Origin of the sequence: Micromonospora sp. WMMD980, from assembly GCF_029626035.1 — a bacterium.
Classification (GTDB): Bacteria; Actinomycetota; Actinomycetes; order Mycobacteriales; family Micromonosporaceae; genus Micromonospora.
Map to the genome: position 1 here is coordinate 3,424,274 of NZ_JARUBE010000003.1, position 114,346 is coordinate 3,538,619.

General features: G+C 73.6%; 99 protein-coding genes, 5 tRNA genes and 1 pseudogene (2 of these 105 cut by a window edge). 51 read left to right on the forward strand and 54 right to left on the reverse strand.

From position 1 onward, the window contains the following. The 3 genes in view from O7618_RS16005 to O7618_RS16015 are tightly spaced (at most 19 nt apart) and all read left to right on the forward strand, a layout consistent with a single transcriptional unit that may run on beyond the window. A protein-coding gene (locus O7618_RS16005) for an alpha-galactosidase (RefSeq protein ID WP_278106888.1) crosses the window boundary here: on the forward strand, positions 1-1,697 show its 3' portion. The gene continues 610 nt to the left of window position 1, outside the view; 1,697 of the gene's 2,307 nt are visible here — the last part of the coding sequence; the start codon falls outside the window, past its left edge; its stop codon occupies positions 1,695-1,697. Between the two features lie 19 nt (positions 1,698-1,716). Next, positions 1,717-2,109 (forward strand): YciI family protein, encoded by a 393-nt coding sequence (locus O7618_RS16010; protein ID WP_278110030.1) that lies wholly within the window; start codon positions 1,717-1,719, stop codon positions 2,107-2,109. A gap of 5 nt (positions 2,110-2,114) precedes the next feature. Beyond that, positions 2,115-3,356 carry a sigma-70 family RNA polymerase sigma factor gene (locus tag O7618_RS16015; protein ID WP_278110031.1) on the forward strand — a complete coding sequence of 414 codons (1,242 nt, stop codon included), beginning with the start codon at positions 2,115-2,117 and terminating at the stop codon, positions 3,354-3,356. Here O7618_RS16015 and O7618_RS16020 read toward each other — a convergent pair whose 3' ends face one another. Both O7618_RS16020 and O7618_RS16025 read right to left on the reverse strand, forming a co-directional pair. Continuing rightward, positions 3,357-3,926 carry a hypothetical protein gene (locus tag O7618_RS16020; RefSeq protein ID WP_278106889.1) on the reverse strand — a complete coding sequence of 190 codons (570 nt, stop codon included), beginning with the start codon at positions 3,924-3,926 and terminating at the stop codon, positions 3,357-3,359. A 245-nt stretch (positions 3,927-4,171) separates the two neighbouring features. After that, the gene (locus O7618_RS16025; protein WP_278106890.1) at positions 4,172-5,560 is read right to left on the reverse strand and encodes a cellulase family glycosylhydrolase; all 1,389 of its coding nucleotides are present in this window, start codon (positions 5,558-5,560) and stop codon (positions 4,172-4,174) included. A 260-nt stretch (positions 5,561-5,820) separates the two neighbouring features. Here O7618_RS16025 and O7618_RS16030 point away from each other — a divergent pair, with 260 nt between their 5' ends. Together O7618_RS16030 and O7618_RS16035 are read left to right on the forward strand one after the other, a co-directional pair. Next, complete coding sequence (locus tag O7618_RS16030) at positions 5,821-6,783, forward strand: TIGR03557 family F420-dependent LLM class oxidoreductase (RefSeq protein WP_278106891.1); 963 nt, start codon at positions 5,821-5,823, stop codon at positions 6,781-6,783. Between the two features lie 177 nt (positions 6,784-6,960). Continuing rightward, the gene (locus O7618_RS16035) at positions 6,961-7,596 is read left to right on the forward strand and encodes a GAP family protein (protein ID WP_278106892.1); all 636 of its coding nucleotides are present in this window, start codon (positions 6,961-6,963) and stop codon (positions 7,594-7,596) included. Here O7618_RS16035 and O7618_RS16040 read toward each other — a convergent pair. The 6 genes from O7618_RS16040 to O7618_RS16065 all read right to left on the reverse strand — a co-directional run bounded on the left by O7618_RS16040 (position 7,593) and on the right by O7618_RS16065 (position 12,867). After that, positions 7,593-8,390, reverse strand: a complete 798-nt coding sequence (locus O7618_RS16040) for an endonuclease/exonuclease/phosphatase family protein (RefSeq protein WP_278106893.1) — start codon at positions 8,388-8,390, stop codon at positions 7,593-7,595. The two genes, O7618_RS16035 and O7618_RS16040, sit on opposite strands and share 4 nt — an antisense overlap. A 4-nt stretch (positions 8,391-8,394) precedes the next feature. Beyond that, positions 8,395-9,885, reverse strand: a complete 1,491-nt coding sequence (locus O7618_RS16045) for a phosphatase PAP2 family protein (RefSeq protein WP_278106894.1) — start codon at positions 9,883-9,885, stop codon at positions 8,395-8,397. 76 nt (positions 9,886-9,961) lie between these two features. Continuing rightward, a complete protein-coding gene (locus O7618_RS16050; protein ID WP_278106895.1) occupies positions 9,962-10,963 on the reverse strand; it encodes a YihY/virulence factor BrkB family protein in 1,002 nt (333 codons plus the stop codon). Continuing rightward, positions 10,956-11,963 carry a diacylglycerol kinase family protein gene (locus O7618_RS16055; protein ID WP_278106896.1) on the reverse strand — a complete coding sequence of 336 codons (1,008 nt, stop codon included), beginning with the start codon at positions 11,961-11,963 and terminating at the stop codon, positions 10,956-10,958. The genes O7618_RS16050 and O7618_RS16055 overlap by 8 nt, the downstream gene beginning before the upstream one ends. A 92-nt stretch (positions 11,964-12,055) precedes the next feature. Next, positions 12,056-12,631 carry a Clp protease N-terminal domain-containing protein gene (locus tag O7618_RS16060; protein WP_278106897.1) on the reverse strand — a complete coding sequence of 192 codons (576 nt, stop codon included), beginning with the start codon at positions 12,629-12,631 and terminating at the stop codon, positions 12,056-12,058. Beyond that, positions 12,631-12,867 carry an HTH domain-containing protein gene (locus O7618_RS16065; protein WP_107159391.1) on the reverse strand — a complete coding sequence of 79 codons (237 nt, stop codon included), beginning with the start codon at positions 12,865-12,867 and terminating at the stop codon, positions 12,631-12,633. Before O7618_RS16065 ends, O7618_RS16060 begins: the two co-directional genes overlap by 1 nt. 102 nt (positions 12,868-12,969) lie before the next feature. Between O7618_RS16065 and O7618_RS16070 the strand changes: the two genes are divergently transcribed. The 6 genes from O7618_RS16070 (at position 12,970) to O7618_RS16095 (ending at position 19,561) form a co-directional block, all read left to right on the forward strand. Beyond that, positions 12,970-13,770, forward strand: a complete 801-nt coding sequence (locus O7618_RS16070) for a protein phosphatase 2C domain-containing protein (RefSeq protein ID WP_278106898.1) — start codon at positions 12,970-12,972, stop codon at positions 13,768-13,770. A gap of 67 nt (positions 13,771-13,837) precedes the next feature. Next, on the forward strand, positions 13,838-14,401 hold the full coding sequence (locus O7618_RS16075; protein ID WP_278106899.1) for a TetR/AcrR family transcriptional regulator: 564 nt from the start codon (positions 13,838-13,840) through the stop codon (positions 14,399-14,401). Then, entirely contained in the window at positions 14,398-15,222 is an 825-nt protein-coding gene (locus O7618_RS16080; RefSeq protein WP_278106900.1) for an oxidoreductase, read from the forward strand. Before O7618_RS16075 ends, O7618_RS16080 begins: the two co-directional genes overlap by 4 nt. Before the next feature lie 66 nt (positions 15,223-15,288). Further along, the gene (locus O7618_RS16085) at positions 15,289-16,119 is read left to right on the forward strand and encodes a universal stress protein (protein ID WP_278106901.1); all 831 of its coding nucleotides are present in this window, start codon (positions 15,289-15,291) and stop codon (positions 16,117-16,119) included. 128 nt (positions 16,120-16,247) lie between these two features. Then, positions 16,248-18,659 carry a phosphoketolase family protein gene (locus O7618_RS16090; protein ID WP_278106902.1) on the forward strand — a complete coding sequence of 804 codons (2,412 nt, stop codon included), beginning with the start codon at positions 16,248-16,250 and terminating at the stop codon, positions 18,657-18,659. Between the two features lie 44 nt (positions 18,660-18,703). Beyond that, positions 18,704-19,561 (forward strand): universal stress protein, encoded by an 858-nt coding sequence (locus tag O7618_RS16095; protein ID WP_278106903.1) that lies wholly within the window; start codon positions 18,704-18,706, stop codon positions 19,559-19,561. A gap of 47 nt (positions 19,562-19,608) precedes the next feature. On the opposite strand, the gene O7618_RS16105 is transcribed toward O7618_RS16095, so the two are convergent. After that, entirely contained in the window at positions 19,609-21,948 is a 2,340-nt protein-coding gene (locus O7618_RS16105) for a heavy metal translocating P-type ATPase (protein WP_347405378.1), read from the reverse strand. Between the two features lie 141 nt (positions 21,949-22,089). Here O7618_RS16105 and O7618_RS16110 point away from each other — a divergent pair, with 141 nt between their 5' ends. Next, positions 22,090-23,127 carry a nitroreductase gene (locus O7618_RS16110; RefSeq protein WP_278106904.1) on the forward strand — a complete coding sequence of 346 codons (1,038 nt, stop codon included), beginning with the start codon at positions 22,090-22,092 and terminating at the stop codon, positions 23,125-23,127. Positions 23,128-23,219: 92 nt separating this feature from the next. Then, on the forward strand, positions 23,220-24,887 hold the full coding sequence (locus O7618_RS16115; RefSeq protein WP_278110033.1) for a GAF domain-containing sensor histidine kinase: 1,668 nt from the start codon (positions 23,220-23,222) through the stop codon (positions 24,885-24,887). Positions 24,888-24,898: 11 nt separating this feature from the next. Here the strand turns inward: O7618_RS16115 and O7618_RS16120 are convergent, their stop codons facing one another. Then, entirely contained in the window at positions 24,899-25,537 is a 639-nt protein-coding gene (locus tag O7618_RS16120) for a response regulator transcription factor (RefSeq protein ID WP_278106906.1), read from the reverse strand. 182 nt (positions 25,538-25,719) lie between these two features. On the opposite strand from O7618_RS16120, the gene O7618_RS16125 reads away from it, so the two are divergent. Then, on the forward strand, positions 25,720-26,694 hold the full coding sequence (locus tag O7618_RS16125; RefSeq protein WP_278106908.1) for a nitroreductase family protein: 975 nt from the start codon (positions 25,720-25,722) through the stop codon (positions 26,692-26,694). A 7-nt stretch (positions 26,695-26,701) separates the two neighbouring features. Here O7618_RS16125 and O7618_RS16130 read toward each other — a convergent pair whose 3' ends face one another. Then, positions 26,702-27,703 carry an NAD-dependent epimerase/dehydratase family protein gene (locus O7618_RS16130; protein ID WP_278106909.1) on the reverse strand — a complete coding sequence of 334 codons (1,002 nt, stop codon included), beginning with the start codon at positions 27,701-27,703 and terminating at the stop codon, positions 26,702-26,704. A 506-nt stretch (positions 27,704-28,209) separates the two neighbouring features. Between O7618_RS16130 and O7618_RS16135 the strand changes: the two genes are divergently transcribed. Beyond that, a complete protein-coding gene (locus O7618_RS16135; RefSeq protein ID WP_278106910.1) occupies positions 28,210-28,761 on the forward strand; it encodes a hypothetical protein in 552 nt (183 codons plus the stop codon). A gap of 48 nt (positions 28,762-28,809) precedes the next feature. Here the strand turns inward: O7618_RS16135 and O7618_RS16140 are convergent, their stop codons facing one another. The 3 genes from O7618_RS16140 to O7618_RS16150 all read right to left on the reverse strand — a co-directional run bounded on the left by O7618_RS16140 (position 28,810) and on the right by O7618_RS16150 (position 30,801). Next, positions 28,810-30,453 (reverse strand): PKD domain-containing protein, encoded by a 1,644-nt coding sequence (locus tag O7618_RS16140; RefSeq protein ID WP_278106911.1) that lies wholly within the window; start codon positions 30,451-30,453, stop codon positions 28,810-28,812. Between the two features lie 190 nt (positions 30,454-30,643). After that, a tRNA-Val gene (locus tag O7618_RS16145) sits at positions 30,644-30,715 on the reverse strand. A gap of 13 nt (positions 30,716-30,728) precedes the next feature. Continuing rightward, a tRNA-Gly gene (locus tag O7618_RS16150) sits at positions 30,729-30,801 on the reverse strand. 149 nt (positions 30,802-30,950) lie between these two features. On the opposite strand from O7618_RS16150, the gene O7618_RS16155 reads away from it, so the two are divergent. After that, positions 30,951-31,220 carry a DUF6458 family protein gene (locus O7618_RS16155; protein WP_278106912.1) on the forward strand — a complete coding sequence of 90 codons (270 nt, stop codon included), beginning with the start codon at positions 30,951-30,953 and terminating at the stop codon, positions 31,218-31,220. Positions 31,221-31,419: 199 nt separating this feature from the next. Here O7618_RS16155 and O7618_RS16160 read toward each other — a convergent pair. The 3 genes from O7618_RS16160 to O7618_RS16170 form a co-directional block, all read right to left on the reverse strand. Next, positions 31,420-31,494: transfer RNA gene (locus O7618_RS16160), tRNA-Val, on the reverse strand. A 10-nt stretch (positions 31,495-31,504) separates the two neighbouring features. Beyond that, positions 31,505-31,575 (reverse strand) — tRNA-Cys (locus tag O7618_RS16165). Positions 31,576-31,610: 35 nt separating this feature from the next. Next, positions 31,611-31,683: transfer RNA gene (locus O7618_RS16170), tRNA-Gly, on the reverse strand. Positions 31,684-31,959: 276 nt separating this feature from the next. Here O7618_RS16170 and O7618_RS16175 point away from each other — a divergent pair. Next, positions 31,960-32,562, forward strand: a complete 603-nt coding sequence (locus O7618_RS16175) for a TetR/AcrR family transcriptional regulator (RefSeq protein WP_278106913.1) — start codon at positions 31,960-31,962, stop codon at positions 32,560-32,562. Here O7618_RS16175 and O7618_RS16180 read toward each other — a convergent pair. Together O7618_RS16180 and O7618_RS16185 are read right to left on the reverse strand one after the other, a co-directional pair. Next, positions 32,483-33,697 carry an alkane 1-monooxygenase gene (locus O7618_RS16180; protein WP_278106914.1) on the reverse strand — a complete coding sequence of 405 codons (1,215 nt, stop codon included), beginning with the start codon at positions 33,695-33,697 and terminating at the stop codon, positions 32,483-32,485. The two genes, O7618_RS16175 and O7618_RS16180, sit on opposite strands and share 80 nt — an antisense overlap. Before the next feature lie 83 nt (positions 33,698-33,780). After that, positions 33,781-34,614: a hypothetical protein gene (locus O7618_RS16185; protein ID WP_278106916.1), complete on the reverse strand. Its 834-nt coding sequence runs from the start codon at positions 34,612-34,614 to the stop codon at positions 33,781-33,783. A 180-nt stretch (positions 34,615-34,794) separates the two neighbouring features. Here O7618_RS16185 and O7618_RS16190 point away from each other — a divergent pair, with 180 nt between their 5' ends. Continuing rightward, positions 34,795-35,469, forward strand: a complete 675-nt coding sequence (locus O7618_RS16190; RefSeq protein ID WP_278106917.1) for a 50S ribosomal protein L11 methyltransferase — start codon at positions 34,795-34,797, stop codon at positions 35,467-35,469. 52 nt (positions 35,470-35,521) lie between these two features. On the opposite strand, the gene bioD is transcribed toward O7618_RS16190, so the two are convergent. Both bioD and O7618_RS16200 read right to left on the reverse strand, forming a co-directional pair. Then, the gene (gene bioD, locus O7618_RS16195) at positions 35,522-36,259 is read right to left on the reverse strand and encodes a dethiobiotin synthase (RefSeq protein WP_278106918.1); all 738 of its coding nucleotides are present in this window, start codon (positions 36,257-36,259) and stop codon (positions 35,522-35,524) included. Next, positions 36,247-37,419 carry an 8-amino-7-oxononanoate synthase gene (locus tag O7618_RS16200; RefSeq protein WP_278106919.1) on the reverse strand — a complete coding sequence of 391 codons (1,173 nt, stop codon included), beginning with the start codon at positions 37,417-37,419 and terminating at the stop codon, positions 36,247-36,249. The genes bioD and O7618_RS16200 overlap by 13 nt, the downstream gene beginning before the upstream one ends. Positions 37,420-37,539: 120 nt before the next feature. Between O7618_RS16200 and bioB the strand changes: the two genes are divergently transcribed. The 3 genes from bioB to O7618_RS16215 are packed head-to-tail and all read left to right on the forward strand — an operon-like array spanning position 37,540 to position 39,313. After that, positions 37,540-38,535 (forward strand): biotin synthase BioB, encoded by a 996-nt coding sequence (gene bioB, locus O7618_RS16205; RefSeq protein WP_278106920.1) that lies wholly within the window; start codon positions 37,540-37,542, stop codon positions 38,533-38,535. Positions 38,536-38,539: 4 nt separating this feature from the next. After that, positions 38,540-38,803, forward strand: a complete 264-nt coding sequence (locus O7618_RS16210) for a hypothetical protein (RefSeq protein ID WP_278106921.1) — start codon at positions 38,540-38,542, stop codon at positions 38,801-38,803. A gap of 3 nt (positions 38,804-38,806) precedes the next feature. Further along, a complete protein-coding gene (locus tag O7618_RS16215; protein ID WP_278106922.1) occupies positions 38,807-39,313 on the forward strand; it encodes a GNAT family protein in 507 nt (168 codons plus the stop codon). A 45-nt stretch (positions 39,314-39,358) separates the two neighbouring features. Here the strand turns inward: O7618_RS16215 and O7618_RS16220 are convergent, their stop codons facing one another. Beyond that, entirely contained in the window at positions 39,359-41,791 is a 2,433-nt protein-coding gene (locus O7618_RS16220) for a non-reducing end alpha-L-arabinofuranosidase family hydrolase (protein WP_278106924.1), read from the reverse strand. A 212-nt stretch (positions 41,792-42,003) separates the two neighbouring features. Then, positions 42,004-44,886, reverse strand: coding sequence for a glycoside hydrolase family 9 protein (locus tag O7618_RS16225; protein WP_278106925.1), 2,883 nt, complete (start codon positions 44,884-44,886; stop codon positions 42,004-42,006). A gap of 313 nt (positions 44,887-45,199) precedes the next feature. On the opposite strand from O7618_RS16225, the gene O7618_RS16230 reads away from it, so the two are divergent. Beyond that, entirely contained in the window at positions 45,200-46,765 is a 1,566-nt protein-coding gene (locus tag O7618_RS16230) for an aldehyde dehydrogenase family protein (protein WP_278106926.1), read from the forward strand. A gap of 136 nt (positions 46,766-46,901) precedes the next feature. On the opposite strand, the gene O7618_RS16235 is transcribed toward O7618_RS16230, so the two are convergent. Both O7618_RS16235 and O7618_RS16240 read right to left on the reverse strand, forming a co-directional pair. Next, the gene (locus O7618_RS16235; protein WP_278106927.1) at positions 46,902-47,159 is read right to left on the reverse strand and encodes a flavin reductase; all 258 of its coding nucleotides are present in this window, start codon (positions 47,157-47,159) and stop codon (positions 46,902-46,904) included. Beyond that, positions 47,159-47,452, reverse strand: coding sequence for a hypothetical protein (locus O7618_RS16240; protein ID WP_278106929.1), 294 nt, complete (start codon positions 47,450-47,452; stop codon positions 47,159-47,161). The genes O7618_RS16235 and O7618_RS16240 overlap by 1 nt, the downstream gene beginning before the upstream one ends. Before the next feature lie 381 nt (positions 47,453-47,833). Between O7618_RS16240 and O7618_RS16245 the strand changes: the two genes are divergently transcribed. The 3 genes from O7618_RS16245 to O7618_RS16255 all read left to right on the forward strand — a co-directional run bounded on the left by O7618_RS16245 (position 47,834) and on the right by O7618_RS16255 (position 49,535). Beyond that, entirely contained in the window at positions 47,834-48,619 is a 786-nt protein-coding gene (locus tag O7618_RS16245; protein ID WP_278106930.1) for a helix-turn-helix transcriptional regulator, read from the forward strand. Then, positions 48,610-48,801, forward strand: a complete 192-nt coding sequence (locus O7618_RS16250; protein ID WP_278106931.1) for a DUF397 domain-containing protein — start codon at positions 48,610-48,612, stop codon at positions 48,799-48,801. The genes O7618_RS16245 and O7618_RS16250 overlap by 10 nt, the downstream gene beginning before the upstream one ends. Before the next feature lie 464 nt (positions 48,802-49,265). Next, positions 49,266-49,535: a hypothetical protein gene (locus O7618_RS16255; protein WP_278106932.1), complete on the forward strand. Its 270-nt coding sequence runs from the start codon at positions 49,266-49,268 to the stop codon at positions 49,533-49,535. A 587-nt stretch (positions 49,536-50,122) separates the two neighbouring features. Here the strand turns inward: O7618_RS16255 and O7618_RS16260 are convergent. From O7618_RS16260 to O7618_RS16280, 5 genes are all read right to left on the reverse strand, one after another. After that, entirely contained in the window at positions 50,123-50,284 is a 162-nt protein-coding gene (locus tag O7618_RS16260) for a hypothetical protein (protein ID WP_278106933.1), read from the reverse strand. A gap of 243 nt (positions 50,285-50,527) precedes the next feature. Further along, on the reverse strand, positions 50,528-53,773 hold the full coding sequence (locus O7618_RS16265) for an RHS repeat-associated core domain-containing protein (RefSeq protein WP_278106934.1): 3,246 nt from the start codon (positions 53,771-53,773) through the stop codon (positions 50,528-50,530). Between the two features lie 707 nt (positions 53,774-54,480). Continuing rightward, positions 54,481-55,218 carry a class I SAM-dependent methyltransferase gene (locus O7618_RS16270; protein WP_278106935.1) on the reverse strand — a complete coding sequence of 246 codons (738 nt, stop codon included), beginning with the start codon at positions 55,216-55,218 and terminating at the stop codon, positions 54,481-54,483. 245 nt (positions 55,219-55,463) lie between these two features. Beyond that, positions 55,464-56,609: a GNAT family N-acetyltransferase gene (locus O7618_RS16275; RefSeq protein ID WP_278106936.1), complete on the reverse strand. Its 1,146-nt coding sequence runs from the start codon at positions 56,607-56,609 to the stop codon at positions 55,464-55,466. Between the two features lie 81 nt (positions 56,610-56,690). Continuing rightward, a complete protein-coding gene (locus tag O7618_RS16280; protein WP_278106937.1) occupies positions 56,691-57,395 on the reverse strand; it encodes an amino acid-binding protein in 705 nt (234 codons plus the stop codon). A 148-nt stretch (positions 57,396-57,543) separates the two neighbouring features. On the opposite strand from O7618_RS16280, the gene O7618_RS16285 reads away from it, so the two are divergent. Together O7618_RS16285 and O7618_RS16290 are read left to right on the forward strand one after the other, a co-directional pair. Further along, positions 57,544-58,617 carry a phosphotransferase family protein gene (locus tag O7618_RS16285; protein WP_278106938.1) on the forward strand — a complete coding sequence of 358 codons (1,074 nt, stop codon included), beginning with the start codon at positions 57,544-57,546 and terminating at the stop codon, positions 58,615-58,617. Further along, on the forward strand, positions 58,617-59,828 hold the full coding sequence (locus O7618_RS16290; RefSeq protein ID WP_278106939.1) for an acyl-CoA dehydrogenase family protein: 1,212 nt from the start codon (positions 58,617-58,619) through the stop codon (positions 59,826-59,828). The genes O7618_RS16285 and O7618_RS16290 overlap by 1 nt, the downstream gene beginning before the upstream one ends. A 23-nt stretch (positions 59,829-59,851) precedes the next feature. Here the strand turns inward: O7618_RS16290 and O7618_RS16295 are convergent, their stop codons facing one another. From O7618_RS16295 to O7618_RS16320, 6 genes are all read right to left on the reverse strand, one after another. After that, complete coding sequence (locus O7618_RS16295; RefSeq protein ID WP_278106940.1) at positions 59,852-60,898, reverse strand: LacI family DNA-binding transcriptional regulator; 1,047 nt, start codon at positions 60,896-60,898, stop codon at positions 59,852-59,854. 84 nt (positions 60,899-60,982) lie between these two features. Further along, complete coding sequence (locus O7618_RS16300) at positions 60,983-62,416, reverse strand: GH1 family beta-glucosidase (RefSeq protein WP_278106941.1); 1,434 nt, start codon at positions 62,414-62,416, stop codon at positions 60,983-60,985. Continuing rightward, positions 62,413-63,309 (reverse strand): carbohydrate ABC transporter permease, encoded by an 897-nt coding sequence (locus O7618_RS16305; RefSeq protein ID WP_278106942.1) that lies wholly within the window; start codon positions 63,307-63,309, stop codon positions 62,413-62,415. The genes O7618_RS16300 and O7618_RS16305 overlap by 4 nt, the downstream gene beginning before the upstream one ends. A 10-nt stretch (positions 63,310-63,319) precedes the next feature. Beyond that, positions 63,320-64,297, reverse strand: a complete 978-nt coding sequence (locus O7618_RS16310) for a sugar ABC transporter permease (RefSeq protein WP_278106944.1) — start codon at positions 64,295-64,297, stop codon at positions 63,320-63,322. 121 nt (positions 64,298-64,418) lie between these two features. After that, on the reverse strand, positions 64,419-65,735 hold the full coding sequence (locus O7618_RS16315) for an extracellular solute-binding protein (RefSeq protein ID WP_278106945.1): 1,317 nt from the start codon (positions 65,733-65,735) through the stop codon (positions 64,419-64,421). Between the two features lie 208 nt (positions 65,736-65,943). Then, positions 65,944-66,489: a plasmid pRiA4b ORF-3 family protein gene (locus tag O7618_RS16320; protein WP_278110034.1), complete on the reverse strand. Its 546-nt coding sequence runs from the start codon at positions 66,487-66,489 to the stop codon at positions 65,944-65,946. Between the two features lie 150 nt (positions 66,490-66,639). On the opposite strand from O7618_RS16320, the gene O7618_RS16325 reads away from it, so the two are divergent. From O7618_RS16325 to O7618_RS16370, 10 genes are all read left to right on the forward strand, one after another. Further along, entirely contained in the window at positions 66,640-67,431 is a 792-nt protein-coding gene (locus tag O7618_RS16325) for a pyrimidine reductase family protein (RefSeq protein ID WP_278106946.1), read from the forward strand. Between the two features lie 873 nt (positions 67,432-68,304). Further along, positions 68,305-70,053 carry an ATP-binding protein gene (locus tag O7618_RS16330; protein WP_278106948.1) on the forward strand — a complete coding sequence of 583 codons (1,749 nt, stop codon included), beginning with the start codon at positions 68,305-68,307 and terminating at the stop codon, positions 70,051-70,053. Between the two features lie 12 nt (positions 70,054-70,065). After that, positions 70,066-71,214, forward strand: coding sequence for an exonuclease SbcCD subunit D (locus O7618_RS16335; RefSeq protein WP_278106949.1), 1,149 nt, complete (start codon positions 70,066-70,068; stop codon positions 71,212-71,214). Next, a complete protein-coding gene (locus tag O7618_RS16340; protein ID WP_278106950.1) occupies positions 71,214-73,688 on the forward strand; it encodes an SMC family ATPase in 2,475 nt (824 codons plus the stop codon). The genes O7618_RS16335 and O7618_RS16340 overlap by 1 nt, the downstream gene beginning before the upstream one ends. Beyond that, a complete protein-coding gene (locus tag O7618_RS16345) occupies positions 73,685-74,659 on the forward strand; it encodes a hypothetical protein (RefSeq protein WP_278106951.1) in 975 nt (324 codons plus the stop codon). Before O7618_RS16340 ends, O7618_RS16345 begins: the two co-directional genes overlap by 4 nt. After that, positions 74,659-75,516, forward strand: coding sequence for a fused MFS/spermidine synthase (locus tag O7618_RS16350; RefSeq protein WP_278106952.1), 858 nt, complete (start codon positions 74,659-74,661; stop codon positions 75,514-75,516). Before O7618_RS16345 ends, O7618_RS16350 begins: the two co-directional genes overlap by 1 nt. A gap of 82 nt (positions 75,517-75,598) precedes the next feature. Continuing rightward, entirely contained in the window at positions 75,599-76,300 is a 702-nt protein-coding gene (locus O7618_RS16355; RefSeq protein WP_091070661.1) for a sigma-70 family RNA polymerase sigma factor, read from the forward strand. Beyond that, on the forward strand, positions 76,297-77,082 hold the full coding sequence (locus O7618_RS16360) for a zf-HC2 domain-containing protein (RefSeq protein ID WP_278106953.1): 786 nt from the start codon (positions 76,297-76,299) through the stop codon (positions 77,080-77,082). Before O7618_RS16355 ends, O7618_RS16360 begins: the two co-directional genes overlap by 4 nt. Positions 77,083-77,284: 202 nt before the next feature. After that, positions 77,285-77,941, forward strand: a complete 657-nt coding sequence (locus tag O7618_RS16365; RefSeq protein WP_278106954.1) for a hypothetical protein — start codon at positions 77,285-77,287, stop codon at positions 77,939-77,941. 175 nt (positions 77,942-78,116) lie between these two features. Continuing rightward, positions 78,117-79,031, forward strand: a complete 915-nt coding sequence (locus O7618_RS16370) for a DNA-3-methyladenine glycosylase 2 family protein (protein WP_278106955.1) — start codon at positions 78,117-78,119, stop codon at positions 79,029-79,031. Positions 79,032-79,035: 4 nt separating this feature from the next. On the opposite strand, the gene O7618_RS16375 is transcribed toward O7618_RS16370, so the two are convergent. Next, a complete protein-coding gene (locus O7618_RS16375; protein ID WP_278106956.1) occupies positions 79,036-79,563 on the reverse strand; it encodes a DUF1990 domain-containing protein in 528 nt (175 codons plus the stop codon). 45 nt (positions 79,564-79,608) lie between these two features. On the opposite strand from O7618_RS16375, the gene O7618_RS16380 reads away from it, so the two are divergent. Next, positions 79,609-80,097, forward strand: a complete 489-nt coding sequence (locus O7618_RS16380; protein ID WP_278106957.1) for a GNAT family N-acetyltransferase — start codon at positions 79,609-79,611, stop codon at positions 80,095-80,097. Here O7618_RS16380 and O7618_RS16385 read toward each other — a convergent pair. Both O7618_RS16385 and O7618_RS16390 read right to left on the reverse strand, forming a co-directional pair. Then, positions 80,072-80,494: an SRPBCC family protein gene (locus O7618_RS16385; RefSeq protein ID WP_278106958.1), complete on the reverse strand. Its 423-nt coding sequence runs from the start codon at positions 80,492-80,494 to the stop codon at positions 80,072-80,074. The genes O7618_RS16380 and O7618_RS16385 overlap by 26 nt on opposite strands. An 85-nt stretch (positions 80,495-80,579) precedes the next feature. Next, positions 80,580-80,792, reverse strand: coding sequence for a hypothetical protein (locus O7618_RS16390; protein ID WP_091070645.1), 213 nt, complete (start codon positions 80,790-80,792; stop codon positions 80,580-80,582). A gap of 135 nt (positions 80,793-80,927) precedes the next feature. Between O7618_RS16390 and O7618_RS16395 the strand changes: the two genes are divergently transcribed. Genes O7618_RS16395 through O7618_RS16405 form a run of 3 tightly spaced genes read left to right on the forward strand, consistent with a single transcriptional unit; the run spans position 80,928 to position 84,146 of the window. Next, positions 80,928-82,040: an ATP-dependent DNA ligase gene (locus O7618_RS16395; RefSeq protein ID WP_278106959.1), complete on the forward strand. Its 1,113-nt coding sequence runs from the start codon at positions 80,928-80,930 to the stop codon at positions 82,038-82,040. Between the two features lie 19 nt (positions 82,041-82,059). Continuing rightward, positions 82,060-83,664, forward strand: a complete 1,605-nt coding sequence (locus O7618_RS16400; RefSeq protein ID WP_278106960.1) for an alpha/beta hydrolase — start codon at positions 82,060-82,062, stop codon at positions 83,662-83,664. A gap of 29 nt (positions 83,665-83,693) precedes the next feature. Further along, on the forward strand, positions 83,694-84,146 hold the full coding sequence (locus O7618_RS16405; RefSeq protein ID WP_278106962.1) for a GNAT family N-acetyltransferase: 453 nt from the start codon (positions 83,694-83,696) through the stop codon (positions 84,144-84,146). Between the two features lie 30 nt (positions 84,147-84,176). Here O7618_RS16405 and O7618_RS16410 read toward each other — a convergent pair whose 3' ends face one another. The 8 genes and pseudogenes from O7618_RS16410 to ligD all read right to left on the reverse strand — a co-directional run bounded on the left by O7618_RS16410 (position 84,177) and on the right by ligD (position 96,094). Beyond that, on the reverse strand, positions 84,177-84,890 hold the full coding sequence (locus tag O7618_RS16410; protein ID WP_278106963.1) for an ABC transporter ATP-binding protein: 714 nt from the start codon (positions 84,888-84,890) through the stop codon (positions 84,177-84,179). Continuing rightward, the gene (locus O7618_RS16415; protein WP_278106964.1) at positions 84,890-85,924 is read right to left on the reverse strand and encodes an ABC transporter ATP-binding protein; all 1,035 of its coding nucleotides are present in this window, start codon (positions 85,922-85,924) and stop codon (positions 84,890-84,892) included. Before O7618_RS16415 ends, O7618_RS16410 begins: the two co-directional genes overlap by 1 nt. Next, positions 85,924-88,656 carry an FtsX-like permease family protein gene (locus tag O7618_RS16420; RefSeq protein ID WP_278106965.1) on the reverse strand — a complete coding sequence of 911 codons (2,733 nt, stop codon included), beginning with the start codon at positions 88,654-88,656 and terminating at the stop codon, positions 85,924-85,926. Before O7618_RS16420 ends, O7618_RS16415 begins: the two co-directional genes overlap by 1 nt. Before the next feature lie 174 nt (positions 88,657-88,830). Then, positions 88,831-92,016: an FtsX-like permease family protein gene (locus O7618_RS16425; protein ID WP_278106966.1), complete on the reverse strand. Its 3,186-nt coding sequence runs from the start codon at positions 92,014-92,016 to the stop codon at positions 88,831-88,833. 149 nt (positions 92,017-92,165) lie between these two features. Next, entirely contained in the window at positions 92,166-92,624 is a 459-nt protein-coding gene (locus tag O7618_RS16430; RefSeq protein ID WP_278106967.1) for a peptidoglycan-binding protein, read from the reverse strand. 130 nt (positions 92,625-92,754) lie between these two features. Continuing rightward, positions 92,755-93,621 (reverse strand): tetratricopeptide repeat protein, encoded by an 867-nt coding sequence (locus O7618_RS16435; protein WP_278106968.1) that lies wholly within the window; start codon positions 93,619-93,621, stop codon positions 92,755-92,757. A 502-nt stretch (positions 93,622-94,123) separates the two neighbouring features. Next, positions 94,124-94,993: pseudogene (locus tag O7618_RS16440) on the reverse strand (helix-turn-helix domain-containing protein); the annotation flags it as partial. Positions 94,994-95,062: 69 nt separating this feature from the next. Further along, the gene (ligD, locus tag O7618_RS16445; protein WP_278106970.1) at positions 95,063-96,094 is read right to left on the reverse strand and encodes a non-homologous end-joining DNA ligase; all 1,032 of its coding nucleotides are present in this window, start codon (positions 96,092-96,094) and stop codon (positions 95,063-95,065) included. A gap of 47 nt (positions 96,095-96,141) precedes the next feature. Between ligD and msrB the strand changes: the two genes are divergently transcribed. The 5 genes from msrB (at position 96,142) to O7618_RS16470 (ending at position 99,540) form a co-directional block, all read left to right on the forward strand. Further along, complete coding sequence (gene msrB / locus O7618_RS16450; RefSeq protein WP_278106972.1) at positions 96,142-96,552, forward strand: peptide-methionine (R)-S-oxide reductase MsrB; 411 nt, start codon at positions 96,142-96,144, stop codon at positions 96,550-96,552. Between the two features lie 170 nt (positions 96,553-96,722). Beyond that, entirely contained in the window at positions 96,723-96,983 is a 261-nt protein-coding gene (locus O7618_RS16455; protein WP_278106973.1) for a Prokaryotic metallothionein, read from the forward strand. A 164-nt stretch (positions 96,984-97,147) separates the two neighbouring features. Beyond that, positions 97,148-97,816 carry a hypothetical protein gene (locus O7618_RS16460; protein WP_278106974.1) on the forward strand — a complete coding sequence of 223 codons (669 nt, stop codon included), beginning with the start codon at positions 97,148-97,150 and terminating at the stop codon, positions 97,814-97,816. A gap of 57 nt (positions 97,817-97,873) precedes the next feature. Further along, positions 97,874-98,314: a GNAT family N-acetyltransferase gene (locus O7618_RS16465; RefSeq protein ID WP_278106975.1), complete on the forward strand. Its 441-nt coding sequence runs from the start codon at positions 97,874-97,876 to the stop codon at positions 98,312-98,314. Between the two features lie 110 nt (positions 98,315-98,424). Continuing rightward, a complete protein-coding gene (locus tag O7618_RS16470) occupies positions 98,425-99,540 on the forward strand; it encodes a lytic polysaccharide monooxygenase (RefSeq protein ID WP_278106976.1) in 1,116 nt (371 codons plus the stop codon). Between the two features lie 104 nt (positions 99,541-99,644). Here the strand turns inward: O7618_RS16470 and hemQ are convergent, their stop codons facing one another. From hemQ to hemE, 3 genes are read right to left on the reverse strand one after another with little or no spacing between them, the layout of a single operon-like run. Next, positions 99,645-100,346, reverse strand: a complete 702-nt coding sequence (gene hemQ / locus O7618_RS16475) for a hydrogen peroxide-dependent heme synthase (protein WP_278106977.1) — start codon at positions 100,344-100,346, stop codon at positions 99,645-99,647. Then, positions 100,343-101,752, reverse strand: coding sequence for a protoporphyrinogen oxidase (gene hemG / locus O7618_RS16480; protein ID WP_278106978.1), 1,410 nt, complete (start codon positions 101,750-101,752; stop codon positions 100,343-100,345). Before hemG ends, hemQ begins: the two co-directional genes overlap by 4 nt. 11 nt (positions 101,753-101,763) lie before the next feature. Then, a complete protein-coding gene (hemE, locus tag O7618_RS16485) occupies positions 101,764-102,855 on the reverse strand; it encodes a uroporphyrinogen decarboxylase (RefSeq protein ID WP_278106980.1) in 1,092 nt (363 codons plus the stop codon). 175 nt (positions 102,856-103,030) lie between these two features. Here hemE and O7618_RS16490 point away from each other — a divergent pair, with 175 nt between their 5' ends. Then, the gene (locus O7618_RS16490; protein WP_278106982.1) at positions 103,031-103,603 is read left to right on the forward strand and encodes a DUF3000 domain-containing protein; all 573 of its coding nucleotides are present in this window, start codon (positions 103,031-103,033) and stop codon (positions 103,601-103,603) included. A 108-nt stretch (positions 103,604-103,711) separates the two neighbouring features. On the opposite strand, the gene O7618_RS16495 is transcribed toward O7618_RS16490, so the two are convergent. After that, complete coding sequence (locus O7618_RS16495) at positions 103,712-104,176, reverse strand: hypothetical protein (protein WP_278106983.1); 465 nt, start codon at positions 104,174-104,176, stop codon at positions 103,712-103,714. Between the two features lie 363 nt (positions 104,177-104,539). Then, complete coding sequence (locus O7618_RS16500; protein WP_278106984.1) at positions 104,540-105,931, reverse strand: trypsin-like peptidase domain-containing protein; 1,392 nt, start codon at positions 105,929-105,931, stop codon at positions 104,540-104,542. Between the two features lie 232 nt (positions 105,932-106,163). Between O7618_RS16500 and O7618_RS16505 the strand changes: the two genes are divergently transcribed. The 4 genes from O7618_RS16505 (at position 106,164) to O7618_RS16520 (ending at position 111,813) form a co-directional block, all read left to right on the forward strand. Beyond that, the gene (locus tag O7618_RS16505; RefSeq protein WP_278106985.1) at positions 106,164-107,477 is read left to right on the forward strand and encodes a ribonuclease D; all 1,314 of its coding nucleotides are present in this window, start codon (positions 106,164-106,166) and stop codon (positions 107,475-107,477) included. A 107-nt stretch (positions 107,478-107,584) separates the two neighbouring features. Continuing rightward, the gene (locus O7618_RS16510) at positions 107,585-108,781 is read left to right on the forward strand and encodes a thiolase family protein (protein ID WP_278106986.1); all 1,197 of its coding nucleotides are present in this window, start codon (positions 107,585-107,587) and stop codon (positions 108,779-108,781) included. Then, positions 108,778-110,844 carry a 3-hydroxyacyl-CoA dehydrogenase NAD-binding domain-containing protein gene (locus tag O7618_RS16515; RefSeq protein ID WP_278106987.1) on the forward strand — a complete coding sequence of 689 codons (2,067 nt, stop codon included), beginning with the start codon at positions 108,778-108,780 and terminating at the stop codon, positions 110,842-110,844. The genes O7618_RS16510 and O7618_RS16515 overlap by 4 nt, the downstream gene beginning before the upstream one ends. A 183-nt stretch (positions 110,845-111,027) precedes the next feature. After that, positions 111,028-111,813, forward strand: coding sequence for a hypothetical protein (locus O7618_RS16520; RefSeq protein WP_278106988.1), 786 nt, complete (start codon positions 111,028-111,030; stop codon positions 111,811-111,813). A gap of 55 nt (positions 111,814-111,868) precedes the next feature. Here the strand turns inward: O7618_RS16520 and O7618_RS16525 are convergent, their stop codons facing one another. Continuing rightward, complete coding sequence (locus O7618_RS16525; RefSeq protein WP_278106989.1) at positions 111,869-112,255, reverse strand: VOC family protein; 387 nt, start codon at positions 112,253-112,255, stop codon at positions 111,869-111,871. A 210-nt stretch (positions 112,256-112,465) separates the two neighbouring features. Beyond that, positions 112,466-114,346 carry the 3' portion of a malectin domain-containing carbohydrate-binding protein gene (locus tag O7618_RS16530; protein ID WP_278106990.1) on the reverse strand. 660 nt of this gene lie beyond the right edge of the window, so 1,881 of the gene's 2,541 nt are visible here — the last part of the coding sequence; the start codon falls outside the window, past its right edge — the gene reads right to left on this strand; its stop codon occupies positions 112,466-112,468.

The following is a 114,346-nucleotide window of genomic DNA, read 5'->3' on the forward strand; positions in this document are numbered from 1 at the left end:
CGCCGCAGCGGCACCCGTGGCCGATGGGCGCCTGGGTGCGCGAGGGGCGGCACGGCCGCACCGGGCACGACGCCACGCTGCTGCTGGTCGCCGGCACGCCCGGCTTCGGCTTCGGGCACGGCGAGGTGTGGGCGGTGCACACCGCGTGGAGCGGCGACCACGTCACGGTCGCCGAGCGACGCCCGACCGGCGAGGCCACGCTCGGCGGCGGCGAGCTGCTCGCCCCCGGCGAGATCGTGCTCGGGCCGGGCGAGGAGTACGCCACCCCGCTGCTCTACGCGGCGCACTCCGCCGATGGGCTGGACGGGCTCAGCGACGTGCTGCACACCAGCCTGCGCGCCCGGCCGGGCCATCCACGCACACCCCGGCCGGTGACGCTCAACGTGTGGGAGGCGGTCTACTTCGACCACGACCTGGACCGGCTGCGGACGCTCGCCGACCGGGCCGCCGAGGTGGGTGTGGAACGCTTCGTGCTCGACGACGGCTGGTTCCGGGGCCGGCGGCACGACCTGGCCGGGCTCGGTGACTGGTGGGTCGACGAGGAGGTCTGGCCGGGTGGGCTGCAACCGCTGATCGACCACGTACGCGGGCACGGCATGCGGTTCGGGCTCTGGGTGGAGCCAGAGATGGTGAACCCCGACTCCGACCTGTTCCGCGCCCACCCCGACTGGGTGCTCCGGACGCCCGGCCGGCTGCCCCCGGCGTGGCGGCACCAGCAGGTGCTCGACCTGGCCCACCCGGACGCCTACGCGTACCTGCTCGGCCGGCTCGACGCGGTGCTGACCGAGCACGACGGGATCGCCTACCTGAAGTGGGACCACAACCGGGACCTCACCGAGGCCGGACACGGCGGCCGGCCCGGCGTGCACGCGCAGACCCTGGCGGTCTACCGGCTGCTCGACGAGCTGCGGGGCCGCCACCCGGGCCTGGAGATCGAGAGCTGCTCCTCCGGCGGCGCCCGGGTCGACCTGGAGATCCTGCGCCGCACCGACCGGGTCTGGGCCAGCGACTGCAACGACGCGCTGGAACGGCTCGCCATCCAGCGCTGGACCGGGCTGCTGCTCCCGCCGGAGCTGATCGGCACGCACATCGGCCCGGACCGCTCGCACACCACGCACCGCGTGCACGACCTGGGCTTCCGGGCGGTCACCGCGCTCTTCGGCCACCACGGCATCGAGTGGGACATCAGCGCGATCGACGCGTCCGCGCGGGCCGAACTCGCCGCCTGGGTGGCGCTGCACAAGCGGCTTCGCCCGCTGCTGCACGCCGGGCGGGTGGTCCGGGTCGACCACCCGGACGAGGCCGTGCAGGCCCACGGCGTGGTCGCCCACGACCGCTCCGCGGCGGTCTACGCGGTCAGCCGGGTCGCCACCTCCGCCGCCCAGGTGCCGGGCGTGGTACGGCTGCCGGGGCTGGCCGCCGAGCGGCGCTACCGGGTGCGCCCGCCGGCCGGGGTGCCGGAGCCGGCCCTGTTGGAGCTGACGCCGCCGGCCTGGCTGGCGACCGGCGCCGGGGTGACGTTGAGCGGCTCGGTGCTCGGCACGGTCGGGGTGCAACTGCCCGCGCTGCACCCGGAGCAGGCGTTGCTGCTGGAGGTCACCGAACTTTCCGGAGATTCTTCGGCGACGGATGTCGAGGAGCGGGGTGGTGGCTTCTACCCGAGGGTGGAAGCACCGACAATCGGTGCTCGAGCGTGAGGAGCCGATCGTGAAGTACATGCTGCTGATGCAGTTCAGCGCCGCCGGGGCCGACTTCCCGTCGATCGACACCTGGACTCCGGAGGAGTTCCGGGCGCACATCGATTTCATGGGCGAGGTCAACGCCAAGCTCATGGCGGACGGCGAGTTCGTGCAGGGCGAAGGGCTCGGCGGCCCGGAACAGGCCCGGATCGTGCGGGCCGGCGAGAACGGCGCGCCGGTGGTCACCGAGGGGCCGTTCGCGGAGACCAAGGAGTTCCTGGCCGGCTTCTGGATCGTCGACTGCGAGACCCCGCAGCGGGCGGTCGAGATCGCCGCGCTCATCTCCACCGCGCCCGGCCCCGGCGGTCGGCCGCTGAACATGCCGATCCAGGTGCGCCCGGTGATGTCCGGCCCGCCGCAGGAGATGTGACCCTGATCGACCACGCCGTCGAGGACCTGCTGCGCGAACTGGCGCCGCAGGTCCTCGGCGTGCTCGCCCGCCGGTTCGGCGACTTCGCCATCGCCGAGGACGCCGTCCAGGAGGCGCTGCTGGCGGCGACCCGGCAGTGGCCGGTCGACGGGCTGCCGGAGCATCCGCGCGGCTGGCTCACCCAGGTCGCGTACCGGCGGATGATCGAGCTGGTGCGGGCCGAGACGGCCCGGCGGGACCGGGAGGAACGCGCGGCCCGGCGCTCCGGCGACGACAGGCGGACCGCGCCGGCGGCCGACGAGCCGCTGACCGGCGACCGGGACGACACACTGGTGCTGCTCTTCCTCTCCTGCCACCCCACGCTGACCACGCCGTCGGCGATCGCCCTGACGCTGCGCGCGGTGGGCGGGCTGAGCACCGCCGAGATCGCCCGCGCGTTCCTGGTGCCCGAGGCCACCATGGCGCAGCGGATCAGCCGGGCCAAGCAGCGCATCAAGGACTCCGGCCTGCCGTTCCGGCTGCCCGAGCCGGCCGACCGGCAGGCCCGCCTCGCCGCCGTGCTGCACGTGCTCTACCTGATCTTCACCGAGGGGCACACCGCGAGCCTCGGGGACGACCTGCGACGCATCGACCTCTGCGAGGAAGCGATCCGGCTGGCCCGGCAGATGCACCGGCTGCTGCCCGACGACAGCGAGGTGGAAGGGCTGCTCGCGCTGATGCTGCTCACCGACGCCCGCTCCGCCGCCCGCACCGGCCCGGCCGGCGAGTTGATCCCGCTGGCCGGGCAGGACCGGTCCCGCTGGGACGCCGCCGCGATCGCCGAGGGCACGGCGCTCGTCACCGACGCGATGCGCCGGGGGCCGGTCGGGCCGTACCAGCTCCAGGCCGCGGTGGCCGCGCTGCACGACGAGGCACCGAGCGCGGCGACCACCGACTGGCCGCAGATCCTCGCGCTCTACGAGGTGCTGGAACGCCTCACCGGCAGCCCGGTGGTGGCGTTGAACCGGGCGGTCGCCACCGCCATGGTGCACGGCCCGGCCGCCGGGCTGGACGCGCTCGCCGGCCCGACCGCCGACCCCCGGCTGGCCGGCTCGCACCGGCTCGACGCGGCCCGCGCCCACCTGCACGAGATGGCCGGCGACCGGGACGCCGCGGTGACCCACTACCGCGCCGCCGCCGCGCGAACGACCAGCCGGCCCGAACAGGAGTACCTGCTGGCCCGCGCCGCCCACCTCCGCGCTGGTTGATCAGGCGGTGCGGCGGGTGGTGTCGCGCAGGGCCAGGGCGACGGTGGCGAAGAGGGCGGCGCCGCAGCCGACGCCGGAGACCAGGCCGACCGCCGCCGCGTCGCCGCCCAGCGCGTGGACGAGGAAGCCGGCCAGGCCGAGCGCGGTCATCACCGCGCCGAGCCAGTGGTAGCGCGGCATCCGCCAGACGGCGGCGAGGCCGAAGAAGTGCACGCCGACCACCACCGCGACCCAGGCCACCGACACGGCGGGCCGGTCGAGCACATTGTTGATGACGGCGAGGCCGCCGAAGAGCGCGACCGCCTCCAGCGCCACCACGATCCAGTAGCGGCGGTCCATGAACCCCGCCGCCTCCGACCCCTGCGCGGCGAACGGGGCCTGGCGGGCCACCCGGAACAGGCTTACCAGGAGCAGCGCGGCCACCACCAGACCGGCGATCCGCACCACGAGCGGCCACGGCGACGGCAGGCCGCCACTGTTGACCATGACGAAGACGGTCCCGAACGAGATGGCCACAAGCGAGCCGATCACCAGCCCCGACGGTCGTCCCCTGGTCCCGGGCGTGCTCATGGTGTCCCCTCCCCACGGTCGCGCCGGACCGGTCGGCCCGACGCGCGCCAGATCGTACGGCAGGGCGCCCTGCCCCCGGGCCACCGGCCGACGGGGTGCTCGGCCGGGGCGACCTTCGGGCCGCCTACGAACGTGATGACGAGAATGGATCGGGGACGTCACTCACCTACGCCATCAAGTTTGTAGGCACCGACCGGCGTACCAAGGAGGGGTGGCCGGGTCCGGGCGGACCCGGCCACCGGCGGTCAGCTCGCGGTGCAGGTCACCGCGGGCGTCGCGTTCGTGCCGTTCCAGCTCGCGATGAAGCCGAAGGTGGTGCTGGCGCCGGCGCCGAGCCGGCCGTTGTAGTCCACGTTGCGGGCGGTGTACGCCGACCCGCTGTTGCTGACCGTGGCGTTCCAGGACTGGCTGACGGTCTGACCGTTGGCGAACGTCCACTTCGCGGTCCAGCCGTTGATCGCGGCGGAACCGGCGGTCACCTTGATGTCGCCCTGGAAGCCACCCTGCCACGAGTTGACGACCGTGTAGCTGGCGGTGCAGCCGCCGGCCGGCGGGGGCGTGGTGGTCGGCGGCGTGGTCGGGCTGGGGCTGGTCGTCGGGCTGGGGCTGGTCGTCGGGCTGGGGCTGGTCGTCGGGCTGGGCGAGCTGCCGGAATAGACCGACGCCTCGCGGGAGGTGGCGGTGATGCCGTTGGCCCCGGCGAAGATGCGCTGGCCCCAACTGGTGAGCTGGGCCGGGTTGAAGCCGGTGGTCATGTCGAGGTATTCGACGCCGCCGCCGTTGCCGCTCCACGACCAGCCCAGGTAGCCGATCCGGTTGGCCTGGGCGTAGGACATGATGGTGTCCTCGTCGGGGTTGCCGTCGGAGTGGTTGAAGCCGAACTCGCCGACCACGATCGGCAGCCCGGCGCTGCGGAACCGGCCCAGGTAGTCGGTGATCTCCCCGGCGGTGTCGAAGACGCCGTACATGTGGATGGAGAAGACGGTGTTGCGCTGCGGGTCGGCGTTGAACACGGTGCCGGCGTTGTCGCGCATGGTGAACGACCAGTCCTGGCCCCAGTTCGGGCCGTCCACCATGATCGTGTGGGTGAGGCCGCCGGCCCGCAGCCGCTTGATCGCGTTCGAGGTGTCCGTGGTCCAGGCGCCGTAGCCCTGGTTGCCGAACGGCTCGTTGCCGATGTTGACGATGACGTACTTCTCCTGGCCCTTGAGCACGTCGGCGATGCTCAGCCAGTAGTCGGTGGCCTTGGCCAGCGTGGTGGCGGCGCCGTCCTCGCCGTAGCCGGTGGTGTCGTGCGCCTCCAGCACGCAGATGAGGCGGTTGGCCTTGCACAGCGAGATCACGTTGGCCACGTCGGCGGCGCTGTTCTTCGTCCAGCGGTCGCCGGTGGCCAGCACCACCCGCACGGTGTTGGCGCCGAGCGCCTTGATGTTGGCGAACGAGCTGGTCTGCTGCGGATACCAGGTGTGCGCGTGGTTGACGCCGCGCATCACGAACTCGGTGCCGTTGGCGTCGTAGAGCCGGCCGTTCGAGACGGAGAAACCGGTGGCGGCCTGCGCCGGCTGCCCGAAGGCGAACACGGCGGTGAGTGCCGTCAGCAGGGCGGCGCCCGCGACGGAAAGCATCTTCTTCATGACTGTCCTCAGAAGGTGGCGACATCCCGGACGCCGGCATCAGCCTAAGCCAATGAACCGCCGAAGGCAACCGGTTAAGTCCTGCGGCGACCCGTGTCGTCACGGGCCGCCGCAGGGGCGGTCATCCCCACCACAGGATGGTGCGCCTCCCCGGCCTGAACCGGTTAAGGCGGACTGTAGGCAGCATCAAACCACCCGTCAAGGTTGACCCGCGCCCGGCGGGGTATCCCGGGACGATCCCACCCGGAAGGAGCGGCGCCATGGTGAACGTCGGCTACACCCTGATGTGCGAGCAGGCCGGCCCGAAGGACCTGATCGACCACGCCGTGCGCGCCGAGGCGGCCGGCTTCGACCACCTGGTCATGTCCGACCACTACTACCCGTGGCTGGAGTCGCAGGGCCACTCCCCGTACGCCTGGTCGGTCCTCGGCGCGGTCGCGCACGCCACCACCCGGCCCGAGCTGCTCTCGTTCGTCACCTGCCCGATCCGCCGCTACCACCCGGCCGTGGTGGCGCAGAAGGCGAGCACCATCGGGGTGCTCTCGGACGGGCGGTTCACACTCGGCCTCGGCGCCGGGGAGAACCTGAACGAGCACGTGGTCGGCGGGTGGCCGCACGTGCAGCAGCGGCACGAGATGTTCGAGGAGGCGCTACAGATCATCCGGCCGCTGCTCAACGGCGAGACGCTGACGTTCTCCGGCAACCACTTCGACGTGCCCGACGCGTACGTCTGGGACCGGCCGGAGCGCCCGGTGCCGATGGCGGTGGCCGCGTCCGGCCGGCAGTCGGCCACCCTCGCCGCCGAGTACGCCGACGCCATGATCGCCACCGACCCGCTGTCGCACCTGGTCGACATGTACGAGGAGGCCGGCGGCGCGGGCCGCCCCCGCTACGGCCAGGTGGCCATCTGCTACGGCCCGGACGAGGACGAGTGCCGCAAGATCGTGCACGACCAGTTCCGCTGGTTCGGGATGGGCTGGAAGGTCAACGCCGACCTGCCGAACCCGGACGCGTTCGCCGCGGCCACCCAGTTCGTCCGGGAGGAGGACGTGGCCGAGGGCATCTCCTGCGGCCCGGACACCGACCGGCACGTCGAGGCGTTCAAGAAGTTCGTCGACGCCGGCTTCACCCACGTGGCGCTGGTGCAGGTCGGCGGCGACAGCCAGCCGATGTTCCTCGACTGGGCCCAGGAGGAACTGCTGCCCCGACTTCGCGAGCTGTGACGGGAGGGCCCGCGACATGCGTATCGGGAACACCGAGATCCGGCCCGCCGGCGGCGGGGTCGGCTGCCTCCTGATGATCCTCTTCTCGATCGTGGCGTCGGTGGTGCTGACCGTGCTGCTCAACCTGATCCTCTAGAACCGGCCGCCCCGCCGCCCGCACGGCAACAGCATGGGGCCATGAACCTGCTGACCGTGCTGCCGCTGGCGATCGTGATGGTCGCCGGTCCGCAGCTGATCAGCGCGGTCTTCCTGGCCGCCAGCCGCGACCCGCGGCGCGGCTCGGTGGCCTACCTGGCCGGCGCCGCGCTGGGCACGCTGGTCCCGCTGACCGTCTGGTACGGCGTGTTCCGGCTGGTCCGGCACGGCGCCGGCAACGGCACGAAGGACAGTGGCAGCCGGCACCTGATCGACTGGATCGTGCTGGCGCTGCTGCTGGTGCTCATGGTGATCACGTTCCTCAGGCGCGGACGGAACCAGCCCCCCGGTTGGATGCGCAAGCTGGAGGACCCGAAGCCGGCGTTCGCCTTCGGCCTCGGCCTGCTGCTCTTCCTGGCCATGCCCAGCGACGAGGTCACCATGGCGTCGGTGGCCGGCAGCCTGGCCGGGCACGACAAGCCGTGGTGGCACCTGCTGCCGTTCCTGGTGCTGACCGTGCTGCTGCTGGCGTTGCCGCTGCTGGCGCTGGTGGTGCTCGGGGGGCGGGCCGAGCGGCTGCTGCCGAGGATCCGCGACTGGTCCAACGCGCACTCCTGGATCGTCAGCGAGGCGGTCATCCTGATCTTCGTGGCGACCGTGGTGTCCGACCTGGCCTAGCCGGGCGCGACGTCCAGCTCGGCCAGGACCGGGTAGTGGTCGGAGGCGGTGTCGGCGTCGCCGTCGCGGACCACCCGGACCGCGCGCACCCGGTCGGCCAGCGCCGGCGTGGCGAGCAGGTAGTCCAGCCGCATCCCGGCGAACTCCGCGCCGCCGTGACCGGTCGGCACGGTCAGCCCGCCCGGCCCGTCGCCGCCGGCCCGCGCCCAGAGATCGACCAGACCGCCGTCGAGCAGCCGGGCCACCGCGCGGGTGTCGACGGTACGTCCGTCGCGGCGCAGGTGCCGACGCCGGTAGCCGGCGGCGAGCCCGGCCAGCCGCTCGGCGTGGTCGACGGCCGGCTCCAGGGTGTTCAGGTCCCCGGCGAGCACGGCCAGCTCGCCCCCGGTGCGCCGGACCGCCGCCGCCAGCCAGCCGGCCTCGATCCGCCGCCGCCCGCCCGAGTACGGGTTCAGGTGGGCGCTGAACACGGTCAGCGCCCCGGCCGGCGTGGCGACCCCAACCCGGGCTGCCGCGTGGTGGAACGGCCGGCGGACCGGCCCGGCGCGCAGCACCCGCAGCGGCGGGCGGACCAGTACCGCCACCGACTGGCCGAACCAGGACCGGGCCAGGCAGGGCACCATCCCCGCCCGCTGCGCCAGGCCGCCCAGCGTGCGGTCCAGCCCGCGCAGCTCCTGGAGCGCCAGCACGTCCGGGCGCTGCGCGGTGACGACCGAGACGATCCGGTCCCGGCGGTCGGTGCCGTTCCGGTCCCGACCGCCGGTGCGGATGTTCCAGGTCATCAGCCGCAGCATCGGGTCATTCCGGCCGGCCGGCCTTGGCCAGCTCGTCGTCCAGCTCGTCGACCTGCTCGGACTCGACCGCCGGCTGGTTGCCCTGGGCCACGTCGGCGTTCGGCCGGATCACCCACCAGAGCAGCGACAGCCAGAGCGTGCCGAGGATGATCGCGCCCATGAAGTCGGTCGGGTGGTGCATGCCCCGGTACATCCGGGAGGTGGCCACGCCCACCGGCATGATCACCGCCATCGCCACGAACAGCCACCGCCACCACCGGTCGGTGCGCGGGAACACGATGAGCGCCATGGCGGCCCAGAGGCAGATGGTCGCCGCGATGTGCCCGGACGGGAACGACGAGGTGGGCATCTGCCCGTCCAGGTTCTCCACCGGCGGCCGGGGCCGCTCCACCACGCGGGCGCTGGCCAGGAAGAGGCTCAGCTCGCCGAACATGGCCAGCACCACGAACAGCACCGGCCGCCACCGGCGCCACACGGCCAGCACGATCGGGCAGAACACCAGCGAGACCAGCAGGATGGCGTGGGTGTCGCCGAACTTGCTCCACCACCAGCTCAGGTCCGTCAGCCCGTCGGTGTGCCGGGCGGCGAACCACCGCGGCACCTCGGTGTCGAGCCAGTCGAAGACCGTGCCCTTGGCGTGGTAGCTGACGTACATGCCGAACGCGTAGAGCGCGCCGAACACGATCACCCAGCCGACGAGCAGCTCGGCCACCGACGAGCGGGGGTGCTCCAGCACCTTCTCCTCGTCCGGGGCCGGGGTGATCTCCTCGCCCGCCTCGGGCTCCAGGCCCTCGGTCAGCGGCGGGACCGGCCGGCCGCGCTCGCGTCGCCACAGCCGGAAGGCGTACGCGGTGACGCCCAGCCAGGCCGCGCCGAGCAGCCAGCCGCCGAGCACGTCGGAGACGAAGTGCACGCCCAGCGCGATCCGGGTCAGCCCGACCAGGAAGATCAGCACGGCGGCGATGGCGATGGCCGGCTTGCGCCAGCGCGGCGCCATGGCGGGCAGGAACACCAGCAGCAGCGCGCCGTACGCGACGAACGAGCCGAGCGCGTGGCCGCTGGGGAAGCTGTTGCCGGGCGCACTGGCCACCGGCACGTCCACCACCGGGCGCAGCCGTCCCACCAGCGCCTTGAGCGACGGGTCGAGGATCAGCCCGCCGACTCCGGTGACGATCAGGTAGACCGCCAGCCGGGACTGACGGCGGATCAGCAGGCCCACCACCGCGATGGTGATCAGCCAGATCAGCACCGGCCGCCCGCCCAGGTCGGTGATCGCCTGGAGCACGGTGACCAGCGGGTGGTGCGGGGCCACGAGGTTGTTGAACCACTCGGCCGCCTCGTGGTCGGCGTTCTGCAGCGGGCTCCAGCGGAACCGGACGAGCATCAGCAGCACGCCGAACGCGACGCCCGCGCCGGCCACCGCGAGCAGGCCGACCAGGCTCCGCTCGGCGAAGTGGCCGAGCGGTCGGCGCCCGGATTCCTTGACCGCGGTCACACCGCACCTCCCTTGTTCTTCTGCGAGGCGCGCTGTACCCGATCGGCGTGTCTCGTACACGCCGATCGGCGCGGCGTCAGAGGGCGGTCATCTCGCCGGTGTCGAGCAGCTCCTCGCGCTGCGCGTCGGGCTCCCACAGGTCCGGCTGGGCCGGCTCCTCCACGCCGATCCGCATCGCCTCCAGCTGGGCGGCGAACGCCAGCCCACCGAAGAGCGCCATCCCGGTGAGGTTGGCCCAGAGCAGCAGCGCCATCATGCCGGTCAGCGCGCCGTAGGTCTGGCCGAACCCGCCGCCGTATTTCACGTACGCGGCGAGCAGCAGGCTGGCCACCCACCAGATGGCGATGGCGATGCCGGCGCCGAAGAAGAGCCAGGACAGGCCGGGCTGCTTGCGCCGGGGCGCGTGCCGGAACAGCGCCGCGACGGCGAGCACGGTCAGGCCCAGGCTGAGCGGCCAGCGGACCACGTCCCACACCACGGTGGCGGCCTCGCCCCACTCGTAGTGCCGGCGTACCGAGTCACCGACCGCGCCGCCGCCGACCAGGATCAGGAACCCGATCAGCGCGGGCACGCCGGCGACCACGGCGAGCACCGCGGCCCGCACGTACTTGGGGAAGGCCGGGCGGTCCCGCTCGACGCCGTAGATCCGGTTGGCGCCCCGCTCGATCTGGGCCATCGTGGTGGTCAACGCGACCAGCCCGGTGATCAGACCGAGGGTCAGCGCCAGCTCGCCGACATCCTCGGTGCGGTCGGAGTCGGTCAGCAGCTCCTGCACCATGGACTCGCTCTGGCCCGGCGTGATCGCCAGCACCGTGTCGGCCACGACCTTGCCGCCCTCGTCCGCGCCGAGGTCGGTGATCAGGCCGGTGAGCGCGATCAGGAACGGCACCACGGCGAGGCAGAGCTGGAACGCCAACGCCCGGGAGTGGCTGAAGCCGTCGCCGTAGCGGAACCGGATGAAGGCGTCCCGCAGCAGGCACCAGCCGCCGTGCCGGCGCAGGGTGTGCCAGGCGTCGTCGGCCGACAGCTCGTTCTGGGTCATCAGCCGGGTCTCGGGGACGAGCTTGGTGCTACTCACGGCGGGCGTCCTCGACCAGACGCTCGCCGCGCTCCGCGGCGGCCTTGGCGTCCTCGGCCAGGTCGGGGTGGTCCTCCGGCCGCGGGACGCAGAGCCAGAGCGACTCGGGCCGGATGGTGGCGGTCAGCGAGCGCCCGGGCTCGATCAGGTCGCCGTCGAGCTGGCGGGGCTGGGGGCGGTTGCTGGCGATCTCGACGGTACGGGCCCGGAACACCTCCATCCGCGGCACGCTGCCGGTGCGGCGGACCAGCGCCCAGCCCATGGCGAGCCAGTGACCGACAGTGCGCGGGGTCAGCACCGCGACGTCGAGCCAGCCGTCGTCGGGCTCGGCCTCGGTGAGCAGGCGCACCCCGCCCTGGAGGCGGCCGACGTTGGCGACCAGCACCGAGCGGGCGCGGCGGCGCAGCGGCGGCCGGCCGTCGATGCGCACCGAGACGCGCATCGGCCGGTCCCGCAGGTGGCGGGCCGCGCCGACCAGGTAGGCCGGCCAGCCGATCCGCTTCTTGGTGGTCTCGGAGGTGGAGTCGAGCATCTGGGCGTCGAAGCCCATCCCGGCCATCACCGCGAAGCACTGGTCGTCGACCACGCCCACGTCGAGCCGGCGCATCCCGCGCTCGACGGCGACCTCCAGCCCGGCGCCGAGATCGTTGGAGAGACCGAGGTTGGCGGCGAGCAGGTTGCCGGTGCCCTGCGGCAGCACGGCGAGTGCCACCTCGGTGCCGGCGAGCGCGGTGACGCAGGCCATCACGGTGCCGTCGCCGCCGCAGGCGAAGACCACCTCGGCCCCGGCCTTGACGGCCTCCTCCGCCTGGCCGCGACCCGGGTCCTCGACCGTGGTCTCGTACCAGGTCGGCGCCGGCCAGCCGGCCGCGTCGAGCGCGCCGTCCACGATCCGCCGGAACTCGTCCAGGTCGGCCACCTTCACCGGGTTGACCACCACGGCGGAGCGCGGGGTCCGGTTCTCCGCGGTCACCGGAAGCTTCTCTTCTGCACCGTCCACGGCGTCAGTGTGCAGGACGCGGCGCGCGGCGGCGACCCGGCGGGCGGGGTCGTTGCGAGGACCGCAAAGAGGTTTGGAATCCGGCCCCGGCGTCAGGCCGCCTCGCGCAGCGCCACCTCGACCCGCTGCCGCAGCTCGTCGACGTCGGCGCCGGCCTCGACGAGCACCTGCGCGCCCAGGCCGTTGCCCTCCCGGAGCAGGCCGAGCAGGATGTGCTCGGTGCCGATGTGCCGGTGGCGCAGCCGCAGGGCCTCACGCAGCGACAGCTCCAGCACCTTCTTCGCCCGGGGCGAGAACCGGCCGTTGTCGTGCCGGCGGCGCCACCACCGGCGCGGGCGCGGCGTCGCCTCGCGCAGCGCGTCGGGGCCGAAGGACTCCTCGATGCGGGCCACGATCGCGGCGAGGTCGACACCGATCTCGCGCAGCGCGGCCGCGTCCGCCGCACCGAGGCCGTCGACGCCCTGCGCGGTGTGGCGGGTCACCGCGGCGCGCAGCCCGGCGGCGTCGATGCCGTCGGCCGCCAGCAGGCGGACCGCCAGGTTGTCGTGGTCGGCGAGCACGCCGAGCAGCAGGTGTTCCGTGCCGACCGGACGCCGGCCCTCGGTCTGGGCCTCGACGAGCGCGTGGTGCACCACGGCCCGGGCCCGGTCGGTGAATCGTTCGAACATCACGCCTCCCAGCTTTCGCGCACCGCCGGTCGCCCGGCGTGCTTCTTGTGGACCGCCTGCCGGCTGACCTCGAGGGCGTCGGCGATCTCCTGCCAGGACCAGCCCTGTCGCCGGGCGTTGTCCACCTGGACCACCTCGAGCCGTTCGAGCAGCCGGCGCAGGGCGAGCACCGCGCGCAGGCCGACCTTGGGGTCGGTGCTGCCGGCCGCCGCCGCGAGTTCCGTCGCCTGACTCATGCTGTCAATCTAGGTTGACAATGCCCGCACGTCAACCCCGGTTGACAGAAGACACGCCGTCACCTGCCCGTCCATCGCTCGCGCCGGTGTTACGTTCCGTAGGTGTTCCGTCGCCGTCCGCTGGACCGGCCGGTCGAGGCCGCCCGCCGGCTGACCGCCGGTCGGCTCACCCTGGAGGTGGCCGGGGGCAGCGTGGTCGGGTACCGCTATCCGGAGAACTACGACGTGCTGCACGTCGATGACGAGCTGCCACTGGCCGTGGTCTGCGACGGCATGGGTGAGGGCGAGGGCAGCCGGGTGGCCGGCACGACCGCCACCCGCACCTTCGTCGAGCAGCTCCGCGCCCGCTGGCCGGCCGTCGACGCCGCCGGCCTACGCGCCGCCACGACCGAGACACACCGACGGGTACGTCGGGCCGGCGCCGCCCACGCCGGGCTGACCGGGTGCACACTCACCGCGCTCGTGGTCGAGCCGACCGGCGGCCAGGGGTGGCTGGTGCAGCTCGGCGACTCCCGGGCCTACCGGCTGCGCGAGGGGCTGCTGGAGCTGGTCACGGTCGACCACACGATGGCCTGGCTCGGCCTGCTGCACGGTTGGTGGCCGGCCGGCTCACCGGAGGCGGCCCGGGCCCGCTACCAACTGCTGCGCCACGTCGGGCACCCCGACGCGCCGGACCCCGACCTGCTCTGCCTGCCGCTGCGTCGCGGTGACACCTGGCTGCTCTGCACCGACGGGGTGAGTGACCAGCTCGGCTACCACCGGCTGCGCGACCTGATCGCCGCCCGGCGGGACCCGGCGCGCACCGTCCGGACCCTGCTCGACGCCAGCCTGGACGCCGGCGGCGAGGACAACGCGACCGCCGTGGTGCTCCGGGTGCACCCCACGCTGCCCGCGCCGCGCTGACCGCCGCGACGGCGGCGTGACCGGAAGCACTCCCAACACTCTGACAATCTGTGCAAGTATTGTCAGCATGTCAGAGGAACGGTTGGCGACGATCCTGGCCGCCGCGTACGCGTGCTTCACCCGGCACGGCATGCGGCGCACCACCATGGACGACATCGCCGCCGCCGCCGGGATGTCCCGGCCCGCGGTCTACCAGTACGTGCGCAACAAGGACGACGCCTACCGGCGGTTGGCCGAACGGCTCTTCACCGACTCGCTCGACCGGGCCCGCCACGCCGCCGCCACCGGCGGAGGCGACCTCGCCGGCCGGCTGCACGACGTGCTCGCCGCCAAGCTGGAACTCACCCTCACGCTGCACCGGGACAGCCCGCACGCCACCGAACTGCTCGACGCCAGCGGCAAGCTCACCGGCGACCTCGTCGAGGCGTACACCGCCGAGCTGACCGACCTGGTGGCCGACGCGCTGGCGGACGCCGCCGGGCCGCGGGCCCGCGCGGTGGCCGACGTGCTCGTCGCGCTCACCCGCGGTCTGGAGGCCGACCTCACCGACCCCGACCTGCCCCGGCAGCGGCTGCGCGACGGCGTCGCGCTGCTCGTCGCCGGCCTACCCCACCAGGGCGACCCCGCATGACCGCCGTCCTGATCACCGGCACCTCCTCCGGCATCGGCCGGGCCACCGTCGCGCGCCTCGCCCGCCGGCCCGACCTCACCGTCTACGCGACCGCGCGCCGGGTCGACGCGCTCGCCGACCTGGCCGACACCGGCGCCCGACTGCTCCCCCTCGACGTCACCGACGAGGCGTCCATGCGCGCCGCCGTGGAAGCGGTGGAGGCCGCCCACGGCCAGGTCGACGTGCTGGTCAACAACGCCGGTTACGGCGAGTACGGCCCGATCGAAGAGACCCCGATGCAGCGGGTGCGCGCCCAGTTCGAGACGAACGTCTTCGGGCTGGCCCGGCTCACCCAGCTCGTGCTGCCCGGCATGCGCCGGGCCGGCCGGGGCCGGATCGTCAACGTCAGCTCGATGGGCGGGCGGCTGGTCTTCCCCGGCGGCGGCTACTACCACGCCAGCAAGTACGCGGTGGAGGCCGTCTCCGACGCGCTGCGCCAGGAGACCCGCCCGTTCGGCATCGACGTGGCGGTGATCGAGCCGGGCCTGATCCGCACCGGCTTCGGCGCGGTCGCCGCCTCCTCGCTCGGCGCGGGCGCCGACCCGGCCGGGCCGTACCACCGGATGGTCGCCGCGGTCGACGCGGCGATGGCGAAGTCCTACCGCAGCCGGCTGCTGGCCGCCCCGCCGGAGGCGGTGGCCCGCACCATCGAGCGGGCCGTGGTGGCCCGCCGGCCCCGCACCCGCTACCTGGTCACCGCCGCCGCGTGGGCGATGGTGCACACCCGCCGACTGTTCGGCGCCCGGCTCTTCGACGCGGTCAACCGCCTCCAGTTCCGCTGACCCGCTCCGGCCGACCCGGCCGCCCGACTACCGTGGGTGAAAAGCGCGGTCGGGAGGTGAGCCGACATGGCCGCACCCAGCCACGGCGCGGTGGTGGTCGGCGTCGGCCGGTCGGCGGAGGCCCTGTCGGTGGTCCGCACAGCCGCCGGCGAGGCCGCGGCCCACCACCGGCCGCTGCACCTGCTGCACGCGTTCAACTGGGCGGCCACCGGCGGCCCGGCACCGGCCGGCGGCAGCCGGCTCGACGCCGAGAACGCGCTGGAGCGGGCCGGCAGGATCGTCGCCGACACCGCGCCGGAGGTCCCGCTCAGCGGCGAGATCGTGGAGGGCTCACCGGTCGAGGCGCTGCTACGGGCCGCCGACGCCGCATTCCTGGTCGCGCTCGGTGACGGCGGTATGGCCACCTGCCGGGCCTGCGTACCGGCCGACGCGCCGGCCGTCGAGCTGGCCGCCCGGGCCGGCTGCCCGGTCCTCGTCGGCCGCTCCGAGCCCGCACCGCCCGGCCCGCTGCTGGTCGGCTGGGACGACTCACCCGGCTCCCACGCCACCCTCGGGTACGCCTTCGACTGCGCCGAGCGCCGGGGCGCCCGACTGCTCGCCGTCCGGGTGGTCGAACCGGAGCGCCGCGACGGCGACGACGGTGTGCTGGAGGAGGCGGTCAACCGGCACGCCGCCCGGCACCCCCGGGTCGCCGCGGAGTGCCAGACCGTACGTGGCGACCCCCGCGACGTCCTGCTCGACCGGTCCCGCTCGGCGCAACTCGCCGTGGTGGGGGCGCGCGGCGACGGTCCGGTGCAGTCCAGCCTGGGCGAGGTCAGCCAGGCGCTGCTCTACCACTCGCCGGCCCCGCTGATCGTCGTACGCGGGCTCGACCCGGGCGCCGGGGAGGGGTCGTGACGCCCACGCGACCCGGGACCTACGGCCCTGACCGTCGCCCCCGGGCGGCGGCGAGAGTGGACGCGTCGGGGACGACAGATTCCTCCCCGAGTGGCAGACGACCCCGAGCCACGAGAGGCTAACGCAGCATGGACACCGCGCTGGACCTGCACAGCCCCCTGACCGACGACGAGCTGCGCCGGCTGGACGCCTACTGGCGGGCGGCGAACTACCTGACCGTCGGGCAGATCTACCTGCTCGACAACCCGCTGCTCCGCGAGCCGCTCAAGCCTGAGCATGTGAAGCCGCGCCTGCTGGGGCACTGGGGCACCAGCCCGGGCCTCAACCTGCTCTACGCGCACCTCAACCGGGTCATCGTCGACCGGGACCTGTCCGCCATCTTCGTCACCGGCCCCGGCCACGGCGGCCCCGCGCTGGTCGCCAACACGTGGCTGGAGGGCACCTACAGCGAGCTGTACCACCACATCCCGCGCGACGAGGCCGGCATGCAGCGGCTGTTCCGCCAGTTCTCCTTCCCCGGCGGCATCCCCAGCCACGTGGCGCCGGAGGTGCCGGGCTCGATCCACGAGGGCGGGGAGCTGGGATACGCGCTGAGCCACGCGTACGGTGCCGCGTTCGACAACCCGGACCTGCTGGTCGCCTGCGTGATCGGCGACGGCGAGGCGGAGACCGGCCCACTGGCCGGGAGCTGGCTGTCGAACGTGTTCCTCAACCCGGCGCGCGACGGTGCGGTGCTGCCGATCCTGCACCTCAACGGCTACAAGATCGCCAACCCGACCGTGCTGGACCGGATCCCCGCCGAGGACCTGCTCGACCTGATGCGCGGCTACGGCTACCAGCCGTACGTGGTCGAGGGCGACGACCCGACGGCCGTGCACCAGATGCTCGCCGCGACGCTGGACCGGGCGGTCGACGAGATCGCCGAGATCCAGCGCCGGGCCCGCTCCGGTGGTGACGTCGAGCGTCCCCGCTGGCCGATGATCGTGCTCCGCACGCCGAAGGGCTGGACCGGGCCGGCGGACGTGGACGGCAAGCCTGTCGAGGGCACGTTCCGCGCCCACCAGGTGCCGATCGCCGAGGTGCGCGACAACCCGGCGCACCTGGCCGAGCTGGAGCGCTGGCTGCGCAGCTACCACCCGGAGGAGCTGTTCGACGCCACCGGCGGCCCGGTCGCCGAGCTGGCCGCGCTGCCGCCGGCCGGCGACCGGCGGATGAGCGCCAATCCGGTGGCCAACGGCGGCCGGCTGCTGCGCAACCTGGAGCTGCCCGACTTCCGCGAGTACGGCGTCGCCGTCGAGGAGCCCGGCGGAACGGTCGCCGGCGCGGCCGGCACGCTCGGCCCCTGGGTCCGCGACGTGATCACCCGCAACCCGCAGACGTTCCGCCTGTTCGGCCCGGACGAGGTCGCCTCCAACCGGCTCGGCGCCGCGTTCGAGGTCACCGACCGCGCGTTCGTCGGCCGCCGGGAGCCGGGCGACGACCACCTCTCCCCCGACGGCCGGGTGATGGAGGTGCTCTCCGAGCACCTCTGCGAGGGCTGGCTGGAGGGCTACCTGCTGACCGGCCGGCACGGCATCTTCACCAGCTACGAGGCGTTCATCCACATCGTCGACTCGATGGTCAACCAGCACGCCAAGTGGCTCAAGGTGACCCGGCACATTCCCTGGCGGGAGCCGATCGCCTCGCTGAACTACCTGCTCTCCAGCCACGTCTGGCGGCAGGACCACAACGGCTTCTCGCACCAGGACCCGGGCTTCATCGACCACGTGGTCAACAAGAAGGCCGAGGTGGTCCGGGTCTATCTGCCGCCGGACGCCAACACGCTGCTCTCCACCACGGACCACTGCCTGCGCAGCCGGAACTACATCAACGTGGTGGTGGCCGGCAAGCAGCCGGCGCCGAACTGGCTGACCATGGACGAGGCGGTCCAGCACTGCCGCCGGGGCCTGGGCATCTGGGACTGGGCCAGCACCGACGACGACGCCGAGCCGGACGTGGTGCTCGCCTGCGCCGGCGACGTGCCGACGCTGGAAACCCTCGCGGCGGCCGACCTGCTGCGCCGGCACCTGCCCGAGCTGAAGGTGCGGGTGGTCAACGTGGTCGACCTGATGCGCCTGCAACCGCCGTCGGAGCACCCGCACGGCCTGCCGGACAACGAGTTCGACACCATCTTCACCCGCGACAAGCCGGTCATCTTCGCCTACCACGGCTATCCGTGGCTGATCCACCGGCTCACCTACCGCCGGGCCAACCACGAGAACCTGCACGTGCGCGGCTACAAGGAGGAGGGCACCACCACCACGCCGTTCGACATGGTGATGCTCAACGACCTGGACCGCTTCCACCTGGTCATCGACGTGATCGACCGGGTGCCGGGGCTGCGCTCGCGCGCCGCGCACCTGCGCCAGGAGATGGTGGACGTCCGGCAGGCATGCCGTGACTACACCCGCGAGCACGGCGAGGACGACCCCCGGGTCGCCGAGTGGCGCTGGATCCGCGAGACCGACCCTGCGGTCAGGACCGGTGAGCGCGAGGCGTGAGCCGGCACACCCCCGCGGACGCGAACGGAAGGCAGGCACAGCGAATGAACAACGACGAGATCCTGGTCGGCTACGACGGCTCCACCGACGCGTCGGTGGCCCTGGACTGGGCGCTCGACGAGGCGGGCCGCTCCGGCCGGCCGGTACGGCTGGCGTACGTCTTCGAGTGGCTCACCGTGGCCGGTTGGATCGGCCCCGGGGTGGCACCCGGGATCTGGCCGGACGAGAACGCCCGGCGGGAGGTCGAGGAACTGGTCCGCAAGGCGGCGGCGGACGCCGCCGCCGAGCGGCCCGGCGTCACCGTGCACGGCGAGGTGTTCGACGGCCCACCCGCGCTGGTGCTCCAGGAACGCTCCGCCGAGGCGGGCGTGCTGGTGCTCGGCAGCCGGGGGCACGGCGGGTTCGGCGGGCTGCTCGCCGGCTCCACCGCGGTCTCCGTCACCGCGCACGCGCACTGCCCGGTCGTGGTGGTCCGCGACGGCCGGGCCGTCACGTCCGGCCCGGTGGTGGTCGGCTCGGACGGCTCCGACTCGGCCCTGCGGGCGCTCGGCTTCGCCATGGAGCGCGCCGCCCAGCGGGACGTGCCGCTGCGGGTGCTGCGGGTCTGGTCGCCGCCGGGCGGGTCGCCCGTGGACTTCGACCCGGAGGACGTCGCGGCGAACGAGCGGACCGCCGTCGAGGCGGAGCTGACCCCGTGGCGGGAAACCTTCCCCGACGTGCCGGTCGAGATCTCGGCGGTCCCGGGCAGCGCGGCGTCGCTGTTGGTGGAGGCGAGCGGCTCGGCGCAACTCGTGGTGGTCGGCAGCCGGGGCCGGGGCGGGCTGGGCGGGATGCTGCTCGGCTCGGTCAGCCAGCAGCTCATCCAGCACGCCCACTGCCCCGTCGCGGTGGTCCGGGAGTGAAAGGCGGGGCCCCTTCTTAACGCATTCTGCATAGGAGGGGCCCCCGCTTAACGCTCCGAGGACCCGTCGGCGGGATTGAGGGTGAAGTAGTCCTCCTCCTCCTGGGCCAGGTGCAGGCGCAGCACCGCGTCCAGGCCGTAGAGCGCGGCCAGCAGGTCGGGCGCCTCGTCGGTGGGCACACGGCCGTCCAGAGTCGCCAGGTGCCCGCCGATCCGCTCCACCAGCCGGACGATCTCCACGTGCGCCCGGCTCATCGTCGAGGTCGCCTCGTCGCTGCCCAACGGACCGGCCAGCGCCGGGTATAGCTGCCGTTCCTCCGCCTCCTCGTGCGGCAGCACCTCCTCGGTCAGCCGCCGGTGCACGTCGCGCAGCGCCGGCCCGCACGCCGGGTCATCGGGACGGGTCGCCACCAGGTCCGCGGTGTCCCGCAGCCGGGCCAGCACGTCGCGCACGCCGCCGTGCTCCCGCTCGTAGCGGTCGAGCAGCTCCCGGGTGTGCGGGGGCACGTCCCGCCGCCGCAGGCCGCCACCGAGGGCGCGCAGCGCGTTGAGGATCACCAGCACGTCGATGCCCTCCTGGAGGAACGCGCCGGCGACCGGGGGCAGCCGGCCGGCGGCGGCCACCAACATGGCCAGCACCGCCAGCCCCATCCCCGCGGTGGCGCTCTGCACCGCGATGCGGCGGGCGTACCGGGCGATCTCGACGGCGTCGGCGAGCCGGTCCAGCCGGTCCACGGTGAGCACCGCGTCGGCGACGTCGGCGGAGGCGGTCGCCCCGGTCGCGCCCATCGCCACCCCGACGTGCGCCTCGGCCAGCGCCGGGGCGTCGTTGACCCCGTCGCCGACCATCACGGTCACCGCCCGCGCCGACTCCGCGCGTACCCGATCGGCCTTCTCCCCCGGCGAGCAGCGCGCGATCACGTCGTCCACGCCCACCACCTGCGCCACCTGGCGGGCCGTGCGCGGCCGGTCGCCGGTCACCATGACCAGCCGGGTCAGCCCGGCCTCGCGCAGCCGCCGCACGGTCCGCCGCGCGTCCGGGCGGACCGGGTCCTCCAGCAGAATCGCGCCAAGCGGCCCGCGCTCGTCGCTGACCCAGACCGTGGAGCGGCCGGACAGCTCGGCCCGCTCACGCGCCCGGTCCGCCCAGGGCGGCGGCTCGCCGTCGAGCTGGCCGACCCGGACCAAGCGACCGTCCACCCGCCCGGTCACCCCGCGCCCCGGCTCCTCGGTCACCCCGGTCGGCTCGGCCAGCGGCAACCCCTGCTCGCGGGCCTGCCGGACCAGCGCGGCGGCCAGCACGTGCGGCGAGAGCTGTTCGACGGAGGCGGCCAGCCGCAGCACCTCGTCCCGGTCGCCGCCGGGCCCCACCACGGTCTCCGCGGCCCGGGGCCGGCCGGCGGTCAGCGTGCCGGTCTTGTCCAACAGCAGGGTACGGGCCCGACCGAGCTGCTCCAGCGAACCCCCGTCGCGCACCAGCACGCCCCGCCGGGCGACCCGGGACAGCCCGGACACCACCGCGATCGGGGTGGCCAGCAGCAGCGGGCACGGGGTGGCCACCACCAGCACCGCCACCGCCCGCACGAACTCGCCGGACAGCAGCCACGCCAGGCCGGCGAGCAGCAGGGTGAACGGCACGAAAGCGGCCGCGTACCGGTCGGCGAGCCGCACCATCGGTGCCTTGCGCGCGGTCGCCTCCCCGGCCATCCGGACGATACCGGCGTAGGTGCTCTGCGCCGCGTTGCGGCTGGCCCGCAGCCCGAACCCGGCGCCGGCGTTGACCACGCCGCTCGCCACCTGTTCCCCGGCGGCGCGGCCGACCAGCCGGGACTCGCCGGTCACCACCGACTCGTCGAGCGTGGCCGCCTCCTCGACCGTGCCGTCCACCGGCACCACGTCACCGGGGCCGACCAGCAGCCGGTCACCGGCCGCCACCCGGTCCAGCTCGACCACCTCGATCCCGCCGTCCGGGGTCCGCCGCCGGGCCTGCCGGGGTGCGCGTTCCAGCAGCGCCCGCAGGTCGCGGGTGGCCCGCCGGCGGGCATACTCCTCCAACGCCCGCCCGGTGGCGACCATCACCGCGATCACGGCGCCGGCCAGGTACTCCCGCACCAGCAACGCGCCGAGCAGGGCCAGCACGGCGATCACGTCCACGCCGAACTGCCGGCGCCACAGCTCGCGCAGCACCGCCCAGGCGGCCGGCGCCAGCGCGAGCACGGTGACGGCGGCCCAGACCAGGTCGGCCGCGCCCCGCGCCCCCGCGAACCACAGCGCGGCGCCGCCCAGCACGGCCAGCGTGAGCAGCGCCAGCGGCGCCCACTCGGCCGTCCCGGCCCGCCGGGCGCGGGCCGGCCGTTCGGGTACGCACTCGCGCGATTCGGTTCCCACGTGCGGATCGTCTCAGTGCCGAAGTGGCGCAGGTAGGGCGAACGTGGGTAATCCGGTGGGCCCAAGGACCCGTGCGAGGCGCCCGGGCATGGCCGAGGATGGAGCGGCAACCCCACCCGAGCGCCCCGGACGTGGGGCACGATGGGAGAAACAGGAAAGGTCGTGACGATGAGCCACGAGACGCCGGCGACCGATCGCCCGCTGACCACCGCGCTCGCGGAGGCCGCCGGAACGGCCGGCCACGCCCCGTCGGTGCACAATACCCAGCCGTGGCACTGGACGGTCCTGCCGGACGCGCTGGAACTGCGGGTGGTCAAGGAACGGCACCTCAGCGCCATGGACCCGGAGGGCCGCCTGCTGGTGGTGAGCTGCGGCGCCGCGCTGCACCACGCCCGGGTGGCGCTGGCCGCCGAGGGCTGGACCCCGGTGGTGGAACGCCTGCCCGACCCGCACCGGCCCGACCTGGTGGCCCGCCTCACCGGCCTGCGCCACACCGGCGCCGACGCGGACGCCATGCGCCTGGTGCAGTGCATGCGGGTGCGGCACACCGACCGGCGGCCGGTGAGCGACGAACCGATCCCCGCCGCCGTGCTCGGCGACATCGACCGGGCCGCCACCCGCGAAGGGGTGAACCTGCAACTCCTCGACGACATGCAGAAGATCGAGCTGGCCGGCGCCGCGCAGCAGGCCGCCGCCGTCGAGGCGGACAGCCCGGATCTGCGCGAGGAGCTGGCCTACTGGATCAACCGGGCCGGCACCGGCACCGGCCTGCCACCGGAGGTGCTGCCCGACCAGCCGGCGCAGACCACCGTGCCGGGCCGCGACTTCGGCCACCCCGGTTCGCTGCCGATCGGCCCCGGCCACGACAAGGCCGCCGTCTACGCCATCCTCTGGGGCTCCGAGGACGAGTCGGAGAGCTGGCTGCGCGCCGGCGAGGCGCTCTCCGCCGCCTGGCTCGAAGCCACCCGGCACGGGGTGTCAGTGGTGCCGCTGTCGGGCGTGGTGGAGGTCGACGGCACCCGCGAGGTGCTCCGGCAGATGCTGGCCGGCCTCGGCCACCCCTACCTGAGCATGCGCCTCGGCGTGGCCGACCCGGAGCACGCCGGCCCGCCGCACACCCCGAGGCTGGACGCCGCGCAGACCGTGGACACCTCGGCGGTCCGCGACCACCCGGCCTGACGGTCTCGTCGCGCTGCCCCACCGGGCGATACCATCGCCCGGTGGCCGCCGCACCGAACCCCCGGCACGAACACGTCACGCCGTCGCTGGGGTTGACCCCGCTGTCCCGGGTCCGCCTCGACGAGCTGCTCCAGGAGATGCTCGACCGGGTCGGCGAGGTGGTCACCAGCCGGGAGCGGCTGCGCGCGCTGCTCGACGCGGTGGTCGGCATCGGCTCCGACCTCGACCTGCGCAGCACGTTGCAGCGGATCGTGCAGTCGGCGGGCGAGCTGGCCGGCGCCCGCTACGGCGCGCTCGGCGTGCTCGGCCCCGACCGGATGCTGCACGACTTCATCGTCCACGGCATCGACGCCGAGCTGCACGCCCGCATCGGCGAGCTGCCGCACGGGCGGGGCGTGCTCGGCATGCTCATCGACGAGCCCAAGCCGCTGCGCATGCCGGACATCACCCGCCACCCCCGGTCCTACGGCTTCCCGCCGCACCACCCGCCGATGCACAGCTTCCTCGGCGTGCCGGTGCGCATCCGCGGCCACGTCTGGGGCAACCTCTACCTGGCCGAGAAGCAGGGCGCCGCCGAGTTCACCGAGGACGACGAGGAGATCGTGACCGCGCTCGCCGCCGCGGCCGGCGTGGCGATCGAGAACGCCCGCCTCTACGCGCTGGCGCACCGGCGCGAACGCTGGCTCGCCGCCGCCGCCGAGATCACCTCGGTGCTGCTGGGCGAGGTGCGCCGGACCGACGCGCTGTCGCTGGTGGCCCGCCGCGCCCGCGAGGTCGCCGAGGCGGAGCTGGCGCTGGTCCTGCTCTACGACGAGGACGAGGCGCAGTTCACCGTCGAGGTGGTCGACGGCGCCGACCCGATCGCGCGGGAGTTGGTCGGCGCGATTCTGCCGGCCGCCGAGACCAGCTTCGCGCGCTCGGCCACCGAACGCCGCCACGAGCAGGTCGACGACCTCGCCGGGGCGGCGCCCTGGCCCCGCCCGGTGGTCGCCGGCCCGGCCGTGGTGTCCCCGCTCGCCGCCCACGACACGCTGCACGGCGTGCTGGTGATCGCGCACCGGCCCGACCACGGCCCGGCCGCCGACGACGACCTCGCGCTGCTCGCCAGCTTCGCCGGCCAGGCCGCGCTGGCCATGGAACGCGCCCGCGGGCAGGAGGAGCGGGAGCTGCTGGTGGTCCTGGAGGACCGCGAGCGGATCGCCCGCGACCTGCACGACGTGGTGATCCAGCGGCTCTTCGCCACCGGCCTGCAACTGCAGAGCGGGGCGATGAACGCCCGACCCGAGACGGCCAAGCGGATCAACCAGGCGGTCGACGACCTGGACGCCACCATCCGCGACATCCGCCGCACCATCTTCGAGCTGCGCACGCCGATGAGCGCGGCGCTGCGCACCGAGATCCGCGAGGCGGTCGAGGTGGCCGCCGAGTCGCTGGGTCACCGACCCGATCTGGAGCTGGTCGGCCCGATCGACAGCGCCGTGCCGGACGACCTGCGCCCCGAACTCGTCGCCGTGCTGCGCGAGGCGCTGTCCAACGCGGTCCGCCACGCGCACGCCGACCGGGTGGCGGTCCGGGTGGCGGTGGACGCCGGCCGGGTCGACGTCACGGTCACCGACGACGGGGTCGGCTGCGACCCGGAGGCGGCCCGCAGCGGACTGGTCAACCTGCGCGAGCGGGCCGAACGGCTCGACGGCGAGTTCACCCTGGGTCGGGTCGAGCCGCACGGCACCGAGCTGCGCTGGAGCGTTCCGCTGGGCTGACCCGCCCGGGGTCAGTGGGTCTTGCCGAGCAACCGGGTGGCCAGCACCGCCGCCTGGGTGCGCCGTTCCAGGCCGAGCTTGGCCAGCACGCTGGAGACGTAGTTCTTCACGGTCTTCTCGGCCAGGAACATCTTGCCGGCGATCTCGCGGTTGGTGAGCCCCTCGGCGACGTACTCCAGGATCCGCCGCTCCTGCTCGGTGAGGGACTTCAGCTCCCGCGGCTGCTCCACCCCGCTGCGGATGCGCTCCAGCACCCGCGTGGTGATGGCCGGGTCGAGCAGCGACTGCCCGGCCGCCACCCGGCGGACCGCGTCCACCAGGTCGGTGCCGCGGATCTGCTTGAGCACGTAGCCGGCCGCGCCGGCCATGATGGCCGCGAAGAGCGCCTCGTCGTCCTCGTACGAGGTGAGGATCAGGCCCTTGACGGACGAGTCGACGGCGCGCACGTCGCGGCAGACGTCGATGCCGTTGCCGTCGGGCAGCCGGGCGTCGAGGATCGCCACGTCGGGGCGGAGCGCGGGGATCCGCCGCGTCGCCTCCTGAGCCAGGCCGGACTCGCCGACCACCTCGATGTCGCCGCTGCTCTGGAGCAGATCGGCCAGGCCACGGCGGACGACCTCGTGGTCGTCGAGCAGGAACACCCGGATCATCCGTCCTTTCTACCCGCTGGGCCGGCACCCCCGCACGGGTCGAAGGTCCCGTCCGTCGCGCGCCGGGCCGGGACGGTCGGACCCGCCCAGGTGGGGACCTCCGGCCCTGATCGGAGCCGACCCCGGTGACGCACCGTTGGGGGGACCGACCGGGGGGATGCCCGCACGGAGGGAGCACGACCATGACGACCGGATACAGCGTCTCGCAGCTGCGGGCCGCGGTCGACGACGCGGTACGCGCGCCGTCGCTGCACAACACCCAACCGTGGCGGTTCCGGCTGCGCGACGGCGGCATCGAGGTCGCCGTCGACCCGCTGCGCGGGCTGCCGGCCACCGACCCGACCGGTTGGGGCGCGCGGATCGCGTGCGGGGCGGCGGTGTTCAACCTGCGGCTGGCGCTCGCCGTGGCGGGCACCCCGGCGACGGTACGGCTGCGCCCGTACCCGGCCGACCCGGACGTGGTGGCCCGGCTGACACCCGACGTGCCGCGCCGGCCCACCCCGACCGAGCAGAGCCTGTACGGGGCGATCGCCCACCGGTTCAGCAACCGCGCGCCGTTCTGGCCGGACCCGGTGCCGGCCGAGGCCCGCTGGCGGCTCGGCGAGGCGGCCCGGGCCGAGCAGTGCTGGCTGGAGCTGGTCATCGGCGCCAGCGCCGTGAACGCGCTGGCCGAGGTCGCCCGCAGCGCCCACCGGGTGCTGGAACGCGACCCCGCGTACGTGGCCGAGCGGGCGGAGTGGATCCGCTCCGAGCCGGCCCCGGACGGGGTGCCCGCCGCCGCGGGCGGGCCGCAGAGCGAGCCGCAGGACCTGCTGCCGCAGCGCGGTTTCGGCGGGCGCAACCGCGCCCCCGGCCAGGACTTCGAACCGGAGCCACTCGTCGCCGTGCTCGGCACGCCCGGCAACACGGGCACCGACCAGGTCGTCGCCGGGCAGGCGCTGCAACGGGTGCTGCTCACCGCCACCGACGCCGGGCTCGGCGTGTCGATGCTCTCCCAGCCGATCGAGGTGCCGGCGGCGCGGGAGGCGCTGCGGCTGTCCCTGGGCCGGTTCGGCACCCCGCAGATGGTGATGCGGATCGGGTACGGCCAGCCGGGCCGCGCCACCCCGCGCCGCCCGGTCGACGAGGTGCTCGACCTGCCGGTCGTGCCGGCCTGACCCGCGCTCAGCCCGGCAGCGAGGCCAGCAGCGCCGCCTCCCGCTCCGGCGCCAGGCCCACCGCGGCCCGCGCCGGCCTTCCGGCCCGCGCCGGCACCCGCCCCACCTCGCGCAGCCACCGCCACGTGTCGGCCACCGTCTCGGCCGCCGGCCGGCAGACCAGGCCCGCCGCGTACGCCCGCTCGACGTCCCGCTCCTGCAACCAGCGGTACTCGTGCCCGCGCGGGATCCAGATCGGCAGGTCGTTCCACGGCTCCACCCCGGCGGCGAGGATCGGCGCCGGTTCCGTCCAGCGCAGCGTCGCCGTCGACCCGGTCGCCGCCACCACCGCGTCGAGCAGTTCACCCATCGTCGTGTGCCCGCTGCGACTGACCACGTTGTACGCCCCGCCGACGCCCTCGACGCCCCGGTCCAGCAGCCAGTTCGCCAGGTCGCGGACGTCGACGTACTGCACCGGCAGGTCACGTGGGCCGGGGGCCACCATGTCACCGCCCCGCTCCGCCCGCCGTAGCCACCACGGCAACCGTCCGATGTCCTCCCCCGGCCCGAGGATCAGACCGGCCCGCACCAGGAGCGCCCGGTCGCCGTACACCTCCACCGCCGCCCGCTCCCCGCCGGCCTTGTTGCTCGCGTAGTCGCCGAAGTCCGCGTCCGGCTCCGCCGCGACGGTCGGCGCCTCCTCCCCGGTGCCCAGGCCGACCGGCGGCGCGTACACCGAACCGCTGGAGACGTAGACGTGGTGCGGCGCCGCGCCGACCACCGCCCGCGCCGCGTCCCGGACCGCCCGGGGCGCACCGTCCCAGGTGTCCACCACCAGATCCCACTCGCCACCGGCGAGCGCGGCCAACCCGCCGGCCGCGTCCCGGTCCCCCCGCAACAGGTGTACGCCGGCCGGCGCGTCCCCGCTCACCCCCCGGTTGAAGACGGTCACCGCCCAGCCACGGCGGACCGCCTCCGCCACCACCGCACCGCCGACGAACCCCGTGCCACCCAGCATCAACAGTCGCATGCGCCCCACCCTCCCCCACCGAGCCCGCCCCCAGCCCCCGTGTTCACGGTGAGCGGATCTGCCCACGGCAGAACCCCCCTCCCCTCCCTCCCACCTCGTCGATCTTGCAGTTTCGGCCCCCGAGATGCCGCTTCTGCCCTGATGTGAACGGACCACAACTGCAAGGTCGACGAGAGCCGGCCGCGGCGGCGGAAGGTGAGTCGGGTCGGCGCGGTGCAGGCCGGTGACATCCACCCGGGTGGGTGTGTTGTCTGGTTCCGGCGTGGTGGGCGGCACTCGGGCGGTGGAATCGGGGCGGGGTGCGGGGCGTTGTAACCCCGGTGAACGACCGAGGAAGGCAAGCCCCACGGCCCCGCCCCCGCGGGAATGACCGTGGCCGGCCGGTCGTTGCACACACTCCCGGCGCCGCACCGCGAGCAGCCGGAACCCCCCTGATCTTTTGAGCGCCTGACGGTGCCCACACCCCGCCCCCGCGGGTGTGTCGACCCCCGAATGGAGCCCCCACCATGAACACGATCCTGCGTAAGAGCATCCTGGGTGTCGCTGGTCTGGCTTTCACCGGTGGTGTGTTCGCCGGTCCGATCGCCGCGCACGCCGACACCCCCGCCCACGCCGCCACGCCGGTCACGGCCGCCGCGAGCGTGCAGGGTGAGCAGTCGAGCATCAGCCTCAACGACGAGCAGACCGCGAACGTGAAGGCGATCGTCGCGGCGACGAAGAAGGCCGGCCTGCCCGAGCGCGCCGCGGTCGTCTCGATCGCCACCGCCCTGCAGGAGTCGAAGCTGGAGAACCTCGGCCACCTCGGCGACAAGAATGATCACGACTCGCTGGGCCTGTTCCAGCAGCGCCCCTCCAGTGGTTGGGGCACGCCCGAGGAGATCACCGACCCCGAGCACGCCACCCTGGCGTTCCTGAAGGGCCTGAAGCAGGTCGACGGCTGGCAGGACATGCCGCTGACCGAGGCCGCCCAGACCGTGCAGGTCAGCGCGTACCCGGACGCCTACGCCCAGTGGGAGAAGCAGGCCACCGACCTGGTCGCCCAGCACTGGACCAGGTAGGCAGCATCGCGAAAGGCCGGCACCCCGACGGGTGCCGGCCTTCGTGCGTCACGGGGCCAGGACGAATGTCCACGTGGTGGTGGTCGTGCTGGCCGCCGCGCCCACCGCGGCGAGCCCGCCGTAGCTGCCCTGCGGCACACTGCTCGCCGAGTCGGCGAGCAACGCGGTCACCCGGCCGCCACCGGTCTGCGAGCTGTTGCTGCGGACCGTGACCCCGGCCGGCGGTGTGAGCGCGGTGGAGGCGGCGTCACCGTGCAGCCAGTACGACACGGCCCAGCTCTGCGCGGTGGTCACCGGCGCGTACGGGGTGGTCCGGACGGCGGTGCTGGCCGGGTCGGTGGCCCGGGCGAACACTGGCGCGCCCGGCGCGACCCCCCGGTAGGCGGCCACCACCAGGTTGCCCTTCGCCTGGCTGTCCAGTGCCACCCGCACGGCCGTGCCCGCGTCGCCGGCGGACGCGGTCTTCCACCAGGCGGTGGTGGTGGCGTAGCCGCCGTCGAGCCGGTCGAGGCGGCTCCACCCGGTCACCCCGGTCGGTTCGCCGGCGCCGGTGTGGGTGTTCTGGCTGAGCAGGAGCAGCAGGGTGTCACCCGGCTGCACCGCGCCCGGGACGGTCACCGTGTGGCTGGTCCAGTTGGCGTTCGCGGTGTCCTGCCCGACGAACGAGATCCGCTCCGGCACCGGCGCGACGGTGACGTCCACGGTCGCGACGCCGGTCGCGCCCCGGTCGTCGGTCACCGTGAGCGTGACCGGGTAGGTGCCGGGCGACGCGTACGTGTGGGAGGTGGTCGGCACCGAGACGGTGCCGGCGGTGGAGCCGTCGCCGAAGTCCCAACGGTGGTCCTGGATCGCGCCGTCGGCGTCGGTGGAACCGGCGGCGGAGAACGTGCACACCAACCCGGCGCAGGTCGGTGCCAGGTCGGCCACCGGCGCCTGGTTGGCCGGGCCGCCCGAACCCTTCAGGATCTTCACGTAGTCGATGTCACCGGCGAAGTAGTCGCAGCTCACCTTCTTGCCGTCGCACTGGCTCTTGCCGCCGGCGGAGAGCTGCCAGGAGTTGGCGATGGTGCCGGTCGGCCCGTTCAGCCGGCTGGTCCGCACCCCGTCGACGTACATCTCCACGTAGGCCGAGGTGCGGTTGCAGGTGACGGTGTGCCACTGGCCGTCGGCGATCGCCACGTCGGTGTAGCCGGTGCGCGAGGCGCCGTCGCCGCCGCGGAAGAGGCACCGGGGCTTGCCGCCCGGCGCCTCGAACTTCCAGTAGCCGCCGGTGGTGTTGCCCTGTCCCTTCTGGAGGATGTTCCCGAAGGAGTACGTGGTGCGGTAGCGGATGGTCACCGAGAAGTCGCCGGCGTCCGGGTTGAGGTCGGTGCTGTGCGGCACCAGGTCCACGTGGCCCGGCACGGCCTGCTCCTCGGTGGGCAGGTGGGTGGCGAAGCGGTGCCCGGTGGCGCCGGTGTAGATCGCCCCGGTGACGACCTCGCCGCCGACCGTGCCGTGCCGGCCGCTGCCGCTGCTGTCCCTGAGCACTGTCGACGAGGCCGGCTCGTCCATGCTCCAGAACGCCACGGTCCGGGTCGCGGTGGCCTGTGCGGGCGCGGCGCCCGCCGTCACCCCGGCCGCCGCGACGACCGCCGCCACGCCCAACCGGGCTGCCGTCCGGCGCCATCGCCCCTGCTCGATCGTCCGCATCTGACCGCCTCCCTGCGCATCGGGCCTCACCCTGACATGCGCCGGTCCACGGCTCCATAATCCGCACGGTGGAGTGGTGGCAGGCTGTCGGTGCCCCGGGGTGACCGATGTGGCCGGTGCCGGCACCGGCCGGCGGGAGACGCGCGCCGATCGATCGGCGGCGGCGGCGGCGGCGGAAAAGGATCTTCCGTGGGCGATACTGGGTTTGAACCAGTGACCTCTTCCGTGTCAAGGAAGCGCGCTCCCACTGCGCCAATCGCCCGGGGCTGTTCGCGAGCGGACGACGGGATTCGAACCCGCGACCCTCACCTTGGCAAGGTGATGCGCTACCAGCTGCGCTACGTCCGCGTCGTCGCCGGCTCGCGTCGGCGACAGGACCAACTCTACCCGATGCCAAGATCGCTCAGCGGCGACCCCCCGCGCGGCGGGATTGCGCTGTTCGCCGCCGGGGTACTGACGGACGCGACAGCACAACCATCCCCCTGAAGGAGGCTGTCGTGGGTATCGGTACGAGCATCTTCCTGATCGCGGTCGGCGCGATCCTCACGTTCGCGCTCAACGCCAGCGTCGGCGGCGTCGACCTCGACGTCGTCGGCTGGATCCTGATGGCGGCCGGCGTGCTCGGTCTGATCATGACGACGCTGGTCCGGAACCGGCGCCGCAACGTGGTCACCACCACCGCCGAGCAGCCGGTGGAGTACCGCCGGGTCGAGGAGCCGGTGGAATACCGCCGGGTCGAGGAGCGGCGGGACGCGCCGCCCATGTGATCCCCGCCGGGGGCCGACGGAGCTGATCGGTCCCCGGGCACCGGGCCCGCGGCACCTCGCCACGCTGCGGGTCGCCGGACTGGTGTCGACCCGCTGGCGGGGCCGGTCCATGCTGAGGCAGCCGGACCGCGGTGGCGGGCCGCGTGGTGACGGAACGACGACGAAGGCCGTACCGAATGATCGGTACGGCCTTCGTCGCTGGTGGGCGATACTGGGTTTGAACCAGTGACCTCTTCCGTGTCAAGGAAGCGCGCTCCCACTGCGCCAATCGCCCTCGTCATGCGAGGTGGAGACGGGATTTGAACCCGTGTACACGGCTTTGCAGGCCGTTGCCTCGCCTCTCGGCCACTCCACCGAGGTTGCCCCCGACAATGCGTGGCGGCATCTCCGAGCGGACGACGGGATTCGAACCCGCGACCCTCACCTTGGCAAGGTGATGCGCTACCAGCTGCGCTACGTCCGCACGCCCCCGGCGTTTCCCGGTGACGGATGAGAACTTTAGCCGAGCGGAGGAACGGTTGCCAAATCGGATCCCCTTCGGGCGAGTCCGACCGGAGCGGTGGACAATAACCCGCAAGCTTCCTAGGAGCCTGGGTAAGGGCACCGTGCGAGTCCCCACAGGCGCGTCCACCTGCGGATCCTGGCCGGCGGGTCGAGTGTCCGGCATCCGACTGTGCCACCACCGACCGGCCGGTCCGGTAACTCCTCGTGGTCATTCGGATGGGTTACCGTAACGGGCGTGACGAGACGAGCCGCCGAGATCCGCCTGGATGCGCTGCTGCGCACCGCCTGCGAGGTGATCGCGGAACGTGGGCTCGCCAACACCCGTACCGCCGACGTGGCGGAGGCCGCCGGGGTCAGCCAGGCGCTCGTCTTCTACCACTTCGCCACCAAGGACCGGCTGCTCGCGCAGGCCTTCGCGTACGCCGTCGAGCAGGACCTGGCCCGGCTCGACGCGGTGCTCCGCTCCTCCGCCCCGCCGCTGGCCAAGCTGCGCCGGATGCTGCGCCTCTACGCGCCGACCGGCCGGCCCACCTCCTGGTCGATGTGGATCGACGGCTGGGCCGAGTCGCTGCGCACCCCGGAGCTGGAGAAGCTCTCCCGCCGCCTCGACCTGCGCTGGCGGCAGGACCTGGCGGCGGTGATCGCCGACGGTGTCGCCGACGGCACGTTCACCTGCCCGGACCCGGCCGGCGCCGCCTGGCGGATCAGCGCCGTGATGGACGGCCTGGCGGTGCAGCTCGCGGTGCACGAGCGAGTGATCACCCGGCGGCAGATCGCCGAGTGGGTCCGCCTGGTCGCGGCCCGGGAGCTGAGCCTGGAGCCGAGCCAGCTGGACTGAGCCGGCGGGTGACGCGGGCCCGGGCCGGCGGGTGGACGTTCGCCGCGGACAGGTCACCCCGGTAGTGGGCCAGCACCCGACGGTCCATCAGCCGACGCCACAGCGGGGGCAGCAGCGCGGCGACCACCATCGTCGCGTAGCCGGCCGGCAGCTGCGGGGAGGCGTCGAAGCTGCGCAGCGCCTGGTAGCGGCGCAGCGGGTTGGCATGGTGGTCGCTGTGCCGCTGGAGCTGGAAGAGGAAGACGTTGGTGACGGTCCGGTCGCTGTTCCAGCTGTGCCGCGGGTCGACCTTCTCGTAGCGACCGGCCGCGGTGCGCTGCCGCGCCAGCCCGTAGTGCTCCAGATAGTTGACCGCCTCCAGCAGCGAGAAGCCGACCACGGCCTGGAGCACCAGGAAGACCAGCACGCCGGGGCCGAACGTCACCGCCAGCACGGCGTAGAGCGCCACGGTCATCGCCCACGCGTTGAGCACCTCGTTGCGCCAGGTCCACGGGCTGCGCCCGCGCAGCCGGAAGCGGGCGGTCTCCAGCCGCCAGGCCGACCGCAGGCTCCCGACGACGGTACGCGGCCAGAACGCCCAGAACGTCTCGCCGAGCCGCGAGCTGGCCGGGTCCTCCTGGGTGGCGACGCGGGTGTGGTGACCCCGGTTGTGCTCGACGAAGAAGTGCCCGTACCCGGTCGGCGCCAGCGCGATCTTGGACAGCCAGCGTTCCGCACGCTCCCGCTTGTGCCCCAGCTCATGGGCGGTGTTGATGGCGATCCCGTCGACCACCCCGACGGTGGCGACCAGACCGGCGGCGGCCACCCAGGAGAGCCGGCCACCGGCCCAGACGGCGCAGCACAGCACCAGCGCGGCGTACTGGGCGGGCAGGTAGAGGTAGGTGAGCCAGCGGTAGTAGCCGTCGGCCTGCAACGCCGGCACCGCGTCCTCGGGTGGGTTCTCCCGGTCGTCGCCGATCCAGAGGTCGATCAGCGGGATCAGGCCGAAGACCACCGCCGGGGTGAGCCACCAGGCCCCGCCGGAGCCGGTGGCGTGCCACACCGACCAGGCCACGAACGGCAGGGCCGGCACGAGCAGCGCGAGGGGCCAGAGCGGCTTGCGGGTGTCCCGCCACGGAACGGTGTCGCCAGGCATCGTCGGACTCCGATCGGTTGTTCCTGGACCGACTGTCCCAGCCGCGGCGCACTTTTACAAGACCGGAGATTTTGTAAAGCGGGTCAGCGCCACCGCCGCCGGACGGTCCGCCGCCGCTCGAACGACGGCGCCGCCTCCCCCACCGGGTCACCGGCGGGACGCAGCAGGCGCCGCATCCGGAACAGCAACCCGGCGCCGAGGAAGAGCAGCAGACCACCGAGCAGGAAGGCGGCCTGCACCACACCGAAGCCGCCGGACTCCGCGACCGGCCGACCGGCCGCGCCCGCCGGGGGCAGCTCGGCCGCCGCCGGTTCCGTCGGCTCGTCCGTCGCCGGCTCCTCGCTGGGCGGGTCGGTCGGCTCGGCGCTGGTCGGCGTCGGCTCCGGCGTCGGCTCCGCCGCCTCCCCCACCACCTGACGCGAGGCGGTCCGCCGGGCCAGCAGCCGCAACTGCGGGTCGTACGCCTCGGCGGCGATGCTCACCCGGCCGCGCCCCACGTCCTCGGCGAACGCCACCCGGTAGCGGGCGGTGACCGTGCGGCCCGGGCAGAGCACGCCGGGATCCAGCTCCCGATCGGTCAGCCGCGCGGTGTCGCCCTCGGTGCGGATCTCCAGCGGGAACGAGCCGGCCTCCTCCACCCGGTCCACCTTGACCTGGTCCAGCCGCAGGCCCTGCACGCGCAGCAGCACCGACCAGCGCACCTTGACGCAGTCGTCCGCGCGGGCGCCTCCGTCGGACCGGGACACCACCGCGGAGAGCGTCTCCACCCGGTTGCCGCCGACGAACTCGTCCGGCAGGCCGCTCAGCTCGGTGGAGAAGGCCGCCGCCGCCCGCGCCGGCGCGGCCCCGCCGTATCCGGCGCCCGCCAGACAGCTCAGCACCAGCCCGATCCGCAGCGCGTGCCGCCACCCGCTCACCAGAGCCCCTTCCCGCCTCGGTCGTGTCCACCGGCAACGCTAGGAGCGCACCGCGCGTGCCGGTAGACGGGCGTGTTCGCATCCAACGTCAACATCGGGTAGTGCTTTCACCGACCGTGGTGAACCGGTCACCGCCGCCCGCCGACACGCCCGGGATCGGCGGTGGGACACAATCAGCGGGTGTCCGAGCTGTCCGCCGCGTTCGTCCGGCTGCACGCCCGCCTCGCCCCGGTCGCGTTCGTCCCCGAGGTGCGGCTGCACCAGGCCGACGAGCCGATCGGCCTCTGGGAGCTGACCGAGGGCGAGTTCCGCAGCTCCCAGCCGCCGCCGTTCTGGGCCTTCGCCTGGGCCGGCGGGCAGGCGCTCGCCCGATATGTGACCGACCACCCGGAGCTGGTCGCCGGCCGCCGGGTGCTCGACCTGGCATCCGGCTCCGGCCTGGTCGCCATCGCCGCCGCCCGGGCCGGCGCGGCCGCCGTTCGGGCCGTCGAGGTGGACGAGCGGGCCGTCGCGGCGGTCGCGCTGAATGCCGAGGCCAACGGGGTACGCGTCGACGCCGAACTCGGCGACGTCCTCGACGCCGACGCCGGGGACGCCCAGGTGGTGCTCGCCGGCGACGTGTTCTACAGCGAGGCGATGGCCCGGCGGATGCTGCGCTTCCTGCTCCGGGCCGCCCGCTCCGGCGCGCGGGTGCTGGTGGGCGACCCGGACCGGGCGTTCCTGCCCCGCGACCGCTTCCACGCGCTGGCGACCTACGACGTGCCGGTCTCCGAGGCGCTGGAGAGCGTCCGGGTCAAGCACACCACCGTGTGGGAGTTGGACCCGAACCCGCCCGGCGCCCACCGCCGCTCGTGAGAAGGGGCCCCTTCTCTACCTGAGGCGTTAAGAAGGGGCCCCGCCTTACTGCTCAGCCGCTCTCCTCGGCCCAGGTCCGCCAGTCGTCGAGCACGCCGTAGAGGGCGGGCGTGAGCCAGCCGGGCGCGGAGCGACGGAACACGCCCGGGTCCATCCCGCCCGCGCCGGCCGGCAGCGCGCCGAGCAGGTTCGGCACCAGCTCGGACAGGTTGAGCCAGTGCACCAGCTCCGCCTCGGCCGGCCAGGCACCGATCACCACGCCCGCCGGCACGGCCCGCCGGTCCAACGCCTCCAGCGTCAGCGCGGTGTGGTTGAGCGTGCCCAGCCCGGCCCGCGCCACCACCACGGCCGGCGCGCCGAGCGACACCGCCAGGTCGGCCACCGTCCAGGGCTCGCCGGACGGGCGCAGCCCCATCGGCACGAGCAGCCCGCCGGCCCCCTCGACGAGCACCAGGTCGTGCTTGTCGGCCTCCTCGCGGATCGCGTCAACGGCGCTGTAGAGCTCCAGCGGCGGCAGCTCGGCGACCCGGGCCGCGGCCAGGGGGGCGAGCGGGTCCGGATAGCTGGCCAGCGTCCGGCCGGTGAGCGGGGCGGCCAGCCGGGTCACCGAGTCGACGTCGCCCGGCTCGCCGGTGGCCGTACCGGTCTGGCCCGGCTTGACCACCGCGACCCGCAGGCCGGCCGCCTGCGCGGCGGCGGCGATCGCGGCGGTCACCACGGTCTTGCCGACCTCGGTGTCGGTGCCGGTCACCAGCACCGCCCCGGTCCAGCCGTCACTCACGGCGCACACTCCACGATCGGCGCACGAGGCACGGCCGGCGCGCACTCCACGATCACGTCGAGCGCCCGGGCGAAGTCCGCCCGGTCCACCCCGGCGCCGACGGTCAGCCGTAGCCGCGAGCGGCCGTCGGGCGTGGACGGCGGCCGGAAGCAGCCGACGGCCACGCCCCGCTCCCGGCAGGCGGCCGCCCAGGCGGTCGTCGCCTCCGGCCCGGGCGCGGTCACCGAGACCACCGCCGCGTCGGGGGCGGAGACGGACAACCCGGCCGCGCCGAGGCGGCGCACCGCGAACGCGACCCGGTCGGCCAGCTCGGCGCGCAGCGTGTCGCCGGCCCGGGCCAGCCGCACGGCGGCGTACACCCCGGCCACCACGGCCGGCGGCGGGGCGGTGTCGAAGATGAACGTGCGGCCGGTCTCCACCAGGTGCCGGACGAACTCCGCCGGCCCCGCGACCACGCCGCCGGCCCCGCCGAGCGCCTTGGACAGGGTCGCGGTGACCACCACGTCGGGTTCGCCGGCCAGCCCGGCGGCGGCCACCCCGCCGGCCCCGGCCGGGCCGGTGACGCCGAGCGCGTGCGCGTCGTCGACGAGCAGCAGCGCGCCGTGCCGGCGGGCGACCGCGTGCAGCTCCGCGAGCGGGGCCAGGTCGCCGTCGACGGAGAAGACCGACTCGGTCACCACCACAGCCGGGCGGCCCGGCGCGGCGGCCAGCGCGGCGGCCACCGCGGCCACGTCCCCGTGCGGCGTCACGAGCGTCTCGGCGCGCGAGATCCGGCAGCCGTCGATCAGCGAGGCGTGGTTGTGCGCGTCGGAGACGAGCAGCGTACGCGGCTGGGTCAGGCCCCGGACGGCCGCGAGGTTGGCCAGGTAGCCGGAGGAGAAGACGAGCGCCCGGTCGACGCCGAGCCAGTCGGCCAGCTCGTCCTCGAGCGCGTGGTGCAGGTCGGTGGAGCCGCGCACCAGGCGCGACCCGGTGGCGCCCAGCCCGTACCGGGACAGGGCCTCGGTGGCGGCGGCGGTGACCGCCGGGTGGGCGGCCAGGCCCAGGTAGTCGTTGCCGGCCAGGTCGACCACCGCGTCGTCGGCGGCGCGTGGGCGCAGCGTACGGGTCAGGCCCGCCTCGGCCCGCAGTTCGGCGCCGCGGTCCAGGGCCGCCAGCCAGTCCGCCACCGCGCCGTCCCCTCCCGCCGAACCTGTCGCCCGCCCGGGCGCTTCCGCGGGGCGAAGTTACCACCCGGCCACGCCGCCCCGGCGTGGCGCGGTGCCGGCTCGCCGGGTTAGGTTACGGCCATGCCAGAGATCCTCGACCAGGCCCGGACCCGGGTGCTGGAGAACGGCGTCGGCCTCGACCAGGCCGGCATCCTCGCCGTGCTGAACCTGCCGGACGAGCACCTGCCCGCCGCCCTCCAGCTCGCCCACGAGGTCCGGATGCGCTGGTGCGGCCCGGAGGTCGAGGTGGAGGGCATCGTCTCGCTCAAGACCGGCGGCTGCCCGGAGGACTGCCACTTCTGCTCCCAGTCCGGCCTGTTCACCTCCCCGGTCCGCTCGGTCTGGCTGGACATCCCGGCGCTGGTCGAGGCCGCGAAGCAGACCGCGGCGACCGGGGCCAGCGAGTTCTGCATCGTGGCCGCCGTGCGCGGCCCGGACGCCCGGCTGATGAAGCAGATGCGTGACGGCGTGGCGGCCATCAAGGAGGCGGTCGACATCCAGGTCGCCGCGTCGCTCGGCATGCTCACCCAGGAGCAGGTCGACGAGCTGGTCGAGATGGGTGTGCACCGCTACAACCACAACCTGGAGACCTGCCGCTCCTACTTCCCGAACGTGGTCACCACGCACTCGTGGGAGGAGCGCTGGGAGACGCTGCGGATGGTCCGCGAGTCCGGCATGGAGGTCTGCTGCGGCGGCATCCTCGGGCTCGGCGAGACGGTCGAGCAGCGCGCCGAGTTCGCCGCCCAGCTCGCCGAGCTGGACCCGCACGAGGTGCCGTTGAACTTCCTCAACCCGCGCCCCGGCACGCCGCTCGGTGACCGCCCGGTGGTCGAGGGCAAGGACGCGCTGCGCGCCATCGCCGCGTTCCGGCTGGCCATGCCGCGCACCATCCTGCGGTACGCGGGCGGCCGCGAGCTCACCCTCGGTGACCTCGGCACCCGGGACGGCCTGCTGGGCGGCATCAACGCGGTCATCGTCGGCAACTACCTGACCACGCTGGGCCGGCCGGCGACCGACGACCTGAAGTTGCTGACCGAGCTGAAGATGCCGGTGAAGGCGCTCTCCGCGACCCTGTGAGGCGATGGTGACCGAGCTGACCCGACCCGCCGCGCCGGTCGACGACCCGGGCGCGACCGGCCGCGCCGAGACCGACGGCGGCGTCGGAGCGCGCTGGTGCGACAGGTGCGGTGAGTCGGTGGCCGACGGTCCGCACGCGGCGTGTGCGGCGGCCCGGGCGCTGGAGCCGCCACGCTGGTGCGCGACCTGCCGGCGGCGGATGAAGGTGCAGGTCGTGCCGGCCGGCTGGTCGGCGGTCTGCGTCGAGCACGGCGAGCGGCGGGGCTGAGCGGTGCTGCGGGGACGGGCGGTGACGCTGCGACCGGCGACGGACGCGGACGTGGCGGCGCTGGCCGCGATCCGGGCCACCCCGGAGGTGCGCCGCTGGTGGCGCGGCGACGACGACCTGGCCGGGGCGGTCCGCGCCGACCTGTCCGACGACTCGCTGGCCGTCTACGTGATCGAGCACGACGACCGGCTGGTCGGCGCGATCCAGTGGTACGCCGAGACCGACCCGGACTACCGCCACGCCAGCCTGGACATCTTCCTCGACCCGGCGGCGCGCGGTTCGGGCCTGGGCGGGGACGCCATCCGCACGCTGGTCCGGCACCTGGCCGACGAGTACGGCCACCACCGGTTCACCATCGACCCGGCGGCGGCGAACACCGCGGCGATCCGGGCGTACGCGAAGGTGGGGTTCCGCCCGGTGGGCATCATGCGCCGCTACGAGCGCGGCGCCGACGGGCGCTGGCACGACGGCCTGCTGATGGACCTGCTCGTCGAGGACCTGCCCGACTGAGTCGGGCGTGCCCGGCACCGCAGGGTGCCGGGCACGTCCGGTCGGCTAGCGCTGGAGGGTCAGCACACCCGGCCGCCAGGGCAGCAGGTTGTAGTCGCCGCCCGCGCTGGGGTTCTTGCCCTGGTAGAGCATCTGGAGGTTGCAGGCGTCGACGGTCTTGGTCTGGTCGGGGTTGGTGCGGACCAGGTCACCGTGGCTGATGTCGTTGGTCCACGTCGCGCCGCTGTTGGCCTTGCCCGCGAACGGGTTGCTCTCGGTGGCCGCGTTCGGGCTCCAGGTGCCGCCCAGGCTGGTGGCGGTGAAGGAGCGGAAGTACCGCCCCTGGCTCCCGATCGCCTCGACGAGCATGAGGTACTGGTTCTGGCCCTGCACCTTGTAGACCTCGACGCCCTCGAACAGGTTGTTTGTCGAGTCGGTCATGATCGTCGTGTAGTTCGAGCCGAAGCTGCCCGGGAAGTTCCCGAGCGGCATGCTCGACCGGTAGATCTTGCCGTTGTCCCCGGCGAAGAAGAGGTACATGTTCTGGTCGTCACCGATGAGCGTCTGGTCGATCACGCCGTACGGGGCGTCGGGAAGGGTGGCGGTGGAGAGCGTCTGCGGCGCGGACCAGCCGTTGGCGTTGGTCGGGTCGCTCGACGTCTTATAGCTGAACGACGTCGGTCCCCACTGGTAGGCCAGCACCCAGATGTTCTTCGGGGCGAAGTAGAGCAGGGTGGGCGCCACGGTGCCCTGGCTCATCCCGGTCTGGCTGGCCGAGGCCATGTCGGACCAGTTGGTGAACAGGCCGAAGTTCATCGAGCCGTACGAGCCGCCGCTGTTGACGTTCGACGCGTAGACCAGGTGCTTGCCGTTGTAGACCACGTTGGTGAAGTCCTTGACCGAGACCCAGCCGTTCGCCGGGTTCGCCAGCGCGCCGGTCGACGACCACCGGTAGGTCGACGGGAGCGCACAGCCGCCCGACGGCGGCGTGGTGGTCGGCGTCGGGGTCGGCGTGGTGCCGCCGCCGAAGTCGGTCCGCCACTGCTGGTTGGGCTGCCCGTGGCAGTCGTAGAGCTGGATCTGCTGGCCGTTGCCGGTGCCCCAGACGTCGAGGCAGCGACCGGACTGCACGCCGCTGATGGTGCCGTTGGAGTTGACGTTCCACTGCTGGTTCGACTGGCCGTTGCAGTCCCAGATGATGATTCCGGTGCCGTTGGCGGTGGCCGCGCCGTTCGCGTCGAGGCACTTGGTGCCGTAGACCATCAGCTGCTTGCTGGCGGTGTAGGTCCACTGCTGGTTCGACTGGCCGTTGCAGTCCCAGAGCTGGACCCGGGTGCCGTTGGTCTGGATGGCGTTGGGCACGTCGACGCACCGGCCCGACTGCACGCCGACGATCCGCCCGGCGCCGCCGGACGGCGGTGGGCCGGTGGTCGGGCCGGAGGTCGGCCCGGAGGTCGGTGCGGCGGCGTTGAGGGCGTTGAGGACCGAGGTGTACGCGGCCTTCTTGTTGCCGCCGCCGTCGAAGAGCAGCGGGCTCTCGTTGGAGCGCCAGGAGTCGCTGTCCCGCACACCCCACACGGTGATGCCGATGCAGCGCGGCACGTTCAGGCACGCCTGCGTCAGGCCGGCGTACTGCGAGGTGGACGAGTTGGTGACGTCGACCTCGGTGAGGGCGACGTCGACGCCGAGGGCGGCGAAGCTGGACAGCGTGGTCTGGAAGTTGCCCGGCAGCGAGCTGCCGCCGGTGAAGTGGGTCTGCAACCCGACGCAGTCGATCGGCACGCCCCGGGACTTGAAGTCCTGGATCATCCGGTAGACGCCCTGCGTCTTGCCGTAGGACCAGTTCTCGATGTTGTAGTCGTTGTAGCAGAGCTTGACCGACGGGTCGGCCGCCCGCGCGGTGCGGAACGCCACCTCGATCCAGTCGTTGCCGGTGCCCTGCAGGTTGGAGTTGCGGCGGCTGCCGTCCTCGTTGAACGCCTCGTTGACCACGTCCCACGCGGCGAGCTTGCCCCGGTAGTGGGCCATCACGCCGTTGATGTGGTTGATCATCGCGTTACGCAGCGTGCTGCCCTGCATGTTCTGCATCCAGCCGGGCTGCTGGGCGTGCCAGGCGAGCGTGTGACCCCGCACCTTCAGGCCCCGCTGGGTCGCCCAGTTGTAGATCTGGTCGCCGGCGGAGAAGTTGAACTGGTTCTGGTTCGGCTCCGTGGCGTCCGGCTTCATCTCGTTCTCGGCCGTGATCATGTTGAACTCACGCGCCGCGATGGTGCTGTAGGTCGAGTCGCCGAGCCGGCCGGCCGCGATCGCGGTGCCGAAGTAGCGGCCCGACTGTGCCGCCGCCGCGCCCAGCGTGCTCGCGGCGGCGTTCGCCGCCGGCATCATCACCGCCACCGCGGCCACGGTCACGGCGCTGACCGCGCCGGCGAGCAGCGCGCGGACGGCGGGCGACCGCCGACGCCAACTCCCGCCGCGCTGGACGGATGGGCTCCTTGCCATCTTGGCCTCCTTGCTGGCCAACACCCGAGCCGTCTGGGCGAGGACGACTGGACGTCGTGGCTGGAATATCTAGCTGCATCGATGCTTACACCGAGCCCTGGCCCGGACAAAGAGTTTCGGAAAAGTTTCGGAAATGTTTTTGGGGAGCCTGCGGGCGTGGCGTGGCCGGCCGCCGCACTCGGGCGACCGGCCACGCCACGGAGGATCCGTGGTCAGGAGACGGTGCAGGCGGAGCCGTTCAGGGTGAAACCGGTCGGCCTCGGGTTCGCGCCGGTGTGGGTGCCGTTGAAGCCGAAGCTGGTCGACGCCCCCGCCGCCAGCGACCCGTTGTAGGACAGGTTCGAGGCGGTCACGGCCGTGCCGGTCTGGGTGACGTTCGCCGACCAGGCCTGCCCGACCTTCTGCCCGGCGTTGCCGAACGTGAAGGCCAGCGTCCAGCCGTTGATCGCCGTGGTGCCGGTGTTGGTGACCGTGACGTTCGCGGTGAACCCGGTGTCCCAACTGTTCGTCGTCCAGGTCACCGCGCAGCCGCCACCGGCCGGGGCGGTCGTGGTGGTGACCGTGACGCCGGGCGAGGCCGGCGAGACGTTGCCGGCTGCGTCCACCGCGACCACGGTGAACGTGTACGTGGTGGCCGCGGTCAGCCCGGTCACCGCGAGGGTGGTGCCGGTGGTGGAGCCGACCAGCACCGTTCCGCCCCGGTAGACCCGGTAGCCGACGACGCCGACGTCGTCGGTGGCCGGCCCCCAGGCGAGGGTGAGTCCGGTCGGGCCGACCGCGGAGGCGGTGGGCGTGCCGGGCGCGGTCGGCGCGGTGGTGTCCGGGGTCGAGGCGGCCGCCGTGGTGACCGTGAGCGCCGGCGAGGCGGTCGACCGGTTGCCGGCGCCGTCGCGGGCGACCACCGTGAACTGGTACGCCTGCTGGGGCGCCAGCCCGGTGACGGCGAGGGTGTTCGTGGTGGACTTCAGCAGCACCAGGACGTCGCCGCCGGGCTGCGTCTGGACGATGTCGTAGCCGGCCAGGCCGCTGCCCCCGGTGTCGGTGGAGGCGGGCCAGGTCAGCGTGAGACCGGTCGACGTGACCGCGGAGGCGACCGGGGTGCCGGGGGTGCTCGGCGCGGTGGTGTCCGGAGTGGCCGGACCGGGCTCGTCGCCCCAGACCCGCACGCCGCCGGAGTAGAGCGGCACCTTCCGGTTCGGCCCGGCGGTCGCCTGGTAGGAGGGGTCGTTCGTCGGGTCCCAGGTGCCGCCCTCCGGTACGCCGATCTTGAACTGCACCTCCATCCGGTGCTGCGACTGCCCGGCCGGCGCGATGGTGTAGCCGGTGCAGTCGACCTCGACGTACCAGATGTCGCCGCTGAACTGCTTGGCGGTGGACGGCGACGGGCAGCCCTGGGTGTAGCCGGGCGTGACGGTCACCGGGCCGGTGCCGTCCGGCCGGAAGTAGTACCGGAACTTACCGGTGGTGAGCGCCCGGGCCGGGAACGCCGACTTGTTGTAGATGATCGCCTTGAGCCCGGTGGCCCGCGGCTCGGCCTGCATCACCGTGGTCTCCACGGTCAGCTCGTCCAGGTCCGGCGTCTCGGCGGCCGGGAAGCCGGCGCGCGGGCTGCCGCCGTACTCGCCTGTCAGCCGGGCCAGCGCGGAGGTGAGGCCGGCGTTGTAGTCGGTGGCCACCTCGTTCATCACGTAGTCGGAGCGGCTGTCGGTGTAGGCGTCGTTGGCCGCCGACGGGCCGCCGACCAGCGCGCCGTAGAGCACGTGCCGGGTCTCGGTGGGCACGGTCTGGCTGTCCCACCAGGAGCCGTGCGCGGTGCGGTGGTGCGGGTTCTTCGGCGGGTTGGCGCCGAACCCGATCATGTAGCTGGAGTTGCGCGGGTTGTCGCCGAGCGCGTAGTTGACCTGCCGGACGGCGAAGTCGTGGTAGCGGGCCTTCCGGGTCGCGTCGGTGGTCTTGTCGCTGTAGACCAGCGCGGCGAACGACGTGTTCGCGGCGTAGCGCAGCGCGCCCCAGGAGTCGAGCACCGCCATCCCGCCGGGCGAGTACGGCACCCGCTGCCCGTTGACGCCCACGGTCCAGTAGTCGAGCCAGCGGTTGGCGTCGTCGACGTACTTCTGCTTGCCGGTCAGGTTGGCCAGCAGCACGTACGCGCCGAACTGCTTGTTGTCCCAGGCGAGCGTCCACTTGTAGGAGCGGGTGGTGGACTGCGGCTCGGTGCCGAGCTTGTCGTACTCGCTCTCCGCCTTGGCCAGGTAGGAGGCATCGCCGGTGGCCCGGTAGAGCCAGATGGCGCCCCAGACCAGCTCGTCCTGGTAGCCGCTCCACGACTTGTAGAACGAGGCCGCGTCGGTGATGCACTCGCTGTAGGACTTCCGCACCGTGTCGGCGAACGTGTAGAGCTGCTTGGCGTGGCCGAGCAGCTTGTCCGCGTAGGCGGCGTCGGTGGGGTGGAACACCATCGACGACGCGGCCATCGCGGCCGCCGTCTCGCCGGCCAGGTCCGCGCCGCCACAGCTCGCATCGATCTTGTACGCGGGCCGCGCCATCGGCAGCACCTCGGCCGGCCCCCACCACTTGTGGTCGTCGTCGCCCTTGCCGACCTGGCCGTAGAGGACGTTCGGGGCGGGGTGCGCCTTGACGAAGTAGTCGTTGACGAAGCGCAGGTTGTTGAGCAGGTGGCTGAGTTGACCGGAGGCGACGTAGCCGTCCCGGTACTCGACCGCGCCCCAGGCCAGCATGGTGGTGCTGAACGCCATCGGGAAGCCGAACTTCACGTGGTCGCCGGCGTCGTACCAGCCGCCGGTGAGGTCGACGCCGACGTCGGCGCCGTCGGTGAGCGCCGAGTCGCCGCGCCAGGAGACCCGGTTCCAGGCGGGCTTCTTACCGGACTGCTGCGCCTCGTAGAAGAACAGCGACTTCTGCAACGCCTCGGCGTAGTTGAACGCGGGCGCGGCCTGCGCCCCGGCCGGGGCGGCGGACGGCGCGGCGGCGGCCGGGAGCGGCACGGCGGTGGCGAGCGCGGCCACCAGCGCGGCGCCGGCGGCGAGCAGCCGGCGGGACGGGCCACCGCGCGGCGGCGGGGTCGGTCGGGGCATGGCGAGCTCCTGTGGAGGATGGGCTGCCGCACGGCGGCGCGATCGGCGTCGGACGGTGCCGGTCGGGCCGCCGTGCGGCGGTGGTGGTGGGGTGGACCGCAGGAGCGCGGGAGCGCTCCCATGGATGGTTGACAATGTAATCTCGCGCCCGCCCGTTGGGAAGACGACCACCACCCCGACCTCCGCGATACTCGCCGGTAACTTAGATCACATCGATGTGCTGTTGCCCGCCGCGCGACCCGCACGGGACAGTCGCCACATCCAGCGGCGTCATCGACGCCGCCGCTCCCCGGACAACCCTGAGGAGATCGCGATGGCTCTCAGACTCGCCGACGGCACCTCCTGGTCCGACACCCTGACCCGCGCGGTGGCCACCACCCCGGAGGCCTTCACCACCGCCGACGACGGCACCGCCACGCTGCGCAACCTCGTCGAGGGGCAGTGGCGCCCGACCGGCACGCCCACCGCGGTCCGCACCCCGGTCGACAACACGGTCCTGGTGAACCTGGCCCGGCTCGACGCCGACGCGGCACGCGCCGCGGTCGCCCACGCCACCGCCGCGCACCGCGAGTGGGCGCGCACCGACCTCGCCGAGCGATCCGCCCGGGTCGTCGACGCGCTCGACGCGCTCACCGCCCACCGCGACCTGCTCGCCCTCCTGCTGGTTTGGGAGATCGGCAAGCCGTGGCGGCTCGCCTGCGCCGACGTGGACCGCGCGCTCGACGGCGTGCGCTGGTATGTCGGGGAGATCGAGCGGATGCTCGCCGGTGGCCGCGAGCCGCTGCCCGGCCCGGTCAGCAACATCGCCTCCTGGAACTACCCGATGAGCGTGCTGGTGCACGCCGAGCTGGTGCAGTTGCTGGCCGGCAACGCGGTCATCGCCAAGACCCCGTCGCAGGGCGGCGCGGCCTGCCTCACCGTCGCGCACGCGCTGATGCGCCGCGCCGGGCTGCCCGCCACGCTGCTCTCCGGCAGCGGCGAGGAGCTGTCCGAGGTGCTGGTCCGCGCGCCCGAGATCGGCGCGGTGGCGTTCGTCGGCGGGCGCTCCAACGGCGGCAAGGTCGCCGCCGCGCTGCTCGACTCCGACAAGCGGCACTTCATCGAGCAGGAAGGGCTCAACGCCTGGGGCGTCTGGGACTTCTCCCAGTGGGACACGCTCGCCGCGCACCTGCGCAAGGGCTTCGAGTACGGCAAGCAGCGCTGCACCGCGTACCCCCGGTTCGTGGTCCAGCGGGACCTGGTCGACGAGTTCCTCGACATGTACCTGCCGGTCGTCCGCTCGATCCGGTTCGGCCACCCGCTCGCGGTCGGCACCGGCTGGGCCGCCGGCGACCCGCTGCCCAAGCTGGACTTCGGCCCGCTGATCAGCGCCGCCAAGGCCGACGAGCTGCGGCGCAAGGTGGACGAGGCGGTCCGCGGCGGCGCCGTGCCGCTGCACCGCGGCAAACTCGACGGAGCGCCGTTCCTGGACGGGCAGGATACCTCGGCGTACGTCGCCCCGGCCGTGCTGCTCGCCCCGCCCGGCCGGTCCCGCCTGATGCACGCCGAACCGTTCGGCCCGGTGGACACCATCGTCGTGGTGGACACCACCGACGAGCTGCTGGCCGCCATGAACGCCTCCAACGGCGCGCTCGTCGCGTCGCTCGCCTGCGACGACGAGGAGCTGGCCGGCAAGCTGGCGATGGACCTCCAGGCGTTCAAGGTCGGCATCAACAAGCCCCGCTCCCGGGGCGACCGGGACGAGCCGTTCGGCGGCCGGGGCGCCTCCTGGAAGGGCGCCTTCGTCGGCGGCGACCTGCTGGTGCACGCCGTCACCGTCGGCGGCGACGACCGGCTCCACGGCAACTTCCCCGACCACAGCAGCTACCCGGCCACCTGATCGGTGTAAGGAGGGGCCACCTGTTAACGCCTCGCGTAGAGCAGGGGCCCCTTCTTAACACGCGGCCTGGTTGAGCAGCCGGGGTTGGCGGCGACGCACATCCGCTCGGCCGCCGGGGCGGGTCGGTCGGGGCGGGTCAGCCGCGAGGCTCGGCCCAGGCGGTGAAGCGGTCTTCGAGGTCCGCCGGGCGCCGGCCGCTGTCCAGCTCGGCCAGTTCCTCGGCTGCGCTCTCGTGCAGGGTCAGGAGGTACGCCCGCAACTCGGCCCTCCGCTCGCGGTAGCGCGCGAGGAGGTTCAGTTTCGCCGTCGAGCACGGCCAGGCCACCCCGCAGGCGCGGCAGCGCCAGGTGGGCCGCGAGGGGACGTGGTCGGCGGGGCCGGGGCGGCGGGCCATCACCCGAGAGCGCCGACGCGCGGGCGGCGCTGCGACACCGGCGGCGGTGGGGTCAGCACGCGCACCCCGCTCCGCCGCAGGAACAGCGACCGGCGGGCGGTCGCGTTGCCGTCCGGGCCGAGCTGGTAGACGTCGACCCACCACCAACCGTCGTACGTCGTCCAGTCCAGCACCCGGATCAGCCGGACCCATATCGGCCGGGCGAACTGCGGCGACGCCTCCCGAGTCAGGTGCAGGACGTCGCCGGCACGCAGCGCGGACGCCTCCGGCCGGCGACGGCGCAGCCCGGTCACCGGCGGCCACCCGGTCGCGGCAAGAGGGTCGTCGTTGCCGGCGACGACAGCCAGCGCGACGACGGAACGCGGTTCGGTCGGACCGGCGGCACGGCCGGCGTCGGCTCGGGTGTCGGCTTCTTCTCGGGCACGGACAGCCCTCCTCTCATCGGCGGAACCTGGAAGAGGGACCGCCCCGCGCTGGTGCCTGCCGGACGAGGCGGTCCCCCGACTGACACGGTCGCCGGGTCTCGGGTGGTCCCTGCCGGCCGCGCCGTCTGTTCCAGGTTGGACGGCAAGCCGCTAGCGTCGGAAGGCAAAAGCGCACGTTGAACCGGGTGTGATGGTGGTTGCGGGGACGCGAAGGAAACGCCAGGAGTCTGAAGGGGTGGTGAGGGCGCGGTGAAGTCTGGCGCTGACTTCCTATTGGCGGAGCTTCGCGCAGCGCGGACGGCGCGCGGGATGAGTCAAGAAGACTTTGGGAAGCTCATCAACTATTCGGGCACGCACGTGGGCAACGTCGAGAGCGGCGCTCGCCCGCTGAAGGCGGACTACGTTGCCGCCGTGGACCAGGCGCTCAGCACGAACGGGCTGTACTCACGTTTGCTGGAGCGGCTCGGCGCGCCGATCTGGCTTCGTGAGTGGATCGATGAAGAGCAACGTGCTACAGCCATTCGTTGGTATGAGCCAGCATGGATGCCCGGTCTGTTTCAGACGCCCGAGTTCGCGCGGGCGACGCTTGCCGACGAGCTGTTGAGCGCGGATGTGGTCGACCGGCTCGTCACGGCCAGGCTCGCGCGACAGGCGCTGCTGCGGAGGGACCCGCCGCCGTTGGTGACGGTGGTCCTTGACGGGACGGTTATTCGGCGCGTGGGTGACGGGCAGGAAAGTATGATCGCGGCGCAGCTCGCGCACTTCGCCGAGTGTGCCGAGTTGCCGCATGTGCAGGTGCACATCGTTCCGGAGAGCGTGGGAATCTACACGGGCCTGACGGGGCCGTTCGTGCTCGCCCGCCAGCCGGGCGGAGGTTGTGCCGCGTGCGCGGACGGGCAGCTCACCGCGCAGGTAACCGACCGGCCCGAGGACATTGCTATGCTCGAAAAGCGGTGGGACCGCATCTGCGGCGTGGCGCTCCCACGCCGCGACTCCCTCGAACTCATCAGGAAAGCGGCAGGATCATGGACATGACCGGCGCGTCGTGGCGCAAGAGCACCCGCAGCGGCAGCAACGGCGGCAACTGCGTGGAGGTCGCCGACAACCTTCCCGGCGTCGTCGGCGTGCGGGACTCGAAGGATCCGACCGGCCCTGCGCTCACTTTCGAGCCGGTGTCCTGGCGGGCGTTCGTCGCCCAGGTCGGCGAGCGCGGCTGACCGAACCGGCTCCGAGAGCGCCCCGGATCCACGCGGCCCGGGACGCTCTGCTGTCTCAGGCGGCAGCGAGCTCGCCCAGCTCGGCGCCGGCGGCTACTGCCATACGCCTGTCCGATCCCGCTGACATCGCCTGAGCTGGCCCAACACGAGCGTCAGCGGTGGGCGCTGCCGGGTAGACACCGCCTGCGACTGGCCTGAACTCCGTGCCGCCGCTGCGGCCATCAGCACGACCAAGCCGGCGAGGTCACCACGTAAGCCGCCGACCGCGACCAGCGCCCGAGCTGGTGGCCGCCCGCCCGACACGACCCTGCTGGCGTTGACCTTGCGTGCTGGTGCCATTTGCCCCGGGTGTAGTTCAACAGTTAGAGGAGGCAGTGTTGATCCAGATTCGACTGAGTCACTACGAGCCGTGCGACCCGACTTAAGACTGCCTCGGCCGCACCCACATCGGCTACCGCGAGGGCATGACCGAGGCCGAGGCATTCGAGGCCGGCCGCGGCGCATGGAAACTCAAGGCCGACCGAGTGCTCGACCAGGACGGGGTGCAGATCATCAACCTCGACGGTACGGTCCTCGCGGTCGCGACGATCACCGGCATCACCAAGTGCGACGACCGGCAGGCCATCGAGGGCAGCCTGCTCACCGGCGACCCTCGGGTCGGCCACCCGACCACGAAGCCGCACCTGTCGCGGAACCCGGTCGGCTACTTCGAATCCAGCCGCGCCCGCCGCTGACCCCACCCAACATCCACCGTCCGGGCGGTCGGTGCAGCAGACCTGGCGAGAACAGCTGGCCCGTGGGATCAATGTAGCTGGTGGGGTTGCAGCTGGGTCGAACACGGAAATCTACGCAGTCCCGCCCCGTCAGCGGACATCACCGCTGATGGCGTTGGTGAGGTGCCTCCGAAGTTGAGGTCATACCAGCAGGACGCGGTGGATCACATCGTCGCGGCACTGGGCGATGGTGGTCGTGCCCGGATGCGGGCGGCCTGCGGTAGCGGGAAGTCGCTCGTCGGGTTGGGCGCCGGGGTGCGGTTGTGCCCGTCGGGGGCTGGTGGTGGTCGCGGTGCCCTCGCTTACGCTGCTGGCGCATATGCTGAGCGTGTGGGTCAGGACGCACGCCGCGGAGCGGGTGTTGGCAGTCTACGGCGAGGGCGGTGTCGCCGACGACGCGGTGCGGGTGGGTGGATCTGTCGTGTCCGGTGACCACGGACCCGGGAGAATCGCCGACTGGGTACGGCCCCGGCAGCCGCGCCCCGGCCGGCCAGGGGATCGGTTGCAGTCCCAGAACCACAATGGACGAAAGCTGACGAGCCGCCCGCTCAACGCTGCCGCAGGTAGATGAGGGCTGCGACGCCGCCGCCGCAGATCGCGTAGCCCAGCGTTGCCGTGATCTTGACCCACTGCGACAGATTCGTCTGCCCGAGCAGCCAGCCCAGCGTCAGACCACCCACGCCGAACAACACGATGAACAGGAACAACATCTGTCCTACCCGCCTACGACTTACCGCCATGAGAGAACTCCTTCCCCGGGTTGCGGGACCAGCGAAGCTGGTCCCGCAACCTCACCTTAAGCGAAGAACAACGGCCCTGATCGAGAGGAAGAACCAACCGAGCTCGGCCAGTACGAACAGCCTTAGGCCGCCAGTATCTGACTAGTCGCAGCAACAGCGAGTGAGCCCGCGATCCGCAGCGACAGAAGCACCAGGTGCCTGACCTTGGCGATTTCAGTCTCCCGCAAGGCAGAAGCCGAGTCCGGCCAGGGCGAGAACGCCGGCAACCGCACCTGTGCCCACGAGAACCGCGCCCCCGACAAAGGGAACGAAGACGACTCCCGCCATGGCCCAGGTGCCATACGCTGCCCCAAATCCTGCAACCGCTCCTGAGGCGAATCCCAGAATCGAACTCGTAGAGCAGCGGCCCGTCGGATCAGTGTAGTTCGCGGGGTTGCATGCCGCGTAGGCGTAGCGATTGCCATGAAGCGGGTTGCCGACGAAGCTGAGGTTGTCCTGTTGGGTGAAGCGGCCTTGTTGGGGGTTGAACCAGCGCTGGCCGAACTTGGTGAATCCGGTGGCCTGGTCGTAGGTGCCGCCAGCGTACCGGACGATGTTGTTGGTGCCGAGGTTGGTTTCGTCGGTGGTGGTGGCGTTGCCGTAGGGGTCGTACTTGTAGGTGGCGGCGAGGGTGCCGTTGGCTTTGACGGCGGCGACGGGGGTGCCGAGGCCGTCGAGGACGAAGGCGGTGTCGGTGCCGTTGATGCGCAGGCCGAGTGGGGTGCCGAGGCCGTCGCGTTCGACGTAGACGGTGGTGCCGCCGGCGGTCCAGGACTGCAGCCACGGCATGCCGTGCTGGTCTTCGTAGCCGTATTGCATGGTGGTGGTGCCGGCGCGGGTCAGCTCGACCTGGTCGGTGCCGGCGTAGGCGTAGGTGCTGGAGTTCGCGCCGGTCATCTGGTTGGCGTTGTTGTAGGTGATCGGGTTGACCGACGGTGCGCTGGCGCGGGTCTGGTTGCCGCGGTTGTCGTAGGTGTTGTTGGTGGTGGTGATCTGGTTGGCGGTGTTGAAGGTCAGGGTCTGGGTGGTGGTGCCGTCGACCTTGACGGTGTCGCGGTTGCCGTTCTTGGTGTAGGTGTAGTCGTAGGTTTTGCCGTTGTAGTTGGTGGCCTTGGTCAGCCGGTTGGCCTTGTCGTAGGTGAACTGGCTGACCGTCCCGGAGGTTTCGTCTTTCTGCCACTGCCGCAGGCCGGTGTCATCGGTGGTGGCGGTGGAGCAGGGTTGTCCGGAGGTGTACTTGGCGTAGCAGTAGGTCACGTCGAACACCGTCGCGGGGGCGGCGGAGTTGCGGGTGGCCGTGATGCGGGTGGGCCGGTCGGACTTGTCGTAGGTGGTCTTGACGCGCAGGGCGTAGACGCTGTTGTTGACGTTGGCGGCGAAGAAGGTGTTGAGGCGGTTGCCGTCTTTGTCGTAGGAGTAGTTGTAGCGGGTGCCGCTGGCGGTCTCGGTGCCGACGAGCCAGTTGCGGGTGTTGTAGATGTGCTTGGTGGTTCCACGGCCGTCGGTGATGCCGGTGAGGTTCCCGGCGAGGTCGTGGTCGTAGAGCAGCGTCACGCCGCCGGGGTTGGTGCGCTTGCGCAGCTGGTTGAGGTTGTCCCACTCCCAGGTGGTGGTGCCGGTGGCGTCGGTGCGGCTCTGCAGGTTCCCGGCGCGCCCGTACTCGTAGGTGACGGGGGTGAGGTTGGCGCCGCAGCCGGAGTAGCTGGTCTTCTCCAGCCGGTCGTCCTTGGTCCAGTCGTAGGTGGTGGTGCAGCCGCCCTGGGCGACGGTCCGGGTGCGGCCGAGGACGTCGTAGGTGAACGTCTTGACCGCCAGCCCGTTGCCGGTGGGCGGGGTCAGCGTGGTGATCTGCTTGTCGCTGTCATAGGTGTAGGTGGTGGGGTTGCCGGTGTTCGCCGGGTCGGTGGAGGTCTTGACGGTGCCGTCGGTGTTGTAGTCGACGTCGGCCTTCGCGGCCAAGGCGTCGGCGGTGGAGGTGCGGTTGCCGGCGCCGTTGTACGTGTAGGTCGAGCTGTTGCTCTGGGTGTCGATCGACGAGGACGGCTGGAAGTTCGCCGTCGGGTTCGTCGAGGTCGCCGCATTGGCGTAGGCGGCGGAGGCGCTGGCGCCGGATGGTGAGGCCGACTTGGTCAGCGACTGGCCGGCGTTGGCGCCGTAGGTGTTGGTGGTCGTGCTGCCCTCGGGGCTGACGTCGGTGGCCACGTCCTGGAACGTCGTGTAGGTCTTGGACCGTTCGTTGCCGGCCGGGTCGGTGGCCTTGGTGACCCGCTTGTCGCTGTTCAGGTCGTAGGTGGTGTGCGGCACCGACGCGACCGGCTGCGCCAGGTCCTGGCGCGGGTCGGCCATCATCGTCTGCGACGACGTGGGGTATGAGAGCCGGGTGGTCGCACCCTGGCCGGTGGTGGTGTCGGTGACCTGGGTGAACGAGGTGACCCGGTGCTGCCCGTCGTAGGTGACGACGCTGTAGAGGTCGTCCTTGGACCAGATCTTGACCAGGTCACCGGCGGCGCTGTACTCGAACGCCCACTGCCGCGTCGCTCCCAGCAGGTCGATCGCCTGCAGCCGGTTGTTGGCGTCGTACTTGTAGGACACCGTCCGGATGACGTTGTAGGCGTCGCTCTGCTCGTACGTCTTCAACCGGCCGTTGACGAACGTGGCCGTGGCCTTGCGGGCGTACTGACTTCCCCGGTCGGAGACGACCTGGGTGAGCTGCCCGCCGCTGTAGGTGTAGTCGGTGACGTTGTCGTTACGGTCCTCGGTCTTGTCCAGCAGACCGTCGGAGGTGAAGAACAACTCCTTGCCGCTGTCGTTCTCGGTCAGCTTCCACCCGGTGCCGTTCTTGACCAGCTTGGCCTTGAACTCACCCGGCGTCGTGTAGGCCGACCCGGTCCAGGTGAACTTCCCGACCACGCCGTCGGCCGCGGCGTAGGTGACCGAGCTGTCATCGGCCGGATACAGCTTCACGTCCTGCCCGGCCCGGGTTCGCCAACCCGGCCCGTGCGCGCCCGTCGACAGGTCGCTGCCCAGCATGAGGCTGTTGAACGACGCGCCCAGCGTCACGTTCCCGGCGATCCCGGGCAGGGTCAGGTCGGTGGTGTTCACCATCAGGTTCCCGGACCCGACGTTGACCTTCACCTCCATCCGGTCAGCCAGCGAGAACGACACCAGGGTGCCGTTGCGCACCGGCCCGGTGCCCTTGGGCACCGACGGCGCCGCCCCCGCAGCGGCCCGCGTCACCGCGCGCTGCGGCGAGTCGAACAACCACACCTTCGAAGACGACCGCGGCGACACCTGCGGCGCCTCCGACACCTCCTTCTGCGGCGCCGCGGGCGCAGCGGATGACGCAGCCGGCGGAACCGCCAGCACCGACGTGGCCAGCAGCGCGGACGCCACTCCCACAGCCACTCGACGTTGACCCATCAACACTCCCTCTTCAACACCCCACCCGACGGCCGATCCGCCAGGAAAAGGACATAACTCGCCACACCCTTCAACGGCTAACCGTGAACGGCATGGTTGACAAAGAGCCGACCCGCTCAAGCGCGCGAGGTCAGCAGGAAAGAAACTCAGGATGCAAGAAAGCTGGCAGGCGATTTATCGCTAGCGCTGAATGCTCGAATGATGCGCATAAATCTTCGCAGATTATCGCAGCAGCGATAACTCGCGGTCGATGCGAAATTCGCCTTCGCGAGCGGCGGAAACGGCCCAGCCTGGGGCCGTGATCGGCAGCAGTCGACCGCGCCTAGATAGACGCCACCTGCGCCGGGGCTCAGAAATTTTCAGTCAGCCATCGTGACTCACGCATCCCCCGTTGAAATTGCTGATTGTCATCGATCAACTGTTGTCCCTGAACAAGCTATCCAGTTAGCAAGTCTCGGGTCAACAACTATCACAAACAGCTAGGATCAAAGGTTTTTATCACTGCAAAAGGTGCAGTGCGGATGGCGCTACGTGACCACGATCGAATACCTGAATTCGACCGACGCCGATCATGCGGCTCCTACACACGTTCCACACCCGGCATCCTCGGCCCGTGGCCTGTCGAGTCGCGACGGATGCACGAAGCCCGGCGGTGGCCATCCTGGGCCGTGTCCGCCGGGCTTGCGAGCAGGGTCGAGACTCCTTGGTCAGTCCGGTCGTCGGGCCACCACCGCCAGGGCCATGCCGAAGAACTTCAGCGGCGACCGTTCGATCGCGTCGGTCACCGGCCGGATCCGCTGACCGAAGCCGGACCGGTCGAACGGCGGCATGATGTAGTCCACCGCCCCCGTCTCCAACCCCGCCCGGCGGAGCTGCCCCGACAAGCCCCGAGCGGTGAAGGAACGCGCATCGGCCAGCCGCCGGTGCAGCGGGACGATCCACGGCAGGAACGGACCCCGTGCCGGCCGGTACCGCTTGCCTCGGATCAGGAAACCGTGCGTCTCGATCGGGAACCACCGGTTGGAAGTGGTCAACGCGAACCGGCCACCCGGCACCAGCACCCGGTGCACCTGCCGCAACGCCGCATCGAGATCATCGATGTGCTCCACCACCTCGATGGCGGTGACCAGGTCGAAACTCTCATCCGGGTAGTCCAGCTCGGTGGCGGACAACTCCCGCACGTTGATCTTCTGCGCCGCCACCGGATCCCCCGCCAGCCGCTCCCGGAACAACTCCAACCGGTCCTGCTGGATGTCGACCGCCTCGATCTGCTCGAACGCGTTCACCAACCGCATCGTGTACGTGCCATCCCCACAACCGATCTCCAGCAACCGCCGACCGCTCAGTGCCGTGTACCGGCTGAGCGTTCCCAGTCTCTTCGCTACCCCCCGCTCGCCGAAAGCACTGCCATGTCCCAGTCCCAGTTGCCCCGAGGCTTCAGTCACGGTCGCCGACTCTATGCATACTGGTCGCTTTGGTGGGGGCGGTCACATGACCCGGTCGTTCTGCCTGCCGCCCGGTGACACGAACGGGGCCCCCGCACCGGGGGCCCCGCCGTGTCACCGTCCCCCGCATCGGAGGTCGGTCAGGGTGGCGCCGGAAGGCGCCGGTTGCGGCCCCCTCCGCCCGGCCCCGCGACGTGCCGCGCCGTTGCGGCTCGCCCGAGGGCCCGGCCTGGGCGGCCGTCAGATCAGATCGGACCGGACCGCTGGCTCGGCAAGCCGTGGCCGGCCTGCGCCGGCAGGGCCGGCGCCGCGCCACAGCCGGCCGGCGCCGGCCCCGCGCCATGGCCGTCCGGGGACGCCGGAACGGGAGCCAGCGGCACGGTCGCGGTCAGCAACCCGCCGTCGCGCTCCAGAGCCGTCGGCCGGTCCAGCCGGCGCAGCGTACGCAGCATCGGCGTGTTCTCGGCCTGCACGTGCAGCAGCACGGCTGCGTAACCGGCCCGGTCGGCGTGGCCGAGCAGCCGGCGCAGCAGCGCCGACCCGAGGCCCCGACGCTGCCAGTCGTCGCGGACCAGCAGCGCCGCCTCGGCCTCGTCCCCCTCGCCGAGCAGGTTGGCCATCGCCACCACCGGCTCCGCCGCCCCGCCGGAGCCGGTCGTGACGAGCAGGGTCGTCCCCCGGGCCGGCTCCAGCAGCCGGCGCAGCCGGGCCGGCGACGGGTCCGCCGCCCCGCTCAGGTAGCGCCGCTGCCGGCTCCGCGCCGAACAACCGGCGTGCAGCTCGCGTACGGCCGGCACGTCGTCGGCGGTGGCCGGCCGCACCGACACCTCGGCGCCGTCCGGCAGCACCACTGTGACCCGGTCGGTGTCCCGCCGGCCCAGCGTCGCCGCCAGCTCGACCAGGGCCTGCGCCCGGGCGTACTCGGCCGGGGTGAAGCTCGGCTCCCGGCGGCGCAGCTCGTAGGCGCCGCCCGCCGGATCGGCGAGCACCATCGTGGTGCCGCCCACCCCACCCGGCGCGGCGACGGGCGCGGGACGCCAGGTCACCACGTCGGCGCCGAGCAGCGTACGCAGCGTCGCGCCGGCCGCCTCCGGGTCGCGGACCAGCCGACCGGCCAACCCGAGCACCCGGGTCGGCTCGTCGGCCAGCCCACGCGCCTCGCTGCGCGCGACCCAGCAGTCCCGGCCCCGCCCCCGCTCCACCGCGGCCCGCAGCTCGGCCTCGGTGACCTGCTCCGGCGCGTCGACCAGGAAGTCGTCGACCGCACCGACCTCGGTGGTGTGCACCTGCACGGTGAGGATGTTGACCCCGCGCAACGCGAGGCTCGCCGTGAGCACCGACAGGTAGCCCGGTCGGTCGTCCACGGTGGCCCGGATCCGCCACAGCGCCATGGTTGTCTCCCTTCCTCACCACCGACCATGCCGGTCGCCTGTTGCGCCCCCGTTGCCCCCCGGTGACGGGCCGCCGCCGGCTCAGGTGATCGTGGTCACCGGCGGCGCGCCCACCAGGTCGAGCCGGTCGCCGAGGATCACCGCGCTGGCGCGGACGAGCTGGGCGAGCCGGTCCACCTCGGTGGAGTGGAACGCGGCGGCCGAGAGTGGCTCGCTGTGGTCGCGGGAGACCACCAGCACCAGGCCGGCGCGGCCGAACGGCGCGACCGCGTAGTGGTGCCCGTCCGGGCTGGTCATCGCGCGGGCCCGCAGCGGCGTCACCTCGGGCAACCGGGGCGGCGCCGGCGCCCGCCAGCTCGCGTGCCCCACCGTGGCCGAGGCGCCCTCGCCGCTGCGCGAGGCCCAGTCGAGCGGCACCACGGCGGCCACCGCCCAGTCCGCGGCGAGCAGACCCGGGACCGCGTCGACGAGCGTGGCCACCCCGTCGGTCGGGTTCGCCGCCACCTGGGCGAGCAGTTCCGCGTCCTGCCCGGTGGTGGTCGGCGCGCCGATCGCCCGCCACACCCCGTCCACCCGGACGCCGGGGATCGCGGCCAGCCCGGCGAGCAGCCGTTCCACCCGCGCCGCGCCCGGCCAGACTACGGTGAAGTCGTCCACCGCCCGCCCGCCGAGCCGTTCCAGCACCACCACCTGGACGATGTCGGCGCCGGAGACGCCGAGTGTCCGGGCCACCTGGCCGAGCGTGCCCGGTCGGTCCGGCAGGGTCACCCGAACTCTCAGCAGCATGTCTGATCCCCTACGCTCGGCGGGCCGGCGACGGCCGGCAGGCTGGGGCCCAGCCTGCCGGCTGACCATTTCGCCCCCGTTGCAGCGGCATGTCCCGCGGGGAAAATCCGACCTTGACAACAAAGCTGAGCTGCCATCAACTATCCGGATGACCGATCCGGCCGTCGACGCCGCCCGGCCCCCGACCGGTCCGGCCCCCCGCGGGCTCGACCTCGACCGGCTCGCCGCCCACCTGGCCGCGCACCGGCCGGAGCTGGCCGGGCCGCTGTCCGCGCGGCTCATCGCCGGGGGCAAGTCCAACCTGACCTACCTGCTGCGGGCCGGCGACCGCGAGGTGGTGCTGCGCCGGCCCCCGCTCGGGCACGTGCTGGCCACCGCGCACGACATGGCCCGGGAACACCGGGTGATCTCGGCGCTGGCCCCGACCGGCGTGCCGGTCCCGGAGGCGCTGCTGCTCTGCGCCGACGACAGCGTCATCGGCGCGCCGTTCTACCTGATGGCCAAGGTCGACGGCGAGGTCTACCGGCGGCGGGAGCAGACCGACGCGCTCACCGCCGAGCAGCGGCGCGACCTCGCCCTGGCGATGATGGACACGCTCGCCACGCTGCACCGGGTGGAGCCCGCCGAGGTCGGGCTCGCCGACTTCGGTCGCCCGGACGGCTACCTGGCCCGGCAGGTCCGCCGCTGGGCCGGCCAGCTCGACCGCTCCCGCAGCCGCCCGCTGCCCGGCGTCGACGAGCTGCGCGACGCGCTGGCCGGCAGCGTGCCGGAGGGGGCGAACGCGGGCCGGATCGTGCACGGCGACTACCGGCTCGACAACCTGCTCGCCTCCGTCGACCCGGTGGCGGTGCGGGCCGTGCTCGACTGGGAGATGGCCACGCTCGGCGACCCGCTCGCCGATCTCGGCCTGCTGCTCACCTACTGGGACGTGCTGGGCGACAGCGAGCACGCCGAGGGCAACCCGGTGGCCGACGGCATCGGCCCCCGCGCCGGCTTCCCCACCGGGGCCGAGCTGATCGACCGCTACGCCGGGCGCAGCGACGTCGACGTCGGCCCGCTGCACTGGCACGTGGCGCTCGGCTGCTTCAAGCTGGCGGTGATCTGCGAGGGCATCCACTACCGCCACACCCTCGGGCAGACGCTGGGCGAAGGCTTCGACCGGATCGGCGAGATGGTGGCGCCGCTGGTCGCGCACGGTCTGCACGCGGTGAGGGAGAAATGATGGAGTTCGCGTACGACGACCGGACGGTCGAGCTGCGGCAGCGGCTGGAGGCGTTCCTCACCGAGTGCGTCCTGCCGGCCGAGGCGGTGCACCACGAGCAGGTGCTGGCCGCCGGCGACCCGTGGGCCCGCCCGCCGGTGATGGACGAGTTGAAGGCCGAGGCCCGGGCCCGCGGCCTGTGGAACCTGTTCCTGCCGGACGCGCGCTACGGCGCCGGCCTGACCAACCTCCAGTACGCGCCGCTGGCCGAGCTGACCGGGCGCAGCCCGCACCTCGCCCCGGAGGCGCTCAACTGCGCCGCGCCGGACACCGGCAACATGGAGCTGCTCGCCGAGTTCGGCTCCGACGCGCAGCGGGACCGCTGGCTCACGCCGCTGCTCGCCGGCGACATCCGCTCCGCGTTCTGCATGACCGAGCCGGAGGTCGCCTCCTCGGACGCGACGAACATCGCCACCCGGATCACCCGGGACGGCGACCACTACGTCGTCGAAGGCCGCAAGTGGTGGTCGTCCGGCGCGATGGACCCGCGCTGCGAGATCTTCATCGTGATGGGCAAGACCGACCCGGACGCCGACCGGCACCGCCAGCAGAGCATGATCCTGGTCCCCCGGGACACCCCGGGCGTCACGGTACGGCGCGGGATGACCGTCTTCGGCTACAGCGACGCCCCGCACGGCGGGCACGCCGAGATCGACTTCTCCGACGTCCGGGTGCCGGCGGCGAACCTGGTCGGCGCCGAGGGCACCGGCTTCGCCATCGCCCAGGCCCGGCTCGGCCCGGGCCGGATCCACCACTGCATGCGGCTGGTCGGCATGGCCGAGCGGGCGCTGGAGCTGCTCTGCCGGCGCGCCCTCGACCGGGTCGCGTTCGGCCGCCCGCTCGCCGAGCAGGGCGTGGTGCGGGAGTGGATCGCCGAGTCCCGGGTCCGGATCGAGCAGGCCCGGCTGCTGGTGCTCAAGACCGCGTGGCTGATGGACACGGTGGGCAACAAGGGCGCGCACACCGAGATCCAGGCCATCAAGATCGCCACACCGGCGATGGCCGAGTGGGTGATCGACAAGGCGATCCAGGCGTACGGCGGGGCCGGCGTCAGCCAGGACACGCCGCTCGCGGCGCTCTGGGCCCAGGCCCGCACGCTGCGCCTCGCCGACGGGCCGGACGAGGTGCACCGGGCGTCGCTGGCCCGGCGGGAGCTGCGCCGCTGGTCCTGACCTGCCCCACCGACGCGGCCGGGTCAGGCGGAGGCGCGGTGGATCAGCTCGGTGTCCAGCAGCACGTGTGGTGAGGGCACCTCGTCGCCGCGGATGCGCGAGACGAGCATGCGGGCCATCTGCCGGCCCATCTCCTCCACCGGTTGGAACACCGTGGTCAGCGGCGGCTCCGCCTGGCGGGCGATCGGGGCGTCGTCGAAGCCGATCACCGCCACGTCCTCGGGCACCCGGCGACCGGCCTCGCGCAGCGCGCGCAACGCGCCGAAGGCCATCAGGTCGGAGGCGACGAAGACGGCGTCCAGATCCGGGCAGGCGTCCAGCAGCCGGCGCATGGCGGCGGTGCCGCTGCCCTCGCTGAAGTCCCCGTATGCGATCAGGCCCGACTCGACCGCGCCCCCGGCGGCCCGCACCGCCTCCCGGTAGCCGGAGAGGCGGGCCAGGCCGGCGCCCATGTCCTGCGGGCCGGCGATGGTGGCGACCCGTCGCCGTCCCTGGACGAACAGGTGCTCCACCGCCCGCCGGGCGCCGCCGACGTTGTCCACGTCGACGAACCACGCCGGCTGGGCGTTCGGGTGCAGCATCCGGGCCGGCCGGCCGCCGAGCACCGCGGGCAGGCCGCGCTCCTCCAGCAGCGTGGGCAGCGGGTCGGAGTCGTGCAGGGAGAGCAGCAGCACGCCGTCCACGTGCTGGTTGGTCAGGTGGTGCTCGACCCGCTCCCGCTCGATCGGCGACTGCACCATGGCCAGCCAGAGCTGCATCGGCGTCTCCAGCAGCCCGGAGCTGACGCCCCGGACGATGGCCGCGAAGAACGGCTCGGTGAAGACCCGCTCCCCCGACTCGGAGACCACCAGGGCCACCGAGTCGGTGCGCTGGGTGACCAGCGCCCGGGCGGCCCGGTTGGGCACGTACCCCAGCTCGGCGATGGCCTGCTGGACGGCGGCCCGGGCTTCCGGACTGACCTGCGGCGAGCCGTTGACCACGCGGGAGACCGTGCCGCGCCCGACGCCGGCGCGGGCCGCGACCGCGTCGAGGGTCGGGCGCCCGAGCGAGCGGGTGCGCTGCGTTGTCATCGTCTGTGCTCCTCCGACGGGCGGGCGGGCCCGGCACCGGTTGAGGCTCCGGCGCCGGGGCCGCCCGTTACTGGCTGGCCCAGCTTATTGTGCGGCCAGGCCGTTGCGTCGGATCACGTCGGCGTACCACCTGGCGCTGGACTTCGCGATCCGGGCCTGAGTGTCGTAGTCGACATAGACCATGCCGAACCGCTTCGTGTAGCCCCAGGCCCACTCGAAGTTGTCCATCAGTGACCAGGCGAAGTAGCCCTTCAGCGGCACCCCGGCCTCGATCGCGGCGTGTGCCGCGCGCAGGTGCGCGGCGAAGTAGCCCAGCCGCTCCGGGTCGTCGACCCGGCCGTCGACCAGCTCGTCGACGAAAGCCGAGCCGTTCTCGGTGACGTAGAGCGGCAGGTCGGTGTATTCCCGGTGGACCCGCTCCAGCGTCTCGGTCAGGCCCGGGGCGTCGATCTCCCAGTCCATGTCGGTCACCGGCACGCCGCGGGTGACGAACCGGACGTCCTCGCTGCCCGGCCAGCAGGACGGCGCCCGCCAGTAGGGCTCCGGCTCGCCGCCCTCGACCGGCGCGGCGACGACGTGCCGGCTGTAGTAGTTGACCCCGACCATGTCCAGCGGGGTGGAGATGGTCTTCAGGTCGCCGTCGCGGACGTGCCCGAGGTCGGTCACGCCGCGCAGGTCCGCGACCAGGTCGGCCGGGTACGCGCCGCGCAGCACCGGGTCGAGGAAGAAGCGGTTGGCCAGCGCGTCGATCCGGCGGGCCGCGTCGGCGTCGGCCGCCGAGTCGGTGGCCGGGGTGACCGGGTAGAGGTTCACCGTGATGCCCAGCTCCGCCTGCGGGCGCGACGCCCGCACCGCCTGCACCGCCAGCCCGTGCCCGAGCATCAGGTGGTGCCCGGCGCGGACCGCGTCCGCCCCGTCGGAGCGGCCCGGCGCGTGCACGCCGGAGCCGTAGCCGAGGAACGCCGAGCACCACGGCTCGTTCAGCGTGGTGAAGTATTTCACCCGATCGCCCAGCTCGTCGGCGACCAGCTGCGAGTATTCGGCGAACCGGCCGGCGGTGTCCCGGGCCGGCCAGCCGCCGGCGTCCTCCAGCGGCTGGGGCAGGTCCCAGTGGTAGAGCGTCACCCACGGCTCGATGCCGTGGCCGAGCAGCTCGTCGACCAGGCGGCGGTAGAAGTCCATCCCCTCCTGGTTGGCCGTGCCGGTGCCGCCCGGCTGCACCCGCGGCCAGGAGACGGAGAAACGGTAGGACCGCAGCCCCAGGTCGGCCATCAGCCGCACGTCGTCCGACATCCGGTGGTAGTGGTCGCAGGCCACGTCGCCGGTGTGCCCGGCGACCGTCCGACCCTCGGTGTGGCTGAAGGTGTCCCAGATCGACGGCGTACGGCCACCCTCCGCAGCGGCGCCCTCGATCTGGTAGGCGGCGGTGGCCGCGCCCCAGAGGAAGCCGGGCGGGAAGGTCAGGGCCGGGCCCTCGTCGAGGACGCCGACGGCGGGCGGGCTGGCTGGGTTGCTCACGACTTGACGGCGCCTTCCATGATGCCGCCGATGATCTGGCGGCCGAACAGAACGAACACGACGAACAGGGGCAGGGTCGCGATCAACGTACCGGCGAAGATCTGCGAGTTGTCGGCGAAGTAGGCGGTGTTCAGGCTGCGCAGCGAGATCTGGACCGTCGGGTTGGACGGGTCGGCCAGCACCACGAACGGCCAGAAGAACTGGTTCCACTGTTCCATGAAGGTGAGCAGGCCCAGCACCGCGGCGGCGGGACGCAGCGCGGGCATCACCACGTGCCAGTAGACCCTCCAGGTGGAGCAGCCGTCCACCCGGGCGGCCTCGATCAGCTCGTTCGGGACCGCCTGCTCGGCGTACTGGCGCATCATGAAGATCCCGAAGCCGCCGATGAGGAACGGCACGGTGACCGACGGCATGGTGTTCAGCCAGTCGAGCTTCGCCATCAGGATGTAGAGCGGGAGCACGCCGAGCTGGATCGGCACCATCATCGAGGCGAGGATGATCAGCAGCAGCGCGTTCTTGCCCCGGAACCGGAGCTTGGCGAACGCGAAGCCGGCCAGCGAGCCGAAGAAGACCGTGGCGATGGTGATCGTCCCGGAGACCAGGAACGAGTTCATCAGGCCCTTGACGACGTTGGCGTCGCCGTTGGCCAGCACCCGTTCGATGTTCTCGCCGAGCTTGCCGCCGGGCAGGAACGGCGGTGGCCAGGAGTTGGCCGCGTCGTTCGTGCGCGAGGCGATCACGATCATCCAGTAGAACGGGAACAGCGACAGGAGCACCCCGAGGACCAGCCCGAACCAGGTCAGCGGGCTGGCCTTCCAGAGCCGCTCGGCCTGGTGGGTGCCCTTGGCCGGCGCGGGCGGCCGGGCGGGGGGACGAAGCGTGGTGGTCGTCATCTCGTCACCTTCACTTGTCGGAGCTGATGCGTCGGGCCAGCAGGTAGTTGACCGTCGACATCAGCGCGATGAGCACGAAGAGCACGAGCGCGACCGCCCCGGCGTAACCCCACCGGAAGCGCTGGTTCATCACGTCGAGCAGGTACATCGTGATGGTCTGGAACTGCCCCTCCGAGCCCCCGGAGAGACCGCCGGAACCGCTGGTGAACAACAGCGGCTCGGTGAAGAGCTGGAGCCCGCCGATGGTCGAGATGATCAGCGTGAAGATGATCGTGGGACGCAGCTGCGGGACGGTGATCGACCAGAACTGGCGTCGCCGGGAGGCGCCGTCCAGCGCCGCGGCCTCGTACATGTCCTTGCTGATCGACTGCATCGCGGCCAGGTAGATCAGCGCGTTGTAGCCGACCCAGCGCCAGTCGACCATGGTGGAGATGGCGAACCAGGAGGCGAAGCGGTTCGCCCGCCAGTCGATCGGGTCCAGGCCGACGCTGTCCAGCAGCCAGTTGACCAGGCCGAAGTCCTTGGCGTAGATCATCGAGAAGATCAGCGCGACCACCGCGGTCGAGGTGATGATCGGCATCGCGATGGCCATCCGGAAGAAGGTCTGCGCGCGCAGCCTCCGGTTCAACGCGTTGGCCAGCATGAGCGCCAGCATCAGCTGGGGCACGGTGGAGAGCACGAACATGCCGAACGTGTTCACCACCGCGTTCCAGAACTGCGGGTCGTCGGTGATCAGTTCGACGAAGTTGTCCATCCCGACGAACGAGATCGTCGCGTTCAGCGGGGACCGGTCGGTCAACGCGATCCAGACCGTGTAGGCGATCGGGTACGCGCTGAACACGGCGAAGATCAGGAAGAACGGCAGGACGTACAGGTAGGGCGAGTACTTCAGGTCCAGCTTGGTGGCCGAGCTGGCGCGGCGGTGCGAGGTGCGGGCGCGCGGCGGGCGGGGCTCGGGCGGCGCCGTGGCGTGCAGGTCGAGGCTCATCGGGAGTCCTTCTCCTCAGCCGGCGTCACCCGCCACACGGATGACGCCGGGCTCTGCGGGCACCGCGGGTGGCGCCGGCAGCACGGGGCTGCCGGCGCCACCCGCGGGCGGCTCAGCCGGGTCACTTACCGGCGGCCGCACCGTTCTTCAAGGCCGCCTGCCACTGCTCGTCGGCCGACTTGCCCTGCTCCACGGCGCGCAGCGTGTTCTCCACGGCGGTGCGGACCGCGTTGTTCTTCGGGCCGAGGTAGACCGGCTTCAGGTCGGTGGCGCCGGCGGCGAAGATCTTGCCGACCGGGGCCTTGCTGAAGTAGTCGTTGGTCGAGTCGGCCACGGCCGGGTCGGTGAGCGCCTGCGGGTTCGACGGCAGGTTGCCGACCGCCTTGTACGCGCCGATCTGGCCCTGCGCGCTGGTCAGGAACTTGGCCAGCTCGGCCGCCTCCTTCTGGTGCTTGCTCGACTTCGGCACGCCGAGGAACGAGCCACCCCAGTTGCCGCCCGCGCCGGGGGCCTTGGCGATGTCCCACTTGCCGGCCGCCGCGTCACCGGCCTGGCCCTTGATCACACCGGTCATCCACGCCGGGCAGGCGATGGTGGCGAAGGTGCCGTTCTTGAACCCGGCGTTCCACTCGTTGGAGAAGGACTGCAGGTTGTTCGACAGTCCGGCGCCGATCATCTTGGTGGTGAGCTGGTACGCGGCCTGCACGTCCGGGTTTTGGTCGATGACCAGCTTGTTGCTCTTGTCGTAGTAGGTGTAACCGGTGCCCTGACCGGCGACCTGCATCAGCACCACGTTGTAGAAGTTGGTCGCCGAGTCGACGAACTTGTGCTTCTTGTCGGCGGCGGCGAACTTCTGGCCGGTGGTGATGAACTGGTCCCAGGTGGGCCAGAGCGCGCCGACCTGCTCGCGGTCGGTGGGCAGGCCGGCGGCCTTGAACAGGTCGCTGCGGTAGCACAGCGCCATCGAGCCGACGTCGGTGCCGAGGCCCAGCACCTTGCCGTCGGGGGTGGTGCCCTGCTCCCACTTCCACGGCAGGAAGTTGCCCTTGAGGTCGTTCGCGCCGTGGTCGGCGAGGTTCACGAACTTGTCGGCCTGCGCGTAGAACTGGACGATGGTGCCCTCCTCGAGGGCCACCACGTCGCCGGCGCCCGACCCGGCGGTAATCTGCTGGGTGAGGCGGGTGTTGTAGTCGCCGAGGCCGAGGCCCTTGCCGCGCTCCTGGATCTTGACGTTCTTGTGCTCGGCTTCGTACTGCTTGTACAGGTCTTCGTAGCCGAAGCCCTGGTCGCCGAAGACGTCGACGACCAGGGTGACCGGACCATCGCTCTCGCTGCTGCCGCCGGACGAGTCGTCGCTGCAGGCGGTGGCGGTGGCCAGCACCGTGACAGACGCGAGCGCGATGGCCGCGAGCTGCCGACGGCGGATGGGGAGGCTCATCTTTCAGACCCCTCTTTCGGTGGTGAGGCGAGTTATTCGTGTGGTGGGGGATGCGTTTCGCGCCGGGCCGGAGCGGGCAAGGAAGAGATTCACGCCACTCCCGGGAGCGCTCCCATGAGATTGCCGGGAGGTAACAGGGGTGTCAATAGGCCGGTGGGAGCGTTCCCATTTCGTTACCGCGTGCTTCCCGCCCCGCCCGCGGGGCCGGTCAGCAGCAGCGACGCAGCAACGTGGTGGCGCGGTCGGGGGCGAAGACGGCCGGATCGAACGCCGGGCCGGCCCACTCACGCATCACCGTGTGCTCGGGATGCTCCGGATCGGCGAGCGCGGCCAGCAGCACGGCGTAACCCTCCGGGCCACCCACGCCCTCCGGCGGGGCGGCCCGCTCCCCGTCCAGGCAGACCGGGTAGCGCTCGTCCGGGTCGGCGGCGCAGACGTCCTCCACGATCAGGTCGTGCTCCCACCAGTCACCGAAGTCGTAGGTGTAGCGGAACCGGTCGCCCTTGCCCACCACCGCGTCGAGCCGGGCGTCCAGCTCGTCGCCGAGCGCCAGCTCGCCGCCCGGGTCGGGCTCGCCGTACTGCCGCCCGTCGATCTCGAACGAGTGCAGGTGGCAGTCGCGCCACCCGATCGCGTGCTGGAGCACCCGGTGCAGCCGGTCCAGCGTGTAACCACCCGGCACCAGCACCCGCCGCCAGACCGGCGGCCGGACCCCGGCCACGGACACCATCAGCTGGAAGATCTGACGCGGCACGTGGTCCCGTCCTTCCTCGGCATAGGCTGCCCGCATGATCTGCCGAGCCTGCCGGGAGCGGCGGCACGACGACTGTCCTGGCCGGAAGTGGTGCGACTGCCAGCACCGTACCGCCGAACCCACCCCACCGGTCACCGGTCCGGCCGGCGAATGAGCGTCGGAACCCCGATCGAACGGATCTGGCCGGCGCCCGTCACCGGCCCGCTGGCCGACCCGCAGCTCACCGCGCTCTACGGGCGGCCGGCGCGCCCGCACCTGCGGGTCAACTTCGTGGCCAGCGCGGACGGCGCGGTCACCCTGGACGGTTACTCCGCCGGTCTCTCCGGCGAACCGGACAAGCGGGTCTTCGGGATGCTGCGGATGCTCTGCGACGGCCTGCTGGTGGCCGCCGGCACGCTGCGCCACGAGGGCTACCGCGCGGTGCGGCTGGACGCCGGACGCCGCGCCTGGCGCCGGGAGCGGGGCCTGGCCGAATTTCCGACGCTCGTGGTGGTCTCCGGCTCGCTCGACCTCGACCCGGCCCAGGCGTGCTTCGCCGACGCCCCGGTCCGGCCGCTGGTGCTCACCCGCGACGATGCCGAACCGCCGGCCGGGCTCGCCGACGTGGTCGACCTGGTCCGCTGCGGCGCCGACCGCGTCGACCTCACGACCGGCCTGGCCGAGCTGCGCCGCCGCGGGCTGGACCAGGTTCTCTGCGAGGGCGGACCACACCTGTTCGGCGCGCTCACCGCCGCCGACCTGGTCGACGAGCTGTGCCTGACGGTGGCGCCCCTGCTGGCCGGGGCCGGCCCCGGCCGGATCACCGCCGGCGCCGCGAGCGCCCCCCGCCACCTGCCGCTGCGACACGTGCTGGCCGCCGACGCCGTGCTGATGCTGCGCTACGCCCGCGATGGGGACGAACCGGCCGGCCCACGACCCGCCGGCGCCGCGCCCGCCGCCTGAGCCCGCCCTCATCCGCCGCGCGGCGCCCGTTCCGGACCGACCGGGCAGCATGCCGACCCGAGCTACCCGGCTGCGCCGCCTCCCGACCACGCCACCCACCCGGCCACGCCGCACCCCGGCCGCGTCGTCCCCGGCCACGCCGCAACCCGGCCGCGTCGTCCCCGACCACGCCGCAACCCGGCCGCGTCGTCCCCGACCACGCCGCACCCCGGCCGCGTCGTCCCCGACCACGCCGCACCCCGGCCGCGTCGTCCCCGACCACGCCGCACCCCGGCCGCGTCGTCACCCCGGCGCGTCGTCACGAGGGCGGCAGGCCGGTTTCAGCGATATACCGGAGAGTCATTTTTATGCCTCTCCGGTATATCGCTCTCGATCGGACCGTTCCCCTCCCCCGACACGCCGACGATCGACTCGCCAACGCCCCGTTCGCGCCGACGGCCACCGCACCGACACCTCGGCCACGCCGGATGCCGACCACGCCGACACCCCGGTTACGCCAGAAGCCGGCCGCCCGACCGACTCGCCGCGGGCCTGCGAAAGGGCCCGTCCCTGCGCGGCGTGGAAGCGGGTCGCGACGAGGGTCGCCTCCTCGACCGCCGGCAGGGCCGTGGCCAGGGCGAACAGCCCGACCAGCCGGCCCCGCGTCGACGCCACGTCCCGCTCCCCCGCTCTTCCGGCCGCCCTGCGGGATCCCGCGCCGAGCGGCACGCCGAGGCGGGATCGCACGCACCGTGGCCGGTCGGATCCGCGCGGCGACCGGTCGCGACGCGCCGACGTGGCGTCCGACGCGTCGCGTGGCAACCTGTCGCATCCCTCGGGCAGGATGCAGGACGTGCGCCGTGACCGGAACGACCAGCCGACCGGAGACCGCCGATGACCGACGACCAGCTCGACGGGCCCGGCGAGGGTGTCGGCCGGGTGCTCGGCACCGCCGACGCCACCCCACTCACCTTCTGGACCGCCGTCGCACCGGGGAGCTACCTGCAACTCGACGACGTGGTGGTGACCCGGCGCGAGCTGCCCGACCGCGAGCCGGTGACCATCGCCGGCGTGGTGACCCAGGTGCGCGCCCGGCACGAGGGGGCGCAGTTCGACTCCGACGTGTTCGCCATCGCCGACGGCACGCTGCCGGCGCAGGTGCAGGAGGCGGCCGAGGTCACCACCACCCGGGTCGACCCGGAGTTCTACGTCCCGCCCACCCCCGGCGCGGTGGTGCACCGGGCCGAGGGTGACGCCCGGGCCCGGGCGCTGCACTTCGACCGGATGGAGCGGCGGATCCCGATGGGGATGGGCCGCGACGGCGTGCCGGTCTACCTCAACGCCGACTTCCTCGACGGCACCCGGGGCGCGCACGTCTCCATCTCCGGCATCTCCGGCGTCGCCACCAAGACCAGCTTCGCCACCTTCCTGCTCTACTCGGTGTTCCGCTCCGGGGTGCTCGGCGGCGACGCGGTCAACGCCAAGGCGCTGATCTTCAACGTCAAGGGCGAGGACCTGCTCTTCCTCGACCACCCCAACAGCCGCCTCGACGACCCGACCCGCGCGGCGTACGCGAAGCTCGGCCTCGACGCCGGTGCGTTCCCCGACGTGCGGGTCTACGCCCCGCCCCGGGTCGGCGACTCCTCCGGCACGCCCGACGTGAGCAGCCGGCTCACCGGCGTCGACAGCTTCTACTGGACGCTCAGCGAGTTCTGCGCCGACCGCCTGCTCCCCTACGTGTTCGCCGACGCCGACGACGAGCGCCAGCAATACACCATGGTGGTCCACTCGGTCGCCGCCCACCTGGCCCGCCATGCCCAGCCCGCCGACGGCGGCGTGAGCATCGACGGGGTCCGCCTGGGCTCCTACGCCGACCTCGTCGACCACGTCGTCGAGCAGCTCAACGACGACGAGACCCGGGGCGAGTGGGCCGGCAGCGCGGTCGGGCTGGGCACGGTCAACGCCTTCGCCCGCCGGCTCATCGGCAGCAAGAAGGACCTGGGCCGGCTGATCCGCGGCGACCTGGCCGCCCGCCGGCCGCACTCCATCAACACGGCGGAGAGCGCCCAGGTCACCGTGGTCGACCTGCACAACCTGCCGGACCGCGCGCAGCGCTTCGTGGTCGGCGTGACGCTGAAGAGCGAGTTCGAGCGCAAGGAGAAGGCCGGCACCGCCAAGCCGTTGCTCTTCGTCGTGCTCGACGAGCTGAACAAGTACGCCCCCCGCGAGGGTTCCTCCCCGATCAAGGAGGTGCTGCTCGACATCGCCGAGCGGGGCCGCTCGCTGGGGGTGATCCTGGTCGGCGCGCAGCAGACCGCGAGCGAGGTCGAGCGGCGGATTGTCACCAACTCGGCGATCCGGGTGGTGGGTCGGCTCGACCCGGCCGAGGCGTCCCGCCCGGAATACGGCTTCCTCCCGCCCGCCCAACGGCAGCGGGCGCTGCTGGCCAAGCCGGGCACCATGTTCGTCAACCAGCCCGACATCCCGGTGCCGCTCTGCCTGGAGTTCCCGTTCCCGGCGTGGGCCACCCGGGTCTCTGAGGCAGGCCGCCCGCCGTCGGAGACGCTACGGTCGATCACGCAGTCCGCCGATCCGTTCGCGGTGGTCGGCTCCGGCTCCTCCGACGACGACATCCCGTTCTAGGCGGCACTCACCATGAAGATCCTGCACACCTCCGACTGGCACGTCGGCAAGGTCCTCAAGGGGCAGTCCCGGGCCGAGGAGCACACGCAGGTCCTCGCCCAGGTGATCGACATCGCCCGCGACGAGCGGCCCGACCTGGTGATCGTCGCCGGCGACCTCTACGACACCGCCGCGCCGACGCCGGAGGCCACCCGGCTGGTCACCCGGGCGTTGACCGCGCTGCGCCGCACCGGCGCGGACGTGGTGGCGATCGGCGGCAACCACGACAACGGCGCGGCGCTCGACGCGCTGCGGCCCTGGGCCGACGCCGCCGGCATCACGCTGCGCGGCAGCGTCCGGGAGAGCCCGGCCGAGCACGTGGTCGACGGGGTGACCCGCGACGGCGAGCGCTGGCAGGTGGCCGCGCTGCCGTTCCTGTCCCAGCGCTACGCCGTCCGCGCGGTGGAGATGTACGCGCTGACGCCGGCCGAGGCCAACCAGACCTACGCCGACCACCTGGGCCGGGTGCTCGACAAGCTGGCCGAGGGGTTCACCGAGCCGGATCGGGTACACCTGGTCACCGCCCACCTGACCGTGGTCGGTGCGAGCACCGGCGGCGGCGAGCGGGATGCGCACACCGTGCTCGGCTACGCGGTGCCGGCCACCGTCTTTCCGGGCAACGCGCACTACGTGGCGCTGGGCCACCTGCACCGCTCGCAGCGGGTCATCGGCCCCTGCCCGATCCGCTACAGCGGCAGCCCGCTCGCGGTCGACTTCGGCGAGCAGGAGAACGTCGGCTCGGTGACGGTCGTGGAGGTCACCGCCACCACGGCCGCGCGGGTCCGGGAGGTGCCGGTGCCCGGCGCGGTGCCGCTGCGCACCGTGCGCGGCACGCTCGCCCAGCTCGCCGAGGTCGAGCCGCCCGACGGGTGGCTGCGGGTCTTCGTCCGGGAGCAGCCCCGGGCCGGGCTGCGCGAGGAGGTGCAGGAGCTGCTCCCCCGCGCGTTGGAGATCCGGATCGACCCGGAGCTGATGCCGGCGCCGGGCAGCGGCACCCGCACCGCCCAGCGGGCCGGTCGTTCTCCACGCGAGTTGTTCGCCGACTATCTGGGCAGCCGCGGCCACGCCGACGAGGGCGTCCGGGAACTCTTCGACGAGTTGCTCGAGGAGGTCGAGCACTGATGCGGCCGATGCGGTTGGACATGGCCGGCTTCACCGTCTTCCGCGAGGAGACCACCGTCGACTTCACCGACGCCGACTTCTTCGCGCTCGTCGGCCCGACCGGCTCGGGCAAGTCCACGGTGCTCGACGCGATCTGCTTCGCGCTCTACGGCACGGTGCCCCGCTGGGGCGGCGCGCGGGGGCTGGCCAACGCGCTCGCGCCGTCGGCCACCGAGGCCCGGGTCCGGCTGGTCTTCGAGTCCGCCGGCGACCGCTACGTCGCCACCCGGGTGGTGCGCCGCGACGGCCGGGGCACGGTGAAGACGGCGAACGCCGGGCTCCAGCTCATGCCGCAGGGGTTCGACGTCACCAAGCTCGACACCGGGCTCAGCCCGGACGACCTGGGCGACGTGGTGGCCGGCACGCCGGCCGAGATGGAACAGGCGGTGCTCGACGCGGTCGGGCTGCCCTACGAACAGTTCACCTCCTGCGTGGTGCTGCCGCAGGGGCAGTTCGCCGACTTCCTGCACGCCAAGCCGGCGACCCGCCAGCAGATCCTGGTCAACCTGCTCGGGCTGGGCGTCTACGAGGGCGTGCAGAAGAAGGCGGTGGAGCGCGCCGGACGGGCCGAGGCGAAGCTGGAGACGGTCGACAAGGTGCTCGGCGGCCTCGCCGACGTCGACGACGCGAGCCTGACCGACGCCCAGGGCCGGGTCGACGCGGTGCGGGAGCTGGCCGGGGCGGTCGAGGCGGCCGTACCAGAGCTGGAGCGCGCCCGGGCGACGGCGGGTGAGCGGGCGGCGGCGCTGGCCGACCTCGACGCCGAGCTGGGTGTGCTGGACGGGGTGCGGGCGCCGGAGGGCGTCGCCGAGCTGGCCCGGGCGGTGACCGCGGCCCGGGTGGCCGCCGACGAGGCGACCGCGGCGGTGGGGCTGGCCGAGGAACGGGAGGAGAAGCTCCGCGGCGAGCTGGCCGCGGCCGGCGACGAGAGCGCGTCACGGGTGCAACTGCGGGCGTACGCCGACCGGGAGCGGTTGACCGGCGAGGCGGCCACGGTCCGCGCGGCGGTCGACGCGGCGGCCGCCGAGCACGAGGCGGCGCTCGCGGCGCTCGCGGGCGCGCGGGCCGACGCCGAGCGGGCCGAGGTCGAGCTGGAGGCGGCGTTCCGGGCGCACGAGGAGGCCAAGGCGGCCGACCAGGCGGTGGCGCTGCGGGCGCACCTGGTCGACGGCGCGCCGTGCCCGGTGTGCGAGCAGGTGGTCGCCACCGTGCCCGCGATGCCGAAGGGCTCGGCGGTGAGCCGGGCGGTCGCGGCCGGCAAGGCGGCACGCGCGGCGAGCGAGGTCGCCAAGCGGGTGGTGACCGAGCGCGACGCCGCCGCCCGCGACCTGGACCGGGTGCTGTTGCGGGCGCGGGCCGAGCACGACGGGCTCGCCGCCCGGCTGGCCGAGCTGGACGGGCAGCTCGCCGACGCGCCCGCGCCGGACGCGCTGCGCGCGTCGCTGGCCGAGCACGCCCGGCTCCGGGCGGCGCTGGACGAGGCGGCCGGCGCGGTCCGGGCCGGCCGGGAGGCGGCCCGCCGGGCCCGCGGCACGCTCGACGGCGCGCAGGACCGGTTGCGCCGCGCCTGGCGCGAGTTCGACGCGGTCCGCGACGGGCTGGTCCGGTTCGGCCCGCCCGCCGCCGACCGCGACGACGTGGCCGGGGCCTGGGCGGCGCTGGCCGGCTGGGCGGGCGAGCAGGCCGACCGGCGACGGGCCGACCGGGCCGGGCTGGCCGACTCGGTCGAGGCGGCCGAGCGGGCGGCGGGCGAGGTCGCCGACCGGATCGGCGCGCTGTTCACCGCCGCCGGGCTGGACGCGCCGGCCGACCCGCTGCGCGACGTGGCGGTGGCGGTCGAACGGGCCGAGGCGGAGCTGCGCCGGCTCACCGAGCGCCGCGACCAGGCGACCGAGCTGCGCGAGCAGCGGTCCGGCCACGAGCGCGAGGCGCGGGTGGCACGGGCGCTCGCCGGGCACCTGCGGGCCAACAACTTCGAGCGGTGGCTGCTCACCGAGGCGCTGGACCTGCTCGTCGACGGCGCGTCGCGGATCCTGCGGGAGCTGTCCGGCGGGCAGTACGACCTGGTCCACGACAAGGGAGAGTTCTTCGTCGTCGACCACCACGACGCGGGGCTGCGGCGCGGGGTGCGGACGCTGTCCGGCGGCGAGACGTTCCAGGCGTCGCTGGCGCTGGCGCTGGCGTTGTCGGAGCAGCTCGCGGGCATGTCGACGAGCGCGGCCAGCCTGGAGTCGATCGTGCTGGACGAGGGCTTCGGCACACTGGACGCGGCGACGCTGGACACGGTCGCGGCCACGCTGGAGAACCTGGCCGCCCGGGGCGACCGGATGGTCGGCGTGGTCACCCACGTCCCGGCGCTCGCCGAGCGGATCCCGGTGCGCTTCGAGGTCCGCAAGGACGCCCGCACCGCGCGCATCGAGCGGACCGGCCTGTGACGCGGCCGGGACAGGCCCGGTTCTTCGTCGACTCGTGGGATCCGGCCTACGGTGCGTCGTTCGAGGCCGCCGGCGGGACCGGGCCGGCGGCGCCGAGCAGCGCGCAGGTGGAGGCCGACGTCGAGCTGCCGGTCACCGACTGGCGGGCGATCGACGTCCGCCCGGGCGTGCGGGCGCCGGACGTGGTGCTGCTCGTCGACGGGGTACGCCGGATCGACGCCAGCGTCTGGACGGCCGAGGAGGACGGCGGCTCGTTCCCCGGCATCGCCGCCTCGTACGCCGCCGGGGTGGTCCGCTGCGACCTGGACCGGGGCGCCGCCGAGCTGGCCGGGGCCCGGGTGGGGCGGGGGTTGTTCACCGCCAGCCCGTCGGCGCAGGACGTGGTGGCCGGCGCGATCCGTTACCCGGTGCACCGGGTCGGCGGCACCGGCGAGCTGAGCAAGCTGCCGGCCGCGGTGCAGGGCCCGCTCACCGCGCTGGAGGTGGCCGTCTCCGACGCGGTGCGCGCCGACGGCGACCTGCTGGTGGTGGACGGTCCGCTGCGCAGCCGGCGTAACCTGCCGCGCACCCTCGGCTACATCAAGACCCAGCACAGCCAGTATCTGGACGCCCGGCTCACCGCGGTGGTGACCGGGTTGGCGCCGGGTCAGCGCTGCCCGGTGTTCCGGCTGGGCACGGCGTGGGGCGGCTGGTCCTGGTATCTGCGACTGCCGGTGGCCGCCGGGGCGCCCTGGGCGGGCATCGTGCGGATGGAGTGCTCGGCCGACCTGACCGTGCCGGAGGCGATCGCGCTGGCCGACCTGTCGCTGGTCACGCTGCCCCGGTTCGCGTCCACGCCGTACAAGGACCCGCGCGCCCCGCAGAACCTGGTGCCGATCGCCGGGCTGGAACGCCGGCTGCGCGGGATGCTCGGCGACGCGCGGCTGCTGCACCGGGTGCTCACCTCGGCGGCGCGCGGGATCCGGCGCTGATGGGCCGGCGGCGCGACGCCGACCGGATGGCGGCGGACGTGGACACCGGCCGGGCCGAGCTGGTGCCGGACCGGGACCGACCCCGCTCGTGGACGCTGCTGCTGGACGGCGCGCCGCAGTCGCACGTGGACCTGGCCGATCCGACGCATCTGGAGTTCGAGTACGTCCGCCGGCTGGCCGCCGCGCTCGACCTGGTGGCGCCCGCCGGCACACCGCTGCGGGTGCTGCACCTGGGCGGCGGCGCGCTCACCCTGCCCCGCTACGTCCAGGCCACCCGGCCCGGCTCGACGCAGCGGGTGTCCGAGGTGGACGGCGCGCTGGTGGAGCTGGTTCGGCGGGAGTTGCCCTGGCCGTCCGACCCCCGGCTGCGGGTGCGGGTGGCCGACGCCCGGGCCACGCTGTCGTCCAGCCGCGACGGCGGGTACGACGTGATCGTCGCGGACGTGTTCGCCGGCGCCCGCACGCCCGCCCACCTGACCTCGGTGGAGTACGCCGCCGAGGTGGCCCGGGTGCTGGCGCCCGACGGCTGTTACCTGGCGAACGTGGCCGACGGCCCGCCGCTGCGGCACGCCCGCGGGCAGGTCGCCACCGTGCGTACCGTGCTGCCCCGGGCGTGCCTGGTGGGCGACGCGGCGGTGCTGCGCGGCCGGCGCTACGGCAACCTGGTGCTGGTGGCGTCCCGGGTGGAGCCGCCGGTGCCGGAGCTGGCCCGACGCGCGGCCGGCGACTGGTTCCCCGGTCGGGTGGTGGCCGGTGACGAGCTGGACCGGTTCGCCGGCGGGTTGCCGGTGGTGCGCGACGCGGACGCCGTCGACTCCACGCCACCGCCGCCAGGAATTTTTTCCGTCAAACGTTGATCCGATCGGCGGACCGGTGCGTATCCCCGGGCGGCCATGCCCGTGGGGGGCCGGCTGATGTCATTGGACACCGGAGGTCTGCATGCATGCGGTGGCGGCCGGCTGGCACGGCGAGGTGGCGAGGCCCGAGTGGATGTTCGCCCGGGCACAGCCGCACTCGCGCGCGTCGCGCTCGACCCGGGGGGTCGACGCGCGTCCCGCCGATCGCCAGAATGACCCGGTGCCGCCCCCGCGACCCGCACCCGGCCGCCACCAGGCGACCTCCGCCGAGGCCAGTCACTCGGACCAGCTGATCCGCCTGCTCTACGCCGAACACGCCGGCCCGCTGCTGATGTTCGTGATGCGGCTGACCGGTGGGGACCGGCAGCGCGCCGAGGACATCGTGCAGGAGACGCTGCTGCGGGCCTGGCGCAACGCGCACCGTCTCGGCGGGCCGGGCCAGGGTTCGCTGCGGCCGTGGCTGGTCACGGTGGCCCGGCGGATCGCCATCGACGAGCACCGCAGTGAGCAGGCCCGCCCGGCGGAGACGTACGACCGGGACCTGACCGCGTTCGCCGAGTCGGACAGCACCGACCGGGTGCTGCGCACGATGACCGTGGCGGACGCGCTGCGTACCCTGAGCCAGTCGCACCGGGAGATCCTGGTGGCGACGTACTTCCGCGGTCGGACCGTGCCCGAGGCGGCGGAGGAGCTGGGCCTTCCGCTCGGCACCGCCAAGTCCCGGGTCTACTACGCGCTGCGCGCGCTGCGCACCGCTCTGCAGGAGAGGGGGGTGACGGAATGAGCCGGGCCGACCACATGGACGTCGCCGCGTATGCGCTCGGCGTGCTGGACGCACAGGACGCCGAGCGGTTCGAGGAGCACCTGGCCACCTGCTGGGCGTGTGCGGCGGAACTGGAGACGATGGTGCCGGTGGTGGGGATGCTCGCCGACATCGACGGCGAGTCGATGGCCGCGCTGGAGCAGACGCACACCGATCCGGCGCTGCTGGACCGGACGCTGGTGTCGGTGCGGCGGGACCGCCGGCGTACCCGGGTGCGGCAGTTGCTCGCCACCGCGGCGGCGGTCGTCGTGTTCGGTGGCCTGAGCGCTGTCGCGGCCGGGTTCCTCGGCGGCGAGGCGCCGTCGACGCCGCAGGCCGGGCCGACGCGGAGTGTGCCCACCGCGGCGCCGAGCAGCACCACCCCGACCGACCCGAACCGGCCGGGCCTGGGCGGTGACCGGGAGATCGAGGGTGACGAGCACAATGCCACCGACCCGGGCACCGGTGTGAAGACCACGATGTGGCTGGCGAAGAAGGAGTACGGCACCCAGATCAGCCTGCAACTGAACCGGCTACCGGGTCCGCGCACCTGCCGGCTGCTGGTGGTGCGCAAGAACGCCACCAGCGAGGTGGTCGGCACGTGGTCGGTGCCGGGCAGCGGCTACGGCACCAACCAGAACCCGCTCGGGTTGGAGCTGACCGCGTCCACCTCGGCCCCGCTGGGTGACATCGCGAAGGTCCAGGTGCAGTCGGTGGACGTCAACGGGGTGGCGAGCCCGCTGGTGACGGTCGCCGACCTCTGATCCACCGTGCCGACGGCGCCGGGCGGCTTGGCCGCCCGGCGCCGTCGCGTCGTTTCGCGGACTCTCCCCTCGTGGTGCCGCACGCGCGCCGGGCGGGAACGGTTCAACCGATCCACTGTGAAATGGACCACCCTTCCCGGTTCAACCTTGACAGCACCGTCGCCCGTACTACTCGGCGAACTGCCAAGAACGAGGAGGGCACGTGGCACACCACATGCGGACGACCGTCATCGTCGCGAGCGCGATGGTCGCACTTACGGCCTGCGCCCCCGCGGGCTACAACGGGGCGAACTCGGGCGCGGCGGAGCCGGTCGCCGTCGCCGCGGCCGAGCCCACCGCGGCTGCCGAACCGGAGGCGTCGGCCTCACCCGAGGAGCCGGCCGCCGACAAGGCGCCCCCGTCGGACGTGAAGCTCACCGACCAGTTGGTCGGCAAGAAGCTGCCCCGGATGGGCAAGGTCGTCACCGACCAGGACGGCTGGGTGTTGTACCGGTTCGACAAGGACTCGTCGAACCCGGCGCAGTCCAACTGCGTGGACAAGTGCGCCGAGGTCTGGCCGCCGGCGCTGACCGACGGCAACCCGCAGCTCCAGGGCGTCTCCGACGACAAGGTCGGCACGGTCACCCGGCAGGACGGCACCCGCCAGATCACCATCGGCGACTGGCCGGTCTACCGCTACGTCGGCGACAAGAAGCCGGGCCAGTGGAAGGGCCAGGGCGTCGGCGGCACCTGGTTCGTCGTCGACCCGAACGGCAAGAAGAACCTGACCTGCCTGCCGACGGGCACCCCGAAGGCGGTCGCCCCGCCGGCGTCCGGTGACTCGGGCAGCTCGGGCGGCGGCTCGGACTACTCGTACTGACCGCACCGGACACGGTGACCGGCCGCCGCCGGGGAGGGCGCGGCCGGTCACCGTCGTGGACCCGGGAGGTGGGGCGCACCGGCATCGCCCCGCCTCCCGGCACGGACACCACCGCGCGCCCGCAGCGTGCGGCGGTGTCCGCCGTCACGACGAGCACGCGTGGCAGAGTGGCGGGGTGACCTCGCCCGCCGCCCGCCGGACGCTGCGCCCGCCGGCCGGCTACCGACTCGCCGCCTCGGTGCGGGCGCTGACGTTCAGCCCCTACGACCCGTGCGCGCGGATCGCCGCCGGCAGTTTCTGGTGGGCCGCCCGCACCCCGGACGGTCCGGCCACGCTGACGCTGCGACCGGAGGCCGGCGAGTTGGTCGCCGAGGGGTACGGGCCGGGCGCGGCGTGGGTGATCGACCGCGCCGACGGGGTGGCCGGGCTGCGCGACGACCTGACCGGGTTCCCCGCGCTGGCCGCCCGGCACCCGCTGGTGGCCCGGCTGGCCCGTCAGCACCACGGGCTGCGGATGCCGGCCACCGGCCAGGTCTTCGCGCGGCTGCTGCGGGCCGTCTTCGAGCAGAAGGTCACCGGCAAGGAGGCGTACCGGGCGTACGCCGCGACCGTGCGGCACTTCCGCGAGCCGGCGCCGGGTCCGCTGCAGCCGCTGCTGCTGCCGCCGGAGCCGGCCGCGGTGGCGGCCACGCCGTACTGGGTGTTCCACCCGTTCGGGGTGGAGCAGCGCCGGGCGGACACGCTGCGCCGCGCGGCGGCCGTCGCGGACCGGCTGGAACGCTGCCCGGACGCGGCCGAGGCCACCCGCCGGCTCACCGCGATCGCCGGCATCGGGCCGTGGACCGCCGCCGAGGTGGTCCGGATCGCGTACGGGGACCCGGACGCGGTGAGCGTCGGCGACTACCACGTGCCGAACACCGTGGCCTGGGCGCTGGCCGGGGAGCCGCGCGGGGACGACGCGCGGATGCTGGCGCTGCTGGAGCCGTTCGCCGGTCACCGGGGGCGGGTGTGCGTGCTGCTGGAGGCGGCCGGCGTCCAGGCGCCGAGGTACGGGCCGCGCGCCCCGATCCGCTCCTTCGCCCGCTACTGACCGGTCAGCGGCCGGCGCAGAGCCGGCGCAGCGTGCGCCCCAGCCACCAGGCGTACACCAACTGGAAGCCCCGGGTGACCGGCCCGGCGGCCCGCACGTACCAGTGTGCCGGCCGACTGAACGCGGTCACCTCGAAGAAGGTCCCGCCGGGACCACGGGTGACCAGGAACGCCTCCTCGCCGATCTCCGGGTGCCCGGGCAGCGTGCCGTAGCCGAAGCCGGCCCGGTCCGGTTCGTCGACCGCCCAGACCACCTCGGTCGGGCCCCAGAGGCGCGCCGGACCGACGCCGAGGCCCGGCGTGACCCGCACCCCGGGCGCGGCGCGCGGCGCGTCGGCGCGCATCACCACGCCGGCGGCGCGGTGCAGCCGCCAGCCGAGCACCGCGTCCGCCGCGACCGGGAAGCCGCCGTCCGGCAGCCGGACCCGGTGGCGCAGGTGGTGGTAGCCGGCCGGCAGGCCGCCGTCGCGGGTCGCTCCCACCTCGGGGTACGTCAGCTCGGCCACGTCGGCCACCTCCTCGCGCGGGGACACCCGCCAGGGTACGACCGCCCGCGGCGGATGTGCTGAGCTGAGCCGGTGACCGACGACGTGACCATCGCCCCCGCCGTCGCCTCGGACGCCGGTGAGATCCTCACCGTGCAGCGCGCGGCATACCTGGTGGAGGCGCAACGCTACCGGGACCTGTTCCTGCCCCCGCTGACCGAGACGCTGGACGAGGTCCGGGCGGCGCTGGCCGGCCCGGCCGTGGTGCTCGCCGCCCGGCGCGGCGCCCGCCTGGTCGGCTCGGTGCGGGCCCGCCTCGACGGTGACACCGCCCACGTGGGCCGGCTCTCGGTCGCCCCGGACCAGCAGGGGCACGGCATCGGTGGGCGGCTGCTGAGTGCGGTGGAGCGGGCCTGCGCCGGCCGGGTGGCGCGGTTCGCGCTGTTCACCGGCGCGCAGAGCACCGACAACCTGGTCCGGTACGCCCGGCGCGGCTACCGGGTGGTGGCGCACCGGGACGACGAGAACGGCAACCGGTTGGCGGTGCTGGAGAAGGTCAGCCCCGCTCGCAGCGACGCCTGAGCCCGTCCGCCTCCTGCCGGAGGTAGCGGCGCATGGTGGCGCCGCCGAACAGCCCGACCAGCCCGGCCAGCGGGCCGGTCTGGGTCAGCGCCAGCTCGGCGCGGGTGCGCCCGTCGTCCAGCGGGACCAGCCGGTGCTCGCCCCGGCTGCGCACGCCGGGGGCGGCGGACTCCCAGACGAAGGCGTGCGGCGGCTCGATCTCGGTGACCCGCCACACGGCGGGACGCAGGCGGGGCTGGGTGAGCCGGGCGGTCGAGCCGAGGACCAGCGGCCCGGGCTCCAGCCGGCGGGCGGCGGTGACCGAGGGCGTCCACTCCGGCCAGCGCTCCACGTCGGTCTGCACCGCCCAGACCCGCTCGACGTCGGCGGCGATCTCGACGACCTCCACGAACCGCATGGCGTCCCTCCCCCGAAGCAGCCCCGCCTCAGCCTAGGCCCGCCCCGCATCCCCCGCCGCCCCGAGCCATGGGTGGGGTGGGGAGTCAGGCGGCCTCGTGGAGATCGGCCAGGCCGACCGGGGCGTACCGCCGGAGCAGGCGCTCCAGCTCGGCGACCGAGCCCGCCTCGCCGACCACGTTCGCGCCGCCGCCGTGCTCCGGCGGATAGCGGTGCGCCAGCCGGTAGCGGTACCGCCCGCGCACCAGCTCCACGCTGACCCGCCAGCGTCCGCAGCATCCGCAGCTCCACTCCGGCACGCCGCGACGGTAGCTCTGACCTGCGGTTCCGCCATCCGGTCGGCGGTGACGAAGGAAGCCGGGACGGGACACGCCACCCGGGCCGGGCGGTGATCTGGCTCACCACCGTCGGTGGGGTCTGGTTGACTGGTCGCCGTGGACCTGCCGATCAACCCGCCGGTCGAGCCGATGCTGGCCAAGAGCGTGGCCCAACTCCCCACCGATCCCGGCCTGACCTACGAGCCCAAGTGGGACGGCTTCCGGTGCATCGTCTTCCGTGACGGCGACGAGGTCGAGCTGGCCAGCCGGGGCGGCAAGCCGATGACCCGCTACTTCCCCGAGGTGGTGGAGCAGGCGCGCCGCCAGCTCCCGCCCCGCTGCGCGGTCGACGGCGAGCTGATCGTGATCCGCCGGGACGGCCCGGGCGGGCAGCCCAGGCTCGACTTCGAGCTGCTGGCGCAGCGCATCCATCCGGCCGCCTCCCGGGTGAAGCTGCTGGCCGAGACCACGCCCGCCGACTTCGTCGCGTTCGACCTGCTCGCCGTCGACGACGAGCTGTTGACCGCCCAGCCCTACCCGCAGCGCCGGGAGCGGCTGGAGCGGGCCCTGGCCGGGGTCCGGCCTCCCGTGCACGTGACCCAGGTGACCACCGACCCGGAGACGGCCCGGCGCTGGTTCGAGGTGTTCGAGGGCGCCGGCCTGGACGGGCTCATCGTCAAGCCGGCCGATCTGCCCTACGAGCCGGGCAAGCGGCTGATGTCCAAGGTCAAGCACGCCCGCACGGCGGACGCGGTGGTGGCCGGCTTCCGCTGGCACAAGTCCGGCCCGGTGGTCGGTTCACTGCTGCTCGGCCTCTACGGCGACGACGGGTTGCTGCACCACATCGGCGTCAGCTCCTCGTTCACCATGGCCCGCCGCAAGGAGCTGCTCGACGAGCTGGAGCCCTACCGCGACGTCGGCGCCGACCACCCGTGGGTGCACGGCGACCACGAGCGGGGCCAGCGCATCCCGGGCGGGGTGAGCCGGTGGACCGGCGGCAAGAACCTGGAGTGGGAGCCGCTGCGCCCGGAGCTGGTGGTCGAGGTGGCCTACGACGCGATGGAGGGCGACCGGCTGCGGCACACCGCCCGGTTCCTGCGCTGGCGCCCCGACCGCGACCCCCGCTCGTGCGACTACGGCCAGCTCGACCGCCCGGTCCGCTTCGACGTCGACGAGGTGCTGCGCGGCGATCCGGCGGCGACGGTGAGCGACGCCGGCGGCCGGGCGTAGCCTGGCGGTCGACCCGATCATGGAAGGCGCCAACGTGACAGGCTTCCCCGACCGGCCCCGCCGGGTCCGGCCCGCGCTGGCCGCGTTCGTCGCGGCGGTGGTGCTCACCGCCGGCTGCACGCTGCCGGCGTTCGCCCCGCGTGCCGAGAGCGAGGGCGAGGCGGCCCCGCCGGGGAGCGCGCCCACCTGGCGGGCCTGCCCGGAGGTGCCCGACGAGCTGGTCGGCCGGGGCGCGGCCGACATGCGCTACGAGTGCACCCGGGTCGCCGTGCCGCGCAACTGGGGCACCGGGGCGGCCACCGGGGCGACCGCCGGGCCGGGCACCGGCGAGACGTTCGAGATCGCGCTGATCCGGGCCCGCTCCACCAAGCAACGCGACCGGATCGGGTCGCTCGTGGTCAACCCGGGGGGTCCCGGCGCGTCCGGGGTGGACACCGCGGTCTACCTGTCCTTCGGTCCGGCGTTCGGCGGCCTGCCGACGGCGATCACCGACCGGTTCGACATCGTCGGCTTCGACCCGCGCGGGGTGGCCCGCTCCAGCCCGGTCAAGTGCATCCCCGACGCCGACCTCGACGCCAGCTTCGGCTACGACCCCGACCCCGAGAGCCAGGCGTCCTTCGACGGCTTCGTCGACCTCAACCGGCGCATCGGCGCGCGGTGTGGCGGCAAGTACGGCGACCAGCTCCCGCTCTACGGCACCGAGCAGGCCGCCCGGGACATGGACGCGGTGCGCGCTGCGGTCGGCGACGAGAAGCTGACCTACCTCGGCTACTCCTACGGCACGCTGCTCGGCGCCACCTACGCCCAGCTCTATCCGCAGCGGGTGCGGGCGCTGGTGCTCGACGGCGCGGTCGACCCGAGGCAGCAGCTGATCGCCGGTTCGGAGAGCCAGGCCAAGGGCTTCGAGCGGGCGTTCGACAACTTCTCCCGGTGGTGCGCGGCGAACGCCGGGCGCTGCCCGATCGCGCCGGATGCGCGCGCGGCGGTCACCGCCGCGATCGACAAGGCCACCGTCTCGCCGGTGCGCGGCGCGGACGGCCGGAAGGCCACCGCCGGCTGGGTCTTCTACGCGGTGATCTCCTCGCTCTACACCGAGCAGGGTTGGCAGGAGCTGGCCCGGGCGATCGACGAGTTGCAGGGCGGGGACCCGGCGGGCGTGTTCAAGCTCGCCGACGCGTACGCCGGCCGCGAGGACGACGGGCACTACTCGAACCTGTTCGACGCCAACATGGCGATCAACTGCGCCGACGAGACCGAGAAGCCGACCCGGGAGCAGGTCCGGTCGTTGCAGTCGCAGTGGCGGCAGAAATATCCGCTGTTCGGCCCGGCGCTGGCGGTGGGGATGCTCGGCTGCGTGGAGTGGCCGGGCGAGCGTGACCCCTATCCGACCGGCCGGGCGGCGGGCGCGCCACCGATCCTGGTGGTCGGCACCACCGGCGACCCGGCCACGCCCTACGAGCAGACCGCCGCGCTCGCCTCGATGCTGGGCGTCGGCCGGGTGCTCACCTGGGAGGGCGAGGGGCACACGGCCTACCCGCAGACCGCGTGCGTGACCAAGGCCGTCGACGCGTACCTGATCTCGCTCACCGTCCCCCGGGAGGGGCTGCGCTGCCCCGCCCGGTGACGGTCCGGCGGCCGTGCCAGACTTCCCGGGTGGCTGAGGTGATCTTCCGGGAGGCGGTCCGGGCCGACCTGCCCGCCGTACTCGCCCTGCTCGCCGACGACGTGCTGGGCCGGACCCGCGACCTGCCCGAGGTCGACGAGGCGTACGAGCGGGCGTTCGCCGACCTCGACGCCGACCCGCGCAACTTGATGATCGTCGCGGACGACGGCGGTGAGCTGGTCGGCTGCTTCCAGATCACCTACATTCCCGGCCTGGGCCGGCACGGCGCGGAGCGGTCGCTGATCGAGTCGGTGCGGGTCCGCTCGGACCGGCGCGGACGCGGGCTGGGCCGGGCGATGATGCGCTGGGCGATCGACCAGGCCCGCGCGCGGGGTTGCGCGCTGGTGCAGCTCACCACCGACAAGCAGCGCGCCGACGCGCACCGGTTCTATCGCGACCTGGGCTTCGTGGCCAGCCACGAGGGGATGAAGCTGGCGCTGTAGCGGCACCCGGATCCGACCGGCGGGCACGGGTCAGTCGGTCACCAACTGGCCGTCGCGCAGGACCAGCGTCCGGTCGGCCAGCTCGATCAACGCCGGATCGTGCGTCGCGACCAGGGCGGTCATCCCCCGGGCGTGCACCACGGCGCGCAGCAGGCCCATGATCGAACGGCCGGTCTCGGAGTCGAGCTGCCCGGTCGGCTCGTCCGCGATGAGCAGGTCCGGCTCGTTCGCGAGCGCCCGGGCCACCGCCACCCGCTGCTGCTGGCCGCCGGACAACTCGTACGGACGCTGCGCGGCGTGTGCGCCCAAGCCGACCAGCTCCAGCAGCACCGCCACCCGCTGCTCCCGCTCCGCCGCCGGCACCTTGGCCAGCCGCAGCGGCACCCCGACGTTCTCCGCCGCGGACAGGATCGGCACCAGGCCGAACGTCTGGAAGACGAAGCCGACGGTGCCGCGGCGCAACGCCAGCAACTCCCGCTCCCCCGCCGAGGTCACGTCGTGCCCGGCCACCCGGATCCGCCCGGCGTCCGGCCGGTCCAGGCCGCCGACCAGGTTCAGCAGCGTGGTCTTGCCGGCGCCGGACCGGCCGCGGACCGCGACCAGCTCGCCGCGACCGGCGGTGAAGGAGACATCCCGCACGGCGTGCACGGCGTGCTCCCCCCGGCCGAAGGTGCGGCTCACCCCCTCGACCCGCACCACGTCCTCGACTGTCGTCCCCGGCAGCACCGCGGCCCGCTCGGTCATCACTCACTCTCCTCGGCGTGCGCCCGGTCGCCGGGGCGCACCTCGACGCGGTCGGGTTCCAGGTCGAGCCGGACCCGGTCGCGCAGCGACAGGGCCTCCACGAACGGCGCCGGCAACTGCATCCGGCCGGTGCGGTCGAGCACCGCGTACTCCTCGCTGACCAGCTCGGTGCCGCCGTCGGCGGTGGTTCGCGCGGTCCGGCGTACCTCGGAGGCGGTCCGGCCGTCGCGGATCGCGACGGTCCGGCGGACCTGACCCGCCACGGCGTGGTCGTGGGTGACCACCACGATGGTCACGCCCAGCTCGGCGTTGATGGTGCGCAACGCGGCGAAGACCTCCGCGCCGGTCGCCTCGTCCAGCTCGCCGGTCGGCTCGTCGGCGAAGAGGATCTCCGGGTCGTTGGCCACCGCCACCGCCACCGCGCACCGCTGCTGCTCCCCGCCGCTCATCTGACCGGGCCGCCGGTCCGCGCAGTAGCCGACCCCGACCAGGTCGAGCAGGCGACGGGCCCGCTCCCGCCGGTCCCGCCGGCCACCGTGCCGACCGGCCAGCCTCATCGGCAGCTCCACGTTCTCCGTCGCGGTCAGGTACGGCAGCAGGTTGCGGCCGGTCTGCTGCCAGACGAACCCGACCATCTCCCGCCGGTAGGCGAGCCGCTTCCTGTTCGACAGGGCGAGCAGGTCGTACTCGGCGACCCGGGCGATGCCGGCGGTCGGGGTGTCCAGCCCGGACAGGATGTTGAGCAGGGTCGACTTGCCGGAGCCGGAAGCGCCCACGATCGCGACCAGCTCACCGCGGTCGATCACCAGGTCGAGACTCTGGAGGGCGACCACCTCGACGCCCTCGGTCTTGAAGATGCGCACCAGGCCGTCGCAGACGATGTGCCCACGCAGCCGGTCCCGCCCGCCGGCCCGTTCGGCGGCTCGCTCGGCCGCGCGCTGTTGCAGGGCGGCCAGGTCCGGCATCGGCTGTCCGGGGTCGTGGCGCGGCGTCAGACGCGCCGAGCCCGGATGGCCGGAAGCGGTCGCGGTCATCAGCTCTCCTCTCCGAGCCGCAGCACCTCACCGAGGCGCATCCGGCGGTTGTTCACGGCCTCCACGGTGATCGCGAAGCCGAGGGCCAGCAGGGCCAGGACCGACACCCCGGCCACCAGGCCGGGTTCGAACGTCGGGCGCACGGTCACCCCGCCGGTGAACGCGGGCAGGCCGAGCACCGGGGTGAGCAGCAGCGGCAGCACCGCCCCGACCACCGCGCCGGTGAGCACCGACACCAGCACCAGCGGGGTCAGCTCGACCAGCAACAACCCGCGCCACTGCCGGCGGGACAGGCCCATGGTGCGCAGCCGGGACAGCACCTGCCCACGGGAGCGGGCGCCGGCCAGCACGGCGAAGGCGAGCCCGAGCAGCCCCAGCACCGCGCCGCCGCCGGCGCCGAGCGCGAACCCGAACACCAGCAGCCCGTTCACGCCGCTGCCGCCCAGCTCGGCCCGGACCCCCGCGCGGCTGGTCACCTCCGGCGCGCGGGCCTTGTCGGCCGCGTCGACCGTGCCGATCCGCAGGTAGCGGCGTTGCCCCTCGACCGCCACCCGGTTCACCTCGGCCACGTCCACCTCCGGCCCGGCCAGCACGAAACCGGTGGGGGCGAGCGGATGCGGCGCGTCGGCCGGAAGCGCCGGCCAGGGCAGCACCACGAACCGGCCGACCGAGCGGTCGACGAGCGCGAACCCGTCGACCGTGCCCGCGGCCCGCAACGGCAGCCGGTTGCCCTGCACGTCCAGCCAGGCCGGGCGGCGCCCCTGCGCGTCGGCGAGCCCGGCCTCGGCCAGCTCTGCGGCGACCGCCGGGGACACCAGCGCCGGTAACGGGGTGCTGCCGTCGCCGCCGGCCAGCAGCGGGTCGGGCACGCTGACCGGTACGCCGGCGCGGCGGGCCACCTCGGCGAACCCGGCGGCGTCGACGAGCAGCACCCGCAGCTCCCGGATCGGGCTCGGCCGGCCGGCCCGGTCGGCCGACGGGCGCTCCGCCGGCACGGTCAGCAGCGGGGCCACCGCGCGGACGCCCGGCAGCGCGGCCAACCGGTCGGCGGTGTCCGGCGCGAAGCGTTCCCCGGTGACCAGGACGTCCCCGGGCACCACGCGGGCCGCGGCGGTGTCCCGGCCGCTCTCGATGCCGGTGGCCACCACCCCGCAGAACGCGGCGGTGGCGACGGCCAGCACCACCACGACCAGCGGCCCGGTGCTGGCGGCCCGGCCGGCGCGGGCGGTGCCGAGGAACGCGACGCTTCCGCGCGCCCGGGCGGTGACGCGGCTGAGCAGCCGCAACGGCCATGGGTACGCCCGCAGCGCCAGCAACGCCGCGGCCACCGCCAGCAGCACCGGCACCGACACCAGAAGCGGGTCGACCGAACCGGCGGTGAGCCCGCGCCGGCGCAGCAGGAACGCCCCGAGCACGGCCACCCCGAGCACCACCGCTTCGACGGTGAGCCGGACGGCGGGCGACCGACCACCGAGGTCGGCGCGGCCGGCGACGCCCCGGCCGACGGCGAGCGCCGCCACCGGCGGGAGGACGGTGACCAGCAGCGCGGCCAGCAGCACCCAACCTGCCGACGTCCCGGTGCCGGGCAGCAGGCCGCCGAGCAGCCAGCCGACCCCGGCCGCGGCCGGCAGCACCAGCGCCGACTCGGCCAGGCCCCGGCGCAGCACGTCGGCCGTCGAGCCGCCACGCGCCCGGATCAGGTGGAACTCGGCGCGTCGGCGGCGCGCGGCCAGCCGGGCGGCCAGCAGGGACAGCCCCGCCAGCGTGGCGAGCAGCCCCGCGCCGATGACCGCGAGCAGGGTGCGGGCGGCGGCGAGCGCGGACGAGAAGCGACGCAACGCGATGTCGACGCCCTGGGACAGCCGCACCGAGGCGGGACGGACCCGTTCCAGCCCGTCGAGCCCGCCGATCAACGCGTCCAGCCGACCCGGGTCGATCCGTTGCGGCGCGATCCGGTAGCGCCACCCGAAGCTCACCGGCCAACCAGTCGCGGCGATGGCGTCCACGCCCGCGTCGGCGGCGTAGGCGACCGCCACGAACGGCTTGCCGTCCCCCTCCGGCGGGGTGAGCCGCAGCATCGACGGCAACCCGTCCCAGACCCCGTCGCGCCCGTCGTTCGGTCGCCACACCCCGACCAGCTCGACCGGCCGGGACTTCAGCGGTCGGCCCGTCGGGTTCGTCGGGTCCAGCACCGACAGGCTGAACCGGTCGCCGGGGGCGACGCCCAGGCTCGTCGCGACGGTGTCGGCGAGCGTCACCTCCACCGCGCCGGCGGCGGTGACGCCGCTCTCCGGCCACCGTCCGGCGGTCAGGGTGGTCGCCTCCCGCAGGCCGTTGCCGGTGCGCAGCACCAGGTCGATCAACCCTTTGCCGCTGTCGAGCGTCGGGCCGCGCAACCGGCCGGGCACGGTGTCCGCGGCGTACCACCGCTGCCCGATCACGCCGCGCACCGCGGCGGGCATCCGGTTCTCGATCGTGTCGAGCTGGCCCGTTTGGGCGGCGACGACCGGCTGCACGCTCGACGCGAGCGTGGTCGGCGCCTGGGTGTACCCGAGGTCACGCAGGGCCGCCGGCTGGTTCGCGACGTACTCCCGCAGACCTTGCCCGGTGAGCCGGTCGGCGACCCGCGGCACACCGGTGATCAGCAGGGCGGTCACCACGGTCAGGACGGCGAGCAGCAGGAACTGCCCCCCGTACGCGCGAACCCGCCCCACTGCGCCTGGCAGCCTCATCTGTGCTGGCCTTCCGTTCGCGACTGCGGGGCTCCGCTTCGCCGCACTCCTCGCGCTCACCGGACCCGCCTTCCGTTCGCGACTGCGGGGCTCCGCTTCGCCGCACTCCTCGCGCTCACCGGACCCGCCTTCCGTTCGCGACTGCGGGGCTCCGCTTCGCTGCACTCCTCGCGCTCACAGGGCTCCCCCGATTCGGAGCTGCACGGCGGCGACCCGCTGACGGATGCCCGTGGTGATGACGGCCGCGAAGGCGAGCGCGGCGAGCAGCAGGCCGACGGCGGTCAGCCCGACCGGAGCCCAGGGCACCACGAAGACCGCCTCGGGCACCGGCCGGCCGGCGGCCGGCGTGAGGATCACCAACGGCACCATGGTCGCCGCGACCAGGGCACCGACGAGCAGCCCGACGCCGACGCCGATCGCGGCCAGGAACGTCTGCTCGGCGAGGTAGGCGCGGCCCAGCAACCGGCTGCCGGCGCCGAGCGTGTGGAACACGGCGAACTCGGTGAGCCGCCGCCGGGTGGTGGCCCAGACGTCCACCGCCAGGCCGACCAGCGCGAGCAGCACGGAGCCGAGCGCGGCGGCGAGCAGCCCGGTGCGGGCCCCCCGCCAGTACGGGTTCCGGGCGGCCTCCTCGGCCACCCGCTGCCGGTCGTGCAGGACGGTGCCGGCCAGCGTGGACAGCGTCCGCGCCGCGACGTTGTGCCCGCCGGGGGTGGTCCGCAGCCACCACTCGGCCAGCGGCCGGACGCCGCCGCGTCGCTGGAGCACCTGGTTCGCGGCGGCGGGCAGGTCGACGAGCACGCCGTCGCCCTCGGTGCCGGGGACCGCGGCGACCCGCCCGACCATCTTCACCTCCAGCGTCACCTCGGCCAGCGTCAGCGTGAAGGTGTCGCCGGTGCCGACGCTCAGCGCGGCCGCCACCCCCGGCGTGACGAGCACCGGCACCGGCGGGGCGTCGCCGCGCGGCACCACGGCGAACCGGGACGGTGGCGTGCTCACGTACTGGAGGAGACCCTCCGGCACGTCGAACGTCCGCACCACGTCCACCCCGGACGGGGTGACCCGCGCGGCGCCGCGCGGGCCGTCCGCCGGGTCGACCACCCGCCAGGCGCCGTCGACCGGCAGCGGCAACGCGGCACCATCGGCGTCGCTGAGTCGCAGGCCGTCCAGGACCAGCCGGTAGGCGGAGCCGACGACGTCGCCGCCGTCGGCCTCGAAGCCGGCCAGCCGCAGCGGCGCCCCGCCGCTGTCGGGCAGCGCGACGGAGAAGCGCACCGGGCGGCCGTCGCCGCCGGCCTCGGCCAGCCGGAGCCGCCAGACGGCGCCGGCGTCGGTGGTGAACAACGCGCTCACGGTCACCCTCGGCGGCGTGTAATCGGTGTCGACCGGGGTGCGCACGGTGCCGGCCAGTGTCCGCGCCCCGCTCGGCAGGATTCCCCCGGCGGGTGTGCCCCGCGCGCCGACCATCCGGTCCAGCAGGCCGGCGGTGGACGTCCCGCCGTCGGCGTCGTCGAGTCTGATCATGCCGCGCGCGCCCGCGGCGTCCAGCGCGACCGCGGTGGCCGGGCGCGACTCCCGACCCAGGCGCAGCTCGTCGCGCCAGGCCGGCAGCACCCGCTCCAGCCCGGGGGCGGCGGCCAGCGCGCTCGCCCGGCCGTCGGGGGCGGCGCCGTCGCGCTCGGTCAACCGCAGGTCGGTGCCGACCGTGTGCCGGGCCTGGTCGCGTTGAGAGTGCTCCCAGGAGGCCACCAGCGACCAGGCCAGCGTGCTGCCGCCGACGGCGAGCGCGAGCAGCAGCACCGGGCCGGCGTGCGGGCGACGGCCGGCCTGCCACATGCCGAACATGGTGGCGTTCCACGGCCGCCGGTCGACGAAGCGTTCCGCGAGCCGGGTGGCCGGCGGTAGCAGCCGCAACGCGATCACGGCGCCGGCCAGCACGCCGATGGTGGGCGCGGCGGCCAGCAGCGGGTCGATGCCGAGGCTGCCGTTCGCGCCGGACAGCGGTGAGGAATATTGCCGCAGCTGGGTCCAGGCGAGCACGGCCAGCGCCACCAGGGCCAGGTCGACGCTGGCGCGTTGCACCGTCGCGCCGCGGGTCGGGCGGGAGCGGGCCGCCATGTCCGCGACGTAGGTGCCGGACCGGCGCAGGGCCGGCAACACCATGGCGAGCAGGCAGCCGACCGCCGCGCCGGCCGCGACCAGCCAGACCCGGGCCATGCCGCCGTCGGTCAGCCCGAGGTCCGCGCCGAGATGGCGGACCGCCGGCCCGGTCAGCGCCGGGGCCAGCAGCACGGCCGGTGCCACCACGAGCGTCGCCTCGCGTACGGCGAGCCCGGCGAGCTGCACACGGGCGGCGCCCCGGGCGCGCAGTAGCGCGGTCTGCGCCCGCCGGTCCTCGTTGAGCAACGCGGCGACCAGCACCAGCGCGTACCCGCCGAGCACGACGATCAGCAGCAGCGGGGTCAGCAGGGCCGAGCGGCCCACCAGGTCGGCGCGGCCGAGCCGGTCGGCGAGCCGGTCCAGGTGGCTGACCTGCTGCGCCGAGGAGTCCAGGCCGGTCGCCTCGGGCAGCCGGCCGGTGACGTCGGCCAGCGCGGCGGTGACGCCGGGCAGCCGGGCCGGCTCGACGCCGACCAGGTCCGGAGCGGCCAGCCAGGCCGCCGAGACGGACCCCGGGAAGGTACGCGCGAAGTCCGCCGGGTCCAGCGCGAACGGCCCGTACGACGTGCTCGCCGCGTCGCCCTGGCCGCCGCCAACGCCCGGCGCGAGCCGCCAGTACGCGTCGGAGGCGTCCCGGGGCCGCCAGGTGCCGGCGATCGTCACCTCGCTGCCGCGCTCCGCGGCCCGGTCGAACAGCGGCACCCGCTCGCCGACCTTGAGGCCGAGCCGCGCGGCGACCTTCTCCGGCACGGTGACCTGCAACGGGTCGGCGCCGGCCGCCGGCCACGTCCCGGCGGTCAGCTCGGCGCGCGCCGGCAGGTCGTCCAGGGTGCCCAGGTTGGCGAAGATCGGGTCGTCGTCGGTGCGGACGGCGCCCACGTCGCCGGTCAGCTCCCGCCCGGTGCCGTAGCGGGCGGCGGTCACGGTCACCGGCGCGCCACCCAGCCCGCCGGCGAACTGCGCCCGGACCGCCCGGTCCCGCTCGGCGAACGCCGTCGCGTCGGCGCCTCCGGAACCGCTGACCAGCAGGCTGCGCTCCTCCGGAGGGGCGGCGTCGAGCACCGCGCGGGCGCCCGCCTCGACCGCCCGCCGGTTGTAGTCGGAGAGCCCGGTGACCAGCCCGACCGCGACGAGCGCGGCGACCGCGGCGGCGAGCAGCAGCCCACGGGCCTCGACCGCCCGCCTCCAGACCAGCGTCATCCGACATCCTCTCCTGGCCCGGGTGAGCCGACGACCAGGAAGACCCACCAGGCCCGAGAAAAGGTTCGCGCCCGTTACATGATCGTTATCCGTCGGACAGGCGACCGCCCCGGCCGGGGCCGGGGCGGTCGGTGGGCGGGCGGGCGGGCTCAGTGGTTGTTGTTCAGCCAGATGCAGGAGTTGTCGCTGCCGGTCCACCGCCAGCAGAGGTGGTCGCGGGCCTGCGGGCCGTACTCGCCGTCGGCGGAGATGCCCAGGTCGGACTGGACGCTGCGCAGCGCGCTCTGGGTGTAACCGCCGAAGTCGTTGTCGACCCCGTTCGGGCCGAGGTATCGGCCGTAGATGCCCTGCAACGTCCGCTGCAGCTCACCGACGCCGGAGCTGTGGTCGCCACGGATCAGCAGGCAGTTGAAGTTGATGGTGCTGCTGACGTACGCCGGGATCCAGGCCGTGGCGCCCCGGGCGCCGGACCAGGTCGAGGTGTAGACGCCCGCGCCGTTGCAGTGCGGCAGGGCGGCCTGGGCGGGAGCGGAGACGGCGACCGCGCCGCCCGCGGTCGTGACGGTGAGCGCGGCGGCGAGGCCGAGGCGGACGAGACGTCGGAGCATGGGAAACCCCCTGGTCGAGGTGAGGGTCGCGCGTGCGACGCTGCGGCGCGCGGCTTGTCACCCAATGGTTTCGTCCGCCGGTGGGAGCGGACAGGAGCCGGACCGGAGATTGACCGGCACTTCCCGCCGTTCAGCGCAGCGTGGCGAGCTTCGCGTCGATCCCGTCGGTGTCGGCCGCCTCGAGCGAGGCGTGGATGTCCCGCGCCTGCCGCCACACCCGGCGGGCCGACGCGACGTCGCCGGCGGCCAGGTGCGCCTCGCCGAGGCTCACCAGGGCGTCCGCCTCCAACCGCCGGTGACCGATCTCGCGGCGCAGCCGGACCGCGTGCTCGTAGCAGCCGACCGCCGCGTCGAACGCGTCGAGCTGGAGGTGGGTGTGCCCGAGACTGGTCCAGGTGATGGCCTGGCCCAGCACGTTGTCGACGGACGTGAACAGCGCCAGGGCCTGCTCGCAGCTCTCGATCGCGGCGTGGTGGTCACCCAGTTGGGCGTGGGACCAGCCGACCGCGTTGAGCGCGAACGCCTGACCGGTGACGTGCCCGGCCAGGCGGTGCAGGCGCAGCGCCTCCCGGGCGTGGGCGAGCGCCGGCCCGGGCTGGCCGGCGCGGTCGCTGATCCAACCCAGGTTCAGCTCGACCCGGGCCTGCCCGGCGAGGTCACCCGTCCGCCGGTATCTCTCGTAGGCCAGTTCCAGGTGGCGTCGCGCGTCGTCGGGGCGGTCCAGCGAGATGCCGGCGAAGCCGAGCACCCCGTGGGCGTACGCCTCGAGCCGGTCGTCGGCCAGCCGGACGGCCGCCGACAACGCCGCCCGCAGGCTGCTGGTCCAGTCCTCCCAGTAGCCGCGCTGGTTGAGGAACGTGGTGACGGCCCAGGCGAGGTGGGCTGCGTGCCGGTCGAAGCCGTGGCCGCCGGCCAGTTCCAGGGCCGAGAGCAGCACCTGACGCTCCTCGGTGAACCACCGCACCGCCTGGTCCCGGTCGCCCAGGGGCACCGGCACGGCCCCGGCCCCCGGCGGGTCGATCGGCAGCCGGTCCCGCTGCGGATAGACCAGTTCGTCGGCCGCGTACGCGACCGACAGGTAGTGGTCGAGCAGGCGGGCCCGGGCGGCGTGCCGGTCCGCCTCGCCGTCCTCGGCCGCCGTCAGCTCCGCGGCGTACGCCCGGAGCAGGTCGTGACAGGTGAAGCGCCCGGGGCGATCCTCGCTGAGCAGGTGGGCCCGGGTCAGCTCGGCCAGCGGTCGGCGGGCCTGCGCGGGGGTGATCCCGGCGAGGCTGGCCGCGGCCGGAAGCGCCAGGTCGGGGCCCGGATGAACGCTCAGCAGCCGGAACAGCCGGGCGGTCCCCCGCGTCCAGGGTCCGGTACGACCAGGACATCACCCGCCGCAGGTCGGTGACGGGTTCGCCACCGTCGAAGGCGTCCAGCCGGCCGGCGGCCGGTCGTAGTTCCGCCGCCAGCTCCGCCAGGCCGAAACCGGTGTTGATGGCGGCCCGGGCGGCCACCACGGACAGCGCCAGGGGCAGCCCGGCGGACGCCCGGACGATCGCGTCGACGGCCGCGGGCTCGGCGCTCACCCGGCGGGTACCGAGGCGACGACTGAGCAGCTCGCGGGACTCGGCCGCCGACATGACGTCCAGGGTCACCGGTCGCGCGCCGTTCACGCTGACCAGACCCAGGAACTGGGCCCGCCCGGTGACGAGGACGAAGCAGCCCGGCGCCCCCGGCAGCAGCGGGCGTACCTGGTCGGCGTCGCGGGCGTTGTCCAACACGACCAGCACCCGCCGGCCGCCGAGCCGGCTGCGGTAACGGGCGACCTGTTCCTCGATGCCTGCGGGCGGACGATCGCCGGGCCCCGCGAGGGCGTTGAGGAACCCGGCGAGCGCGGTGCTCGGGCCGACCGGGGCGCCCACCGGGTCGAAGCCGCGCAGGTCGACGTAGAGCTGGCCGTCGGGGAAGTGCGGGGCGACGCGGTGCGCCCAGTGCACGGCGAGCGTGGTCTTGCCCACCCCGGCGGTGCCGGAGACGACCGCCAGGCCCATCGCGGTCGGTTGGTCCGCCGCCCGGGTCAGGATCTCGTCGAGGCGGGCCAGCGCGCCGTCCCGGCCGACGAAGCCGAAGCCGTCCGCGGGCAGTTGCGCGGGGACGCCGTGCGCGTCGGACGACGGCGACGCCCCCGCGAGGAACCGCTCCCGTGCCGGCCCGTGCAGCGCGAAGGCGTCGGCCAGCAGCAGCATCGTCGCGGGTCGCGGTCGCGCGATCCGGCCCGCTTCCAGGTCCCGGACGTGCCGGACGGACAGCCCCGCCCGCTCGGCCGGGGCTTCCTGCGTCAGCGCGCCGCGCCGGCGAAGCTCCCGTACGGCTTCTCCGAACACGCGGAAGACGCTATCGACGGCGGTCGGTGCGGGCAGTCGGGCATGCGACGCACGGGCCGGCCCGACCGGTCAGGCGTCGCGCGGACGGTCGCGGTCCTTGGAGGGCTGGACGCGTTTCGGCTCGCCCGGCATCTTCGGGTATTCCGGCGGGTAGGGCAGGTCGCCGAGCCCGTCGGCCGCGTCGCGCTCGGCCCACTCCAGCAGCGGGGTGATGTCCCACGGCGCGTCGTCGATGCCGGCGTGCGGGTCGCCGCGCTCGGCGAGCCGGGCCGGCACCGTGCCCAGGTGGAAGTCGTCCGGGTCGACGTCGGTCAGCTCGGCCCAGTCGACCGGGGTGGAGACGGTGGCGCGGGCGTTGGCCCGCAGCGAGTAGGCGCAGGCGATGGTGCGGTCCCGCGCGGTCTGGTTGAAGTCGACGAAGACCCGGCGGCCCCGTTCCTCCTTCCACCAGGCGGTGGTGACCAGCTCGGGGCGGCGTCGTTCCAGCTCCCGGGCCAACGCGATGGTGGCGCGGCGCACCTCGACGAACGTCCAGCGCGGCTGGATGCGCAGGTAGACGTGCACGCCCCGGCCGCCGGAGGTCTTCGGCCAGCCCGGCACACCCAGCTCGTCGAGCAGCGCGCGCAGCTCGCCGGCGGCGGTCACCGCGTCGGCGAAGCCGGTGCCGGGCTGCGGGTCGAGGTCGACGCGCAGCTCGTCCGGGCGGTCGGTGTCGGCGGCGCGCACCGGCCACGGGTGGAGGACCACGGTGCCCATCTGCGCCGCCCAGGCCACGTGCGCCAGGTCGGCCGGGCAGAGCTCGTCGGCCTTGCGGCCGCTGGGAAAGCTGATCTCCGCGGTGCGGATCCACGGGGGTACGCCGCGGGTCGGCACCCGTTTGGAGAAGAACATCTCCCCCTCGATGCCCTCGGGGAAGCGTTGCAGGGTGGTGGGCCGGTCGCGGAGTGCGCGCATGATGCCCTCGCCCACGGCGAGGTAGTAGTGGAAGACGTCTGCCTTGGTGAAGCCGCGCTGCGGGAAGATCACCCGGTCGGGGCTGCTGAGCCGCACGGCCCGCCCGCCGACCTCGATCTCCTCGACGGCGCTTCTGCTGCCCGCCATCAGGCGACCATATGCGATGGCACCGACAGCCGACGTACCGTTGGGGGGTGAGTCTTTCCGACAGCGAACTGCCCCGCACCGAGGACGAGTGGCGGGTCCGGCTGAGCCCGGAGGAGTTCCGGGTGCTGCGTCAGGCCGGCACCGAGGCGCCCTGGACCGGCGAGTACGTCGACACCAAGACCCCCGGCGTCTACCACTGCCGGGCCTGCGGGTTGGAGCTGTTCCGCAGCGACGACAAGTTCGACTCGCACTGCGGCTGGCCGAGCTTCGACGACGCCATTCCCGGCGCGGTCAAGGAGATCCCCGACAACACGCTCGGCATGCGGCGGGTGGAGATCCGCTGCGCCCGCTGCGACAGCCACCTCGGGCACGTCTTCGAGGGTGAGGGGTTCACCCCGAAGGACACCCGGCACTGCGTCAACTCGATCTCGGTGCGGCTGGAGCCGAGCGGCGGCTGACCCGTCGGGCTCGTCACCGGCCCGCTGGTCTGCGTCGCCCTGGAGTGCTGGGCGGTCGCGACACGCCGGGGCGACTCGCCGTCTGACCGGGGTCAGGTTCACCGGTTCCGGTTGCCTCCGCAGGTCCACTGCCCGACCCTGGAGACAGGTCCGTTTTCGGGGGGTTTGACATGGCCAGCTGTGAGGTCTGCGGCAACGACTACTGGATGGCGTTCGAGGTGCGCACGGTCGACGGGGCCCGGCACACGTTCGACTGCTTCGAGTGCGCGGTGCACAAGATGGCGCCGATCTGCGAACACTGCCAGATCAAGATCGTCGGGCACGGTGTGGAGGTCTCCGGCCGCTTCTTCTGCTGCGCCCACTGCGCTCGGGCGGTCGAGGGCGACCAGGGCGCCGAGATCCGCGACGCGGTCGGCGCCCGCCCCGCCTGAGCCGCGCCGCTCCGCGGACATGGCGGTTTCCGCCGACTTGATCCACGCCACTCCGCCGAGGTGGTGGCATCCCACCACCTTCGATGCAGCCATCTCGGCGAGCCGGTGTGGAGCAAGAGCGGCCGGGGCCGCCTCCGAAGTCGATCTACGGCTACCATCCCCCGGTGACCCGACGGCCGATCGTTGCGGCGACCCTGCTCCTCGCGCTCGGCGGCTGCGCGCCGACGCCCGACCCGGACGGGCCGCCGGTGACCGCCGCGCCGGCCCTGGTCGCGCCCGCGCCCACCGACGGCGGGGCCGCCGTCGCGCTGCGGGACCGGCATGCCGCCACCGGCAGCCTCGCCGGCCTGGCCGAGAAGCCCGAGCACGCCAGCGAGCGGCTCGACTCGGACGGGGTCGCCTGCGGCCGACCACTACCCCTCCTCGACCGGCGGGAGGTCGCCTCCACCCGCGTCTTCGGGACGCCGAAGGGCACTCCGGCGGAGGGGTTCGTGGAGTTGGCCCAGGAGACCGTGGTCTACCCGGACGACGCCACCGCGGCCGACGCCGTACGCCGGATCTTCGATCTGCTGGAAGCCTGCGGGCGCGACGAGGAGGACGGGCAGGTGACCGCCGACCACGTCGCGGCCGCCCTGCCGGCCGGGGTGGGTGTGCCGGGCCGCGTCGTCGCCGCCACCATGACGCTGCCCGACGGCACCCGGTTCCCGCACCGCTACGCCTGCCTGCACCGGGGTCGGGTGACCCAGTGCGTGGGGGTCTGGACCCGGTCGGCGGCCGCCACCACGACCTGGTTCGACCGGGCCGCCCTCGCCACCGGAGCCGGCCTGCGCTGACGGCCCGGCCCAGGCCCGGGTCGCGGCCCCCCGGCGACCGCCACCTAACCTGACGGGATGTCCGTCGAGTCCCACCTGGCAGGCTTCGCCGAGCTGGACACCCGCACGTTCCACGACCTGCTCCGGCTGCGCGTCGACGTGTTCGTGGTGGAACAGTCCTGCCCGTACCCGGAACTCGACGGCCGGGACGTCGAGCCCGGCACCCGGCACCTCTGGCTCACCCGGGACGGCGCCGTGGTGGCGTACCTGCGGATCCTGGCCGACCCCGACGGCGTGGCGCGGATCGGCCGGGTGGTGGTGGCGCCGGCGGCCCGCGGCGCGGGCCTGGCCGGCGCGCTGATGACCGAGGCGCTCGCCGTGGTGGGTGACCGGGCGTGCGTGTTGGAGGCGCAGACACACCTGGTGGGCTTCTACGCCGGGCACGGCTTCGCGGTCGACGGCCCCGGCTACGTCGAGGACGGCATCCCGCACACGCCGATGCGCCGGAATCCCAACTAATTGACGTTTATCACTTTCTGTGGCAGCGTGCGGACCGAGCCGCCACGCGGGAGAGGGCAACTCCCGACAGTCCGGGCTTCGTGCACCGACACCTCACCCGGAGGCATCACATGTCCACTCCCCACCGCCGACGCGTACCGCTCGCGGCGGCGATCCTGGGCGTCTGCGCGGTCGTCGCGGCGCTGCTCACCACCGCCTTCTCCGGCCCGGCCTCGGCGCACGGGTCGGTGGTCGACCCGGCCTCCCGCAACTACGGCTGCTGGCAGCGCTGGGGCAGTGACTTCCAGAACCCGGCGATGGCCACCCAGGACCCGATGTGCTGGCAGGCCTGGCAGGCCGACCCGAGCGCCATGTGGAACTGGAACGGGCTGTTCCGCGAGGGTGTGGCCGGCAACCACCAGGGCGCCATCCCGGACGGCCAGCTGTGCAGCGGCGGACGCACCTCCGCCGGCCGCTACAACGCCCTCGACACGGTTGGCGCCTGGAAGACCACGTCGATCTCCAACAACTTCCGGATCAAGCTGTTCGACCAGGCCAGCCACGGCGCCGACTACATCCGGGTGTACGTGACCAAGCAGGGCTTCAACGCGCTCACCACGCCGCTGCGCTGGAGCGACCTGGAGCAGGTCGGCTCGATCGGCAACACCCCGGCCAGCCAGTGGACGCCGGAGACGTCGGGCGTGTCGATCCAGGTGCCGGCGAACGCGCCGGGCCGGACCGGACGGCACATCGTCTACACCATCTGGCAGGCCAGCCACCTGGACCAGTCCTACTACCTGTGCAGCGACGTGGACTTCGGCGGCGCCGGCCCGTCCCCGACGACCTCGCCGACCGCGTCGCCCACCGCGTCCCCCACCACCTCGCCGACCGCGAACCCGACCCCGACGTCCACCCCGCCCTCCACGCCGAACCCGGCCGGTGGCTGCACCGCCACCTACCAGGTCACCGGTCAGTGGGGCGGCGGCTTCCAGGCCGAGGTGAAGGTGACCAACGGCAGCGGCTCGCCGATCCGCGGCTGGTCGGTGAGCTGGAACTACCAGAACGGCCAGCAGGTCAGCTCGGCGTGGAACGCCACGGTGACCACGAGCGGCACGCTGGTCACCGCCCGGAACGTCGCCTACAACGGGGCGTTGTCGCCGGGCGCGAGCACGTCGTTCGGCTTCACCGGCACGTCGACCGGCACCAACCCGGTGCCCGGGATCCTCTCCTGCACCACCACCGCGTGACCCTCACCCCGCCCGCCCTCGGGTAAGGAGGGGCCCCCTGTTAACACCTCGGTGTGAGAGGGGGCCCCTTCTCTACCGGAGGCGTTAACCGGGGGCCCCGCCTTTCACACCAGGCAGGTGACGATGTCGGCGATCGGGCGGCGGCGGCCGGTGTAGAACGGGACCTCCTCGCGCACGTGCCGGCGCGCCCGGGAGGCCCGCAGGTCGCGCATCAGGTCGACGATCCGGTGCAGCTCGTCGGCCTCGAACGCCAGCATCCACTCGTAGTCGCCGAGCGCGAACGAGGCGACCGTGTTGGCCCGCACATCCGGGTAGCCGCGCGCCATCTTCCCGTGCTCGGCCAGCAGCTCCCGCCGCTCGGCGTCGGGCAGCAGATACCACTCGTAGGAGCGCACGAACGGGTAGACGCAGAGGTAGGCGCGCGGCTCCTCGTCGGCCAGGAACGCCGGGATGTGGCTGCGGTTGAACTCCGCCGGGCGGTGCAGCGCCATCTGCGACCAGACCGGAGTCAGCGCCCGCCCCAGCGTGGTGCGGCGGAACCGCAGGTACGCGTCCTGGAGCGCGTCACTGGTCGGGGCGTGCCACCAGATCATCAGGTCCGCGTCGGCGCGCAGCCCGGCCACGTCGTACGTGCCCCGGATGGTCACGTCCTTGCCGGCCAGCTCCGCGAAGAGCGACTCGACCTCGTCGACGACGTTCTCCCGCAGCGACGGCAACGGGCTGCTGGCCCGGTACACCGACCACATGGTGTAGCGGACGGTGTCGTTCAGCTCCCGCAGCCGCGCCGCGTTGGTCTGCTCGGTCATGCTGCCGATCCTCCCAGTGCCGTGATGATCTCTTCGGCCGCCGTCTCGCCGGAGCGGACGCAGACCGGAATGCCGACCCCGTCGTAGCCGGCCCCGGCCAGGGCCAGCGTCGGGTGGGCGCCGCGCAGCGCCGTCCGCACCGTCGCCACCCGGGCGGCGTGCCCGGGCGTGTACTGCGGCAGCGCGCCACCCCACCGCTGCACGTGCCGGGCCACCGGCTCGGGCAGCGCCGTGCCCAGCACCGCCGACAACTCCCGGCGTACGGTGGCGGCCAGGTCGTCGTCGGTGAGCTGGAGCGAGGTCTCGTCGCCGTACCGGCCCACCGAGGCCCGCACCAGCGCCGACCCGTCGGGCCGGCGCAGGTGCCCCCACTTGGTGGTGAAAAACGTGGCCGCCTTGATCAGCAGGCCCTCGGCGGCCGGCACCAGGAAGCCGGACAGCTCCGGCAGGTCCGGCCCGGGCAGCGCGAGCGTGACCAGCGCGACGCTGGCGTAGTCGAGCGCGCCGACGGTGTCGGCCACCTCGGCGGCCTCGGCGGCGAGCAGCCGGGCCGCCGGCCGGGCCGGCACCGCCAGCACCACCGCGTCGGCGTCCACCAGCTCGGCGTCCCGGGTCGGCCCGACGGTGAGCCGCCAACCGGTCGGGGTGCGGCGTAGCTCCCGCACCGCGGCGTCCCGGCGGATCGTCGCCCCGCTCGCCGTCGCCGCCGCCTCGACGAGCGTGCTCAGGCCGCCGGTCAGGGTGCCGAAGACCGGCGCGCCGGGCGCGCGCGGGGCGGCGGCCTGCGCGGCGCGTACCGCGCCGACGAGCGTGTGCTCGGCGCGCGCCGCGCGGGCCAGCGCCGGCATGGTGGTGACCAGCGACAGGTCGTCGGCCCGGCCGGCGTAGACGCCGCCGAGCATCGGGTCGACCAGCCGGTCCACCACGGCGTCGCCGAGCCGCTCCCGGACCAGCCGGCCGACCGCCAGGTCCTCCCCCGGGGCCAGCAGCGAGCGGCCCGCGTCCCGGTCGGCGTCCGCCGCCGGCCGGGCCACCGTCGCCACCTTTTCCAGATCCCCGGGTACGCCGACGAGCGTGCCGCCCGGCACCGGGCGCAGCCCGCCGTCGACGAGCAGGGCGGCCTGCCCGACGGTCGGGTGCACGATCCGCGCGCCGAGGTCGAGCCGGCGGGCCAGCGTCACCGCCGCCGACTCCCCGCCGGCCGGGTCGCGCATCAGGAACGACTCGGCCCCGAACTCGACCGGCCCGCCGGCCAGCTCACCGGTGCGCAGCTTGCCGCCGAGGCGGCCGGACTGCTCGTACACGGTGATCTCGGTGCCGGCGGGGGCGCGGTCGCGCAACCGGACGGCGGCGGCCAGCCCGGTGATCCCGCCGCCGACGATCGCCACCCGCCACGGTCGCGCCACGACGACGCCCCCTAGCGGGCCGGTCGCGCGGACAGCTCGTGCACCAGCGCGACCACCCGGGTCAGCACGTCGGGGTCGGTCTCCGGCAGGACGCCGTGGCCGAGGTTGAACACGTGGCCGGGCGCCGGCCGACCCTGCTCGACGATCCGCCGCACCTCCGCCTCCACCACCGGCCAGGGCGCGAGCAGCACGGTCGGGTCGAGGTTGCCCTGCACCGCCTTGCCCGGCCCGATCCGGCCGGTGGCGACGTCCAGCGGCGTACGCCAGTCGACGCCGACCACGTCGGCGCCGGCCTCGCCCATCGCGGCGAGCAGCTCGCCGGTGCCCACCCCGAAGTGGATCCGCGGCACGCCGGCGTCGGCGAGGCCACCCAGCACGTACGACGAGTGGGGCAGCACGAAGCGGCGGTAGTCGGCCTCGGAGAGCGCGCCGGCCCACGAGTCGAAGAGCTGCACGGCGGAGACGCCCGCGTGGATCTGCACCCGCAGGAACGACAGCGTCACCTCGGCCAGCCGGGCGCAGAGCGCGTGCCACAGGTCGGGGTCGCCGTACATCATCGCCTTGGTCTTCGCGTGGGTCCGCGACGGCCCGCCCTCGACCAGGTAGCTCGCGAGGGTGAACGGCGCGCCGGCGAACCCGATCAGCGGGGTGTCACCCAGCTCGGCGACGAGCAGCCGGACCGCCTCGTCCACGTAGGACACCTCGTCGCGGCCGATCGGGGCGATCCGCTGCACGTCGGCGGCGACGCGCACCGGCTCGGCCACCACCGGCCCGGTGCCGGGCACGATGTCCAGGTCGATCCCGGCCGCCGCCACCGGCACCACGATGTCGCTGAACAGGATCGCCGCGTCCACGCCGTGCCGGCGGACCGGCTGGAGGGTGATCTCGGTGACCAGTTCGGGCCGGCGGCAGGACTCCAGCATCGGCACGCTGGCCCGGATCTCCCGGTACTCCGGCAGCGACCGGCCGGCCTGGCGCATGAACCAGACCGGGGTGTGCGGCACCGGCTCGCGCCGGCAGGCGCGCACGAACGGCGAGTCGGCCGGCCCGCCCCGGCGGGGTTCTCCATCTCGGGCGGCAGTGCCCGTGGTGTCGGTGCTCATCGCGGCAATCGTGCCACGCCCCGCACCACCCCCCGCGCTCACCGCCCGCATTTGTGACGTAGAAGGAGGGGCCCCCTGTTAACGCCTCCGGTAGAGAGGGGGCCCCTTCTCACACACGCGACGCGCCCGGCGCGCCGTCACCCGCCGCGCGCCGGAGGCGGCATAGGCTGCCGGCATGGCCCCCCCGATCGCGCTCCCGGAAACGTTCGCTCGCGCGGTCGCGGGGCTGCGGTCGGCCACACCCCGCCCGGAGATCGTGCTGGAGGAGGTGGGCGCTCCGCAGCGCCTCGCCCCGTACGCCTTCGCCCTCTCCGCCGTCGTCCTGCGCGACGACGACGAGGTGGCCACCGGGCGGCTGATCCTGCTGCACGACCCGGCCGGGCACGAGGCATGGCAGGGCACGCTGCGGCTGGTCACCTACGTCACCGCCGAGCTGGAGGTCGACCTGGCCAGCGACCCGCTGCTGCCCGGCGTCGGCTGGACCTGGCTGACCGACGCGCTGGACGCGCAGGGCGCCGGGCATCGGGCGATCGGCGGCACGGTCACCCAGACGCTCTCCACCCGGTTCGGGGAGCTGGCGGGTCCGCCCGCCGCTGGCGACATCGAGATCCGCGCCTCCTGGACGCCGCTACGGGCGGACCTGGGCCCGCACCTGCTGGGCTGGTGCACGCTGCTGGCCTTCACGGCCGGCCTGCCGCCCCCCGGCGTCACCGCCCTACCGATCCGCCGCTCCGCCGGCGCCGCCTGACCCTGCCGCCGCCCACCTCCCGCCGATCATGACGTTGACGGCCGCTCCGCAGGGCCGGAACGCCGCCAACGTCATGATCGACCGGGCTGTCGGGGTCGCGGTGCGAGGTCAGAGGTAGTTCTCGGCCTCGTCGCAGACCTTGTCCAGGCCCTTGTTGGCGGCCTCGAACGCCGCCTTGTCACCGCGTGACGCCGCCGCGATGGCGGTGGTCAGCTTGTCCAGGCAACTCGCGATGACCTTCTTCTGCCGGGCCTGCTCGTCCCGGTCGTTCTTGGTGCCGGTCAGGTCCTGCTCGGTGTCGGCCAGCCGGTCCTGGACCGTCTTCATCTCGCCCCGGAGCTTCTCGATCTCCCGCTGGTTCGCCGAGATGGTGCCGTCGCGCTGGCTGACCTGCCGCTCGGCCTTGTCCAGCTTGCCGTTGGTGGTGACGTAGAGGCCGGTCATCACCCCGCCGAGCACGAGGAGCAGCCCGGCGACGAGCGCGAGGACCAACGTGGTCCTCCCCCGGCCGCCGGCGGCCGGCGCGCCGTACCCGGCCGGCCCGTACGGCGTGCCGCCGGGCGGCGCCGACATCGGCTGCGGGCCGTAACCAGGACCCGAAACGGGCGGCGCCGACATCGGCTGCGGGCCGTAACCAGGACCCGAAACGGGCGGCGCCGACATCGGCGGGTGACCGGGGCCGGAGACCGGGGCCGCGCCCGGCGCGTACTGGCCGGGCACCGGTGGCTGGGGCCGGGTGGGGTCGGGCTGGGCCGGACCGTACGGCGAGGGCGCCGGCCGGCTCCCGTAGACCGTGCCGCCCGGCGGCTGGGGCGGGTGGTCACCCGCTCCGCTCGGTGGCTGGGACATGTCGTTCCTCCAGATGTGCTGGTCCCCGCGGGGTGGCCCGACGGGCCGGGGTCGAGGCGGCGCGGTCGGGGCCACGCCCGGCGCGGCTCAGCAGAGCTTGAACCGGTCGCAGGCGGTCTTGATCGGCACCGCCAGCCCGATGCCCTCGGCGTCGCGGGCCTTGGCCGTGGCGATGCCGACGACCTCCTTCGACCCGTTGATCACCGGACCGCCGGAGTTGCCGGGGTTGATCGGCGCGTCGAACTGGATGACCGGGCCGGAACCGCCCTCGTCCTGGCGGAACGCGCTCACCACGCCGGTGGTGACGCTGTCCTGCAACCCGAGGGGCGCGCCGACCACCACGATCTGCTGGCCGGACTTGACCGGCGTACGCGCCGCGACCAGCCCCCCGAACTTCGCGGTGGTGCGCAGCTGCGCCAGGTCCTTGTCCTTGTCGGTGGCGACGATGGTCGCCTCGAACCGCTGGTCGGTGCGCTCCAGGAACACCGTGCGCTCGCCGGCGGCGAAGACCGACTCCACCACGTGGAAGTTGGTGAGCAGCGTGGTGCCTCCACCGGACGGCGCCTTGCCGACCGCGAACGCCGTGCCGGTGAACTGGCCGGCCCGCACCCGGAACACGCTCGGCAGCACCGCGCTGGCCACCGCCTCGGGATTGAAGGCGGCGCCGGCCTGCTTCTCCAGGCTCCCGGCGCGCTGCTCCAGCCCGTCGAGCCGGCGGGCGTCCGCGCCCTGCGCCTCGGCCGTCCGCCGGTCGGCGGCGGCGAGTCGGTCGTCCACCCGGTGGATCTGGTACGCCTGCACGCCGGTCACCACGGCCAGCACGCCGGCCAGCGTCAACGCCACCAGCGACAGTCGGCTGCGGCGGCCGGGCGCGGCGGTGCGGCCGCCCGGCGGCGCGCCGAAGCCCGGCTGACCCGGTCCGGCGACCGGCTGGCCCGGATAGGCCGGGCCGGAGTTCGGCTGGCCGGGGAACCCCGGCCCGGACACCGGGTGGCCCGGGTACGGGACGGGGGCCGGGCCGGCCTCGTGGGACGTGGGCTGGTTCGGGTACGACACCCCGACACCGGCCGACCCCGGGTAGGCCGCCGGCCCGCCGGCCGGCGGCCCCGGATAGGACGAACCCGACGCAGGCGGCCCCGGATACGACGAGCCCGGCGCGGACCGGCCGGGGACGGACGAGCCGGCCGAACCGGGGTACGCCGGGCCAGGGTTCGGCTGGGCCGGCACGACGGGTGACGCCCCGCGGGCGGCGGGGCCGGCGGCGTCGGCGCGGGCCGGGTACGTCGCGCCGGGGGCCGCCGGGGACGGCGAGGCGCCCGGGTGGCCGACGCCGAACGTCGGGTACGTGGGGCGGGCCGCCGACGCCTGATGGGCCACGCCCGGCGGAGCGATGCGCGGCGGCAGCGGCCCCGGCCGGTCGGCCGTCCCGTCGCCGTCCTGCCCGGACACACCGTCGCCGGATCCGTAGCCGCCTGCCATGATCGTCCGTCCTCCCCGCCGGCTCCGCCGGCGCACCGACCGCTGCCCGGTCGCCCCCGCGCCGCTCACGGCTCGATGGACCGTACCGGCGCGATCGGGGTTTGTCTCCCCCGTTGTCCGACCCTGCCACCCCGGCGCAACTCGACCCGTTCCGGACACCCGACGGACATCTCGTCGACACGCGCCGGACCGGCTGCGCGCACCGGATCGTCCGGCCCACTAGGGTTGGCAGGTGACCGACGAACCACCCCTGCGCCGTCGGGCCGCCGAAAGCCGTACGGGAGAGGTGTCCCCCCGGGCCGTGCCGGAGCCGGCGGACGCGGGGACCGAGACCGACGCGGGCACAGCCGTCCCGCTGACCGCTCCGCGCGAGGGCACCCCCGCGCCGGTGGCCACCTCGACCGAGCTGGACGAGGTGGTGGCCCGTTTCGCGGCCGGCACCGGCCCGGTGGCCCTGGACGCCGAACGTGCCTCCGGATACCGCTACAGCCAACGGGCCTACCTCGTCCAGCTGCGCCGGGCCGGCGCCGGCACCGCGCTGGTCGACCCGCTGCCGCTGCCCGACCTCTCCGCCCTCGACGCGGCGATCGCCGAGGCCGAGTGGGTGCTGCACGCGGCCAGCCAGGATCTCGCCTGCCTGGCGGAGCTGGGGCTGCGCCCGCGCCGGCTGTTCGACACCGAACTGGCCGCCCGGCTGGCCGGGTTCGAGCGGGTCGGCCTGGCCGCGCTGACCGAACAGGTGCTCGGCTTCAGCCTGGAGAAGCACCACTCGGCCGCGGACTGGTCCAGCCGGCCGCTGCCGGAGTCCTGGCTGACGTACGCGGCGCTGGACGTGGAGCTGCTGGTGGACCTGCGGGACGCGCTCGACGATGAGCTCGGCCGGCAGGGCAAGTCCGGTTGGGCGGCGGAGGAGTTCGCCGCGCTGGTCCGCAACGGCGCCCGCCCGCCCCGGGTGCGCGCCGAGCCGTGGCGACGGACCTCCGGGATCCACCGGGTCCGCGGGGCCCGCGCCCAGGCGCGGGTCCGGTCCCTCTGGTACGCCCGGGACCAGATCGCCGCACGGCGGGACGCCGCGCCGGGCCGGGTGCTGCCCGACTCGGCCATCGTGGCGGCCGCCGAGCTGGACCCGAAGGACGAGAAGACGCTGCTGACCCTCCCGGGTTTCGGTGGCCGATCGGTACGCCGGCTGGCGCGTACCTGGTTGGCGGCGTTGGACGACGCACGCCAACTGCCGGACGACGCGTTGCCGGTCAGCCCGGCCGTGGAGGGCCCGCCCCCGCCGCACCGGTGGGCCGAGCGCGACCCGATCGCGGCGGGCCGGCTGGCCCGCTGCCGGGAGGTGGTGGTCGGCACCGCCGGGGCGCACCGGCTGCCGGCGGAGAACCTGATCACGCCGGACTCGATCCGCCGGTTGGCCTGGCAGCCGCCGGAGGAGATCACCGACGACACGGTCGCGGAGGCGTTGCGCGTGTTGGGTGCCCGCGAGTGGCAACTCGGGCTGCTCCTGCCCGCGCTGACCGAGGCGCTGCGCACGCCCGTCGCCTGAGCGGGCGGCGGGGCGGGGTGTGGGCTCTGCCACACGGGGGGTGGTGACGCAGTTGGTTACTGACGAGTAGCATCCGGAGAAATGGCCAGTGCCGAGGGAGGCTCCAAGTGCCCCGTGAAGTCCGAGATGTCGTCTTCGTCGACGGCGTCCGTACCCCGTTCGGCAAGGCGGGTGGGATGTACGGCAACACCCGCGCCGACGACCTGGTGATCCGCTGCATCCGTGAGCTGATGCGCCGCAACCCGCAGCTGCCGCCGGAGAAGGTGGAGGAGGTGGCGATCGCCGCCACCACCCAGATCGGTGACCAGGGCCTGACCATCGGCCGCACCGCCGCCCTGCTGTCCGGTCTGCCCAAGACCGTGCCCGGCTTCGCGATCGACCGGATGTGCGCCGGCGCGATGACCGCCGTCACCACGGTGGCCTCGGGCATCGCCATGGGCGCCTACGACGTGGCCATCGCCGGCGGCGTCGAGCACATGGGCCGCCACCCGATGGGCGAGGGCGTCGACCCCAACCCGCGGATCGTCGCGGAGAAGCTCGTCGACCCGTCCGCCCTGGTGATGGGCGCCACCGCGGAGAACCTGCACGATCGCGTCCCGCACGTCACCAAGGAGCGCACCGACGCGTTCGCGCTCGCCTCCCAGCAGAAGACCGCCAAGGCGTACGCCGACGGCAAGCTCCAGGGCGACCTGGTGCCGGTGGCGGTGCGTGACGAGGAAGGCGGCTGGGGCCTGGCGACCGTGGACGAGGCGCCGCGGGACACCTCGATGGAGAAGCTGGCCGGGCTGAAGACCCCGTTCCGCCCGCACGGCAAGGTCACCGCGGGCAACGCGGCCGGCCTGAACGACGGCGCCACCGCCGCGCTGCTGGTCGCCGAGGACACCGCCCGCGAGCTGGGCCTGCCGGTCGGCATGCGGCTGGTGTCGTTCGGGTTCGTCGGCGTCGAGCCCGAGGTGATGGGCGTCGGCCCGATCCCGTCGACCGAGAAGGCGCTGCGCATCGCCGGCCTGAGCATCGACGACATCGGCCTGTTCGAGCTGAACGAGGCGTTCGCCGTGCAGGTGCTCGCGTTCCTCGACCACTTCGGCATCGCCGACGACGACCCCCGGGTCAACGCCTGGGGTGGCGCGATCGCCATCGGGCACCCGCTCGCGTCCTCCGGCGTCCGGCTGATGACCCAGCTCGCCCGGCAGTTCGCCGAGCACCCCGAGGTCCGCTACGGCCTCACCGCCATGTGCATCGGCATCGGCATGGGCGGCACGGTCATCTGGGAGAACCCGAACTGGGAGGGTGGAGACAAGTGAGCGCGCTCGCCGCACCGAACGAGGTCGTCACCAGGGCGCTGCTGCGTCAGGTGAGCGTACCGGGGCTGGACCGGCCCGCCGCGCTGATCACCCTGGACAACGGCTTCGACCACACCAAGCCGAACAGCTTCGGACCGGGCGGGCTGACCAGCCTGGACGAGGCGATCACCGCGGCCCTCGCGGCGAACCCGGCGTTCGTCGCGGTCACCGGTAAGCCGTACATCTTCTGTGTGGGCGCGGACATCACCAGCCTGCCGCAGCTCGAGAACCGCGAGCAGGCCCTGGCGATCGGCCGGCTCGGCCACCGGGTCTTCGCCCGGCTCAAGGACAGCGACGTGCCGACGTTCGCGTTCGTCAACGGTGCGGCCATGGGCGGCGGCCTGGAGCTGGCCCTGCACTGCCACTACCGGACGCTGTCGGCGGGCGCGGCGGCCCTGGCGCTGCCCGAGGTCTCGCTCGGCCTGGTGCCCGGCTGGGGCGGCACCCAACTGCTGCCGAACCTCATCGGCATCCCGGCCGCCACCCAGGTGATCCTGCAGAACCCGCTGATGCAGAACCGGATGCTCAAGCCGAAGCAGGCGGCCGAGATGGGCGTCGCGGACGTGCTGCTGGAGCCGGCCGACTTCCTGGAGCGGTCGCTGGAGTGGGCCGCCGGCGTCGTGCGGGGCGAGGTCACGGTGACCCGTCCCGAGGTCGACAAGGACATGTGGGCGGGCGTGCTCTACTTCGCCCGCCAGACGCTGGACCAGCGGCTGCACGGCGCGGTCCCGGCCGCGTACAAGGCGTTGGACCTGCTGGAGACCGCCAAGGACGCGGACTTCGCCACCGGCACCGCCGCCGAGGACGAGGCGCTCGCCGACCTGGTCTTCTCCGAGGAGCTGCGCAGCGGCCTGTACGCGTTCGACCTGGTGCAGCGGCGGGCCAAGCGACCGGCCGGCGCGCCGGACAAGGGCCTGGCCCGGCCGGTGACCAAGGTGGGCATCGTCGGCGCCGGCCTGATGGCCAGCCAGCTCGCGCTGCTGTTCGCCCGGCGGTTGCAGGTGCCGGTCGTCATGACCGATCTCGACCAGTCCCGGGTGGACAAGGGCGTGGGCTACGTGCACACCCAGATCGAGAAGGCCGTCAGCAAGGGCCGAATGGACAAGGGCACCGCGGCCAAGCTGTACGGCCTGGTCTCCGGCTCCGTCGACAAGTCCGTCTTCGCGGATGCCGACTTCGTCATCGAGGCCGTCTTCGAGGACCTGGGCGTCAAGAAGCAGGTCTGGGCCGAGCTGGAGAAGATCGTCAAGCCGGAGGCGGTGCTCGCCACCAACACCAGCTCGCTGTCGATCACCGAGATGGCGGCCGACCTTGAGCACCCGGAGCGGGTCGTCGGCTTCCACTTCTTCAACCCGGTCGCGGTGCTGCCGCTGCTGGAGATCGTCCGCGGCGAGCGGACCGACGACGCCACCCTGGCGACCGCGTTCGCGGTGAGCAAGCAGCTCAAGAAGTCGTCGGTGCTGGTGAAGGACGCCCCGGCGTTCGTGGTCAACCGCCTGCTGACCCGCTTCCTGGGCACCGTCTTCGCCGCCGTCGACGCCGGCACCCCGCTGGACGTGGCGAACAGCGCGCTCGACCCGCTGGGCCTGCCGATGCGCCCGCTCGCGCTGCTCCAGCTCGTCGGGCCGGCCGTGGCCTACCACGTGGGCGGCACGCTGCACGCGGCGTACCCGGACCGGTTCGGCGTCAGCGAGAACCTGAAGCGGATCGCCGACTCGGGCCAGCCGATCGTGGTCGACGACCAGATCAACGACGAGGTGGCGAAGCTGCTGGTGGTCGGCGACCAGCCGCTCACCGCCGAGCAGGTGCGGCAGAACGCGCTGGACGCGCTGGCGCAGGAGATCCGGCTCATGCTGGACGAGGGCGTCGTCGCCGAGGCGCAGGACATCGACCTGTGCATGATCCTCGGCGCCGGCTGGCCGTTCCACCTGGGCGGCGTCACGCCGTACCTGGATCGGACCGGCACCTCCGAGCGGGTGACCGGCCGACGGTTCCTGCCGCGCGGCGTGGCCAGCCTGCGCTGACCGACCCGCCATCGAGCGCGGTGGCTGCGCTGTCCGTTCCGGACGGCGCGGCCGCCGCGTTCGGCGTTCCGGGCCCGGTCACGGAAGGGTCCCGGTTTCGCCACTCCGACACCGGGCGGTCAGCGCGGCGTCGGTGGCCCTGGCTACGATCACGCGTCCAGCATTCTCACAGGAGCCGCCTTCATGTCCCAGCCGCCGTCCAACCCCTACCCCGGCACCAACCCCCCTCCCCCGCAGCAGCAGCCCGGTGGCTACCCGCCGCCGCACCAGCAGCCGTACGACGGCGGTTACCCGCCGGCGCCGCAGCAGCAGCCGCAGTACGGCAGCGACTACCCGCAGCAGCCGCCGTACGGCGGCGAGCAGTTGGGCGCGCCGGTCCCGCCGAAGAAGAAGTTCGGGGTCGGCAAGGTCCTGCTGATCGTCCTGGCCGTCGTCCTGGTGCTGTGCGTGGGTGGCGGCATCGCCTTCTGGGCCGCCGCCGGCGACGAGGTCAAGGACGCCGTCAACGCCAGCAAGACCCGGGTGGTCGAGCCGGCGACGCTGGGCGGCCGGCCGAAGGTGACCGAGCCGACGCTGCAGAACGCGGCCGTGCAGATGAAGTCAGAGCTCGGCAAGGACGTGCCGAACGCGACAAGCACGGCGGGCGCCTTCTACGGCGACCCGGCGAAGAAGGACCTGGTCATGATCGTCGGTGTCTCCGGCATCATCGCCGACCCGAAGAAGGAGATGGCGGACGCCATCACGGCGGTCACCCCGGACCTCGGCACCAAGGACTTCAAGGCGGTCGACGCCGGTCCGCTCGGCGGCGACGCCAAGTGCAGCGACGGCAAGGCGCAGGACGTCCCGGTGGGCGTCTGCGTCTGGGCCGACAAGGGCAGCCTCGGCATGATGGTGGTCTACTTCAAGAGCGCCGCCGAGTTCCAGTCGGAGTTCGTCACGCTGCGCGGCGAGGTCGAGAAGCAGGACTGATCCGCTCGTCGCGCCGGGCCCCCGCCGTCGGCGGGGGCCCGGCGCCGTTTCCGGGTCAGGCCGACGCGGCGCGTTCCGCCGGGCTGCGACAGACGCAGAACTCGTTGCCCTCCGGGTCGGCGAGCACCACCCAGCCGGTATCGTCCGGCCGACGCCGGTCGGCGACCACTGTGGCCCCCAGGTCCCGTAGCCGCGCGACCTCGGTGTCCCGGGTGCCCTCGGCCGGATGCAGGTCGAGGTGGAACGCGCCCTTGCCGTGCCGCTCGCCCACCTCGACGAAGAGCAGGTCGGGACCGTGCCCGCCGGGCGCGACGAGGACCGCTTCCGGGTCACCCGGGAAGTCGTCGTCGTTCAGCTTGCGGTCGAGCACCCGGGCCCACCAGGTGGCCAGGGCGTACGGGTCGTCGGATTCGACGGTCACGCAGTGGATCTCTGCACTCACGGTGCTTCCTCCGGTGGGGATGCGCCCCGACGGAGTGCGAAAGTCAGCGGGGAACGCGGGGCGCGGGATCGTTGTGGACGGACATCACCACACCCCCTTCCGCCTCTCGGCTGACGTCATGATCGTGCCACCGCCGCCGTCCCCCTGACAAGGGTGTTAAAAGGGGGCCCCTCCTCTACCGAAAACGTTAAGAAGGGGCCCCTCCTTACATCACGGGCCGACGAAGACGGCCTTCGCGCGCCAGTCGACCCCGTCGAGGGACGGGCCGCTGCGCACCGTGAACGTGGTGCCCGGCGCGCCGTTCGCCCAGTCGGTGGCGGACAGGTCACCGGTGGTCCGGTTGACCTTGTAGAGCGTGTCGCCGGCGACGAAGACCGCGCCCGCGTCGGCGAGCCCGCCGGAGCCGGCCACCGGGAACCGGTCCGCGCCGACCGTGCCGCTGTCCGGGGTGAACCAGCGCCAGAACAGGCCGTTCTGCCCGGAGAGCGTGTAGTAGAGCCGACCACCGGCGAGGAACATGCCGGTCACGTTCGGGATCTCGGCGTAGAAGCCGGTGGTCACCCCGACGTACGTCTGCCCGGCCGGGCCGGAGTCGGTCTCCACCGTGTCCCAGTAGGCGTCGTGGTAGGGGTCGACCAGCGCCGGGGCGCCGAACGTGGTCCCGTCGAAGCTCCGCCGCCACAGCGCGCCGTCCATCCCGTAGAACAGCGTGCCGCCGACCCAGAACGCGCCGCGCGCGGTGGACCAGGCGGTGTCGTCCGGGTTCGCCACCGGGCTCGCCGCGCCGGCCACGTTCGCCCCGTCGTACGGGCGGGCCTGCACCTCGTCGCCGGTGCCGGTGGGCGGGGCGCCGGTCTTGACGATCTCGATGGCGTCGACCAGCGGGTTCTCCACCACGTGCCGGAACTCGATGTCGACGCTGCCGTCACTGACCACGGTGAACTCCCGCATGGTGCCCACGTTGTGCCCGACGCTGGCGGACAGGTCGAGGTCGTCGAGAACGGTGCTGCCCTCCAGCGCCACGTCGAAGACGCGCTTGCCGGCGGTGCCGGTGCCGTCGTACCGGTTGGCCAGGTAGAGCCGCACCTGCACCTCGGTCCCGGCGGGCACCGGGAACTGCCAGGTCATCTCCGGCGCGCCGGCCGGATCGTACCGTTCGTCGCGGTAGAGCGCGGCGGGCGCGCCGGCCGGCACTGTCGCGTCGAGCGCGCCGACCGCGGCGAAGCCCGCGGCGGAGCTGCCGCCGTTGTGGTACGGGCTGGGGTTGCCGCCGTCGTCGACCGCCCAGTCCGGCCCGCCGTCGGTGGCGGCCACCGCCGGACCGCCGGCGTTCACCCGGTACAGCACGTTCGTCGGCTTCGGCACCCCGGCCTGGTAGACGTTGCCCGGCAGGGTGGCCGAGGTGGTCGGGTGCGGCGCGGTGCCGCCGGCCAGCGGGAAGAAGGCGATCCGCTCGCGCCGGTACTGGAAGTTGCCGATCCACGAGGTGTCCCCGCCGACCCAGAGCCCGGACGGGGTGACGAGCATCTCGGAGGCCCCGATGCCGCGCGGGTGCCGGCCCGGGTTCCAGGACAGCGGCAGGCCGGTCCGCGGGTCGAGCGCCGCGATGCTGGCCCGGCCGACCGCGCCGGCCCGGGCGTTGTCGGCGCCGGCGGTGTTGTTCAGCCAGCGGAAGTGGCCGCCGACGTAGACCGCCTGCTCACTCACCCCGACCGACAGGAAGGTGTCGCCGCCGGTGTAGTCGATCCAGGTCGGCTGCGCGTCGACGGCGGTCGTGCCGGCCTCGAAGCGGGCCGCGGCGTCGCAGAGCGTGCCGGCGTACGGCGACCCGGTGGTGACCACCACGAAGTAGCTGCCGTCCGGCGCGTACGCGATGTCCCGCATGTACGAGTCGAATGCCTGCCACTTGCAGCGCGGCGTGTAGCGGCTGGTGTTCCAGTCGGCCACGGTGGCCTCGGTGGCGCCCAGGTCCAGTTGGACGATCTGGTCGTGCAGCACGCCGTCGGCCAGCTTGAAGTTGCCGATCACCACGAGCCTCGTGCCGTCCGGCGAGAGGGCCATCTTCTCCACCCCGACGCCGGCGTTGGAGCC

Coding starts and splice junctions, on each gene's coding strand:
- O7618_RS16010 (WP_278110030.1), top strand. CDS start 1,717: ATGCTGCTGATGCAGTTCAGCGCCGCCGGGGCCGACTTCCCGTCGATC.
- O7618_RS16020 (WP_278106889.1), bottom strand. CDS start 3,926: ATGAGCACGCCCGGGACCAGGGGACGACCGTCGGGGCTGGTGATCGGC.
- O7618_RS16025 (WP_278106890.1), bottom strand. CDS start 5,560: ATGAAGAAGATGCTTTCCGTCGCGGGCGCCGCCCTGCTGACGGCACTC.
- O7618_RS16030 (WP_278106891.1), top strand. CDS start 5,821: ATGGTGAACGTCGGCTACACCCTGATGTGCGAGCAGGCCGGCCCGAAG.
- O7618_RS16035 (WP_278106892.1), top strand. CDS start 6,961: ATGAACCTGCTGACCGTGCTGCCGCTGGCGATCGTGATGGTCGCCGGT.
- O7618_RS16040 (WP_278106893.1), bottom strand. CDS start 8,390: ATGCTGCGGCTGATGACCTGGAACATCCGCACCGGCGGTCGGGACCGG.
- O7618_RS16060 (WP_278106897.1), bottom strand. CDS start 12,631: ATGTTCGAACGATTCACCGACCGGGCCCGGGCCGTGGTGCACCACGCG.
- O7618_RS16065 (WP_107159391.1), bottom strand. CDS start 12,867: ATGAGTCAGGCGACGGAACTCGCGGCGGCGGCCGGCAGCACCGACCCC.
- O7618_RS16075 (WP_278106899.1), top strand. CDS start 13,838: ATGTCAGAGGAACGGTTGGCGACGATCCTGGCCGCCGCGTACGCGTGC.
- O7618_RS16080 (WP_278106900.1), top strand. CDS start 14,398: ATGACCGCCGTCCTGATCACCGGCACCTCCTCCGGCATCGGCCGGGCC.
- O7618_RS16085 (WP_278106901.1), top strand. CDS start 15,289: ATGGCCGCACCCAGCCACGGCGCGGTGGTGGTCGGCGTCGGCCGGTCG.
- O7618_RS16090 (WP_278106902.1), top strand. CDS start 16,248: ATGGACACCGCGCTGGACCTGCACAGCCCCCTGACCGACGACGAGCTG.
- O7618_RS16095 (WP_278106903.1), top strand. CDS start 18,704: ATGAACAACGACGAGATCCTGGTCGGCTACGACGGCTCCACCGACGCG.
- O7618_RS16110 (WP_278106904.1), top strand. CDS start 22,090: ATGGGAGAAACAGGAAAGGTCGTGACGATGAGCCACGAGACGCCGGCG.
- O7618_RS16120 (WP_278106906.1), bottom strand. CDS start 25,537: ATGATCCGGGTGTTCCTGCTCGACGACCACGAGGTCGTCCGCCGTGGC.
- O7618_RS16125 (WP_278106908.1), top strand. CDS start 25,720: ATGACGACCGGATACAGCGTCTCGCAGCTGCGGGCCGCGGTCGACGAC.
- O7618_RS16130 (WP_278106909.1), bottom strand. CDS start 27,703: ATGCGACTGTTGATGCTGGGTGGCACGGGGTTCGTCGGCGGTGCGGTG.
- O7618_RS16135 (WP_278106910.1), top strand. CDS start 28,210: ATGAACACGATCCTGCGTAAGAGCATCCTGGGTGTCGCTGGTCTGGCT.
- O7618_RS16140 (WP_278106911.1), bottom strand. CDS start 30,453: ATGCGGACGATCGAGCAGGGGCGATGGCGCCGGACGGCAGCCCGGTTG.
- O7618_RS16180 (WP_278106914.1), bottom strand. CDS start 33,697: ATGCCTGGCGACACCGTTCCGTGGCGGGACACCCGCAAGCCGCTCTGG.
- bioB (WP_278106920.1), top strand. CDS start 37,540: ATGCCAGAGATCCTCGACCAGGCCCGGACCCGGGTGCTGGAGAACGGC.
- O7618_RS16210 (WP_278106921.1), top strand. CDS start 38,540: ATGGTGACCGAGCTGACCCGACCCGCCGCGCCGGTCGACGACCCGGGC.
- O7618_RS16220 (WP_278106924.1), bottom strand. CDS start 41,791: ATGGCAAGGAGCCCATCCGTCCAGCGCGGCGGGAGTTGGCGTCGGCGG.
- O7618_RS16225 (WP_278106925.1), bottom strand. CDS start 44,886: ATGCCCCGACCGACCCCGCCGCCGCGCGGTGGCCCGTCCCGCCGGCTG.
- O7618_RS16230 (WP_278106926.1), top strand. CDS start 45,200: ATGGCTCTCAGACTCGCCGACGGCACCTCCTGGTCCGACACCCTGACC.
- O7618_RS16235 (WP_278106927.1), bottom strand. CDS start 47,159: ATGGCCCGCCGCCCCGGCCCCGCCGACCACGTCCCCTCGCGGCCCACC.
- O7618_RS16250 (WP_278106931.1), top strand. CDS start 48,610: ATGGACATGACCGGCGCGTCGTGGCGCAAGAGCACCCGCAGCGGCAGC.
- O7618_RS16255 (WP_278106932.1), top strand. CDS start 49,266: ATGACCGAGGCCGAGGCATTCGAGGCCGGCCGCGGCGCATGGAAACTC.
- O7618_RS16260 (WP_278106933.1), bottom strand. CDS start 50,284: ATGTTGTTCCTGTTCATCGTGTTGTTCGGCGTGGGTGGTCTGACGCTG.
- O7618_RS16265 (WP_278106934.1), bottom strand. CDS start 53,773: ATGGGTCAACGTCGAGTGGCTGTGGGAGTGGCGTCCGCGCTGCTGGCC.
- O7618_RS16275 (WP_278106936.1), bottom strand. CDS start 56,609: ATGGCGCTGTGGCGGATCCGGGCCACCGTGGACGACCGACCGGGCTAC.
- O7618_RS16280 (WP_278106937.1), bottom strand. CDS start 57,395: ATGCTGCTGAGAGTTCGGGTGACCCTGCCGGACCGACCGGGCACGCTC.
- O7618_RS16285 (WP_278106938.1), top strand. CDS start 57,544: ATGACCGATCCGGCCGTCGACGCCGCCCGGCCCCCGACCGGTCCGGCC.
- O7618_RS16290 (WP_278106939.1), top strand. CDS start 58,617: ATGGAGTTCGCGTACGACGACCGGACGGTCGAGCTGCGGCAGCGGCTG.
- O7618_RS16295 (WP_278106940.1), bottom strand. CDS start 60,898: ATGACAACGCAGCGCACCCGCTCGCTCGGGCGCCCGACCCTCGACGCG.
- O7618_RS16305 (WP_278106942.1), bottom strand. CDS start 63,309: ATGACGACCACCACGCTTCGTCCCCCCGCCCGGCCGCCCGCGCCGGCC.
- O7618_RS16310 (WP_278106944.1), bottom strand. CDS start 64,297: ATGAGCCTCGACCTGCACGCCACGGCGCCGCCCGAGCCCCGCCCGCCG.
- O7618_RS16315 (WP_278106945.1), bottom strand. CDS start 65,735: ATGAGCCTCCCCATCCGCCGTCGGCAGCTCGCGGCCATCGCGCTCGCG.
- O7618_RS16325 (WP_278106946.1), top strand. CDS start 66,640: ATGAGCGTCGGAACCCCGATCGAACGGATCTGGCCGGCGCCCGTCACC.
- O7618_RS16330 (WP_278106948.1), top strand. CDS start 68,305: ATGACCGACGACCAGCTCGACGGGCCCGGCGAGGGTGTCGGCCGGGTG.
- O7618_RS16335 (WP_278106949.1), top strand. CDS start 70,066: ATGAAGATCCTGCACACCTCCGACTGGCACGTCGGCAAGGTCCTCAAG.
- O7618_RS16340 (WP_278106950.1), top strand. CDS start 71,214: ATGCGGCCGATGCGGTTGGACATGGCCGGCTTCACCGTCTTCCGCGAG.
- O7618_RS16350 (WP_278106952.1), top strand. CDS start 74,659: ATGGGCCGGCGGCGCGACGCCGACCGGATGGCGGCGGACGTGGACACC.
- O7618_RS16355 (WP_091070661.1), top strand. CDS start 75,599: ATGCATGCGGTGGCGGCCGGCTGGCACGGCGAGGTGGCGAGGCCCGAG.
- O7618_RS16360 (WP_278106953.1), top strand. CDS start 76,297: ATGAGCCGGGCCGACCACATGGACGTCGCCGCGTATGCGCTCGGCGTG.
- O7618_RS16385 (WP_278106958.1), bottom strand. CDS start 80,494: ATGCGGTTCGTGGAGGTCGTCGAGATCGCCGCCGACGTCGAGCGGGTC.
- O7618_RS16400 (WP_278106960.1), top strand. CDS start 82,060: ATGGAAGGCGCCAACGTGACAGGCTTCCCCGACCGGCCCCGCCGGGTC.
- O7618_RS16410 (WP_278106963.1), bottom strand. CDS start 84,890: ATGACCGAGCGGGCCGCGGTGCTGCCGGGGACGACAGTCGAGGACGTG.
- O7618_RS16415 (WP_278106964.1), bottom strand. CDS start 85,924: ATGACCGCGACCGCTTCCGGCCATCCGGGCTCGGCGCGTCTGACGCCG.
- O7618_RS16420 (WP_278106965.1), bottom strand. CDS start 88,656: ATGAGGCTGCCAGGCGCAGTGGGGCGGGTTCGCGCGTACGGGGGGCAG.
- O7618_RS16425 (WP_278106966.1), bottom strand. CDS start 92,016: ATGACGCTGGTCTGGAGGCGGGCGGTCGAGGCCCGTGGGCTGCTGCTC.
- O7618_RS16430 (WP_278106967.1), bottom strand. CDS start 92,624: ATGCTCCGACGTCTCGTCCGCCTCGGCCTCGCCGCCGCGCTCACCGTC.
- ligD (WP_278106970.1), bottom strand. CDS start 96,094: ATGGCGGGCAGCAGAAGCGCCGTCGAGGAGATCGAGGTCGGCGGGCGG.
- O7618_RS16455 (WP_278106973.1), top strand. CDS start 96,723: ATGGCCAGCTGTGAGGTCTGCGGCAACGACTACTGGATGGCGTTCGAG.
- O7618_RS16465 (WP_278106975.1), top strand. CDS start 97,874: ATGTCCGTCGAGTCCCACCTGGCAGGCTTCGCCGAGCTGGACACCCGC.
- O7618_RS16470 (WP_278106976.1), top strand. CDS start 98,425: ATGTCCACTCCCCACCGCCGACGCGTACCGCTCGCGGCGGCGATCCTG.
- hemQ (WP_278106977.1), bottom strand. CDS start 100,346: ATGACCGAGCAGACCAACGCGGCGCGGCTGCGGGAGCTGAACGACACC.
- hemE (WP_278106980.1), bottom strand. CDS start 102,855: ATGAGCACCGACACCACGGGCACTGCCGCCCGAGATGGAGAACCCCGC.
- O7618_RS16490 (WP_278106982.1), top strand. CDS start 103,031: ATGGCCCCCCCGATCGCGCTCCCGGAAACGTTCGCTCGCGCGGTCGCG.
- O7618_RS16495 (WP_278106983.1), bottom strand. CDS start 104,176: ATGTCGGCGCCGCCCGGCGGCACGCCGTACGGGCCGGCCGGGTACGGC.
- O7618_RS16500 (WP_278106984.1), bottom strand. CDS start 105,931: ATGGCAGGCGGCTACGGATCCGGCGACGGTGTGTCCGGGCAGGACGGC.
- O7618_RS16520 (WP_278106988.1), top strand. CDS start 111,028: ATGTCCCAGCCGCCGTCCAACCCCTACCCCGGCACCAACCCCCCTCCC.